This is a genomic window from Glutamicibacter uratoxydans (genome assembly GCF_006539925.1).
In the GTDB taxonomy this organism is placed as follows: Bacteria; Actinomycetota; Actinomycetes; order Actinomycetales; family Micrococcaceae; genus Glutamicibacter; species Glutamicibacter uratoxydans.
In genome coordinates this window covers 115,344-225,535 of record NZ_BJNY01000005.1, presented here as the reverse complement: position 1 = coordinate 225,535, position 110,192 = coordinate 115,344, and the positions used below count along the sequence as shown (strand labels likewise).

Sequence of the window (110,192 nt, the reverse complement as noted above, 5' to 3'; positions counted from 1 at the left end):
GTTTAACCAGCAGGTTTGAGTGGGTTGCTGCCGGCTGGTGGGTGCCCGGCCGGATGGTTGGTGTTGCTGGCCTGGTGTTGGGTTGGTGGGGTCCTGGAGGGGCCCCTTTTTTTCGTTTAACCGGCCATCGGACATGTGACGGTGTCGTTTAGGGCGGCCGTCATATTCTCGTTAGTCTGAGGCCATGGCCTTTAGAAAGAACCGAGATCAAGCAGGCTACCCATTTGAACTTGATACTCGTTCGTCCGACAATCTCATGTCGGCTCAACAGAAAAGACGGCATGCATCTGCGCGGAAATCATTGTCATGGATTTCGTTCCTCATACTTGCAGTGTCGGCCTGCTCTTTAGCTGGATGCAGCAAGGGTGCCTTGAATGGCGATATCAAGCCAGGAGCAGGTGCCTATTCCGTGTACTACACGGATATGGACACGAACCATGGAAACGCGACTACCGTCAACGACGACGGATCAACCGTAGCTACCGGAAAACTGAAGGCAACGAATCTCTCCACTCGAATCGATGCGCCTTCAACAGTCGGACTTCTTGGTGCTAGGTCCGCTGACTTGGTCTTCGTAAACACTGACGGATCAGTGGATACAGGTTTTCTGGACTATCCTGAAGGCACTGGCGTCACCGCATCAACGTGGCTACGCAGCGATGAAGTAGCCTCGCTTGTCAACGTAGGGCAGAAAGAGGCAGGATACTCGAATCCGCTAGTCATCCATGATCGGATGGGCAAGACAATTCGTAGCCTTCAACTCTACGGATATATGCAAAGTGCCATCATGGACAACGGGAAGCTCTATCTCGCCGGCGAGATCTCATCTTCTAATCCTAAAGAGAGCGGATCACGAGTCATCGTGGCTGATCCAGTGGAGATGAAGGTGCTCGATCAGCATGACTGGGCTGGAACAGGAGGCATCCAGTCTTGTGCAGCGGCGGAAGGTCTGCTCTACTGTCTTGAATCAGATTCTTTTATCGGCATTGAGTATCCGGAGTTTTCTTGGAACAAGTTGGTCAAGATCGATCCACGCACCTGGAAGAAGACACTGATTAGAGAGTTCAAGGATGTGGGAGTGCGCGTAGTGAACCTCAACGGCAAGGTCTACGCACTTCTGGAACATCGTGTGGTCATGCTGTCCCCGGACGGTACCAAGGTCGCGAGCGAACAGCATTTTGGCAGCGGCGAAGATGCAAAGGTCGAGCGCCTTGCTGCAGCGCCGAATGGAGAGCTCGACCTGTATGTCCGTGATTTCTCGTTCGCGGCCCGAAGCGAGCACAGGAGCTATGTTGGCGATATTCTCCGCATAGATCCTTCCAGCCTCGCAACGCTGAGAAGTACTCCAATGGAACTGCCCGGAGAACAATTTGTCGATCTTCATGCCATTCCGGCGGAATTCTTTTCGCTGGCGAAGTAGTCTCCAACGGGGTACCGCTGACACCTCGTCGATCATCTGCTCGTGCCAGCGTGCCAGAGAGGGCCGAACGCCAGTTGTCTGTACGGGGGATGAATGGACCTTTGCAGTGGAAACTGAATGGCACAGTGGAAGTCCAGGCGGCCGCCAGCTACCGGTTGGTGCTTAGCCGTTCATGTCGAAACCAGTGTGGCGAAGGGCACTGTTGAAGAGCGGCTTCTCGATTGGCTTCTTCAGGCATTCTGCTGATATAGTTATGGAGTTGTCGCAATGCGAAGGACACCGTAGTTTTCCCATGGTTCAACCATGAGGGTTAGAGTTACGGCGATCATAGCGTGGGGGAAACGCCCGGTCCCATACCGAACCCGGAAGCTAAGACCCACTGCGCCGATGGTACTGCACTCGGGAGGGTGTGGGAGAGTAGGTCATCGCCGGGCATAATGTGCCGAAGGCCCCGAATTATCTCGGGGCCTTCGATGTTTAACCTGTACTTTTTACGCAGCTGGCCCAGAATCCGGGCTATAGGCCAAAAATGGTGTCTGGGCCGGGAGTGTCCCCGGCCCAAACCACCATTTCTAGCGGGTTTTAGCAGTGGATCAGCCCTGTATGCCCAGCCCGACCAGCTCTCGCCCAGAGTCCTTCTTCAGCAGTAGCTTCCGTTCCATAAAGCTGAGGACCACCAAGATCCTCTGCCTCATCCACGAGGTCTTCCGCGTGCTTTGCTGGTGCGTAAAGCTCCGGGGTGATGAACTGTTCGAGCCCCGGCCGGCTGGCTGGGTCAGCCCGGGTCCAGCAGAACCATTCCACCGCCCTGCGCCGGTGCTCTACCGGCATCCCACGATGTAGCCGAAGCATGTCCCGGATACCAGAGTTAATTCCGCCTTCGATCATATTCGTCGTGGAGTTGATCTTCAGGCCTTCGAACTCGGACTCCAGAAACGCGAACAGGTGCCCTTTGAGTAAGGGACGGTTCATTGCGTTGTAGGCCTTGCGTAACCGCTCGTGCGTGTACCACCAGACCCTGCTGCTGGTGATGCCTCGTGGCCTGAGACCAGTGTGGTCCCGAGCGTAGGTCCGTTCCTTGAGTAGGTGTTGGTATTGGGTATGCCAGGCGGTGAACAGTTGGATCCATTCGGTGGCTTGTTCCCGGCTGGTAATCCGCGTCAGCTTCAAGCTCAACACCCGTAACGCTTTGCCTGCCGGTGTTTTAGGACGCAGGGTCAGGTACTGGCGGACGGCGCGCTGCACGTGCACGAGGCAGCGTTGAATACGGACTTCTGGCCAGAGGGTGTCCAAGCATTTTTGTAGTCCACTGCCACCGTCGGTGACCACGATGCGTGGCGGCGGCAACGGGGAGAGCAGTGTTTGCCAGGCGATGGCTTTTTCGTGGTCGCACCATTGCCATCCGATGACTTTGCCGTGGGCGATGGCGATGAGGCAGCACCAGCCGGATCCTAAGTAAATTCCATCGACTTGGATCTCGGTAAAGATCTCACCGGTGGGGTTCAGGTGCGGGGTGACGTTCCAGCACCAGGCGGTGTTTCGGCGGAAGGTGCGGGCGCTGCGGTTGGAGTGTTCAGTTTGGTTGTTTTTGCTGGTGATCCAGGAGACCAGGGAGGTCAGTTCGTTGCGGGCTTTGGTGTCTGGTCGTCGTTGGTTGGTGGTGCTGGCGTTGCAGTGGGTGCAGCGCCAGCGTTGCTTGCCGTTGCGTTTCCCGTTTTTCTTGAGCGGGTTATCGCAGATACTACATAGGTGGGTGTTTTTACTGTTAAGGGTCACGCCTATGGGAACAACATCCATATGCGACTTGATCCTGTCCCGGGTTTCTGGGGCAGGATCAAGTTTGCAGACACCATTTATGACCTATAGGCCCAGAATCCGTAGATTCGGGGCCAGCTGCTATTTCCTACTTGATTTAGGCCTCTTCGAGGCGAAGTCCGCTGTTGGTATCGAACAGGTGGACATGCTGCAGCTTAGGCGCGATGTTCAAACGCTGTCCGCGTGCTGGAGGAGTTCTGCCATCTACGCGTACGACGATGGTCTGAGTCTTGCCTCCAAGGTCTGCAGATGCATATACATAGGCATCTGCGCCCAGTTCCTCAACGACATCTACAGTGATCTCCAGTCCTTCGCCTTCGCCGACGAACTGGATGTCTTCTGGACGAATACCCAAGGTAGTCGCTCCAGCTGCACCCGGTGCGCTAATAGCAGCGCTTCCGAAGGACACTTGGCCGTTGGCGGCATCCAGCTCCAGCAGGTTCATGGCTGGCGAGCCGATGAAGCCTGCAACAAAGACATTGCGCGGGCGGTCGTAGAGCTCGCGAGGGGTGCCTACCTGCTGTAGCTGGCCGTCCTTGAGGACTGCCACACGGTCGCCCATGGTTAAGGCTTCAACCTGGTCGTGCGTCACATACACGGTAGTGACACCCAGACGGCGGGTCAGCGAAGAGATCTGGGTGCGGGTCTGCACGCGCAGCTTGGCATCCAGGTTGGACAGCGGCTCATCCATCAGGAAGACCTGAGGGGAGCGGACGATTGCACGTCCCATGGCAACACGCTGGCGCTGGCCGCCAGAGAGCGCCTTTGGCTTGCGGTCGAGGTACTGGACCAGGTCCAGAAGCTCGGCGGCTTCCTTGACTCGACGGGTGCGCTCGGCCTTGTCGACGCCGGCGATCTTTAGTGCGAAGCCCATGTTCTCGCCCACGGTCATATGCGGGTACAGTGCGTAGTTCTGGAAGACCATGGCGATGTCGCGGTCCTTCGGCGGAACGTTGGTCACGTCCTTGTCGCCAATGAGGATGCGTCCGGAATTGACTTCTTCCAAGCCAGCCAGCATGCGCAGGGTGGTTGATTTGCCGCAACCCGAAGGGCCGACCAAAACGAGGAATTCGCCATCAGCGATTTCCAAGTCGATTCCGTCGACGGAAGGCACCAAAGCGCCTGGGTATACACGGGTGGCCTTGTCAAAGGTCACAGTTGCCATAATGACAATCCTTTCACGGGCAGGTACGTGCCCGACGATCCATAGTGAAAGTGAATTGGGACACTTTAGTTTCGCATGGAAACAAGGCTTTGCAAAAGCTGCGGTACGTCAAACGGCGAATCAATGCGGTGAACGGCGGCAGTTGCTCCGGGGCCTACCTTCACCGAAATGTCTTCGGCCTGCAGTACCCGGAAGCCGTTTTCGTCGGTGACGTCGTCCCCGGCGAAAAGCACTGCCTGCACGTCGAGCGCTTCCCTCAGCCACATCAGCGCCTTGCCCTTGTCGGTGTGCAGCACCGAAGCTTCCAGCACCGCTTTGCCGAGCATGAGCTTGACACCGTCCAGGTCCTGCAGCTCCTGCTGGGCCTGCGCCAGCGCGGTCTCCTGGTCTTCGGGGGCGGCCCGGCGCACATGCAGCACGGTGGCGCTGGGCTTGTACTCCAGTGAGACGCCGTCGAATTTCTCGGCGACGCGTGCGAGCCCCTGGGTCAGTGCGGCCAGCAGTGCAGACTGCTCATCGCTCAGCGCCGCTGACTGCCAGCCGGTGTGCAGCTGATCAGGCAGCGTGCGCTCTGCTCCGTGGGACCCGATCTGAATGGAGGGCAGGGGCGCGGGGTAGACCTCGGCCAGGGATTGGAGGTTTCGCCCGGAAACAACTGCCGTGTAGACCCCGGGCAATGCGCCGAGCTGGGCGACGAGCTGCGCGGATTCAGGCAGCGGCCTGGCATCCTGCGGATGGTCGACCAAGGGGGAGAGCGTGCCGTCGAAGTCGAGCGCCACCAGGATGCGCGGGTGTGCCGCAAATGCCTGCAATGCGTGAAGTAACTGCGGCGTCAGCGCTGCCACGGAGCCATCCAATCTATTGCTCATCGAAACCTACGAGCCGCTTGCGGCGGGGACAACGGGAATTGAGTTGGTGTTGATCTGGGCCAGTTCGGTGAGGAAGCGGTGTGACCAGCGGGCCACGTCGTACTCTTCGAGGTGGTGGTTCATGCGTTTCATGCGCTTGGCCTGCTCCGCTTCTGGCATGTTGACCGCCTGCATGATCTTCGCCTTCATGCCGTCGATGTCGTGGGGGTTCACCAACACCGACTGGGTGAGCTGGTCTGCTGCGCCGGTGAATTCGGAGAGCACCAGCACGCCGCGTCCGTCCTGGTGGGCGGCCACGTACTCCTTGGCCACCAGGTTCATGCCGTCGCGCAGGGCGGTGACCAGCAGCACGTCGGCTGCCAGATACAGGGCGATCATTTCCTTCAGCGGGTAGGAATGGTGCAGGTAGCGCAGCGTGGTGTGGCTCAGCGTGTCGAACTGGCCGGTGATCTGTCCGACCATGAGCTCCACCTGGTCGCGCAGCTCCATGTACGTTTCAACGTTCTCGCGGCTGGGGCTCGCCACCTGGATCAGGCAGACTTCGCCGGCTTTCAGCTGCTTGTCGTTGAGCAGTTCTCCATAGGTTTTCAGGCGGTGGCGGATGCCCTTGGTGTAGTCCAGCCGGTCCACGCCGAGCATGATGGTCTTAGGATTGCCCAGTTCATGGCGGATCTGCGCGGCCCGGGCAATGATCTGCGGATCGCGGGAAAGGCGCTTGATCTGCTCGTAGTCGATGGAGATCGGATGGGCGTCGGCGCGGCAGACGTTCTGCAGATCGTGCTCCGGGCGAGGCGTGGCCTCGTGCCCCTTGGTCTGGTAGTCGGTGAAGCGGCGCAGGCAGCGCAGGAAGTTAGTGGCGTCGGTTTCCCTTTGGAAGCCCACCAGGTCCGCTCCGGCCAGGCCTTCGAGGATTTGCCGGCGCCACGGCAGCTGCGAGAACAGGCTGGCGGCGGGGAACGGGATGTGCAGGAAGAAACCGATCTTCAGGTCGGGGCGGGCCAGGCGGAGCAGCCTCGGCACCAGCTGGAGCTGGTAGTCGTGCACCCAGACGGTGGCATTGGGTGCCGCGATGCGCAGCACTGCCTCAGCGAAGCGCTGGTTGATCTTCTTGTAGCGGTCCCACCAGGTGCGGTGGTAGGCGGGAGGGACAATGACGTCGTGGTACAAAGGCCACAACGTTGAATTGGAGAAGCCTTCGTAATACAGCTCCAGGTCGTCTTCGTTCAGCGGGACCGGCACCAGGTGGATGTCGTCCTTATCAAAGCTTTCAAGTTCTTCGTCGATGCCGCCGTGCCAGCCGACCCAGGCGCCGTCCGAGGCGGCCATGATCGGTTCGAGGGCGGTGACAAGGCCGCCGGGGGAGCGGCGGAAGCCCTGGGTTCCGTCCGGGTTGGTGACTCTGTCTACCGGCAGGCGGTTGGCCACCACAACAAAATCATAGGTATTTCCTGAACTTTGACCTGTCGCCGAGCTATCCACAATAAACCTCCTGGCTTAATTTCCAACCTGCGCACCGGTGGTCTAACGGAACCTGGGTCTTGAGCGTAGTCCTCTACCCTGCAAGTTAATTGTTCTCTTAAGCAGAGCCTAGTGAAATATCGGAGGCAAAGGAATTATGCCGGCGTTTTGCCTTCAACGTGACGTAAACAACTTCGGTGGGGGACTCGACGGGGACGCAGCCGAGGATGACGGTTTTTCTTCCAAGTGACTTGGTTGAATGATCAAGTTTGTGCCGCCGGGCTGCTTAGCCGGCAATTGGTGCAGCTTATGTGCCACCTGTGAAGGTCGAAGAATCGCGGAATTCGCGAAAAATCATCGATGCTATTGGCTAAGCTTGATGCAGATGACAGTATTCCGCTGACCCAAGGACCCATTGATCTATGGCTACAAATAATTCGCGCCCGTCAAAGGCCGAGCGCACCGCAAGCGCCCGCGAAAAGGCCGCGCAGATGCGTGCCGCCCAGGAAGCCGCGGCAAAACGCAAGTCGCTATTCGTCAAGCTCGGTGTTCTTGGCGCCGTCATTCTGGTAATCGCGCTGGTCGTCACCCTGATTGTCCAGAACAATGACACCAAGGTCGCCGATGCAGGCGCAGTTCCAGCCGGCGGCAACGCGGCCGGAGGCATTCTGGTCACGTCGCCGACCACTGTCGCAGACAAGACCGTCGAGAACGTAGACATCACCAAGCTGCAGACGCCGTCAGAAGTTCCTGCTAAGCCTGAGATGCGCGACCTCACCGTTGGCAAGAAGGGCGAGCCAGTCAACATCACGATGGTCGTCGATGCCAACTGCGTTCACTGCGCCGACTTTGAAGCAACCTACGGCAAGCAGATCAACGACTGGCTGGCCGCCGGCGACGTCACCGTCGAGTACCGCAACGTGGGCTACCTTGACGGTGGTTCGGCAACGAACTTCTCTTCGCGCGCCGCCAATGCGCTGGCCTGCGTAGCCAATGACACCCCTAAGGCCTACATGCCGTTCGTGACTGCGCTGTGGGGCCACTACCAGCAGGGCGAAATGAAGAACGCCCAGCTGGCAGAAATGGCTATTGTCAACGGCGCCAGCAAGGATGTCACTTCGTGCATCGACAAGGGCGAGTTCCGCTCCTTCGTCCAGTACACCACCCAGGTGGCCAAGTACGACGGCGTCGCAGGCACCCCGACCATTGTTGTTCAGGGCAAGGTCGTCGACCTGGCCAGCCAGGACTTCCCAACCACCGTTGAGGCAGCCATCAAGGCCAACAAGAAGTAGGGCAGGCAAGCTCTGGACAGATCGGGGAGATCGGGTAGACTCCCATAACGATCACGCACCCAGACCTGTGGGGCGGAAACCGGCTTTCGGTTTCCGCCCCACAGGCATTTAAAGTCCTCAACGCACCCGCTGGGCTTAATTCGCAGACTTGGCCGGTCATCCGATATTCTTAACCGGTATGCCCCCTTAGCTCAGCTGGCCAGAGCGTCTGTCTTGTAAACTGAAGGTCACCGGTTCGAATCCGGTAGGGGGCTCCAGCAAATCCTCGGAAGCATGTTTTCAACGCATGGATCCGGGGATTTTTTGTTGCTCCAGGCGAGGGTTATTTCGCCTCGCAACCCTGCAGGCAAAGCTAGTCCCGCGGCCGCTGATGAACAGAAGCGCGGCGTCTGCCTTGGCTCGCCCACAGCCGCGGTGCTCGGCATGCCTCTTGGCCAGCGAGGCCGGACATCACGGCCTGCCGCGAATTGACTCACCATGCCGCTGCCAAGAACGCTGTATCGGCGGGCAGCGCCGGTAAAATTGCCTCTAGTTATTCTTGGCCGCCAGAATCCGGCGACCAAGCTCAAGAATTCAAGGAGAACAGTTATGGCCGGTGGCCTAGTAGCCCTGCTCGATGACGTTGCCGCTCTGGTTAAAGTCACCGCAGCTTCGCTGGATGACATCGCCGCCGGCGCAGCTAAAGCCAGTACCAAGGCGCTGGGCGTGGTGGTTGACGACGCTGCAGTGACGCCGCAGTACGTGGCGGGGATTTCCCCCAAGCGCGAGCTGCCGATCATCTGGAAGATCGCCGTGGGATCGATCCGCAACAAGCTGCTGTTCATCCTCCCTCTCGCGCTGCTGCTTTCCACCTTCCTTCCTGTTGCGCTGACCCCGATCTTGATGGTCGGCGGAGCGTACCTGGTCTTCGAAGGCGCAGAGAAGATCCTCGAAGCGGTGGGCTGGATCAAGCACCACGGCTCGGACGAGGAAGGCAAAGCCCGAGATGAAAAAGTCATTATCAATTCGGCGGTACGCACCGACCTGGTGCTGTCTGCCGAAATCATGGTGATCTCGCTCAACGAAGTTGCCGAGCAGACGTTCATCATGCGCACGGCGATCCTGATTGCCGTGGCGCTGTTGATGACAGTCGTGGTCTATGGCGCAGTGGCATTGATTGTCAAGATGGACGACATCGGCCTGCTGCTGGCGCAGAAGCCGCGGCAGTTCTCGCAGAAGCTGGGGCGCGGGCTGGTCAAGGCCATGCCGATTGTCATGTCCATCCTTGGCAAGGTCGGCGTGGTTGCCATGCTCTGGGTCGGTGGCCACCTGCTGCTAAAGGGCCTGGACGACCTGGGCCTGCACACCCTGTACGGCTTCGTGCACCATTTGGAGCTGATGGTGCATGACGCCACCGGCGCCGCCGGTCCGGTGCTGGGGTGGCTGACCAACACTGCGCTGTCCTGCGTTGGCGGGTTCATCATCGGTGCCGTGATCACCGTCATCATGCTCAGCGCCAAAAAGGTGATCCACAAGGCCAAAGGCGAAACCGCACACTAGTGCAGCCGCCTGTGGGCATGGTTCGTGCGCGTAGAATTAGTTGACTATCCAGTTCCCGGCAATATTCCCGGGCCAGGCCAAAGTGTCTGATGCCCGTGGAAAGATCGATGAGTGTTGAACAAAGAAACCACCACCCAGGATGAGGCCTCCCGCCATGCGCGCGGCGCCTACTTCACCCCTGAGCCGGTCGCGCGCTTCATGACCCAGTGGGCCTTGAAGGACTCGGCGCAGCGAATCCTGGAACCCTCCTGCGGCGAGGCGCAGTTTCTTACAGCCGCCCATGATCTGGCCCAGGCTGGTGGGCTGGATCTGAAGCTTTTCGGCGTTGAACTGCACCAGCCCTCGGTTGATGCGGCGCGCGAACGCCTAGCCCGCCACGGCGCCGCCGCCGCCATCACCCACGCGAACTTCTTCCAGCAGCCGGGCACCGCAGACATGGACGCGGTGATCGGGAATCCGCCCTATGTGCGCTACCAGCTGCACCGCGGTGAGGAGCGCCGGCTCTCGCGGCAGGCCGCCCGCGCCGCAGGGGTAGAGCTGAACGAGCTCTCCAGCATCTGGGCCGCCTTCGTCGCCCATGCCACCAGCTTCCTGGCCCCCGGAGCCAGCATGGCGCTGGTGCTGCCCGCCGAGCTGATGTTCGTGAACTATGCCGCCCCGATCCGCCGGATGCTGCTTGAGCGCTTTGCAGAGGTGAACCTCGTGGTGTTCGAGGAGCGGATCTTCGCTGACGCGCAGGAGGAAGTAGTGCTGCTGCTGGCCCGGGGCTACCGCAGCGGCAGCAGCAGGAGCCTGCGCCTGCACCAGTTCCGCAATGCCGCGGCCCTCGACCTGCTCGACGCGGGGATCGAGCATACCCCGGCGGCGCTGGAAGAGCGCTGGACTGGATCGCTGGTCGGACTGGAAGCCCAGGGCATCCTTGCCCAGGCGCTGGCCGCGGCGAATTTTGCGCCGCTGCAGAGCTGGGGCGAGACATCGCTGGGCGCAGTCACCGGCAACAACAAGTGGTTCACGCTCACCGCAGAGCAGGTCCGCGCCCTGGGGCTGGGCGATGAAGACTACGTGCGCATTTCGCCACCGGGCTCCCGCCACCTGCGCGGCCTGGAGCTGGGCTCCGGGGACTGGGCCCGGCTGGAAGAACACGGAGCAGCGACCTATATGTTCAGGCCCCTGGCCCAGCCCACGGCGGCGGCCCTGCGGCACAGCGAGCAGGGAGAGCTGGAAGGCGTAGACCAGGCCTACAAGTGCCGGGTGCGCACCCCGTGGTGGAGGGTGCCGCTGCTCTCGGTCCCGGACCTGTTCATGACCTACATGAATGCGGATACGCCGCGGCTGACCACCAATGAGGCAGGCGTGCACCACATCAACTCGATCCACGGCGTGTACCTCGGAGCCGATGTACGCGAGCTGGGACGCGAGCTGCTGCCCCTGGCCTCGCTGAACACCTTGAGCATGCTCGGCGCCGAACTGGTGGGCCGCTCCTATGGCGGCGGAATCCTCAAGGTGGAGCCGCGCGAGGCGGACAAGCTTCCGGTGCCCGCAGCGCATGTGGTGGCCAAGCATGCCCCGCAGCTGCGGGCTGTCAAAGACCAGGTCCGCGAGCATCTGGCCCATGGGCGCAAGGCAGAGGCCACCGCGCTGGTCGACGAGATTGTGCTCGAGCAGATTCTCGGCCTGGATGCCCAGGCCCTGAAAACTGTGCACCAGGCACGCACGGATATGTTGGTACGCCGCAAGGCGCGAAGTAAGACGGTGAAAAGCTAAACGTGGCAACCCCAGGCGTTGAAAAGACGCTCGCTTTTGCAGAGTTCGACACCACCTTGATGTCTGCACCCAAGGACTCGCCCTGGATTCTCAACGGGGCGGTGACCGACGAGTTCAATCCCTCCTACCAGGTGCTTGAGCGGCTGTTGAGCATTCCTGTGCGCTCCAAAGCGGCCACCCGCTCCGGCCGCTTCGCCCAGGGCGTCGACACCTGGCTGGCCCACGAGCTGCGCCGCGCCGGCTTCGACGCTGACTTGGTGTGGCCGCGCACCGAAGCGCCCCGCGTGCTGTCCAAGGACATCTTGGAACTGCTGCGCAAGCTGCCCGAACGGCTCTCAGAGGAAGTCCACGACGCGATTGTGGCAGGCAAGGCCGGCAGCACTGACGCCCGGATCCTCGGCCGAGCCTATATGAAGCAGACCGACGTGGTGATGACGCACTGGTCCACCGGTCCCGAGCTGCTGCTGAGCACCAAGGCCATGACGTCCTCCTTCGGCAAGAACCTGTCCAACCGCTACGAGGAAGCCTATGGAGATGCCGCCAACCTGCGCGCCCGCTACCCGCTGGCTGCAGTCGGCTTCTTCTTCGTCCAGCGAGCCACCATTTTGGACAGCGAACCGGCGGCCTTCAGGCGCACAGTGGACATGATCCGCAAGCTGCGCGACTTCGGCGACGGGTTCGGCTACACCGCCACAGGGCTGCTGCTGGTGGACTGGGATGAGGACGTGGAAGATCCGGCGGTGCGCTGCGTGCACGGTCCGGTGCCGCAGGACATCGCCGCTCCGCAGTTCCTGAACGCGATGGTCGACGAGGTGCTCAAGGTGACGCCCATCGACCTGCACGAGGCCGCCCGCGCTCGCCGGGCAGGAGAGGTCGCCCCGCTGCCCAGCCACGAAGCGGTGGACGAGCAGCAGGAGGCGCTGTTCTAGAAGGCCGGGACTAGAAGGCCGGGTCTGCGGCGGCGGTGCCGAACCAGTCGTTCTCGGCATCGCTGGATCGCAGGCTCAGCCCCAGCTCGCCTGCCTCGGCCTCGGGGCCGATCTGGATCGAGGGAACCATCGCGGCCATGGCTCCCAGCTCTGCGGGCAGGTCTAGGACCTGTTCCAGCGCGGTTTCCAGTTCCATGGACGGCGCAAGGTCATCAGACGGTACTGGAATGACTGCTTCAATGGCGTCTTCGGAGGCCTGCGGCAGGTTGGCGGCCCAATCGCTGGCCAGCGCGGTGGCGCGGTAGATGAACTTGGTTTGGTCATCCTGCTCGAAGCTGCGCTCCCGCTCCCACAGTTCGGAGCGCTCGTAGTAGGCCCAGGACGCAGGGTTGGCGGAATTGATGATGGTGATGGGCGTGCCGCCGGCGTTGAGCGCGAATTCAAGGCGCAGTGCGGTGACATGCTGGCGAATTCCCATGCGCCGGTAGTCCGGGCGCACAGCCATGGAACCGAGTTCAAGGGCGTCCATGGCACTGGTCGGAGCAAGGATCGAATCATGCACCAGCCCGGCCGCCACCAGCAGCTGGCCGTCGCGCACCGTGACGACGGCGCGGGCGCGGTCCATCTTCTGGTGCCAGCGGTCATCGACCAGTGGGTAGAGGGTCGCTAATTCCTCACGCTCAGCCCCATTTGGAGACAGCGGTGACAAGGTAAAAGTCAGGTTTTCAAACACTGGGTACGGTCCTATAAAGCTAAGAACGAACGAAAAAGAGGCTTTGCTTCCCGGCGGTAGCCGTTCGGCGGTTTCGTTGGCCTTCAGGGGACCGTTGCCGGCGGCTTCCGGCAGCTTCCTTGTAGGGCCCAGTTTGAGCTCGAAGAGACGAGCTAGAAAAATTATGAGGTCTCAAAGTGCACTTTGACAAGTCGAAACCGACGCCGCGAAGTGAACACCAAATAAACGAAATGGTACTGTTTTTCGGTGCTTGTCACCGGCCAGTTTTAAGCGTTTTCTATACTTCGTAAAAATCACGGTTCCTCGGCCCCTCCAAGCTGGTTTTCAGCCTGCCTTGGACCTTGATTTGGTTGCGGACCGTGATTACCGCTAAGATTATCTAGGTGTTGAGCCGGAAACGGTTGAATGCAAGATGGATCTTTAGCTCAGTTGGTTAGAGCGTTCGCCTCACACGCGAAAGGTCGCTGGTTCGAGTCCAGTAAGATCCACCAAGAAGAATAGAGATTTTGAGGCATCGAGCATTTGCTCGGTGCCTTTTCTTTTACCCGGCTGCTGCCGGCTGCTGTCGGCGATTGCGCGGCAATGCACTCAAGGCCAAGACCTCGCAGTATTGCGGGGTCTTGGCCTTGAGTGTGAAGGGGCGTGCTTAGCTGTCCTCTGCCAGGATCTGGTGGACGAGCGGCTTGACCTCGGTGCCCAGCAGTTCAATGCTCTTCATCAGGTCTTCGTGGGGCAGCGATCCTGCCGAGTATTTGATGTCGACGCGGGACAAGCCAAGCTGCTTGGCGGCCTTCGCCATTTTCTTTGCCACGGTTTGCGGGCTGCCGGCCATCATTGCCCCATCGGGACCCATGGCTGCCTGCAGGCGCATCCGGCTGACCGGAGGCCATCCGCGTTCCGAACCCAAGCGGTTCATGGTCCGCTGGTAGTGCGGCCACAGCTTTTCCAGCGCCTCTTCATCGCTCTCGGCGACCAGGCCGTGGAAGTGCGCGCCAACCGGCTGTTCGGGCTGGCCGAACTGCTTGAGTGCACGGTGGTAGAGGTCGACCAGGGGTTCGAAGCTTGAAGGCTGCCCGCCGATGATGGCCAGGAACAGCGGCAGGCCGTGGCGCGCGGCGCGGATGACCGACTGCGGGCTTCCTCCGACGCCCACCCACGTCGTCAGCGGCTTGTCTTCCAAAAGCGGGTAGACCTGCTGGGCATCCAGGGCGGCGCGGTGCTCGCCCTGCCAAGTGACTGGCTTGCCGTGGCGCAGCTGGGCGAGCAGGTCGAGCTTCTCTTCGAACAGCTCCTCGTAGTCCTCGAGGTTCAATCCGAACAGCGGGAAGGACTCGATGAATGAGCCGCGGCCTGCGATGATCTCGGTGCGGCCGTTGGACAGCGCGTCCAGTGTGGCGAAGCGCTCGTAGACGCGCACCGGGTCGTCGCTGGAGAGCACAGTGACGGCGGTGCCCAATTTGATGTTTTCGGTGGTGGAGGCCAGCGCCGCCAAAACCGTTTCGGGGGAAGAGATTGCGTAGTCGTCGCGGTGGTGCTCGCCGATGCCGAAGAAGTCCAGGCCTGATTCTTCGGCCTTTTGGCCTTCGGCCACCACATTGCGGATGACCTGTGCGTGGCTCAATGGCGTGCCGTTCAGGTCCTCGGTGATGTCTCCGAATGTCTCTGCGCCAATCTGCGGCAGCTTTGTGCTGGTGCCCATTGCGTCAACCTCTCGTTTTACATGCATATGCATCTATATGTTCTGCCTGTGACAACCAAGACGTCATCGAAACTATTCCCGAGGCGCAATCGGGGCTAAATGTGTTCGGGGATACGCAGGGATTTGACAGGTTCCCCCAGCAACTTCCTGAAGTCCAGTTGTATCGTTTTTACATGGGACAACAAACGCCTCGTGGAGAGTGATCTGTGGCGCAGGAAAACAAGCAACAGCGGCCGGCTGGCAAGCCGCGCACGGGAGAAGATCCGGCACCAGCAGTTGGTGCACTGCCACGAATTACCACCAAGGAAATCAAGCTCGGGCAGGTCGACCAGCCGGTTGTCCAAGAGGCGCCGATGTCATTCGAACTGCCGCTGAATACTGCCATGAGCGCGAACGTCGCGGCGGCTGACATCACCGACATCGAGTCGCGCACCGGCCAGGTCCACACCAATGAAGACGGCGTGACCCTGGTGCCCACCAGGGCCAACCCGGTGGCGCGCAGCCTGCTGGCAAAGATGTGGGTCTCCACCACGCCGCCGACCCAGGCGCTGAACATCGTTGACCGTCTGCAGGGCACTCCCTATGCCAACCCCAAGGTCAACACCGAGCAGGATGCCTCGGCCCGCCGCACCATGGAATTCGCCCTGGACCTGGGCGAGACGCTGATCCGCTACGGCGCCGGCGCGCTGGAAGTGGAGACCAGCGTCATTGCCGTCACCGCCGCCCTGGGGCTCAGCCACCTGGACGTGGACATCACCAACCAGTCCCTGCACCTGAACTACAGTCCGCCGGATGCCGAAAGCTACTCGATCCTGCGCGTGGTGCGCTCCTCGACCTCCAACTATGCGGGCCTGGTGCTGGTGCACCGGCTGGTGTCTGACATCATCGCCGGCGGCGTCTCGCGCTCCGAGTCGGCCAAGCGGCTGAAGAAGATCACCCGCCAGCCAAAGCCATTCCCGCGCTGGGTCGTCTCCTGCGGCAACGCGGTCTTCGCGGCGGCGTTCGTGCTGTTTATCGGCGGATCTTGGTTGGGCGCCCTGGTCGCCATGGCATCAGCCTCGATCGTCTCCCAGGTGGGGCGCTATGGAGCTAGGTGGAGGGTGCCCGAATTCTTCACCATCGCGGCCTCCAGCTTCGTGGTCACCGGCATCGCGCTGGTCAGCTACCAGTTGAAGGCGCCCATCGATCCGGCGCTGGTGGTTTCCGGCGGCATCCTGCTGCTGCTTCCCTCCAGCAGATTCGTCTCTGCATTGCAGGACGCGATCAACGGCTTCCCGGTCACTGCGGTGGGCCGCCTGTTCTCCGCAGGCCTGATCTATACGGCCATCGTGGCAGGCATTTCCGCGGCCCTGGTGATCTCCTCGGTGCTCGGCGGGGAAGTGGTCGACGTCCACCAGATCGACAAGGTCGAATATCCCGCATGGCTGCTGATCATCCTGGTGGCGGTGGCGATCATCGCCGGCTCGGTGACAGAGCAGACCTCGGTCAAGCTGCTGCTGCCCACCGCCGCCATCGCGGTGCTCGGCTATTTGGTGCAGCTGCTCTGCGATTCCATCGGCCTGGGCCCGCGCGCCATCCCCGCGGTGGTCGCAACGGTGATCGGCTTCGCCGCCCGGTTTGCGGCGGACAAGCTGCGCTCGCCGCAGCTGGTCATGGCGGCTCCGGCGGTCATGTTCCTGCTTCCAGGCTTGATGATCTTCCGCGCCATGTACGGGATCGTCTTCGAGGTCGAGGACATGTCGCGGGGCCTGGTCGAGATGTTCAACGCCTTCGCCATCATGCTCTCCATCGCCGGCGGCGTGGTCTTCGGCGACACCCTGTGCCGTCCGCTGACCTCGCGGGCGCGGCGCGAACGCAAGTCGATCCGCCGCCGCTAGGCCTGAGGGATCTTCCAGTCAATCGGCTGCTCGCCTGCCTCGGCGAGCAGCCGATTGATCTTTGAGAAGGGCTTGGAGCCGAAGAAGCCGCGCGAAGCGGAGAGCGGAGAAGGATGTGCGCTGGCCAGCTGCGGCATCCGGTCCATCAGCCCCGCCATCTTCTGCGCATGTTTTCCCCAAAGCAGCGCCACGGGCGGGTTCGGGCGTTCATTCAAGGCGGCCACCACTGCCTCGATCACCTGCGTCCAGCCGATCTTCAGATGCGCGCCGGCGTTTCCGGCGGCCACTGACAATGCCTGGTTCAGCAGCAGCACGCCCTGGCGGTGCCAGCTGCTCAAATCTGCGTGGGCCGCCTTGGCGATGCCAAGATCCGCCTCCAGCTCCTTGTAGATATTCGCCAGCGAGCGCGGCAGCGGGCGCACCGCTGCATCCGCGGCAAAGGCCAAGCCGATGGCATGGCCCACCGTCGGGTACGGGTCCTGCCCGATGGCGACGACCCGCACCTCGGCCAGCGGCAGCTGCAGTGCGCGGAACATCACCTCGGGGGCCGGCAGCAGATGCTCGCCGGCGGCGCTGCGCCGCGCAAGCTCCTCGGCAATGCCGGCCAGCAGCTGGTCCAGCGGCTCCAACACCGGAACCCAGTCCTCGGCGATAAATCGCTGATCTGCCATTGATTGGGCGCCGAAATAGAAGGGGAAGTCCGAGGCTTTGTATACCGGGGTGCCGGCTGGATCGCTGAGATCGAAAAGTGTTGACTGGGAGTTGTCCATGTGACCCATTCTGCCGTTTTCTTGACTGCTTTCGGTGGCGGCTTCGGCATGGTGCAGGTGTGTTGGTTAGAATGTCGGTGGTATGTCTGCCCAGGGCGGACCGTACCGCAAGGCCGAAACCCGGCTGGAACATGGATTATGGAACGAGGTGTGAACGCATGGCCGAGGACGAAGTGCTGGTGGATTTCGTGATGAATCCCGATTCGGAGCTCGATGAGCGTTCCCAGCAGATCCTAAACATGGAAAAGTTGTGGTGGAAGTACGCCGGGGCCAAAGAACAAGCGATTACCAAGCAGTTCTCCATGTCGCCGACCAACTACTACCAGCTGCTCAACCAGCTGATAGAAACCGACGCGGCGCTGGCCTACGACCCGATGCTGGTCAAGCGACTGCGGAGAAACCGCTCTACCAAACGTCGTGTCAGCGGAACAACGGCTGCCGGGCGATAAATCCCGGAAGCCAGCCGCGGCCAGTCAGACCTCGAGCAAGGACAAGAATGACCAACTACCCACGTGACGAATTCGATCGCGTACCGGAGTTTAATACCCGTGTGGGCTCGCACCATGCCCACGGTTGGGCGCAGTCTGCTGCCTCCAAGGCCCCGGGCGGCAAACTGCGTTGGGTAGTGGTGGCGGCCGTCGCCGTCATCATCGTAGGTGCCCTTGCCTATTTCTTCGGCCCGGCAGGCGGAGCACCGCTGGTTTCCGGAAGCACTCCAAGCTCTACCCAAAGTGCACAGCAGACTCAGGAGTCGCAGCAAACTCAGGATGCGCAGCAGACCGATGCCGCCGGAGAAACCCAAAGCGCCGATCCTACCGAATCCGAAAGCCCAAGTGAGACCGAGAGCCCTTCGCCGAGCATGAGCGTAGATGACGCGGATGTCCTCTTTGGCCAGCTGGTCGGCGTCTACAACGGCTCGACCACTTTGGGCGCAGCATCCCAGGGACAGGCGGCGCTGGCAGAAGCGGGCTTCACGAACATCGTCACGGGAGACTGGACCAAGTCCTCGCAGACCACTGACATCTACTACACCACCGAGGCCTACCGGGCCACCGCAGAGAAGATCGCGCTGACCCTGGGCGTGGACAAGGTGTACCAGACCTCGAACATTCCGAACCGCGTCACCGTGGTGATGGGCTCGGACAATGTGTTGAGCGGGCAGTAGCCCCAGTCTGGGAGAACTCTTCGCTGTGAGCCGACCGGCTTGCACTCGCAGGGCGAGAGTGCCAATATTTGTATTAGCACTCATGCGCTGCGACTGCTAACGCCGGTCGGCTTTTGCTCATCTTCTGGGCAGATTCCGGACCGCTGGCACCCGCAGCGTACGGAGCGTGAAGAATACCTCAGATAGCGAGAGCTGAAACGGTGGTCGGCCCGATGCCGCACCGGGGCACTCGTCCGTCGCGGGCGCTGTCTGTCGGTTGCATTTTCGCAAAATCGTCCCCGAAAGGACCTTAAGCCACTATGGCCAAGATGATTGCATTTGACGAGGAAGCACGCCGCGGACTTGAACGCGGCCTGAATACCCTTGCCGACGCCGTAAAGGTAACCCTGGGCCCACGCGGCCGCAACGTTGTTCTGGAAAAGAAGTGGGGCGCCCCTACGATCACCAACGATGGTGTTTCCATCGCCAAGGAGATCGAGCTGGAGGACCCTTACGAGAAGATCGGCGCAGAGCTGGTCAAGGAAGTTGCCAAGAAGACTGACGACGTCGCTGGCGACGGCACCACCACCGCAACCGTTCTTGCACAGGCACTGGTCAAGGAAGGCCTGCGCAACGTTGCTGCAGGTGCCGACCCAATCGCACTGCGCCGCGGTATCGACAAGGCTGTAGAAGCCGTCACCGCTGAACTGTTCGCAGCCGCCAAGAAGATCGAGTCCAAGGAGCAGATCGCTGCTACCGCTTCGATCTCCGCTGGCGACACCGAGATCGGCGGCCTGATCGCTGAGGCTCTGGACAAGGTCGGCGAGCAGGGCGTTATCACCGTTGAAGAGTCCAACACCTTCGGCCTTGAGCTGGAGCTGGCCGAGGGCATGCGTTTCGACAAGGGCTACATCTCCGCATACTTCGTCACCGACGCTGAGCGTCAGGAGACCGTGCTGGAGGACCCATACATCCTGATCGTCAACTCGAAGATCTCCTCGGTCAAGGACATGGTGACCTTGCTGGAGAAGGTCATGCAGTCGAACAAGTCGCTGCTGATCATCGCCGAAGACGTTGAGGGCGAGGCCCTGGCCACCCTGATCCTGAACAAGATCCGCGGTCTGTTCAAGTCCGTGGCGGTTAAGGCTCCAGGCTTCGGTGACCGCCGCAAGGCCATGTTGACCGACATCGCGATCCTGACCGGCGGCCAGGTTGTCTCCGAGGAGATCGGCCTGTCCCTGGACAACGTGGGTCTGGAAGTTCTGGGTACCGCCCGCAAGGTCGTTATCACCAAGGACGAGACCACCATCGTTGAAGGCGGCGGCGAAGCCGACGCCATCGAAGGCCGCAAGGCCCAGATCGCAGCCGAGATCAAGAACACCGACTCGGACTACGACCGCGAGAAGCTGCAGGAGCGCCACGCAAAGCTCTCCGGCGGTGTTGCAGTACTGAAGGCCGGCGCAGCCACCGAGGTTGAGCTCAAGGAGCGCAAGCACCGCATCGAAGATGCTGTGCGCAACGCCAAGGCAGCAGTTGAAGAGGGCATCGTCGCCGGCGGCGGCGTTGCACTGATCCAGGCTGGCGCAGCTGCATTCGCCAAGCTGGAGCTGGAAGGCGACGAGGCTACCGGCGCGAACATCGTCCGCGTTGGCATCGAAGCACCGCTGAAGCAGATCGCACTGAACGCCGGCCTGGAGCCAGGCGTTGTCGCCGACAAGGTCAAGGGTCTGGCTGCTGGCCACGGCCTGAACGCCGCCACCGGCGAGTACGTGGACCTGCTGGAAGCTGGCGTCAACGACCCAGTGAAGGTGACCCGTTCGGCTCTGCAGAACGCTGCCTCGATCGCAGCACTGTTCCTGACCACCGAAGCTGTTGTAGCAGACAAGCCAGCACCTGCCGGCGCCGCTCCCGCCGGTGACGACATGGGCGGCATGGGCGGAATGGGCGGCTTCTAAGCTTCCCGCTCGCTCGGCACCATGTCGATCAGCTACACCGAAGGCCCGTTCCCATGGAACGGGCCTTCGGGCGTTTAATGCCGAGAGACGTTTAGAGCCAGGTTTTCAGCAGGTCAATTTCGGCACTGAGATTGGCTCGGGCGGCAGCCTCCCAGCGCTCGGCGCCGCGCTCCGTGCTGTAGATCGCCGGCTTATCCAGCAGCGAGCCGAGGATGCGGATTCTTCCCTTGGCCAAATCGGTTTTTGCGTAGTGCGCGTACTCGCAGTAGATAGCATCGGCATAGCGCTGGTAGGCAGGCGCCGGACGGGCCAGGACCTCAAGATCTGCATCGCAGAAGATGCGGCCCAGCTTGTCTGATTCCTGAGGGTTGTGCCCGGCTGTGAGCAGGATCAGCTGGCTGACCTTGGCAACAGCTTCTTCGGAGAGAATCCCGTTTAACCGCTCCCGCGCAAGGATCGCAGACTTCGCCTCATCCTCGGCGGTCGCCTCATAAACTGCATCGTGGAACCAGGCTGCTAGCTGCAGTAGCATCAGTTCTTGGCCGTTCACCAGCCCCTTGGAAAGCCAATCAATGGCTTCGAGAGTTGAAAGCAGATGTACCCGGTCGTGGTAATGCCGGTGCTCTTGAGACCACAGGGATAGCAGCTGCCGTCCCAGGGCCGGCTCGGGCGGCATGGTCCTCGCCCATCGGCGCGCCAGGATGACGTTGAGTTTTTCCGGTCGATATTTTGCAGGAACTCGCAATCCCGAAGAGATCAGGGCCTTGACCAGCTCATTGGCGGTCACTTCCAGCGCACCATCGGCCACCAGCTGGGCATAGCGTTCTCGAGGCACATCGTAGTGGTCCCGGTCGAAGGCCCGCTGGGGAAGGCCCTGCACCGCAGCAAAGTCATGCAGCTCTGCCAACGAGGTATCGGAAACCAAGTGGGAGAAAAAAGTGCCGTGCGCGGGCCACAACGGCGGATCAATCAAAATTCCCATAAGGACAAGCGTACGTGTTTCTAGGCAGTCCACAACCTCATATTTCGGCAAACATTTGGAGACAATAGTGGAACTTGATGTAACAGTGCTTAGGGCAAAAATAAAACTTTGCGGAATGATTTTCTTCGGATAGATTGATCGTTAATCATTTATCGCTTTTCGCATGGCAAACGAGGAATCTGAGTTTATTGAACTCGGAAAAACTACGAGGTTGTGCACCTTCTTTTTGGGGAAAAGGAAAACTATGTCGCCTAAGGCCAGCACTTCTCTGCTCTCGGCAGCAGTGATCTCGGGAATGCTGCTCGCCGCAGCTCCCGCACAAGCCGCAGAAACTGAAACTGTCGACCAGTCAGTGACCAGCGGCGTTGCAGAAACTTCTGCCGGTACCGCTGTCGTTGAAAACGCTGCTCAACCAGTGCTCGATGCAGCACCCGTAGATACTGCTCCAGCCGCCGGTGAAACCGTTGCAGAGCCAGCCGCTCCTGCCGAGCAGGATGCCACGGAAGAGCCTGGCGTTGAACCGGCTCAGGACGAGGTGGCCACCGAAGAAGCTCCGGCTGCTGAGGATGAGGCCGGACAGGACGCTGCCGCCAGCGACGCCGTTGACGCAGCCGATGAAACTGAACTTGCTGATGAACCGGCAGTAGTCGATGACGCGACTGATGTGCAGGAAGAGACTCCGGCGGAGCCCAAGCCTGCCACCGATTCACCGATCGACGCCCTTGAGGATGAAGAAGTCAGCGAGCAGGATCTTGACGAAACTGCCTTCTGGGAAGACATCGCCGACCGCCTGCCAGAAGGCAGCGAACAGTGGGACGACACCCAGTGGGAAGAATTCTTCGCCACCGATGAAGGCCGTCAGGTGCAGTTCGAGTACATCGCGTTCCTGCTGGACAACGTTAGCGACGCCGAGTATGAAGAGCTGCTGGGGCTGCTGGAAGAGAACTTCGACGATGAATGGCTGGATGCCTTCGCCAGGTTCTACTTCGGTGAAGACACCGATGAAGAGACCGGCACTGATGGCACCGAGCAGAAGCCTACCGAGTCTGAGAAGCCGGTAGAAACCAAGAAGCCTGTGAAAGAAAAGGAAGCTGAGATCCAACCTGCAGGCAACGTGGACAAGAAGCCAGTGGCAGAGAAGAAGGACGAAGCCAAGCCCCAGGCCTCCAACGAGGATGAGCTGGCCGACACCGGCTTCGATTCGCTGGCAGTGGGCGGCCTCGGAGCTCTGCTGGCGCTCTCCGGCGCATTTGTCGTGGCACAGCGCCGCAAGAACGCCACCAAGTAGTTCTTAGGCCAATGGCCGCTGCATCCCTGAAGAATTTCGGAGATGCGGCGGCCATTTGCTTTGTCCGCGGCACTGCACCAGAAGCTGGCGGCTAGTATCGGAACAGCGACGTGTTGACCTGTTCGACTTCCTCGTATTGAGCCGAAGCATGGTGCAAGGCTGTGGCGATGTTTCCCAGGGCTTCTTCAATACGCAGGTGGGTTGAGCGCCATTCGGCCACGATCGACTGGAACGAGGCGGCGGCGGAGCCCTGCCAAGTGCTCTGCAGCTGATCGAGGTTGGTCTGCATGGTGGAAACTTCTGAACGCAGCCGGTCGATGGTGTTCATGACAGCTTGGGACTTTGCCTGCATTTCGGCGGTGTTTGTTGAGAAGGTGCTCATGGCTTCTTCTGACCTTTCATCGGGGTTGATGTTCTAAAGGTAAGAATGGATGCCGCTGATGTGTCTGGCGCCGCCGCCGTTTGTGGAGAACTTGTTCAGGAGTTCAGCTGCGGCGGTTCGGAATCGAAATCGTCGTCATCGGCATCGCGGGGCTCGGGCACCGGGACGTAGGGCAGGGAAATCGACATGGTCGCGCCTCCACCTTCGGTCTGCGACAGCGCAACCGATCCGCCATGCTGCTGGACAATGGCTGCGACAATGGCAAGGCCCAGACCGGAGCCACCGGTTTCCCGCTGGCGCGAGCTGTCGGCGCGGTAGAAGCGCTCGAAGATGCGCTTGGCCTCGTCCTGGGGGATTCCGTGCCCATGGTCCCTGACCTCCAGCACGGCGTCAATGGCCCCGGCAACGAGTGAACGGACGCCCACCGCAATTTCAATGGGGGTTCCCTCAGGGGTATATCGCAGCGCGTTGGTCAGCAGGTTCGCGATGACCTGGCGGATGCGCGCATCATCGCCTACGGTGCTGGCAGGACTTGGCTGGCTGGAGAAGAGGCCGACGAGCTTGACCTCGCGGTCCGGAGCCCTGACCTTGGTGTCCTCCACCGCATCCTGACCCAGAACCAGCAGATCAACGGTCTGCTTCTCCAGCGGGCGCTGCTCGTCGAGGCGTGCGAGCATCAACAGGTCTTCGACCAGCTGCGCCATGCGCTTTGATTCAGATTCGATGCGCCCCATGGCGGAGTCCAGCGCTTCCGGATTGGCCAGGCCGCCGTGGCGGTAGAACTCGGAGTATCCCTGGATCGTCACCAGCGGGGTGCGCAGCTCGTGCGATGCATCTTGGATGAAGCGCCGCATCTTCTGTTCGGAGACTTCGCGGTCGATGAAGGCTTTCTCGATCTGCGCCAGCATCGAATTCAGAGAGCGCGACAATCGGCCGACTTCTGTCTCTTCCGGGTAGTCGCTTACGCGTTGGGACAGGTCGCCGGCGGCGATCATTGAGGCAGTACGCTCAACCTTGAGCAGGGGCTTGAGCGACCGGGTGGTCAGGGCATAGGCGATCATGGACATGACAAGCGCTGCGAGCAGGCCTGTGGAGAGAACCAGTACGGCGGCCTGCTGTGCTGTGTTGTTCACCGTGTTCAAGGGGATGGCCAGGAACAGGTTGAGATTGCTGCTCTTCAACGGCATGACCATGGTCCGCCACCCGGCGGAATTGGAGGTGAGCCCGGGAAGCGTCACCGGCTGCTTGGGCGTTTCCAGCAGTAGGTTGATGTTTTCAATGTTCAGCAGCGGGGAGTCCGAGGCGGAGCCCAGCGAAACACGGGAGCGCGGCATGATGTAGACGATCTTGCCGTCCTGGTCGCGAATGTCTGCATAGGAGCTGTTCAGCCCAAGAAGCGTCGGGTCGAAGTCCTGGAGCCCGTTGGAGTCGTCGTCGTTGTCCAGCGAGTAGAGATAGGCCTTGGACAGGCCCAGCCCCATGGTGGGGCCGGCGCTCTTCAGCTGCGCATCGATTTGATTGGTCATGGAGATGCGCAGCGTGTGGGCTGAGCCGGCTGCGGTGGCGATGATTGCCACAATCATCAACACAAACATCACTGCCACCAATTTTGTGCGCAGCGTAGTGCGTCGCCAAAGAGAACGAATCGACTTCATGAAACGACTTTAGAGCCCCTATGCAGAGTTCGAAGGTGGTTAGCGGCGGTCAGGGGTGCGCATCAGGTAGCCCACGCCGCGCTTGGTCTGGATCAGTGCAGGCCATTCGGGACGGTCGACCTTGCGGCGCAGGTAGGAAATGTAGGACTCGACGATGGACGCATCGCCGTTGAAGTCGTACTCCCACACGTGGTCGAGGATCTGCGACTTGGACAGCACCCGGTTCGGGTTCATCATCAGGTAGCGCAGGAGCTTGAACTCGGTGGGGGAGAGGTCGATGATTTCTCCGGCGCGGCGGACCTCGTGGGCGTCGTCATCCAGCTCCAGGTCTGCAACGACGATGGTCGCGTTTTCCTCTTCACCCGAGGAGGTGCGGCGCAGCACCGCACGGATGCGGGCTACTACCTCGTCGAGGCTGAACGGCTTGGTGACGTATTCGTCGCCGCCCACGGTCAGCCCGGTGACCTTGTCTGTGGTGTCGTCTCGGGCGGTCAAGAAGAGCACTGGGAAGTGGCGTCCGGCGGCACGCAGCTTGCGGGTGATGGTGAAGCCGTCCATGTCTGGAAGCATGACGTCTAGGACTGCCAGGTCGGGCTCTTCTGCTTCAACCGCAGCCAATGCATCACGGCCGTTGGCGGCGGAGACTACTTCGAATCCTGCAAAGCGCAGCGATGTGGAAAGCAGCTCGCGGATATTCGGCTCGTCGTCGACGACTAGAAGTTTTGCTTCTGGGGTTTTAGCACTCATGAACCCTAGTGTGCACAAGAAGTCTGGGAGTCGCCTGTACGTATGCTGGGGCGCTAGCTTAGGTGTTGCGGCGCTTGATGATATTGCCGATAACAACCACTGCGGCCAGAAGGAAGGCCACAGGAAGTCCCCAGACGCCAAGTGCCATGACGGCGCGAGGAATGGCGATCTGCTGGAAGTAGAGCACCAGCGTGGCTACCAGGGACAGTGCCGAAAGGACCGCAATCACGATCGCAACGCGGGAAACAATGCTCAGAGTTAAAGATGAAGCGCTCACGGATACCAACTTTACCGGCCGCTGCTGTGACACGAGCGTGCAGGGGCCTGTGAAGGCTAAAGGTGATTTTGGGTCCTAATGAATGACATAATCAAAGGTAAACGACTTGATTCGTCTCCATACGTTGAGCACCCGGGCAAAGCATGCGAAAACCGGCCGACGGCTCCGCGGAAGCGAACACACGAGAATGCATGGCGCTGAGCAGGCCTCGGCCATGTTGCTAAGTACGAGAATGAACGAGGTATAAGGACATGCCTACCGGCAAGGTTAAGTGGTACGAGAAGTCCAAGGGATTTGGCTTCATCACCGCAGAAGACGGCAAAGAGATTTACGTCAACGCAGCAGCGCTGCCTGATGGAGTCCACGATCTGCGCCCAGGCACGCGGCTGGAATTCGGCGTCGCTGAAGGACGCCGCGGCCCCCAGGCACTGAGCCTGCGCCTGCTGGAATCCGCTCCGTCGGTAGCGCGCGCCAAGCGCAAGAAGCCTGAAGCAGAAGCAGTTGTAATTGAAGACCTGATCAAATTGCTGGACAGCGTTTCCAATACCTTGCGCAACGGGCGATATCCTGAACAGGCATACGGCAAAAAAGTTGCTACCGTGCTGCGCGCGGTAGCCGACGATCTGGACGCATAAATAATGGCCCGTAAACCTAAGTTGGACACCATCCTCGCTGATGCAGTTGATGCTGCGCGGCAGTCCTTGACGCAGATTGCTACCGAGGCTGAGATCGGCGAGTACCTCGGAGCGACGGCCGAAGGTGAGCGACTTGTCACCCATAGATTTGTCTCCCATAAGAAGGGGTACCAGGGTTGGACCTGGTTCTCGACTCTCGCACGGGTTCCACGGGCCAAGACTAAAGATTTAACGGTTTGTGAAGTCGGAATCGTTGCCGGGGAAGGCTCGCTTTTGGCTCCAGCCTGGGTGCCATGGGCTGAACGCCTTGCCAAGGAAGAGATCGAGGCCGCCGCGGCCGCTGAGGCTGCCCAAGAAGAAGGTGCGCAACCGCAGGCAGAAGGCGGCGAAGCACCAGCCGAGCAGCCATCGGACACTTCAGCCAATGAACAGGCTGCAGAAGCCGAGGCGGTGTCGGATGAGGAAGAAGCCGAGGCTGGAAACGAGCCAGAGCTGGCCGATGCCCAGGAAGAGGAACAAGTCCAGGCTCCCAAGTCGCCGGCTCGCCGCCAGGTGCGCCGCCGGCGTACCGCGCAGCGCACCGCTGCGCGACGCAGGGCAGCGCAGCGCAACAGGGCTCGCAAAGACAGCTAAACATTGCGGCACAGTATTAAACAGTCAGGGCCTCCGGAAAGAATCCGGAGGCCCTGACTGTTTAATTTCTGCGGCCGTCGGCTTAGAGCTGTTCGATCACGAAATCGATGCAGTCCAGCAGGGACTGGACGTCCTGCGGATCGATGGCGACGAAGGTCGCGATGCGCAGCTGGTTGCGGCCCAGTTTGCGGTACGGCTCCACATCCACCACGCCATTGGCACGCAGGGCCTTGGCAATGGCCGCGGCATCGACTGAATCGTCGAAGTCAACGGTGGAAATGACATTTGAGCGGTGCTCTGGATTGGCAACATAGCAAGAGGCCACCGATGAGGCCTCGGCCCATGCGCGGATCTTGCCGGCAGATTCAGCGGTGCGCGAAGCTGCCCACTTCAGTCCACCGTTGGCATTGATCCACTTGATCTGGTTGTCCAGAGATACCAAGGTGGTCAGTGACGGGGTGTTGTAGGTCTGATTCTTCAGTGAGTTATCAAGGGCAGTCTTCAGATTCAAGAAGTCAGGGATCCAACGATCGCTGGCTGCGATTTCTTCGATGCGTGCGATAGCGGCGGGGGACACGAATGCCAGCCACAGGCCTCCGTCGGAGGCAAAGTTCTTCTGTGGTGCGAAGTAGTAGACATCGGTTTCGGCAAGATCCACATCCAGCCCGCCGGCTGCGCTGGTGGCATCAATGACTACCAAGGCGTCTTCGTTGGCGCCCTCGACGCGCTTGACCGGAGCCGCGGCACCGGTCGAGGTTTCGTTGTGAGGCCATGCATAGAGATCCACGTCAGCCTCGGCGACCGGCACCGGCACGGTGCCAGGCTCTCCGACAATGATGGATGAGGCAGCCAAGAACGGGGCCTTGTCCGTGGCCTTGGCAAACTTGGAACCGAATTCACCAAAGGAAAGGTGCTGGGCCTTGTTGCGGACCAGGCCGAATGCTGCGGCGTCCCAGAATGCGGTAGAACCGCCCACACCCAGCAACACCTCGTAGCCTTCCGGCGCGTTGAACATTTCCTTCAGTCCGTCTTGGACCGAGGCCACCAGGTTCTTCACCGGAGCCTGTCGGTGGGAGGTGCCCAAGAGCTTGGATCCTGCATCCGCGATTGCCTGAACTTGCTCTGCGCGAACCTTGGAAGGGCCGGCGCCAAAGCGGCCGTCGGCTGGCAGGAGGTTTACCGGAATGGTGATTTCTGTGCTCATCGTGCTCCTCGATAGCGATTGTGTGAAGTGCTGAAGGCGTCAACTGCCCAGATGGAATAACTGCGCAGGCTTCAGGCGTTTCACTTGATATCTTCGCAAATTGCGAGGGTTCGGGAGAAAAACTGGACGGTCGGTTACGACATACGCACTGGTGGGCCTCGTAACGTTTCTGTCGCCCACACCAAGTAGAGTGGAGTACCGACGTCTCATTTTTCAAACGAACCTCAATTGTTGTGACTTCCAGGAGCGGCTGCCGTGTCAGACCTTATCGATACAACCGAGATGTACCTGCGTACCATTCTTGAACTACAAGAAGAAGAGATCGTGGCCTTGCGTGCACGCATCGCAGAGCGTCTTGGCCACTCCGGGCCGACCGTTTCCCAGACCGTAGCCCGCATGGAACGCGACGGACTGGTGGTGGTTTCTTCCGACCGCCATCTTGCCCTGACCGAAAAGGGCCACGAACTGGCTACGAGCGTGATGCGCAAGCACCGCCTTGCCGAGCGCCTTCTGGCAGACATGATCGGATTGGACTGGGAGTACGTCCACGAAGAAGCCTGCCGCTGGGAACATGTGATGAGTGAGCGCGTAGAACGCCGCCTTTATGATCTGCTGGGCAAGCCCACTGTTTCGCCGTACGGCAACCCGATTCCGGGCCTCGAAGTCCTCGGCGGGCCGAAAGTGAGCGATATCTCATCTGACGTGGTGAACCTCGACCAGGCGCTGCTTGATGGAGTCGAAGGCCCGGTGGCGATTGCACGCTTGGCTGAGCCGATCCAAACCGACCCAATCCTGCTCGGACAACTGAATGAAGGTGGAATCCGCCCCGGCGCGATTGTCACTTTGGAGCGCGCCGATGACTATGTCGTCGTCCGGGTTCAGGGGATTGAGGGTGCGTTGGAGCTGCCTGTGGAGGTCAGCGGACACGTTTTTGTCCAAGCTCGGGAAAGATAACGAAATTGTAACTTTCCGGGGTGACGTGTAACGTTAACGACCGGAGCTAGTAGTTTATCTAGCTCCGGCTCACCTTATGCGCATACGCCTAGTATTGCCCTGCGCCAAGATGAGAAAAAGTATTTTTAGGGCAATAGCGGGGGACCCACTTAACGACGTGCAACGTCTTGGGGTGAAGTCTTGCGTAGAAGCAGGCCGGCTCAATCTCAGGAGCCGAATCCGACAGCTAACTTCGTAGGCGCAACTTGAGAGGAATGTTTTGGCCGAAACCAAGACGACCGGCCGACGTGCCGCTGTTGTTGAACTAGACGCGATTAGCGAGATTGCCGCTTCCGCCGTGGAGCGCTCCGGTGGACGCCGGGCATCGCGCGTGAGCGAATCGGTGGCAACCATCGAGGCCGCTGCGCCAGTTCACAGCAACTTTGTTGGCCGCCGCTTTGAGGCCCGCCAGCGCTACGGCATCGCTCCTACCCGCCAGATGCTGGCGCTGGGAGAGAATGACAGCAACGTCATTGCACTTCCTGGAGCCGTCAAGGTTGCCGCCGAATCGGCAGAGATCTCCGGCAACGTCGAGTTCATCTCGAACCTCCGCAAGACAAAGCAGGGATCTTCCCGGCTCGGATTCAGCCACAAGATCGCAGCAGTGGCCGCCGTTTCAGGTCTGGCATTGGCTGCATTTGCCCCTCAGCTTTCAGGCACTTCGACCGAAGACGGCTCCGTAGCTGTCGCTGCAGAACGCACCGCAACCGCTTCTGTGGTAGATGTCACGGCTCCAGAAGCTGGCTCCTTGGAAGTGGAACGCGCGGCATTGACCTCGGATGTCAATCCAAAGGTTGCCAACGAAGAAAAGCTTGCAGAAGTCATGGCTGCTTCCGGCGGCAGCGTCACCGCGATCAAGTCGACTTCCGGCCTGCTCGATCGACCGGTGAAGTCCAACCGCATCACTTCTCCTTTCGGCCACCGCAACAACCCAACCGGTGCGGGCACCATGATCCATGGCGGTACTGACTACGGTGTTCAGTGCGGAACCAACGTTTATGCAGCGGCTTCAGGCACCGTTACGGTCGCCGGCTGGGCCGGCCACTCTGGCAACCGCGTCATGATTGATCACGGCGATGGCCTGGAGACCGGCTACAGCCACAACACCAAGGTTTTGGTCAAGGTTGGCGACAAGGTCAAGCGCGGAGATTTGATCGCGTTGAGCGGCACCACCGGCAACTCGACCGGGTGCCACGTGCACTTCGATGTCATCGTTGACGGCCAGTTTAAGGACCCAGCCGGCTGGTTATAACGATCTTCGTCACCATTCCGTGATCAAAACGTGACATTTCGAAAATCATCCTATAGGCTTAGATGCGTGCCAGGGGATCCCTGAGCAACATTGCGTGAGAACCGAGCACTGCCAACACGCAATGTGCAGTTATACACAACTCGTACGGCAGTGGCGGGGGAACCAACATCGGGTAGTTAGTTTGAACTAACAACCCTAGGGGTGAAGTGGAAGAGAAGGAAACTTCAAATCCACCGAGGTAACTCCACTTCGAACCCGACAGCTTACCTCGTAGGTATCAAGGAGAGGCTCTTATAGTGACCAAGCGTCAAGCTCATGGACGTCGCCGCGCCGACGTGCCACGTACTAACTCGCTAGAAGCAATTTCGCAGGCCGTGGCAAACAATGCCGGCTCTGTGGGACGCCAGGCAGCAGTCGTTGCTGCTGCTTCCGGCTTGATCATCACCCTGGGTGTCCCAGGACAGGCCACCGCATCGCGCGACGTATCCGCTGCGCCAGTCGACACCATCAACCCAGAGCGCGTAGCTGTCAAGGCAGTTACCGTTGCTGCGGACAAGGATGCTTCGGTTGACATTCAGCGTGCAAGCTTCACTGCAGAGCCTAAGCCAGAGCCAGTAGTCATCGCCGTTGCCAACGACGTGACCGCCACCCAGGCTTCCTCGAACGAAACCACCTCGTCGAGCAACTCCTCGGACGATGCATTCGCTCCTGTGACCCGTTCGAACCGTGGCCAGCAGTCGACTTCGACCAAGTCGACCACCACTACCCAGACCAAGTCTGTCAAGGCTGAGTCTTCGGTCAACACCGGCAACCTGTCCGGCATTGCAGCCACCGCTGCAAAGTACGTCGGCGTTCCATATGTCTGGGGCGGTAACACTCCTTCCGGTTGGGACTGCTCGGGCTTCGTCAAGTACGTATATGCCAAGCACGGCATCAACATTGCACGCGGCACCTCGGCTATTCTGGGTTCCGGCCAGTTCAAGCGCACCAGCAACCCTAAGCCAGGCGATCTTGTATTCCAGCGCGGCGGAAGCCACGTAGGCATCTACCTGGGCAACGGTCAGATGATCGGTGCACAGAACCCAACCGTGGACACCATGATCCACTCGGTGAGCCGTAACCCGCTGTACGGTTACTACACCCTGGCTCGCTAAGCATTTAGCTTCTGACCGCAGGTCGTTGAACGAGGAAGACGTTCAACGGCCTGTCGTCATTTAACGGGTAAATGGAAGCTTTGGGGTAGATGAACTCCAGAAGATCTTTTGCCCTTCGGGCACATATGAGCGTACTGATCCTTTAGGCTAGCGTTAGACCTCTCCACAGAGAACGCGAGCCCCACCATGCCAGATGGCGGCCATCGGTTCAAGAAGGAAGTACTGCATCATGCGAACGCTTGTTTTAAACGCCGGCTACGAGCCCTTAGCCGTAGTGACCTTTCGACGCGCCTTGTTATTAGTGATGGCGGAGAAAGCCACGATAGTGCTCCAGGATGACTCCAAGCCTGTGCGCAGCTCTCACGGCGAACTACCGCGGCCAACGGTCATCGTCTTAAAGCGCTACGTCCGACGCCCCTACAGGGACATGAATCATGTCACCCGTAGGGGCGTTCTTCGTCGCGACAGGTTTATCTGCGCATACTGCGGCAAAGCGGCAAACACCATCGATCATGTGGTGCCACGCAGCAGGGGTGGAAAGAACACCTGGGAGAACCTGGTGGCGGCTTGCCTCTCCTGCAATAGCCGAAAGGCAGACAAGATGCTCGCCCAGCTTGGCTGGCAGCTACGAGTCACCCCGCATCGCCCTCGCATTGGGGGACACTTGGTTTCGGGGCTCAATCATATCGACGATGCCTGGGATACCTACCTGCAAGCCAGCTGACGTCCTACACAACCGGCATAGACCGGTTGCAGGGTGTTCGGAATGGGCCTAGCAGTGTTCCTACTTCAGTAGAATGCTGTGGCATGCCCTTATTCGAGGGGGCATGTCCAGTACGCGGTTAGATACTCCTTGCAGGCTTGTGATCGCCGGCGGGGAGCATTCCGGTGATCGCATACTGCATGCCATCGGCTGCGCCCTGCAAGAATCGTCGACCCTGCGGCGAAGCCCCGCTTGGCATCTGTGCTGTGCCGGAAGGAGCGCTTGGCATCGATGCAACACCGGAGCGGCAGTCGAAGAATCTCTCTTAATTTCTCTACCGGCATTTACTAAAGGTGCGCCGACGCGACGCTTCGAGTCCTCCAACAAGGGGGCCGAATAATCAACATGGAGAGATTTGTCCTTGGTTGTTGATTAAACAAAGCCCTGTCTCGCCAAGATTTATGGGCGCGAATTCGCAATATCGCGTGTGCGAAGTCCTTAATGATGGTAACGTGCTTAATTGGATCTCCAACGTTTTTAGTTGCAACGACGAACGGTTGTATTACTCGCAGTTTTTGACCGTTTCCTAGTGAGCAAGGCGAAACGTTGGAATAGGAAGATCGATCCATCAACTTTACAGATCAATGGAGCATTAATGCGACGGGGTACAAACCTAGGCCGCTTGGGAGACTTCAACCAAGCAGTAATTCTTGAGTCCATCCGCCGGGCACCGGATGGCATCAGCCGTGTCGAACTTGCAGGTTCGACAGGACTTTCACCGCAGACCATTTCGAACGTTGTACGTCGACTTCTCGACGACGGAATCGTACGCGAAGACCGCACGATCGTTTCCGGCCCCGGAAAACCACGCACTGTTTTGGAACTTGAAGGCAATCGCCTAGTTTCCATCGGCATCCACCTCGACCCAAGCGTCCTGAGCTTCGTAGCGATGAACCTGCGCGGGGAAGTATTGCGCGAGCGCAGCATCGAAGTTCCCAACCTCGAAGTTGCTTCAGAAACCGTGCAGCTGATGGCCAACACGGTCAAGGAGCTCATCGCTGAAATCCGCGTCCCGAAGAAGCACATCGTAGGCGTCGGCATTGCTGTTCCTGGTCCGGTCAACGTCGAAGAAGGCGTAGTGCTGAACCCGCCGCTGCTTGATGGCTGGGCTGATGTTGAATTGGTCAACCCGCTGCGCAAGCTGCTCCGCCTGCAGGTGATCATTGAAAAGGACACCATTGCCTCGGCAGTAGGCGAGCTGTGGCAGTCGAAGGAAGAAAAAGCCGACGACTTCGTGTTCGTCTACTGCGGCCATGGCTTTGGCGCAGGCATCGTCATCAATGGCGAAGTCCACCACGGCGCCAGCAACAATGCCGGCGAGATCGGCCACTACTCCACCGGCTACAAGTCGATCAAGTGCGAAGAGTGCGGCGCGGACGACTGCTTGGCTGCTGGCACCTCCTACGAGTTCATCTCGCAGAAGGCTCAGGAGCGCGGTCTTGACCTGCCGACCTATGAAATCCTAGGCCCAGAGCAGCGCGCAGAAGGCATCAACCGACTGACCGAGTTGGCGCTTGAAGGCAATGCGGTTGCCAAGGAAATCGTCACCGAAACCATGGTGATGGTTGGCGAAGTCGCCGGCCAGCTGGCAAACTCGCTGGATATCCGCGAAGTTGTCTTCGGCGGCCCGCAGTGGGTCAAGGTCAACGAGCTGGTGGCCGATGATGTCGATGCCGCCATCCAGCGCCGCTTTGCGTTGCGTGCTGTCCATGAGATCGAATCCCGCACCTCGAAGCTCGGCGGCAACGTTGGCGCCGTCGGTGGTGCGTGTGTAGTCATGGATGCTTCGCTGTCGCCAAAGGCGACTGCGCTGCTTCTGCGCTAATCAGCGGACTGCACCAGCAGCATACTGAGCAATATCGAAGGGCGCGTTCCATGGGGGAACGCGCCCTTCGCTTTTATTTAGGCAGATAAGACGCTGGCAACGTGTGTGGCCGCCAGAAATGAAATAAAGCCCTGCTTCCCTGATAAAAATTGGGAAGCAAGGCTTTGATTTTTGTGTGCCCCTGGCCGGAATCGAACCGACGGCCTACCCTTTAGGAGAGGGTCGCTCTATCCTACTGAGCTACAGAGGCTGGGTGTGAAATCACCATCTAGCCTATCTTATGAGGCGCTTGAATCAGTAATTCCACCCATGGACTTATGGGGTCTCGCCTCGCAATTTTTCCATCTTTAGCTTTAAAGCACGGTTGCCTCGGGTGATTCCCAAGCCCACGATGAGTCCAGCAGTGATGATGAGCAATGCCCATCGAATCGTTGTGAGGATCGAAGCGAACATCACAGCGCCTGCAGTAACTTCGCCGGCCGAGAACAGTGCGTCAATGGCGAAATTCTCAATGATGTCCACCACTGCGAAGCCCAGTGGGGCGCACCATGCGAGCCAGCGCGTCGAGCGGTTGGGGATCCAGCGGATGAACAGCAGCATGCTGATGCCCCCGGTGAACAGCGGGAAGAGCAGGCCGGCGGTTTTGTGGACGTAGTTCAGCTGCCCGCGGGCATCGTCGTCCATGACCGAGCGCAGGGCCTGGATGTCATCCAGGGTGTAGCCGAAGATCCTCTGATCAGGCATGGTCAACCCATCGCTGAGGTCCTTCATCTGGTTCAGCGTCATCACATGCAGATAGAAGAAGAGGAAGACGCAGATCACCAGTCCGGCTGAGATGAGCAGCATGGGATTGGACTTGTTCTCATGCGAAGTGCTTTCCACTCCGTTGTATGCGCGCAGGCGCCGATCCAGAATCTCACCTTGCTGCTCCACGAATTGGGAGGGTTTGCGGTATTCCTTGGACTTTTTGACCTTCTTTGCCATATATCCCATTATGCCTGCGATCGCTGCCCAACATTCATGCAAGACGGTACTGTCCTGTCGACTGCGTAGACTGGCATTATCATGGATTTCCTTTTTGATGATTTCGCTCCAGAAGCCGCAGCACAGGCACTGCCCACTGCCGACGAACTGCTTGTCGGCATGAATCCCCAGCAGGAACAGGCAGTACGCTACGCCAGCGGGCCGCTGCTGATCATCGCGGGCGCAGGATCTGGCAAGACCAGGGTGCTGACGCATCGGATCGCCTACCTGCTGGCCACAGGGAGGTCCCGCCCGCACGAAATTCTCGCGATTACCTTTACCAATAAGGCCGCAGCCGAGATGCGTGAACGCGCCGCCGAACTGATCGGCGAAGACCAGGCAAAGAAGATGTGGATCTCGACCTTCCACTCGTCCTGCGTGCGAATTCTGCGTCGCGAGGCAGCCACCATTGGCCTGAAATCCAATTTCTCCATCTATGACTCTGCCGATTCGCTGCGCTTGATCACGCTGGTGGCCAAGGGCCTTGAGATCGACCCGAAGCGCTTCACGCCCAAGGCCATCGCCCACAAAATCTCATCGCTGAAGAACGAGCTGATCGACGATGAAGACTACGCGGCAACGATCAACACCAACGACCCCTTTGCCCGGGCGGTCTCCGAGGTCTACCGCGGCTACACCCAGCGCATGCGGGCCGCCAATGCGCTGGACTTTGACGACCTCATCGGGCAGGTCGTCTTCATGTTCCGCGCCTTCCCACGCGTCGCGGACAACTACCGGCGCCGGTTCCGCCACGTGCTGATCGACGAATATCAGGATACAAACCACGCGCAGTACTCCCTGGTGCGCGAACTGACCGGCCCCGACGGGCAGACCCCACCGGGCGAACTGACCGTGGTCGGCGACTCCGACCAGTCCATCTATGCCTTCCGCGGCGCCGACATCCGCAACATCATCGAGTTCGAAAAGGACTACCCGAACGCGGCGACCATCAAGCTGGAGCAGAACTACCGTTCTACGCAGAACATCCTGTCGGCGGCCAACGAAGTCATCAAGCGCAACCCTGACCGCAATGACAAGAAGCTGTGGACCGCGAGCGGCGACGGGGAACAGATCGTCGGCTACGTGGGGGAGTCGGAATCCGACGAGGCGAGGTGGATCGCAGAAGAGATCTTGCGCCTGAACGACGAGGAAGACGTGCGCCCTGGAGATGTAGCGATCTTCTATCGCACCAATGCTCAATCCCGTGCACTGGAAGAGCAACTGATGCGCGTGGACCTGAAATACCGTGTTGTCGGCGGCACCAGGTTCTACGACCGCAAGGAAATCAAGGATGCGCTGGCCTACCTTAGGGCCTTGGTGAATCCCGCCGACGACATCAACGTCCGCCGGATCCTGAATGAACCCAAGCGCGGGATTGGCGACCGCGCGGAAGGAGCTGTGGCGGCGTTGGCAGAACGCGACCGCATTTCCTTTATGGAAGCGCTGCGCCGTTCCGATGAAGCTCCGGGCTTGGGCACCCGCGGCATCAAGATGACCCAGGCCTTCGTGGCGCTCATGGACGACCTGCAGACAGTGGCAGAGGGGTCGGGCCCTGCCGAGGCTCTGGAAGCCGTGCTTGAGCAGACCGGATACCTAGAGACTCTGCGCACCTCCAGCGACCCCCAGGACGAATCCCGTGTGGAGAACCTGGCAGAACTTGTGGCTGTGGTGCGGGACTACGTAAACGACGAGCCAGAAGGCGGCCTAGCAGGATTCCTGGAGCGGGTGGCACTGGTAGCCGACGCAGACCAGATCCCAGAGGCTCCCAGCGACGACGAGGGAGCGGCCATGGCCGCTCGTGAAGGCATGGTCACGCTGATGACCCTGCACACTGCCAAGGGCCTTGAATTCCCAGTGGTCTTCCTCACCGGCATGGAGCACGGCGTATTCCCGCACCAGAGGTCGATGACCGATGAGAAGGAGCTGGCCGAAGAGCGCCGCTTGGCCTATGTGGGGCTGACCCGTGCGCGTGAACGCCTGTACCTGACGCGTGCAGAACAGCGCAGCCTGTGGGGGCAGGCCCAGTACAACCCTGCCAGCCAGTTCCTCGAAGAAGTCCCGGCATCGCTGATCGACTGGAAGCGCGAAGGCTCTTCCTTCGGCGGCGGACTGTCCTTCGGCTCCGGCAGTGTTAATTTCGCAACAAGCAGGTACGACCGGGGCAGCCACTGGGGTGCAGGATCCTCCGCACCAGCGCTTCCGGTCCGTGGACATAACGCGGCCCCGGTTTCAAAGCAGCGCGTGGTGCAGAACAAGGAAATTGTCGTGCCCAAGGTGGGGCAGCATGTCAAGCATTCCTCTTTTGGTTTGGGCACTGTCATCGCTCTGGAGGGCTCAGGGGACAAAACTGTGGCCAAGGTGCAATTTCCGGATTCCGAGAAAAGACTTCTGCTGCGCTACGCTCCGCTAGAAATCGTGGACTAGGAGACGGAAGAAACCGTGTTCCGTTAATCACATTTAACTGAAAATGTCCAACGACCTCGGAATCTCTACAGGCGGTAAAAGTGGGAAAGTTGCGAAAGTAGGGCTAGTCTGAGAGATGCGCACGGCCTACGGCGCCGTTTCGACGTTCGCTTGCTTGCGGTGCGCTTACTTAGGTGTGGTTTTGGATTTCGGTCCAGAGCTATGCCGCGAGTCAGCATGAACTTCGAACGAAGGACACAAACCCGTGGACCTGTATGAGTACCAGGCGCGCGATCTATTCGAGGCACACGGCGTTCCCGTGCTTGCCGGTATCGTCGCTTACACCCCGGAAGAAGCCAAGGCCGCAGCTGAGAAGATCGGCGGCGTTGTAGTAGTTAAGGCACAGGTCAAGGTTGGCGGCCGTGGCAAGGCTGGCGGCGTCAAGGTTGCAAAGACCGCAGACGAAGCCTTCGAGCACGCAACCAACATTCTCGGTATGGACATCAAGGGCCACACCGTGAACAAGGTCATGATCGCCCAGGGCGCAGACATCGCCGAGGAATTCTACTTCTCGGTGCTGCTGGACCGTGCAAACCGCAACTACCTGGCCATGTGCTCGGTAGAAGGCGGCATGGAGATCGAGCAGCTGGCTGAGGAGCGCCCAGAAGCTCTGGCCCGCGTTGCAGTTGATCCGCTGGTTGGCATCGACGCTGCCAAGGCAGCCGAGATCGTTGCTGAAGCAGGCTTCCCAGAAGAGCTGCGCGGCAAGGTTGCAGAAACCCTGCAGAAGCTGTGGACCGTCTTCAAGGAAGAAGATGCCACCCTCGTTGAGGTCAACCCACTGGTGAAGACCGGCGCCGGCGACATCGTCGCACTGGACGGCAAGGTCTCCCTGGATGACAACGCCTCCGAGGTCCGCCACCCAGCTCACGAAGAGCTCGAGGACAAGGCTGTTGCAGACCCGCTGGAAGCCAAGGCCAAGGCCATGGGCCTGAACTACGTCAAGCTGGACGGCCAAATCGGCATCATCGGCAACGGTGCAGGCCTGGTTATGTCCACCCTCGACGTTGTCGCCTATGCAGGCGAGAACCACGGCGACGTGAAGCCAGCAAACTTCCTGGACATCGGCGGCGGCGCTTCGGCTGAGGTCATGGCCAACGGCCTGGACGTCATCCTGAACGACCCACAGGTCAAGTCCGTGTTCGTCAACGTCTTCGGCGGCATCACCGCCTGTGACGCAGTGGCCAACGGCATCGTGGGCGCACTGAACACCCTTGGCGATTCGGCCAACAAGCCGCTGGTTGTCCGCCTGGACGGCAACAAGGTGGAGGAAGGCCGCGCCATCCTGGCAGAAGCCAACCACCCACTGGTGACCCTGGCAGCAACCATGGACGAGGGCGCCGACAAGGCCGCCGAGCTCGCCAACGCAGCGAAGTAAGAGGGAATAGCGAACAATGAGCATTTACCTGAACAAGGACTCCAAGGTCATCGTCCAGGGCATCACCGGCGGCGAAGGCACCAAGCACACCGCCCTGATGCTCAAGGCCGGCACCAACATCGTCGGCGGCGTGAACGCACGCAAGGCCGGCACCACCGTGACCCACGGTGACAAGGAAATCAAGGTCTTCGGCACCGTGGCTGAGGCCAAGGCCGAGACCGGCGCTGACGTTTCCATCGTCTTCGTGCCGCCTAAGTTCACCAAGGACGCAGTCATCGAGGCCATCGAGGCCGAGGTCGGCCTGGTCGTCGTCATCACCGAAGGCGTTCCAGTACAGGACTCGGCTGAGTTCTGGGCACTGGCACAGTCCAAGGTCGACGCAGACGGCAACCAGATCACCCGCATCATCGGCCCTAACTGCCCAGGCATCATCACCCCAGGTGAGGCACTGGTCGGCATTACCCCGAACAACATCACCGGCAAGGGCCCAATCGGCTTGGTTTCCAAGTCCGGCACCCTGACCTACCAGATGATGTACGAACTGCGCGACCTGGGCTTCTCCACCGCCATCGGCATCGGCGGCGACCCAGTCATCGGCACCACCCACATCGATGCCCTGGCTGCTTTCGAAGCTGACCCAGAGACCAAGGCCATCGTGATGATCGGTGAGATCGGCGGCGACGCTGAAGAGCGCGCAGCTGACTACATCAAGGCCAACGTAACCAAGCCAGTTGTTGGCTACGTTGCAGGCTTCACCGCCCCAGAAGGCAAGACCATGGGCCACGCAGGCGCCATCGTTTCCGGCTCGGCTGGCACCGCCCAGGCCAAGAAGGAAGCACTGGAAGCTGCCGGCGTCAAGGTTGGCAAGACTCCTTCGGAGACCGCACGCCTGCTGCGCGAGGTTTTCGCAGCTCTCTAAGCCTTAGATTCCCCACTCGGGGGCTCTAGCGCTTGAAGCTAGCCAAGGGCCGCCCAATCCACTTTTTAGTGGACTGGGCGGCCCTCGCTGCATCCAGGAACGGTCAGTTGCAGCCGCTGGGGTTCCACCGCACCTCAGGACCTCCCACGACTGTGCTGACCATGGTTGATTGGTTATTCGGGGTATAGGAGATCTTGAGCTGTGAAACTTTGGCCTCCTGGTCCGGAGCCTGCAGCAAGCCGGAGACTCCAACCTGTATTGATTGGCCTGGATTCACCTGTACCGGCTGCTGCAGGGCGCCCATGCTGGCAATTAGCTGGGCCTGCGATGGGTCATTGAGGCTGTCTGAATTCCAGGAATACACTGCAGGCGCTGAGTCGGACACATCGCTGACGAGGCTTTGGCTGGTTGTCCAGTTCTGTGCTTCCAGCACATCAACGGCGGTAATCCAGACAGGCATGGCAGATCGGTTCTCGGCTATCCCTGAAACTCCCACCCGCGGGTCAGTCGGATTGACCGGACTGCAGATTGATGCTCCTGGCTGTGCATCATCTAAACCGAATTGCAAAGGCCCGTCTTGCCGGGGGCCGGAGCTTGCGCAGCCCCCGAGCAGCAAAACTGCCGCAACTGAAAGTGCTGCTCTTGGGATGGCGCGGTTCACGGGACTTTGCTCCTGCTGCTAGTCTTTTCATCTTCAAAAAGATCGATGTACTCAAAGATATCAGTCAGGGAACAGGGCTCGTGCCCATGAAATGGCAAAACAAACGCCCCACGGCGGCCGGTTTGCGGCTCGCCTGGGGCGTGATGGAAACTGGCGCTGCGCTAGCCTCTTAGGCCAGCGGCAGCCTCCGTATCAACTCTCAAAAATGAAGAGCCAATGACAGCGAATGCCCCTGGGATCAGCAGCATCCGGTGCTTTGGGTTGTAGAAAATTTCTTCCAGTGGGGACGCGAGAACCCTCTGGATCTTCTCCAAGAGCCGGTCGTTGTGCAACGATAGGGACTCCCGCTCGGTTTCAATCACCACACGATCTGCTTCTGTGCTCACCGATGCGTCCATCCAGTCGTCATCCGGTGTACTCAGAGTCTCCGATTTGATCAGGGACACGGTTATGACCGCCTTCATCTTGCGTTAGTCCCAGGAGAAGACCTCCCGGAACGGATGCCCCTCAGCCTGCGGTTGGTGTGGTGTAGCGCACACGAGGGGGCATATCGAATATAGCCTGTTTCGGGACGGTTTACCGCCCGAACCACGAAGACTTAATCAATCTGTTATTCAAGAAGTCCGCGGATATCCTGTGCTGTCAGGGCTTTGGCGAAGCCGTCGGCTTCGTCCATGACGGTGTTGATCAGCTGCCTCTTGGTGTCCTGCAGCGCCACCACCTTTTCTTCGATGGTGCCCTGCGCGATCATGCGGTACACCATGACCTGGCGGGTCTGCCCGATGCGGTGCGTGCGGTCGATTGCCTGGGCCTCCACGGCGGGGTTCCACCACGGGTCAAGCAGGAAGCAGTAGTCCGCCTCGGTCAGGTTCAAACCGAAGCCGCCGGCCTTGAGCGAGATCAGGAACAGCGGCGCCTCGCCTTCCTTGAACTGCTCGATCACCGAGGCGCGGTTGCGGGTGCTGCCGTCGAGGTACACGAATTTCACTCCGCGCTCGGTCAGCTTGTCAGCCAGGACCTTCAGGTATGAGGTGAACTGGCTGAAGACCAGGGCGCGGTGGCCTTCGTTGAGCACGTCGTCCAGCTGGTCGAACAACGCCTCCAGCTTGGAGCCCGGCACCTCGCTGAGCTCGGGGTCGACCAGCGAAGGCTCCAGGGCCAGCATGCGCAGATGGGTCAGCGACTGGAAGATGGTGAAGCGGTTCTTGTCCAGGTCCTCCACCAGGTGCAGGATCTTCTGGCGTTCGCGGTTCAGGTGGGTGTCGTAGACGTGCTGGTGCTCTTCGGAGAGGCGGACCAGCACCTTCTGCTCCTGCTTGGCAGGCAGATCAAGCACCACCGATTCCTTGGTGCGGCGCAGCATGAACGGCTTGACCCTGCGCTGGAGCAGCTCAAGGGTTTCCTTGTCGCCCAACACCTCGATCGGGCGGGCGAACTGCCGGTTGAATCGGGTGATGTTCATGAACAGCGACGGCGCGGTGAGCAGCAGTAGCGCACCGAGCTCCGAGAGGTTGTTTTCCATCGGGGTGCCGGTGACCGCCAGCTTGAAGTTCGTCTGCAGGTTCACCGCGGCCTTGTGGGCCTTGGTGGAACGGTTCTTCACGAACTGGGCCTCATCCAGGATCAGGCCGGCGAAGCGCTGGGACTCGTAGATCTCGTCATTCAGGCGCAGCAGCGTATAGGTCGTCAGGACCACGTCATTGCCTTCCGAGAGCTCCTTGAGCTGGCGGGCGTCGCGCAGTGTCGAGTCGATGCTGACGACCTTCAGGCTCGGTGCAAAGCGGCGCACTTCCATCTCCCAGTTGGAAACCACCGAGCTCGGCGCGACGACGAGGAATGGCGCGCGCTCCTGCTGGGCGGCTGGCAGCTGGGCGCAGGCCTGCGGATCGTCCCACTGCTCGTGGGCGTGGAGCACCAGGGCGATGGTCTGTAGGGTCTTGCCCAGGCCCATGTCATCGGCCAGGATGCCGCCGAATCCGCCGCGGTATAGGCGGGCAAGCCAGCGGAAGCCTTCCACCTGGTAGGGGCGCAGGGTGGCCTGGAGCCCGGCAGGGACCTCTGCTTCCTCGCCTTCGGCCACGCGCAGCAGGCCGCGCATGCGGGCGATGAACAGGTCCGCTCCGTTGATGCCTTCGGCCAGCTCGTCGAGCTCCTCGAAAAGCGAGATCTGGAAGACCGAGAGCTTCAGGTCCCCGTCCTTGGGCTTGTCGTTGAGGGCTTGGGCCTCGTCCACCAGCTCTTTGAGCTTGGCGAACATGGGGTTGTCCAGCGAGAACCAGGTGTTGTCCGGAAGCTTGACCTTCATGGCGCCGTTGGAAATCGCCTCGATGACTACAGCGAAGGTGACTTCGTGGTTGCCGACCTTGATCAGCAGGCCGAGATCCAGCCAGTCGTTACGTTCGTGCTCGACTGCGTTGATCTGCAGCTGCGGCAGCTCGCGCAGCTGGCGGTAGACCGGACGCTGCCCAGTCTCTTCAAGCTTGATTTCCGGATGCCCCGCCAGCGCTGGGACGAGCTCGGAGACGAAGTCGATCATGTCGGTGCCCGAATAGAATTTCGGGGACAGGTCAGGGTTGCCCGAACCAGTTGACTTCTCAAATAGTTCGTTGACGATGGCGGCGAGGCGCTGCTCCGCCTCGGCATCGTGCGGCTTGTGCTCGTCGGAAATGCCGGGGTAGCTGATGCTGAACCCGAGGTTGGCCGATTCGCGGGTGCCGTGATCAGTGTCTTCAATCTTGTAGGAGATGGATGCCTTGACGAACGGCGGCTTCAGATTGGGCAGGGAGAGTTCTTCCGAAGCGCTGCGCACGTCGAAGAAATACCCCATGCGCTGGTATTCGCTGTTGTAGTAGTCGGTGGTGTCCTTGGCCGGGACGTGGACCGGCGCATGGTTGTCCAGCCAGGTGAGGTTGACGTCCGTGTGCTTCTCGCGGCTCGGAGCCAGCCAAATCTGCTCGGGATCGTTCAGCTGGATGTAGTAGCCGTGGTCGCCGACTGCTCCGGAAGGGGTGTCGGTGTTCAGCACGAGTTCTTGCCCGCCCATATGCAGGACGCCGTCGATGCTCATGTTCTTTTCGTCGTCTTCGGAGACTGCAAGGTCCATCCACGACGCGGAGAGCACCGAAACCGTCGATTCGCTGCGCGAGCTGATCAATTCGATGCCCAGTTCCTTGGCTTCTTCGAGCATCGGCCACAGCAGGTAGGAATAGTATTCGTCCAGGAACAGCCAGTCTTCATCGATCTTGAACTGCAGCTGCCCGTTGCTGCGCGCCATCGCGGCAAAGCGCGCAAACCAGTGGTGCTGGGCCCTGAGCAGGTTCCAGCCGAAGGTCTTGAATCCGATGGTGGTCCAGCGCAGCTGCCCGCGGACCCAGCGGCCTTCGGCATTGCGTACTACCGGGCGCACGCCCAGGCGGAAGCGCTTCCTGCGGGTGGCGGTGTTGGCCTGTGCCGCAACTCCTGCCGGCATCCACTGCTGCTGCTGCGAAGCATCTTTGGCGTCGAAGAGCAGAAATTGGAGTGCCATCGGCACTACCGGGTCATTGGGTGATCCCAGCAATCCGTCGGTGGGGCGCGGTTCGCGAGGCTGGTACCAGGCATCGATTTGCTGCGACCATTCGGTAACCGGCTTTTCTTCGCGGTACACAGCGGTCTTGGCCAGCGCGGCCTGCTTGTTTGAGGTCAGCATCAGCGCCGCGATATGCGAACAGATTTCCGTATTGTCGCAGTTGCAGGAACCGGAATCGATTTCCCAGCCGGTCGCCCCGCGGCGCAGCTGGACCATCGCCGAGTACTCGGTGTCGGCATCGGTGACATGGCCCTCAACCTGCAGCGTCGACTCATTAAATTCCACACCGGTAACTGCATTAGCTTCGTCGGAGAGTTTCTTTCCGAAGAAATAAGGAACATTACCCAAGAAAGCCAGCAAGTTTCTGGCATCAATGGTGGGTGGAACAGAATTCGTCATCCGCTAATCGTTTCACGTTCTTCTCAATGGTGAAAGTTGAAAGGGGCCACTGTGAATAATCCCTAATCATCGCGTAGCGTTGAGCCATGTCTCATGTCTGGCCCTACCTCCCGGCGCGTGCCGTCAACATCACCTCATTGGCGGAATTCGACAGGCTTGCCGCCGAAGCGCTGAATACATCCAGCGCCCGCGGGCGCGGCTGGCGCGTTCACCGCGTGGATCTGCGCGAGCGGGATGCAGTGCTTCCAGCCCTGGATTTATCTGAAGCGCTATTTATCGACTGCCAGTTTTCTCCGAAGGGCAGGGAATTGATTGAACGCACTGGCGGGCTGTGCATGGACTCCGGGCACCACCTGCCTTTCCGGACCAGTGACAGGGGACTTTATACCCCGCAGGAACTCTATGACGGGATCCGCGCCGAAACCTATGACAAGGTCCTCGACGCCCAGATCTACGCGTACTCCCAACATAGAAATCCGGGCAGGTCGCTGGACGATGCGGATGCCATGGCCACCACGCTGCACGACCACCACATCGGCCAAGCGCTGATTGCTGAAATCTACGACGGTGCGTTCAAGGACACCCCGATTATCGGAGTCATGGGAGGGCATGCCATGGACCGGGGGACCGAGCAGTACGCGCAGGCCCTGCGGCTCGGAGCGATGCTGACCCGATCTGGATATGCCGTGGCTACCGGTGGCGGGCCAGGGGCGATGGAGGCGGCCAATGCAGGCGCCTGGCTGGCTGACTATGACCAGAAGGATGTCGCAACGGCGTTGAGCATGCTGGCTGCCGAACCCGATGCGATCCACCACCGCACCGGCTGGGCCCGGCTGGCGCTCGCCGTGAAGGACCGCTTCCCTTCGAGCCACAAGTCGTTGGGCGTGCCGACCTGGTTCTACGGTCATGAGCCGCCCAATCTCTTCGCAACGCACATCGCGAAGTTCTTTACCAACTCGATCAGGGAAGCGACGCTGCTGGAGCAGTCGAACGGCGGGATCATCGTACTGCCCGGCGCTGCGGGGACGGTGCAGGAGATCTTCCAGGATGCCTGCGAAAACTACTACGCCACCGGAGCCCGCGTTGTGCCCCTGGTGCTGGTGGGGGAGGAACACTGGACCAAGACCCTGCCGGCGTGGCAGCTGCTGAAGGCGCTTGCGGCGCAGCGGGTGATGGAAGACAAGATCGCACTGGTGGACAGCGTCGAAGAGGCAGTGGCATTCCTTGGGACCGTGCAGCCGCTGCGCAGGCGCACCAGGATTCCCGGACAGTAGCTTGCCCATCCGCCCGCTTCGCTGATGTTCAACATATGAAATATTGATATATCAGTAGTGACTTGGGTCACGCTCGTTGTTAGCCTGAATCTCATGGCGGCTGCCCAACGAGTGCAGCCGCCCTTTCATCGGTCGCAAAGGGGCGAGAATGAGGAAAATTACTGCGATTGCCGTGGCGCTGGCTGTCGGTTCTGCAGGGGGATATGTGGCGGCTGCGGGACAGGCTCCCGCCGCTGCAACCGAGACGTCGAGCGCATGCACCGTGAGCCAGTATGCAATGGCTCTGCGCTGGCAGCAGCAGTCCGCCGAAGCGCAGGCACTGCAGGCGCAGACCTACGCAATGGCGACGGCGAAGCTTGAGCAGAAGGTCAAGGAAGCCCGCACCAAGAGCAACAATGGCAAGGGCAACTCCGCGCCAAAGCATCAGAAGCTGGCAATCATCACGGATCTTGACGAGACGGTCATCGACAACACCGCGCTGCTGGCACGGGACATGCAGCAATGCCACGACTACACCACCTGGGATACGTGGGGAGCCTGGGAGCAGGATGGGCATCCTGCGCTGATCAACGGAGCCAAGGACTTCTTGGACCGCGCTGACCAGCTGGGAGTGGACATCTACTACATTTCGGACCGCAGCGTAGAGAATCTCGATGCGACCCTGGCCAGCCTTGAAGAGCTGGGCCTGCCGCAGGTGGATGAAGACCAGGTCCTGCTGCTGGGGCCTCCGAAGCAGGAGCGGCGGGCCAAGGTGCAAAGCGATCACAGGGTTTTGATGCAGCTGGGAGATACGCTGCACGACTTCGACCAGCGTTTTGCCGGCAGCCCATTAACGCAGCAGCGCAGCCTGGTGGAGCAGAACGTTGAAAAGTTCGGGGACGAGTGGATCGTCCTGCCGAATCCTACCTACGGTTCGTGGTCCAAGGCTGCGCTGGATGTATGGGATGCGGAACTAACCGTCGGCGACTAGGCGACGTTGGTGCCGAAGAGCAGGCCCAGGCAGTAGGTCACCGCTGCGGCGCCCCAGCCGATGGCCAGCTGGCGCAGGCCGCGCTTGAGCGGCGAGGCGCCGGAGAGCAGGCCGACGATGCCGCCGGTGACCATCAGGGCGACGCCGACCAGCACCACGGAGGTGATGATGGCTGCGATCCCGGTCATGCCGAAGATGTACGGCAGGATCGGGATCACCGCACCCGAGGCGAACATCAGGAATGAGGAGGTGGCGGCGCCGGTGGCGGAGCCTAGTTCCTCGTGCTCGTTCGCCAGTTCCTCGGAGCGTTCCTCCGGGTTCAGCGAGAAGGATGGGTTGCAGTCGCAGGTGAACAGGCCCATGCGCTCGGCGGCGCGGTGCTCTGCATCTTCGTCGCTCATGCCGCGTGCCTTGTAGATCAGCACCAGCTCGTTGGCGTCGAGGTCAAGGTGCTGGGCCGCGGTCAGGGTGACCTGGGTGGGGCGCGAAGCGGTGAGCAGCTCGCGCTGGGAGCGCACCGAAACATACTCGCCGGCGGCCATGGACAGCGCGCCGGCCAGCAGGCCGGCGATGCCGGAGAACAGCACCATGCCGGCGGAGACGCCGGTGGCTCCGATGCCCATGACTAGTGCCAGGTTGGAGACCAGGCCGTCGTTGGCGCCGAACACTGCGGCGCGGAAGTTGCCGGAGAGCTGAGCGCGGCCTGCGGTGGCCAAGGCCCGGACTACTTCCTCGTGGACCTGCTCGTCCGCAGCCATCTGCGGCGTGGCATCCTCGTCCTTGGCGTAGGGGGTGCTGCTTTCGGCGCGCTGGGCCAGGGCCAGGACGAAGACCGAGCCGAAGCGGGCGGCCAGAAGCCTGAGGAAGCTGCGGCGTAGCGAGGGGCGGACCGGACGGTCGTGTTCGCCCAGCTTGGCGCGCCAGTATTCTTCGTGCCGGGCTTCTGCTTCTGCCAGGCCGAGCAGGATCTGCCGCTCTTGGCCGGTTTTCTTTTCTGCCAGTGCGCGGTAGATGGCGCCTTCTGCTGCTTCGTCGGCAACATATTGGCGCCATCTGCGGATCTGGGCTGGGGTTGGCTGTGTCGCGGGGTTGTGTGACATCGCGAGGATGACCCTCCTACGGCCGGGGATTTCCTGTGAAACCCAAAATTTTGTTCAGCCACCCAGCTTAGTCAGGCTGTGGTGCCGGGGGAATTTGGCAAGGCTAAAAGCCCGCTGCCTTCCCTGTGGCAAGCCCGCGGCGGCGACAAAGACAATGAGCTCCGAATGGGCAGGGTCGAAGACCGGGCGCCGGGCGGCCCTGGTGACCAGGCGTTCGAGCTGTTCAGGATGGGAAACGTAGCGGGTGTACCAGCGGCCCTGGACCTTGAACTGTACCTGGCCGGTTTGCAGGTCGATGATGGGGAGGACAGAATATGCCATGACACGACAACTCTCGCTGAGCTCTTGCCCGCGCATCGGTCGATGCCCGGACCGCTTCTTCATCCGAACCACCCATGAACCTGGGGTTGGTGCGCGGCCAGTCGGAGCTTGGCGCCGCGTCTCGTGAAGCAACAATTTTGATGCTACCGGCCGGATATGACGGCGTGAAGTTCTGTTCCGTAATATGACCCGCTTTCATGCTTCTGCAGGCGTCGGGCCTTTAGCCTTGCGTCATTTTTCCCTGAGAAATTGCTTCTATGACGCGGCGCTGCTCCAGCCACTGGTCGGGGGAGTAGTCCGGCAGGTTCATCGCTTCCGCGCGCAGACCTGCCTTGCCATCCAGCAGTTCGCGGACGATGTCCAGGTGTCCTGCATGGCGCGAGGTCTCGGCAATTATGTGGACCAGCAGCCGCTCCAGATTCGTGTGCCGGTGGCGGATCCACCAGGGAACTTCGGCGGGCGAATCGAGTTCCAGTTCATCGAAGCCTGCCTCGGCAAAGCTCACTGCCTGCCGGTAGAGGCCAATGATCTGTGCCCCGCTCAGCTGAGCAGGCGGAAGGAAATCGCTCTGCGGGTCATCGAGTTCCAGCAGGCCCGCCACGTAGTCGCTGTCCACTGCGCGGTTCAGGCAAAGCCCGAAGTACCCGTACTCGGTGACCGCCAAGTGGTGGACGACTCCGAGGATATGGGTTCCCGTTGGCGTGAGCGGGCGCCGGGCTAGCTCTTCGCTGAGCCCTTCAGCCTTGAAGATGACTGCTTCGCGTGCGTCGTTCAGGTATTCGCGCAGCGTGGCGGCGGTGGAATTCGCAGTGGTGTCCATAGGGCGAGCATAGGGAATCGCAGCGGCAGGGGGAACCCTTCTCCGGCACGAAGTTGCGTATTGGTAAACTGCAGGCAGTGGCTGGCCGGCGTTAGCGAGAATAACGTGGTCTTTGAAATTACAAGAGAACAGGTCTTGGTGCGCTTAGATGAAAACGTTGCCCGTAGAATCTTCCGGCTCGACGATCAACATCGGCGCCCGGCTGCGCGGTGTACGCCAGCAGCAGCGGATGACCATCGACCAGGTCGCCGAGCTCTCTGGGCTGACCAAAGGATTCCTCTCGCGTGTTGAGCGAGACCTGACCAGCCCCTCGGTGTCCACCCTGATCAAGCTCTGCGAGGTGCTGGGCATCGAGGTCGGGACGCTGTTTGAAGTTCCCGAAACCCAGCTGGTCCGCTTGGCCGATGCGCCGCGCGTATCGCTGGGCGGCGAAGGCATTACCGAGCAGCTGGTCACTCCGCGCGGTGAAAAACGAGTGCAGGTCATCCGTGCAGAGGTTGCTCCGCAGGGCGCTGGAGAAGCCGAGCTGTACTCGGTGGACTGCGAACTGGAGGTCTTGCATGTGGTCTCGGGGCAGTTCGCGCTGGTGCTCCCGGACCAGCGCTGGGAGCTGGCGGCAGGGGACACGATCACCTTCCCCGGGCGTGAACCGCACAGCTGGGAGAACCTCTCCGATGAGCCTGCGCTGGTTTTGTGGACGTTGATTCTCTGATGATTTTTTGATCGGTTTTACTGCGAATCACGCAACATTCTGCGCACCGGCGTGGTTCAAGGGCAAGAGTGCCAGTTCGCACCGCGTATTCTTGAAACAGTGTCTTGTTAGAGGAAGCAGCATGCAATGAGAAGAAAGGAGTACCGTGGCGACTGGCAAACCAACTGACGAATCAAAAGCTCCGCAGAGCGAATTGCGGGCGATCAGCTGGTGGGCGTCAGTGGCTTTGGGCCTGTTGATCGGGCCCACGCTGACGTGGATTCGCACCCAACGGTATTTCTTCTTCGCCGGCGCCGCTATTTTGGCGGTAGTCATTATCGCCATCGGCATCTACACGATCAGGCGCAGGGCCAAGCACCCCGAACTGGCTCATGCGAAAACGAATCTGGCCTATGGCTTTTGGACTATTGTCCTGCTGATCTTCGCCGGTCCGGTGCAGCTGGTCTATGTTGCCACCGACCTGACCGGGCTGATCATCAAATCATTGATCCTCTCCGCCGGTTTCATCTTTGGAATTCACGAAGTGGACCGCGCCTTGGTTAAGGCCACGAAGGCCAACTCACCGGTTTCCACGACCGAATAGCGTCCGAAGCTCCCGCCGGAGCTTTTTGGAGCTTCCGCCCTATCTCTTGTGCGCTCTGCACAAAACAGCACTACGCCTAGTGCATAGTGTGATCTGCATCATCAGTGACAAGGAGATGCGGATGCAGGGTGCAGGCGGCGGTGCCGAAGTTGGATTGAAGAAGGTTCTGGGCAAATGGGATGCCTTGGCTATTGGAGTGGGCGCCATGATCGGCTTCGGCTGGGTGGTGCTCACCGGAGATTGGATCGTCAGCGCCGGCCCGATCGGCGCATCGTTGGCCATGCTCGTCGGCGGTGGGATCATGGCGGTGGTGGGATTGACTTATGCGGAATTGGTTTCCGCCATCCCGAAAGCCGGCGGCGAACACAACTATCTGCTGCGCGCCATGGGCGCCCGCTGGTCTTTTGCCGGGTCCTGGGCCATCGTCGGCGGGTATATCACCATCGTCGCCTTTGAAGCGGTGGCGCTTCCAAAATCCGTGCAGTACATCTTCCCGAACCTGTCCCAAATCAAGCTATGGGACATCGCCGGCTCCGAGGTCTATCTGACTTGGGCGCTGGTGGGCGTTGTGGGTGCGGTGGCCATTACCGCGATTAATATTCGGGGGATCAAGACCGCCGGCATCGTCCAGACCTTTGTTGTCATCTTCCTCTTCATTATTGGCGCCATGCTGCTCACCGGTGCCTTCGCCGGTGGGGATCCAAAGAACATGGAACCGTTCTTCGTCAATGGGACGGCGGGATTCTTCGGTGTGATGATCGTGGTGCCATTCATGTTCGTCGGCTTCGACGTCATCCCCCAGTCCGCGGAGGAATGCGACATTCCGCCGAAGAAAATCGGCAAGTATGTGGTGGTCTCCGTGATGATCGCGACCGCTTGGTATGTCATGGTCGTGCTGGCCACCTCTTCCGGCCTGGGCCAGCGGGCACTCGCCGGATCCGATCTTGCCACCGCCGACGCCATGGGGGCGCTGTTCACTTCCGAGGTGATGGCGAAGATCCTGATCGCCGGCGGCATTGCAGGCATCCTCACCTCTTGGAACTCGCTGCTGATGGGCGCCTCGCGGCTCATGTATGCCATGGCGCAGTCGGGCATGCTGCCGCGCTGGTTCGCCTACCTGCATCCGGTCTACCGCACCCCGAGCCATGCACTGCTGTTCATCGGAGCCTTGTCCCTGCTTGCTCCATTCTTCGGCACCGCGATGCTCGGGTGGCTGGTCGACTCCGGGTCTCCGTCGATCGTGATCGCCTACCTGCTGGTCGGCGTGGCCTTTCTGATCCTGCGCCGCCGGGAGCCGGGCATGGAGCGTCCGCTGCGCATTGGCGGCAGAGGAAACTTCGGCCAGGTGATCGGTGTGCTCTCGGTGCTGTTCTGCGCCGGGCTGATCAGCCTCTACCTGCCGGGGATGCCCGCTGCCATCGGCTGGCAGCCGTGGCTACTCTTCGGCGGCTGGTGGCTGCTGGGCACCTTCTTCCTGCTGCGGGTGCCGCGCGGGGTGTCTCCGGGCGAGGATGCTGAAGAGCAGCTGCTGGCGATGATCAGCATCAGGCAGCAGGCCAGACTGGGCGCGATCGGGGTCGACGCGGCTGGCGCCCGGTCGAAGAGCATCAAGAGCGCAGCCGGCAAGCGGCGCTGAGCGCCAGGCGACGCAGCCGGCGCCGGGGAATAAGCCTCCGGCGCCGGCGATTTTTAACCCCCGGACGCCTTGACGTTAGCTGACGCACAAAATAGCATAATGGGAAACGTAAGTTTCATATTAGACAACTAGTGGCTGGAGCAGCCACGGCGTCGGAAGGATGTTCCCATGAAGGAAATCAGGATTGAGGACAACGGCAATCTGGGCCCGATCAACGCGGCCCTGATCCCGCGCTATGCAGGCCTTGGCACCTACGCCCGCCTGCCGCGCTTGGACCAGGTGTCCAGCGCAGACATCAAGATCGTCGGCGTGCCTTTCGACACCGGCGTCTCCTACCGCCCGGGCGCCCGCTTCGGCTCCACCCACGTGCGCGAATCCTCCCGCCTGATCCGCCCCTACAACCCTGCTACCGGCACCTCGCCGTTCGCGCAGAGCCAGGTCGTGGACGCCGGCGACATGGCGGTGAACCCGTTCAACATCAACGAAGCCATCGAAACCATTGAGCACGAGGCCCTGGAGCTGACCGAGGACGGCGCTTCGCTGGTGACCATCGGCGGCGACCACACCATTGCCCTGCCGCTGCTGCGCGCCGCTTCCAAGCGCGCCGGCGCCCCGGTGGCCATGCTGCACTTCGACGCCCACCTGGACACCTGGGACACCTACTTCGGCGCCGAATACACCCACGGCACCCCCTTCCGCCGCGCGGTGGAAGAAGGCATCCTGGACACCGAGGCGATCTGCCACGTCGGTACGCGCGGCCCGCTGTACGGCAAGAAGGACCTGGAAGACGACAAGCGCTTCGGCTTCGGCATCGTGACCAGCTCGGATGTCTACTACCAGGGCGTCATCGAGATCGTCGACAAGCTGCGCGCCCGCATCGGCAACCGCCCGCTGTACATCTCCGTTGACATCGACGTGCTGGACCCGGCTCACGCACCGGGCACCGGCACCCCGGAAGCCGGCGGCATCACCAGCCGCGAACTGCTGGAGATCCTGCGCGGCCTGCGCGGGCTGAACATCGTCGGTGCAGACATCGTCGAGGTGGCCCCAGCCTATGACCATGCAGAGCTGACCGGTGTGGCCGCAAGCCATGTCACCTACGACCTGATCTCCCTGATCAGCGACTTCCGCGCTAACAACGGACGCAACAGCTAATGACAGCGCAGCGCAACGGCGGCGACCTGGTCATCGAGACCCTCGAAGCCCTCGGGGCTAAGACGGTCTTCGGCATCCCAGGCCAGCACGCCCTAGGACTATTCGACGCACTCTCGCGTTCGGACCTGCACTTCGTCTCCTCCCGCGTGGAGAACAACTCTGCCTTCGCCGCCGACGGCTACTCGCGGGCCACCGGCGAGGTCGGCGTGCTGTTCCTCTCCACCGGACCGGGCGCTTTGACCTCCCTGGCGGGCCTGCAAGAAGCCTATGCCACCGGCGTGCCGATGGTGGTGGTGGCAAGCCAGATTCCGCTGGATGGACTGGGTGCGCGCCGCAAGGGCATGCTGCACCAGCTCGATGACCAGAAGGCCTCGGCCGCCAATGTCACCAAGTTCCAGCAGACCGTGCATCATGCCTCCGGCATCCCTTCGGCCATCCAGGACGCCTGGGCCAAGGCCATCACCGTGCCCATGGGCCCGGTCTGGGTCGAGGTGCCGCAGGATGTGTTGCTGGCCCCGGTCATGGTGCCGCCGGTGCGCGATGCGCTGGCCGAAGCCTATGACCACCCGCCGCGCGTGGAACTGGTCGAAGAAGCGGTGCGCTGGCTGTCCGAGGCCAAGCGCCCGGCCATCGTGGCAGGCGGCGGCGTGCGCCGGGCAGGCGCCCAGGCAGCGCTGCTCAAGGCAGCCGAAACGCTGGACGCCCCGGTGCTGTGCACCCCTGGCGGCAACGGCGCCTTCGGCTGGGACCACGAGCTCTCGCTGCAGTCCTGGGTGGAGGACCGCTATGTTTCCGAGGTGTTGGAAGACGCCGACGTGCTGGTGGTCATCGGCTCCTCGCTGGGCGAAGTGTCAAGCAACTACTTCTCCCTGGCCCCGTGCGGACGCATGATCCAGATCGACGCGGAACCGCGCGTGCTGGAATCCAACACCCCGGCTCTGGGCATCCGTGCGGATGCCAAGGCCGCGCTGGAGTTCCTCAATGACCAGCTGGCGGCGAGCGGCTTCGCCTCACAGGCCGACTGGCATGGTTCGACCCCGCAGCAGGTGGTTGTGCAGACCCTTGCCAAGGTGCAGGCCCGGCTGGATGGCCAGGACTTGGCCAAGGAGCGGGCCTTCATGGCGGATATCCGCGCGGCGGTGCCCGATGACATGCAGACCTTCTGGGACATGACCATCGCGGCCTACTGGGGCTGGAGCTGCTGGGATGCCCGGACGGGCGAATTCCATTCGGCCCAGGGCGCCGGCGGGCTGGGCTTCGGCTTCCCCTCGGCGATCGGCGGCGCCATCGGCACCGGCAAGCGCGTGCTTGCGGTCAGCGGCGATGGCTCATCGATGTACTCCATTGCCGAGCTCGCCACCGCCAAGCAGCACAACGCGCCGGTGACTTGGCTGATCGTCGACGACGGAGGCTACGGCATCCTGCGTGAATACATGGAGGGCGCCTTCGGCAAGGCCACCGCCACCGAACTGGCCCGCCCCGACTTCGTGGCGCTGGCCCAGTCCTTCGGCGTTCCGGCCCGCGCCGTGGCTCCGGAAGGCATCAAGGACGCGCTGGCCGAGGCCTTCGAGGCCGAAGGCCCGAACGTGATCGTGGTGCAGACCCTGCTGAAGATGTTCGCCCCGACCCACCTGTAGGAGGCCGCGCAGAACCCGCAAGCGCCCCGTCAGCCAATAACGGCTGCCGGGGCGCTTTTTCGGATAATTCTTGAATGTGCTCAGTGCGTGAAGTGGTAGACGATGCCGAAGAGCATTGCCGAGAATCCCATGCTGACGCCGATGAGCAGTGGCACCCAATCCTGGGTTGGTGATTGGGCTGCCAACATCACTGCAAAGACACCGAAGAGCAGCATTGCTCCGATGCCTCCGATGATCACGCCTCCGCCACCGTGGTGCCGTACTGCGGAGTGTACGGTTCGATTGCTTTGTCGTTCCATAGTCGTATCGTACGACTTTGCTCTTCGAAAGCCGAGGGGGTAGTCGAAAGATCTTCGATTCCCGGCTCCTGCCGCAGGTGCTAGACGGTGCGCAGTTCGCGGATCCGCTCCGCCGCCGAATTAAGCGCAGGATAGTCGGCACCGGGGCCCTGGGCGATGAAGCCCGGGCACAGGTGGTCCGCGGCGAACTGCGCTCCGTAGCCCAGGCCGCGGTAGCTGCCGCCGGCCATGCGCACCAGGTGGGCGCCGGCGGCAACGTCCCACACCTTGGTATCGAAGCCGATCGTGGCATCGCACCAGCCGGCGGCGACATGGGCCAGCGCCAGCGCGGCGGACACCTTGCGGCGCACCGTGGCAAAGCCCTGGATCCACTCGCCGAGCAGCCCCATGGCCAGCGGCCCGTCCTTGAGCATCGACTCGGCGCCCGGGTAGTCGGTCATCAGGTTGGCACGGGCCTGTTCAGGACGCGGGCCGGGCTGCAGGACCGTCCCGTTGAGGTAGGCAGCATCCAGATTGGCGCTGAATTCGTCACCCGAGACCGGGTCGATAATCGCCGCAGCGACCAGCTGGTCGTCGATGGCGGCGGCGATGGAGACGCAGAAGAACGCAATGCCGTGCACAAAGTTGCTGGTGCCGTCGATCGGGTCCACGATCCACTGGACCTTGCCGGGGGCCCGGGTGCCGGCGTCTGTCTCAACCAGCTCTTCGCCCAGCACCCACGAATCGGGGACGGCCTGGCGCAGACGCCGGGTGATCAATTCCTGGCTCTGCCGGTCGATGCGCGTGACCAGGTCATGGGTGTTGGTCTTCTCCTCAACCTGCACGCCGCTCCTGAAATGGCTTTTGAGCAAAGAAGCAGCTTGGCGAGCTGCTTCCAGGGCTGCAAGACGCAGCGTTTCAGCAGTGGCAGGAAAAGCAGAAGACGATAGATCATGCACGGTTCAACATTACCGGGACTATCCGCCAGCGTAGGTACTGTAGGCAAGGCTAGAACTGAAAAACCCACGGCGATGAGGGATGATTCAGTGAATTCAACCCGTAGCTCATTACGATGGGCACCATGAGCAATATAGAGGTTCCGCGTGCCGTCGTTGTGCGGATGTTTCCAGACTATGCAGATACCGTTTTATGGTTCAGAAACCCCATCCGCTATGAAGACTCAAAATTGTCTGCTGACTTGGTTGAAGACCTTAAACGGTGGGAGCAGTCATTTTATGAGGGGCTAAACCGTGACTACGAATTCAAATCTGAAACGTTGGCCTGCAGGTTTGTGGAAGACGGGAAGATTCTTGCCCAGCGTGTTGCGGACGAGCTAGGCGAAAATTTTGTCATTGAACTCCAGGAGGACAACGCTGCTGGCAGGTACCAAGCCAAAAGACAGGCTTTGAATGCCGAGGCAGCTGTAGCTTTCGACGCCATGGCCCTTGAAGTACAAGCCGAAGACGAAGAAGTTGCCCGCTGTATTGGGGCCGTCCGTCGCGGAGAAACCACTGGCTGGTACGCGTATTCGCCTGGCTCAGGAGCAGTCTTTATGCCGCGCGATACCCCGGAAGATCTGCAGCGAGGCTATCCGGAGGCTGAAGCATAAAGCAACCAAGAAGCCGACGGTAATAGCCCTCTACTTGAGCGAAATCCATTGATGCCTTGAACAGGTCTAGCGGAACATGATCCTAGGCAAAGTGATTCTTGCCTGGAAAACCTGCGTGCCAAACCCTCTTCAAAAGGTGATTCAGGGCTATGAAAAATTGAGCTTCATCAAAGCTGTTATGACAATTGTGCTGAGTCTCAGCCTGAGCCAAGATGGACTTCTTGCCCCGGAAGCCCGAGCCGAAACCATCACATAGCAGAGCGACACCGTGGTCGGGCGGCGTCCTCGAATCTGATGAGTATGAGCGCCGAAGAAGCAGCCAACTGTCGCTTGAACTCCAGTGAAGCTGGCACTGAGGCACTGAGAATCCTGGATCAGACCGAGTGCTTTGCCCTTGGTGTGGATGGAACTTCAGAGTTGATTGACCATGCACTGAACGGGGATTTGTACTTTCTTGACAAGTATTTGGTCACTCCTGCCTAAAGCCCGTGAAACAAATGAATCTAACGTTGGAATCACATACCAGCGCTAGGAGAGTTGTAGATGAGCGGACTGAGACCACTGGACGGCATTATCGTCGCCGACTTCTCCCGGGTGCTGGCAGGCCCGCTAAGCACCATGACCTTGGCAGACCTCGGCGCCACCGTGATCAAGGTCGAGCGCCCCGGATCGGGAGACGACACCCGCAGCTGGGGCCCGCCGTTCTCCGCCACCGGAGCCACCTACTTTGAATCGGTGAACCGCAACAAGCAGTCGATTGCGCTGGACCTGCGCGAGGACGAGGACCGGGCGGTGGCCCGCGAACTGGCCGTCGCGGCGGATGTGCTGGTGGAGAACTTTCTCACCGGCGGCATGGACAAGCTGGGGCTGGGCTACGAAGAGCTTTCCGTGCTGAACCCCTCGCTGATCTACGTCTCGGTCACCGGCTACGGGTCCAAGGGAGGGGCGACAATCCCCGGCTACGACTTCATCGTCCAGGCCCTGGGCGGGTTAATGTCGATCACCGGCGACGCGGGCTCCGATCCGATGAAGGCAGGGGTTGCGCTGGTGGACGTGCTGACCGCCAAGGACGCGGCCATCTCCATCCTCGCCGCGCTGCAGAACCGCCAGCGCACCGGCCGCGGCGCGCACATCGAGGTCAACCTGCTCTCCAGCCTGCAGGGAGCCCTGGCCAACCAGGGGCAGGCCTACCTGGGTGCAGGGAAGATTGCCGGGCGCATGGGCAACGCCCACCCCTCGATCGTGCCCTACCAGCTGCTGAACTGCCGCGGGGGATCGGTGGCGGTGGCCTGCGGCAACGACGGCCAGTTCGCCAAGCTGTGCGCTGAGCTGTCGATGCCGCAGCTTGCCGGCGATCCGCGCTTTGCCACGAACACCGCGCGGGTGGCGCACCGCGAGCAACTGATTCCGCTGCTTGAGGCCGCCTTGGCCGGGGACGACGCGGACTCCTGGCAGCGCCGGCTCAGCGCGGCGGGAGTTCCTGCCGGCAAGGTGGCGAACATTGCCGAAGGAATCGAGTATTCCGCGAGCCTCGGTCTGGAGCCGACCATCACCGTGGTGGACGGCGCGGGCCAGGAAGTCGGCGAGCAGATCAGGCACCCTGCAACGTGGACCCCTGCGCTTGACTCGCCGCGGCAGGCCCCGCCGGGGCTGGGAGAGCACAACCAGGCGGTCCGCCAGTGGCTGGCTTCACGGGCCGGAGCCGCAGCGGCAGGCCGCAGCTAGCTGATTCCTGCAGCCTGCGCATGGCGCAGGGCCAGCCATAGGTGCGCCGAAACATCGGGATCGTCCACGTCGACGCCGATCAGTGAACGCACCAGCTGCATCCGGTAGCGCAGCGTATTGCGGTGCAGGCCCAGCTCCCGGGCCGCCTCTTCCCAGGTGCCGCGGTGGCGCAGGTAGCTGGTCACGGTGGAGACGAGGTCGGCGCGGGTGTAGTCATGCAGCAGCTTGACCCAGGTGGCCGCCTTGGACTCGTCGCTGGATCCCAGGTGGGTCAGCGTTCCTAAGGGGGCGCGGGCGGCGGAGGCGCGCAGCGCATGGAGCACCGAGGGAAGCTGGGCACCGTTGAGCGCGGCGGACAGCACGGCAGCTGTTTCGGGAATTTCAGCAGTTCCCCGCGGCCCAAAGGCCAGGGACTGGAACTCGGTGTCTTCCAGATCATCGAACGGCTTGGCGGACTGCGGCTTGAGCAGGGACGAATCCAGCAGCGCGATCAGGATGCCATCCTGTTCGAAGATGAAGGGGCAGGCCTGCACCGCGGGGACCAGGTCATAGGGCTCCTCGCCGGCCAGTCCGCGCACCGATTCGGCGGCGAAGGCTGGAGGTATGGCGCTCTGTGCTCGCAGTGCCAGGAGCCTGATGCTGCTGGGCAGATCGGGCAGCCCCGAATCCTCTGCCAGCATCCTGGCAGCTTCCAGCTGTCCGCGCACCGCAAGCTTGGCCACCGCGCCTCCCAAGACCGACGCCGATTCGGTGAGCTGCTCGCGCTGCTTGGCGCGCATGGCCAAGAGCACGCAGACGGTCGTGATGACCTGCCGGTCCGCCGGGGTCAGGCGGCGTCCAGGCCCCAGGCTGAGCACCCCGTAGACCTGGGCATTGACCAGGACCGGATACAGCACGACGGGCTGGTTCAGCAGCTCAAAGGTTGCCGTGCTCGGCGCTTCCAGAGTTGCCAGCTGCTGGGACTCCCGGCGCACCTTGGGCATGAACTGCTCGGCTGAGGCGGGCCACACGGTTTCTCCCTCGCTGAAGCGCGGAACGAAGGCGGCCCATCCGCCCAATGACTGGGCCAGGTTCCTGACCACGGCGGGCACCGCATCGGGGCGCATGGCAGCCTGGGCCATGGCCGTCTGGGTGCCCAGTGAATCCATCAGCCCGGCATTGCTGCTGCGCATGGCCAGCTGCCAAAAAGCGCGCGAGACATTTTGGAACGGCACCTGGTCGGGAACTACTACCAGTTCGACGCCCAGCTGCTGGCAGGCCTCGGCAAGGGCCGCAGGCACCGATTTCAGCGACGGGCCCAGGCCTACGCCTAAAACCCGAATGCCCTTGTCCTTCAGGCGCTTCACATAGGGCTTCGGATCGGTCAGCGAACGGGCGAAGATCATTCCGGTGGTCAGCAGCAGCTCGCCGCCGAGCAGATACGGCGTGGGATCTTCCAGCTCTGAAATGTGCACGCCGGTCAGCGGGGCGCTGCTATAGGACCCGGTAGGACCCGGTTCAAGATCTGAGGACAACGCTGTACCCAGCTGAAGCAGAGTGATCATAGAAAAAGTATCCGATAACAATGAGCCTCTTGTACAAATTGTCTAAGGTGTCTGGCGGTAATCTCTCGTAGTTTTTTACAAAGAGACAACAGGTGACGCATCAAGGCGCACACCGCGCAGAACCAGAGAACACAGAACGGGAGACTGCCATGACCGCAGAACACGTGCTTGACCCATCAGACCTGATCAACTTCGATGCGCTGCTGAGCGAAGAAGAACTGGCGCTGCGCTCCCGGGTGCGCAGCTTCGTCACCGAGAACATCAAGCCGAACATCGCCTCCTGGTACGAGAATGCAGTGTTCCCGCTGGAAATCGTTCCGGAAATGGCAAAACTCGGGCTGCTGGGCATGCACCTGGAGGGCTACGGCTGCGCCGGACGCTCGGCTGTGGAATATGGCCTGGCAGGCGCCGAGCTGGAAGCTGGAGACTCGGGCCTGCGCACCTTCGTCTCCGTGCAGGGATCCCTGGCCATGAGCGCCATCTACAAGCACGGTTCCGAAGAGCAGAAGCTCGAATGGCTGCCGCAGATGGCGGCCGGCGAAGCCATCGGCTGCTTCGGCCTGACCGAACCAACCGCCGGCTCTGATCCTTCCAGCATGAAGACCTTCGCCCGCCGCGACGGGGACGACTGGGTACTCAACGGCACCAAGCGTTGGATCGGCCTAGCCAACGTGGCCAAGGTGGCAGTGATCTGGGCGCAGACCGAGGAAGGCATCCGCGGCTTCGTCGTGCCTACCTCCACCGCAGGATTCAAAGCCACTCCGATCGAGCCGAAGCTGTCCATGCGCGCTTCTATCCAGTGCGAAATCGAGCTCGTCGACGTCCGGCTGCCGGGCACCGCGGTGCTCCCGAACGTGAAGGGCCTGAAGGGCCCATTCTCCTGCCTGAACGAGGCGCGCTACGGCATTATCTGGGGCGCCATGGGCGCCGCCCGCGATGCCTTCGAAGACGCGCTGCGGTACTCGCAGGAACGCCTGCAATTCGACAAGCCGCTGGCCGGCTACCAGTTGACCCAGCAGAAGCTGGTGGACATGGCGCTGGAAATCAACAAGGGCTTCCTGCTGGCGCTGCACATCGGCCGGATGAAGGACGCAGGCACGTTGGACCTGCACCAGATCTCGGTGGGCAAACTGAACAATTGCCGCGAAGCGATCGAGATTTGCCGCGAAGCGCGCACCATCCTCGGCGGCAACGGCATCACCCTCGACTACTCGCCACTGCGCCACGCAAACAACCTCGAATCGGTGCGCACCTACGAGGGCACCGATGAAGTGCACACGCTGATCCTGGGCAACAAGCTCACTGGCGTTCCGGCCTTCCGCTAAGAAGCCGAGGACGAGAATGGACACGATGACTACCACCCTGCGCCAGTACATCAACGGGCAATGGACTAACGGCCAAGGCGCCGGCATCAGCACCGCCGCAGCCAGCGACGCACAGCAGGTCATTGCCCGGGGACAGGCCGCCACCGCCGAACAGGTCCAGCAGGCCTTCGCCTCGGCCGCCGCCGCGCAGGCTTCATGGGCCAAGCTGCCCATGGCTGAACGCGGCGGCTACCTGCTCGCCGCGGCGCAGCACCTGCGCGAGCACTCCGAGCAGTTCGGTGAAGAGCTGGCCTTGGAAGAAGGCAAGACCAGGGCCGAGGGAATCGGCGAGGTGCTGCGGGCCGCGCAGATCCTCGCCTACTACGCCGGCGAGTCCGAACGGGCCGCAGGAACCGTCTACCAGTCCCCGCGCGCCGGCGAACAGATCCTGGTCACCCACAAGCCGCTGGGCGTGGTTGGGGTGATCACCCCGTTCAATTTCCCCATCGGCATCCCCGCCTGGAAAATTGCCCCGGCCCTGGTCTTCGGCAATACCGTGGTGTTCAAGCCGGCAAGCCTGGTGCCGCTGCTTGCCATCAGGCTGGTGGAGTCCCTGCACGCCGCGGGGCTTCCAGCAGGCGTTGTGAACCTGGTCATCGGCCCGGGGGCACTGGGCGATTGCTTCCTTGCTGACGAGCACCTGGCGGGCCTGAGCTTCACCGGATCCACCGGCGTCGGGCGCCAGTTGTGCGCCGCGGCCGCAGCCCGGGGCATACCGGTGCAGGCGGAGATGGGCGGCAAGAACGCCTCGGTGGTCCTGGCCGACGCAGACCTGGACCTCGCCAGCGAGCAGGTGCTCTACGGCGCCTTCCGCTCCACCGGGCAAAAGTGCACCGCCACCAGCCGGCTGATTCTCGATGCGTCGATCGCTGATGCGTTCCTTGCCAAGCTCACCGGGCTGCTGGATGCATGGGTCACCGGCGACCCGTTGGATCCAGCGGTGCAGATGGGGCCGCTGGTGGATGCCAAGGCCGCGGGCGCCGCCCGCGCGTCCCTGGCCCAGGCGCTCGCCGAGGGCGCCGAACTGATCTACCAGGGCCGGGGGCCTGCGCAGGAAAGCTTCATGGCACCGCACATCCTGTTGCTTGCCCCGACAGAGGCAGGCCGGAACAACATTGCCTGGCGCGAGGAATTTTTTGCTCCGATCCTGTGCGTCACGGTGGTCGACGGGCGGGAGGCGGCCTTTGCCGCGGCGCAGGATACCCAGTTTGGGCTGAGCCTTGCGCTCTTCACCCGGGACTTGTCAGCGGCTTTGGAAGCTCAGAATCAGCTGGATGTGGGTATTCTGCATGTAAATTCAGAGTCAGCAGGTGCGGATCCGCACGTTCCCTTTGGCGGCGCTAAGGCCTCTGGCTTCGGGCCCAAGGAGCAGGGCGCGGCGGCCCGCGAGTTCTACACCCACACCACCACGGTGTACCTGAAGGGTTGAACCCCAGATCCGCAGGACCAAAGGAGAACAGTATGGCAATTGAAAATATCCTCGTGATCGGCGCGGGAACCATGGGCCGCCAGATCGCCATGAGCTGTGCGCTGGGCGGCTACGCCACGGTGCTGCAGGACATCTCCGAGCCGGCGCTGGCGGCGGCCCGGACCGAACTGGAAAGCTGGGCGGCCTCTCGGGTCGCCAAGGGCAAGCTGAGCCAGGACGCTGTGGATCAGGCCTTGGGGCTGCTCAGCCAGACTGCAGATTTGGATGCCGCGGCCCGGGATGCAGACCTGGTGATCGAAGCGGCGGTGGAACGCCTGGACATCAAGGAGGAGATCTTCGCGCGGCTTGGAAAGATCACCGCTGCCCACGCCATCCTTGCCACCAATTCCTCCACGCTGCCGTCATCCAAGGTTGCCGCCGCCAGCGGGCGCCCCGCGCAGGTGTGCAATATGCACTTCTTCAATCCAGCGCTCGTGATGAAATGCGTGGAGATTGTGCGCAATGACCAGACCAGCGATGCCACGGTTGCAGCTGTCACCGAGGTGGCCCAGCGCTTGAACAAGCAGCCGGTGTTGGTGAACAAGGAGATTCCCGGGTTCATCGCCAACCGCATGATGGGGGCCATCAACCGCGAGGCGCTGAACCTGGCCCAGGCGGGCATTGCAAGCATCGTAGACATCGACACCACCGCGCGTACGGCGCTGGGACATCCGATGGGGCCCTTCGAGCTGATGGACATGGTGGGCTTGGATGTCGTGGACTTCATTGCCCAAGCGAACTATGCAGAAACCGGGAACGACGCGGATCTGCCGCACCCGTTGATCGTTGAGAAGGTCAAGGAAGGCAAGCTGGGCCGCAAGAGCGGGGAAGGCTTCTACCCCTACAACTGACAGAGCGGCTGCGACAACAGGCCTGCACCCCGGGCTCGGGGTTCAGGCCTGTCGTCGCTGAAAATGCTAGTGCCGCTACTCGGCGACTTCCGGCTGTTCGCCGAGCTCAAAATGCCGGCCCGAGATGGAGTCGACGTGGATGCGGACCCAGAAGTCCTTCTGTGTGGGGATCCACGGGGAGACTCCGCTTTCACGGGCTTCCTGGATATCTGCCTCGCTCTCAAGGAGTTCTGCGGTGCCGTGAACCACGACAGACCATGCTTCATCGGCCAAGATGCCGTCTGCCTCGAAGGCGACCTTTGCGTTGATGGCCATCGAGGCAAGCTTGTTGCCCGGCGCCGTGCGCAGGAAGAGCTTCTTGTTGTGCACCCCATAGTTCACGGGAACGATATCAATCTCACCGGCCACCGCAGTGGCTACGCGACCGTGCGAGGTGTGGGAAAGCAACTGCCACGACTGCTCTTCGCTCAGGACGAGAACTGGCTGGTTGGGACCGTGTGTGTATTCCATATGAACAGTTTTCTACGAATAGTAGAAAACTGCAAGGCTTAAAGGACACAAGAAGTTTTGCCGTCCCGTACTAGCCAACTCATGAAAGACTGGGCTCATGAGTCACGCTTCAAGCGATGGGGTCGCACGCCATATTGCCTCCCGGCTGGAAGACCGTTTCCACCGGTGGCGGGCGCGCAATGCGCAGGGCAGGGGACTGCAGCCTGTCATCCTTCCCTATGTTGGATACGGGTATGCCAGCAGCGACGGCGGCTGGGTCAGGATTTTCGCCCGCGTGGTCCTCGCGCAGCCTGGAGCCTTTGAGGACGGACACCACAAAGCACAGGTAATCGACGATGGGATTCGCGGATTCCGCAACTTCATCTCCCCGATCCTGCCGGATACTAAAGTCTTTATCGAAGCGGCCGGAAAGCACTTCGAGGTGCAGGCCGACCGCGGCGGCGTGATCGACGTCAAGCTCAAGGTCGACCTCGTCCCCGGATGGCATGAGATTTCACTGCGCGTCCACAACGGGGATGACTCCATGGCCAATATCCTCGTGATCAGCGAACACCAGAAATTCGGAGTCATCTCGGACGTGGATGACACCGTGGTGGTCACGGCTTTGCCTCGCCCCCTGCTGGCGGCGTGGAACTCCTTTGTGCTCTCCGAACATGCCCGGGTAGCCACGCCGGGCATGGCGGTGATGATGCAGCGGATCCTCCACGAGCATCCGAGCAGCCCGACGATCTACCTTTCGACCGGAGCATGGAATGTCGCGCAGACATTGCAGCGCTTCATGTCGCGCAACCTCTATCCCAAGGGGCCGCTGCTGCTCACCGACTGGGGGCCAACTGACAGGGCCTGGTTCCGCAGCGGGCAGCAGCACAAGGTCGACCAGCTGCGCCGCCTGGCCCAGGAATTTCCGAATATCTCCTGGGTGCTCATTGGCGACGACGGCCAGCATGACCCAACCATCTACGCCGAATTTGCCCGGCGCTTTCCGGAGCACGTGCGGGCCATCGTCATCCGCCAGCTCACCCCTTCCGAGGCGGTGCTCGCTGGCGGCCGCTCGCAGGAGCTGTGGCGCACTACACCGGGCATTCCGTGGGTGTATGAGCCTGATGGTGCAAGAATTTTGGAGGGGCTGACCCGGCTGGGGTTGGTGAGCGTCGATGAAGAACTTTTCGAGGAGAATTAAAAATGAGTGCTAGTCCGCTGCGGGTGCAGGTGCCAATGCGATGGGGCGACATGGATGCGTATGGCCATGTCAACAACGTGAATCTCATTAGGCTCATGGAAGAAGCGCGCATCGCGGGCTTCGGTGTGCCCGGAGGCACCGGGGCGCCGGGATTGAGCCCCAAGGCGGATATCTTTTCTGCTGTTCCTGCCGGAGTCCAGATTCTGGTGGTTGAGCACCGCGTGCGGTATTCCCGCCCGTTGGAATATCGCAATGTGCCGGTGAATGTTGATTTGTGGGTGGCAAATATCAAGCCGGCAAGCTTCGACATCTGCTACGAGTTCCGCGATCCCGTGGAGGATTTCCTCTGCGTTAAAGCGTCAACCACTTTGGCTTATTTCGACCCGAGCAATGGAAGGGTCCAGAGGCTGAGTCCTGCCGAGCGCGAGGGGCTCGCGGCTTATGAAGGTGAACCTACCTTCGCCAAATAGTCAGCAGGGCTTTCGTGAAATAGGATTGATCTATCTAATCTTATTCAGATAGGAAGTATTCTGGTGGCCAACCCTCAATCTGCACCTGCTTCGGCGGGATCTCGTGCGGCCCGTCCGCAGACGGTACTTCAGGTCATGAAGCGGGTGCAGATTGCACCGCATTTGGTCCGCCTGACCCTGGGAGGCCCAGGGTTTGAAAATTTCGTCGACAAGGCGGTGACTGACCGCTACATCAAGATCATGTTCGCCAAGCCTGAACTCGGCCTCACCCCTCCCTATGACATGGAGGCGCTGCGCGAGCAGCTGCCGATGGAAGACCTGCCGGTGCGCCGAACCTACACCGTGCGCTCCAGTGATCCGGTGGCGCAGACCATCGATGTTGATTTCGTCGTGCATGGCGACCAGGGGTTGGCTGGCCCATGGGCACAGAACGCCCAAGTGGGAGAATCCGTATGTTTCGCGGGCCCCGGCGGGCTGTACTTCCCTAGGGACGAGTTCGATTTTCATATTCTGTGCGGCGATGAAACCGCTATTCCAGCAATCAGCGCGGCGGTGGAGTCCATGGATGCCAGCATGCGCGGCGCGGTGCTGATCGAGGTATCGGATGAGCAAGATGAGATGGATTTGGGTGCGCCGGATGGCGTGGAAGTGATCTGGGTGCATCGCGGTGCTGCGTTCGACCCGCAGAATACAGTTCTGGAAAACGCTGTGCGCGAGGTCCCTTGGCCCGAGGGCCGCGCCCAGGTTTTTGCCCACGGTGAGCGCGAGGTCATGAAGAGCCTGCGCGGCTACTTCTACAACGAACGGGGAGTGGACCGCCGCGATATGTCGCTGTCTGCCTACTGGGCTTACGGGCGTGCCGAGGATGACTTCCAGGCCGAGAAGCGCAGCCCAATTGGGCGCATCTTTGACGAAGAGCCGGCACAAAGAAGTTAAGTGAACCTAAGTTAATTTAAATTAAATTGGCATCTAGGTATTGACCTTATTGCGTAGTGGTGAGGTATGCTTAGTGCAGAGCTTCTCCCGTGTGTGGTCGGGAGAAGCGCAAAACTTGCCCGATGAGAATCGGCTGGTTCACGGCGAGGCGGGGGATGCTCACCCCGGCTTAGCTGGTCGGCTTGTCCGATCAAAAGGGAAATAGGGAATCGGTTGACCTGCTCAGTTGACCGAATCGCGAAAATGAGGCTTATCGGGATTGCACACCCCGACAAGCCTCATTTTCTTTGTGCTGGTTCTAGTCCAGCCAGATTCCGGAGCTGCCCCTGCGGTGAGATCCAAGCAGGTGCGTATCAACCATTCCCACGGCTTCCATGAGTGCGTACATGGTGGTCGGCCCCACGAACTTGAAGCCCCGATTCTTCAGCCCCTTGGCAAGCTGCTTGGATTCTTCGCTCTGGGTGGGAATCTGGGCCATCGTCGCGGGCTTCGGCGTCTGCGCCGGCTTGAAGGACCAGATGAAGTCGGCAAGTCCGCCCTCGTCGCGCAGCGCCAGGGTTGCCTGGGCGTTGGCAATGGTGGCCCGGATCTTGAGCTTGTTGCGCACGATCGAGGGGTCCTCGACCAGGCGCTGGAAATCGGATTCGGAGAACAGTGCCACCTTCTCCGGATCGAAGCCTTCGAAGGCACGGCGGAACGCCTCGCGCTTGGAGAGGATGATCGCCCAAGAGAGCCCGGACTGGAAGCATTCGAGGCTTAGGCGTTCAAAAAGTCCTGATTCATCGGTGATCGGCATGCCCCATTCGCTGTCGTAGTACTCGCGCAGCATGCTGTTGCTTGACGCCCATAATGGCCGGGCCAAGCCGTCCTCGCCGATGATCAGATCTTCACTCATGTTTTCATCTTCGCATCCTTGGACAGTCTGGTGGGTCACTAGGACTGTCATTCCGCGGCAAGAAGATCTATCATCGTTATATGACGATGATAGAGTCGAAAGTCGATGAAGGCTTGGATGCACAACAGCGGAACCAGCTGGCTGCGCTTTTCCATGCCCTCGCGGACCCAACCCGCCTGCAGATCCTGGAGCACCTGAAAATTGGGGAGCATAAGGTCAAAGACCTGACCGAGCATCTGGGCCTGGCCCAGAGCACTGTCAGTGCACACCTGGCCTGCCTGCGCGACAGTGAACTGGTCAGCGTCAGAACCCAGGGCAGGGCCAGCATGTATTCGCTGAACGATTCACCCCAGCTGGAGCAGGTGCTGTCCAAGGCGGGCGAGTTGAGCCGGCCGGGAATCACCGCCCACCACTGGAACGAACAGCACCCGCACGCAGAAGCAGAGAAGTGATCCAATGGGACACAACCATTCACACGACCACGCGGACAACAACCGCACGCGCCTGGCCTGGGCCTTCGCCATCACCGCGAGCATCTTGGTCGCCGAAATCATTGGCGCCATTGCCACCAACTCGCTGGCGCTGCTGGTGGATGCCGCGCACATGCTCACCGACACCGCGGGACTGTTGCTGGCGCTGACCGCGGCGAACCTGATCATGCGCAAGCCTACGGTCAAGCGCACCTGGGGCTTCCGCCGTGCCGAGGTGCTCTCGGCAACCCTGCAGTCGGCCCTGCTGCTTGCCGTGGGAATCTATGCGGCCATCGACGCGGTGCAGCGCCTCTTCGAACCGCCCGAGGTGCAGCCCACCGGCCTGCTGATCTTCGGCATCGTCGGCCTGCTGGGCAACGTGGCATCCATGTGGATCATTTCAGGCGGCAAGAACAACAACTTGAACATGCGCGCCGCATTCCTTGAAGTCGTCAACGACGCCCTGGGATCCGTGGCGGTGATTGTCGCCGCCCTGGTCATCACCTACACCGGCTGGATGCGGGCGGACTCCATCGCGGCGCTGCTGATCAGCGCGCTGATCGTGCCGCGCGCACTGTCCCTGCTGAAGGAAACCACGCACATCCTGCTCGAATCCACCCCGCGCGGCCTGGATTTGAACGCGGTGCGCAGCCACCTGGAAGGCCAGCACGGGGTGATCGCCGTCCACGACCTGCATGCCAGCCAGATCGCCTCCAACCTTCCGGTGCTCACCGCCCATATTGTGGTCAAGGATGACATGTTCGACGCTGATGCTGCCGGGGGACTGCTGCGCAACCTGCAGCAGTGCGTGGCGGCGCACTTCGAGGTCAGCATCGAGCATTCGACGTTCCAGATCGAGCCCGAATCCCACCGCAGCAGCGAATTGAATACGCAGTGCTGAGCTGGGGCCCGGAACGGTGCTCCTAGCGGACTGACAGCTGGCTCATACCTGGGTATGAGCCAGCTGCATTTAAGACCGGTCTGTCGGCCGATACGGTGCTGCCTAGGCTTTTTATAGTCTTGAAACATGACATCTGAAACTCTGCCACTCACCGACTACGCGGTCTCCGCCCGAGGCCTGACCAAAAGCTATGGACATGACAGCACCCGAGTTCAGGCACTGCGTTCAGTAGACGTTGCCTTTGCCCGTTCCCGCTTCACCGCCATCATGGGACCCTCCGGGTCCGGCAAATCCACCCTCATGCACTGCCTGGCAGGACTGGACACGGCTGACGCCGGCCAGATCATGATCGGCGGCAAGGACCTGATGAGCATGAACGACGACGAGCTGACCATGATGCGCCGCGAACAGATCGGCTTCGTCTTCCAGTCATTCAACCTGGTGCCGACCATCAACGCCAAGGACAACATCCTGCTGCCGCTGTCGCTGGCCGGCAAGCGCCACGACCGCGACTGGTTCAACACCGTCATCGAGGCACTTGGCCTGCGCGACCGCCTGAACCACAAGCCGCACGAGCTCTCCGGCGGCCAGCAGCAGCGCGTTGCGGTGGCCCGTGCACTGCTCACCCGCCCCGAGGTGGTCTTCGGCGATGAGCCCACCGGCAACCTCGACTCCCGCACCGGCGCCGAGGTGCTTTCGCTGATGCGCACCTCCACCCGCGAGATGGGCCAGACCATCATCATGGTGACCCACGACCCGGCGGCCGCTTCCTACGCAGACACCGTGCTGCTGATGAAGGACGGCCAGCTGGTGGGCAGCATCGAAGAGCCAACCGTCGCCTCAGTCACCGAGGCGCTGGCCTCGCTTGCGGAGTAGTCCATGCTGCACGTAGCCCTCGCCAATATCAAGACGTACGCACGGCGCTATATCGCCGTCATCCTTGCGGTCGCCATCGGCACCGCATTCCTCGCCGCCACCCTGGCGGTGAACACCTCCACCCGAGCCACCTTGAAGAACTCGCTGGGCGATTCATATAAGAACGCGGACCTGGTGGCCTTCCCCGACTGGAGCATGGCTTCCAGCGAAGGCGAAGAATCCAAAGACCTGAGCATGTCGAACCTCGACGACGTCCGCAAGCTCAACGGGGTCTCCACCGCCTATGCCATCGCCTACTCTGCAGGCGAAGTGCATACTGCAGACAACGGGTATACGGTTTTGACCTCCCCTGTCTCTGCCGAGCAGAACCTCGGCGGCATGGAGCTGGTCGAAGGCCGCGCTCCGCTGCGCGCCAACGAAGTGCTGATCGACGATTCCCATGCCAAGGACATGAACGTCTCCGTCGGCGACACCATCTCGCTGAACAGCCAGGACACGGCGGCGAAGAACTACACGGTCGTCGGCCTCCAGCGCTCTTCCACCGACCCGCAGATCTCCGGATATGCGCTGCTGGGCATGCAGGAAGGGGCCTGGACCAAGTTCGCTGGCAAGGATTTCGTCCCGTCGAGCATCGTCGTGAATGCCAGCGGCAACATCGACGCGGTGCAGAACGAGCTCAAGACCTACTTCACCGACCAGAAGCTGAAGAACATTTCGGTGCTGACCGCCGATGAAAAGGTCATCAAGGACGTCGCGGCGCTGACCGACGGCTCCGACCAGCTCACCATGGTCCTGCTGGTCTTCGCCCTGATTGCACTGGTCGTCACCGGCCTGGTGGTCGTCAACACCTTCAACGTCGTCATTGCCCAGCGCACCCGTGAACTGGCGCTGCTGCGCACCCTGGGCGCCAAGCGCAAGCAGATCCGCAGCTCGGTGCTCATCGAAGCGCTGCTGATCGGCATCCTTGCCTCGGTGGCAGGCGTGGCACTGGCGGTGGGCCTGATGGCAGGCTTGATCAAGCTGCTGCACATCTACGTTCCGTCCATGTCCTATGCAACGCTGGCACTGTCCCCAATTGGACTGGTGATTCCGGTGATCGTGGGCATCCTGATGACGGTAATCGCCGCGAGCCTGCCGGCCCGCCGCGCCATGAAGCTTGCGCCGCTCGCGGCGCTGCGCCCCTTCGACTCCGCCAGCGTGAAGAACCGCGCCGGCAAGCTGCGCATCATCTTCGGCCTGCTGCTCACCTTGGGGGGTGCCGCACTGCTCGGCTATGGAGCGTACAAGGGCGAACTGCCGATCGCATTTGTCGGCGGCCTGTTCTCCTTCCCGGGCATCCTGATGCTCGCCTCGCTGTTCGTCCCGTCCAGCGTCTACGGCATCGGCAAGCTGGTTGCCGGACGCTCGGTGGCAGGCAAGCTGGCGGCGCTGAACGCCGTGCGCAACCCTGGCCGCACCACCGCCACCGCTACCGCGCTGCTGATTGGCGTCACCCTGGTCTCCATGATCATGGTCGGCGGCCAGACCGCCAAGGCCACGCTGAACAACAGCATTGCCGGCGAATACCCGGTGGATGTCACTGTTTCGCTCTTCGACCAGAAAGCGGATCCGGCCAAGACTGAGAAGCTGGCCAAGGAGATCTCAAACATCCAGGGCGTTGAACAGAGCACCACCTTCCGCTCGGCGACCGCAGTGATAGATGACCCGGGTAGCTCCGAAGATGCCGGGCTGCAGCTGATGGCAGTGGATCCCCAGGGCTTTGAGAAGGTCGCCCTGGATCCGAGCATCGTCCCCGCTGACGGCGAGGTCGTCATGGTCAGCGGATACCTCAAGCCGGGAACCAAGACCATGACCTTGGGCGGGGAAACGCTGAAGGTCAAGGAATCCAAGGCCTCGCTCTACACCGACATCGTCACCTTCGACACCCTGAAGACCCTCAAGACCGTGGACGCCAACAGCGGCTTCATGGGCGTGCTGGTCAAGGTGGATCCGAAGCTGGATTCTGCAGCGATCGGCAAGCTCGTTGACCAGATCGTTGAAACGGCCGGCGTGGAACGCTACATGGTCGACGGCGGCGTGGTGCAGAACGCCATGTTCTCCCAGATCATCGACGTGCTGCTGACCATCGTTTCTGCGCTGCTGGCAGTCGCGGTGCTGATCGCACTGATCGGCGTGGCCAATACGCTCAGCCTCTCGGTGCTTGAACGCACCCGCGAGAACTCGCTGCTGCGGGCGCTGGGCCTGAAGAAGAAGCAGCTGCGCGCCATGCTGGCCCAGGAGGCTGTACTGATCGGCGGCGTCGCGGCCCTGCTGGGACTCGTCCTCGGCGTGGCCTACGGCCTGCTCGGCGCCCAGGCAACGCTGTCCGGCATGGGCGACATGTCCTATGACATTCCGTGGCTGCAGCTGGCCATCGTGCTGGTGGTGAGCATCGTGGCAGCCCTGATCGCATCGATCACTCCGGGACGCCGTGCCTCGAAGCTCTCGCCGGTTGAAGGACTGGCAGCGGAGTAGCCGCAACGGCACCAGCCCACTAGGCGCCCGGGAGATTGGATTCCAATCTCCCGGGCGCCTAGTTTTTTTGCTCTGCTAGTGTTCTTCGGATTTCGATGCTTTCTTGACCCACTCGCTGTCATAACGGGCGCCGGCAGGATCCGAAGGTTTGCGGGCCAATGACATCATTCCCAACAGCGAATAACCAGGAAAGCCGCTGCTTAACTGCGACTCGTCGGCGTTGATGTCATGCAATCGCCGTGTAGCCAGCGACCAATTGGGAAAGAACGTCAGCAGATAGTAGGCGAGCACCATCAATAGCCACGGCGCCGATGCATCGGGCACACCTATGGAGCTGCGATCAAACAGGTTCAGACCCCCAACAGCCATCATCGCAAAACACAAGATGTAGATAACTGCATTGAGCAGCGCGACCCACCAGTATTCGCTGCGGCTCGCACGGCCCTCAAAGAATCCGAACTTGAGTACATAGCGTTTGACGGCTCGTCCAAACGATGCGCCATAGCAAGGGAGATCCAGATTGTCCCTCAACGGGAGCCTGAGCCCGGTGAAGAACCAGCGCTTCTCATCATGCTCCTTCGCCCGGTGACAATGCCTGAAACAGCATTAGACAAGCTCTCGGCAATTGCTGCAACTACAGCCCGGATCAGGTGTCACATTGCCGCTTCCGGCAGGCAGCTTTCAGGTGCGCGGTAGCATTGGCACATGCAGATCGAGATGATGAGATTCAGGGTCCTGCCCGGTGCCACCGACCAGGTCAACGAGTGGATGGACTTCCTCAACTCGAATATGCCGGCGGTCCTAGAGACCCTTGAAGGCGAAAAGATGTTTGTGGAAACGATCTTCAGCGAAACCCTCGACGGCGTCGACTACCTGTACTGGTACAGCATCCAGGGAGAAGGCGGCATCGAGGTGCAGGATTCGACTCATTGGATCGATGAAGCACACTTGAAATACTGGAAGGCCTGCATTGATCCGGACTTCACTCCGCAGGTGCTTACACAGCGGGTCAGCATGATTCCTGAGCGGATCACCGCCCAGATGCACTAGATTCCACAGTGAACGACAACGGCAACGGGCCGGCGGCAGCCTCAAAGGACTGCCGCCGGCCCTTGTACTGTGTACCGGAACTTAGCCGCGCAGCGTGATGGTGGTGGCCATCGCCGGGGAACGGCCGGTGGTGACGAACCCGGAAATGTTGGATCCCGGATGCTTGATGATGTCGGTGATCGAGCCAAGATGGCGGCTCAAATCAATCTTGTCCTCGGGAGCCGCCAGCACCAGGTGGAATCCGAACTCCTGCAAGGCGCGGATACCGGCGGCGGCATACTCGGAGTTTGCCTGGATGAACGCCTCATCGATCATGACGGTGCCGAAGGACGTGAATCCTGCGGTGGCGAAGCCCAGCTGGTAGGCCAGGGCAGCGCCCATGATGAATGAGGTGAAGCGCTGTCCTTCGCCGCCGGAGAGCGTGCCAGGTTCCAGCCCGGTCTCCACCTCGCCGTTGGGCTTGTGCTCGTTGCAGGTGATGACCACGTGCTGGCGCACATCAAGCACCGTGGAACGCCATGCGGTCAAGGCGCTGTCGCTCAGCGCGGTGACCAGCGATTCCAACGCCTGGTAGGAGGTAGCCAGGGACTGTTCGTCCTTGGTGGTGTACGCATCCTGCAGGGCGTTCTTCAGCTCCTTGCGGAAGTTCGCCGCCTCCACGGGGATCGAGTTCGCCACCTCAAGGCGCAGAATGGATCCGTGTTCGAAGGTGACTTCGGCAAGGATCTGGTTCAGCGGCTTGATGCGCTCGGAGATCATGCGGCGTTCTTCATCCAGCAGCTGCAGCAGGTCGCTGAAGCGTTCATAGGAACGGTTGGCGAAGTATTCGCGGAACTGCGCCTCATGATGCGGCAGGCCGTCGGCAACGATCTGGTCATGCAGCTGGGCGTAGTGCCCGGCCGCCTCAGGCGAAGTGCCGTGGGTCTGGGCGTGGGAGCCGCCGAATTCGCGGGCGAAGCGGCGGAAGGTCTCGCTCAGCGCCCCGCCGATTTCCTGGCGCTGGCTGTTCAGCGAGCTCAGCTGGCTGCCCAGCTGCAGCTTCACCTCGGCGAAGGCCGCGGAGATCTGCTCGGAGCTTGGGCATAGGCCGGAGGCCACCTCGTCGAGAATCGGACCGAGCAGCTGGTGGCTGCGCAGCGCCTGCGGCACCAGTTCCACCCAGCCTTCGGCGGCAGGCTCGCCAGCGGAAAGGATCTTCTCCGCGCGCTCCACCTTGAGCTTGAGATCCTGCAGGGCCGAGCGCACCAGGGCCAGGGAGCCAACTAACTGTTCGGACTCCGCCTTGGCGGCTTCGATCTGGGAGCGGACCTTGGAGGAGTCGCCGGAGAGCGCCAGCGCGTCGCCCAGCTTCTGTTCGCTGCGGCGCAGCGCTTCCAGTGCGCCGGAGGCGTCGAGCTGGGCGTAGCTGCGTTCGTCGGCAACCAGCGCCTCAAGCAACTGAGCCTTGGCCAGTACCTTGTTCTTGGCGCCGCTGCGGTCATCGGCGGCCTTCTGCGCCTCGGCGACCTTCTCATCAAGCCGCGCGGCCTTGGATTGCAGTTCGCTGATCTTTGCCTCGTTGGTGAAGCCCAGCAGGTATTCGGAGGCAGGCAGGGTGCGGGTATCGCGCTCAAAGCTGCCGGCGCCGGTCTTGATGGTGCCGGCCGGGGTGATCGCCTTGGCATGGATGTGCATGGCCGCGTCGTTCTCAACGCAGACCAGCGGGTAGTCCGCGGTGATCTTTGCCTTGAGCCAGGAACCCGCCTCGCCCTGGGCGAAGTCGAGCTTGGTGACCAGGTCCGCAGGGCCTGCCTCGGCAAGCTTGGGAGCCAGCGAAATATCTGCCCAGCGCACCCGGCCCAGCCCGTCGAGCTTGTCGATGGCATGGGTGACCTGGTTCAGGAATTCGCCGGGCACCAAGATGGTGCGGGCCAGCGAGTGCAGCGACTTCTCCGCCGCCAGGCGCCACATGGCGCATTCGGCCGACACATCCATGAGTTCGCCGGCGAAGGGCAGCTGCTCTTCGCGCAGCGAGCAGGCCGAGGCGATGGTGCGGCGGGCCGCCACCGAGCGGTCGTCGATGTTCGTGCCGCGGCGCTGGTAGGAGCGGATCTGCTCGGCCAGGGTTTCGGCGCGCTTGCGCAGGTTGACCAGCGAGGCCATGGCCTCGTATTCCACGGTCTGCGCATCCTTGGTGATCGACTCCAGCTGCTGCAGGGTGCGGGCGGCATTGGCGCGCAGCTCGTCGAGCCCGGTGGAGGTGAACTCGAAGTTCAGACCCGCCTCGGAAGCCTGCTCGGCCAGGGCGCGCAGCACCTGTTCCTTCTCGCTCAGCGCACGGCGGGCGGCATCCGCCTCCCGCTCCAGCAGCATCAGCGAAGCGGAGCCGGCCGAGTCATGAGCCGCTTCCAAGGACTGCAGCTGGTCATCCAACTTGCCCTTGCGGGCGGCAAGCTCCTGCTCTTCGGCTTCCAATTCGGCCAGCTTGATCCGGTGCGCCGCCAGGTCGTTGCCCAGCACCAGCTGGCGGACCTGGGATTCGAGGGAGCCCAGCTCGCTTTCCAGCAGCTCGGACGTTTCGCTGATCTGCTCCGCCAGCTTGCGGTAGGCAGAATCCTGCTGCGGAACCTCGGCCAGCACATCGCGCTGCGCCCGGGCAGTGTCCAGCTGGCGGTAGATGCCGCGCAGGTGGGCGAAGTCCTCCACCGCGGCGGCGGCGGCCTTGAGCGTGGCAGGCTCTTCCAGCACCTCGTGGCGGAAGAACTGGTTCACGCCCTTGGCCAGGCCCTTGCCGTTCTGCAGGGTGCGCAGCAGTGCGAAGGCCTTGTCGCTTTCCACGCCAAGGCGGCGGCGCAGGCGCTCGATGAACGCCTTGTGGGTGTCGAAGGCCTCGGTGGGCGCCAGGGCCTTGGACAGCGAGGAGACGGTGAACCGGCGCGGGCCGTGGTTTTCCAAGTCCACGATGTCCAGCTTGCCTTCGCACAACAGGTAGTGCTTCGAGACCTGGCCCTCCAGGCCTGCATCCGGCAGGTCGAAGACGGCGCCGGCGCTGACGGTGTTGCCCAGGCCGTCGTCGTAGCTGAGCAGCACGGCGCTCCAGGTGGCCCCGGGGCGCTGGTACACGGTGCCGGAGCTGGTCTTGAACTTGCGCCCGCGCATATAGGAATAGGTGGTGCGGCGGTCTTCGCGGGTGGCCGCGTCGTTGGCGGACTCGTTCAGGCGCGGGCTGGCGAAGAACACGTGGCCCATGGCGTCGAACAGGGTCGACTTGCCCACGCCCGGGTGGCCGGTGACCAGGGTGCCGTCACGGTCGATGCCCAGGTCGTGCAGCCCGTGGAAGGTGCCCCAGTTGACCAGCTGCACGCGCGAGAGGCGGTGCTGGCCCGGGTTGATCTCGCCGCCGAGCGGGAGCGTCATCTCAATGCTCATTGGCTACTCCTGCACTAGTTCTTCGGTTGATTCGCCGTTTTCGGCCTTTTCAAGCTCCTCGGCCTGGGCCTCGGAAAGCGAGAGCACGCTCTGGTTCGCGTCGATGGCCGCGATATAGCGGGGGATGTCCTGGATGGAGGAGATCGGCAGGGCCATGGCCAGCGCCGGGGAGATCCTGAACTCGTCGGCCAGTTCGGTGTTGGTCAGCAGCCGCAGCGAGTTCAGCCGGGCAATGGCGGCATCGCAGGATTCGGCAAATCGCTTGTCGTCGCGGTCGCCGGCCGCGCGGTGCTCGGCGAGCACGTCGTGCATGCCGGCGCGGGAGATCACCGCGTCCGTGCCGGTGCCCGAGTGCTGCTCCAGCAGCAGCCGCAGGCGCAGCGCCAATAGCGTTTCATCGCGCTTGAGCGCGCGGCGCGGGGCAATCGGAGCGGTATGCGGCTGGTCAATCTGCACCGGGGTCAGCATCGCGATCTTGCGGTCCATGTCCAGGCTCAGCGCCAGGAAGATTTCGGAGAAGTACCTGGTGACCGTGGGCTGCGAATCCAGCAGCAGCTGCCAGGCCGCGGCATCCGTGGAGCCGTCCAGGTAGGGGCCGCGCAGTAGCCTGACGACCAGCTGGCGCAGGGCCAGCGGGAAGCTGCCGGTATCACCCTCGAACAACGGCTCGGTGATCGGCGCGGCATATGAATCGGTGGGGGTCATAGCGGCTCCTTGGTAAAGCTGAGGGCGGGGAGGTAGGCGGTGCGGGTTGAGCCGTCCAGCTGCCTGAACTGGACGCTGATCACGTCGGTCTCATCCAGCGGCTCGCCGTTGGTGCGCCCGATTTCAACCAGCGCGCGGATGGTGTTCAGGTGCTGGTCTTCGGCCTCCAATGAGTTGAAGACTTCTGCCAGCGGCACGGACTTCTTCCCTGCGGCGCGCACGCGGCTGGCAATCGACTCGCGCAGCGCCGGCAGGTCCGCCTCCGGGGTGCTCGGGGTGCGCACAATGTCTTCGGGGCTGAACTCCGGCGCCTGGGCCAGCGGCGGGGGAGCAACATGCTCGGAGGGGTCGTAGATGCCCAGGCCTGAAAGGGTAATGAACTGCGGGGCGAACAGCTGCATGGGAGCGACGCCGTTGCGGGCCTTGAGCGCCGCCGACTTGCTGATCGCGGCTTCCGCTTCGCGCACTGCCTTTCGCAGCAGCTCGGCCTGCTTGTAGTCGTCGGACTGGACGAAGGCGTGCAGGGATTCGGAAAGCTTGCCGTAGGAGGCGTGCACTTCGGCCGCCTGACGGCGCAGCTCGCGCAGTAGGTTGGTCAGGATCTGCCGCTCGGGCAGCTCAAGGTCATCCACGAACTCGCGTTCAAGCACCTCGGCCAGCGCCGCGCGGAAGCGCTGCTGGGCATCGGGGGAGTTGAGGAATTCGGTGAAGCCGCGGAAGGTCTCGCCTTCTGCGGTGGAGCGCAGCTGGCGGTCGGCCTCCAGCACCTGGCCCACTGCCACGCCCTTGGCGGTGGAAGCATCGAGGATTCCTTCGCGCAGCGAATGGAGCATGTCCTGGACGCCGTCGCGCATGCGGCGGAAATCGGCAGGCAGGCTGGCGGCCAGGTCCAGCACCGAGCGGGTGGCAGACAGCGCAGTGGTCCGCGAGAGCACATCCGGGTCATCGCCGGAACGCAGCTGGTCGATCTGCGCCTGGCGCAGCGCAATCTGGGATTCAAGTGCCCTGATGCGCGCCTGCGGATCCGGGTCGGTTTCGTGGGCCAGCGACTCCAGCGAGGAGAGCAGGGTATTCAGGCGCGAAGAGTTCAGGTGGGAGTCGTCGGTGGAGAAGTCGGCAAGGAAGCGAAGGGTCCGCAGGGTCTGGGCGCTGGGTTCATAGACGAACCGCCCGTCGATCAGCGGGCGTGCCAGGATGCCTTGCTTGACCCATGATTCGGCGACATCCTGCGCCGCATAGCTGGCAGGGATCTGCTCGTCGCTTTGGCGTGCGGATTTCAGAAATGAATCAAGGGAAGCATGGAACAATTCCAAGGCGATGCGCGGGCGGTCTGCGGTGAATTCTGCGCGGATGAATCCCACGGCCCAGGGCTGCGAGGTGATCAGCCGGTACGCTGCCGAGCTTCTGAACTGCTGGGACTGGATCCACAGGCTATTCGCGCGGTGCGAGGGCTGCATTCGTTTCCTTGATCTTCGTGACGCCTAACTAAGCAATTCTAGATCATCGCGCTAGGCGAAAAATGTGTGAATACTCCACGGCAAGTGTCAGTTCGGTATAGGTTCTGCATCTTTCGCCGTGTTGGGTGTGCCCGCCATGGGCAACTGTGTAGTGTCTAAACAACACAGTGACCACACCATTTTTAGGCGGAAATTCGCCAAAACTCACACGGAGGTCCCGGGACATGAGGTTCACACGGTTGGCAGCGGCGTCGCTGCTGGTTCTTGCGCTGGCCGGATGCAGTAGTGAGCAAGCCAACCCCGACGCGGCGGCTGAAAGCTCTGCGGCGGCCCAGGCCTCGGCGAAGGAACAAGCCCGTGTCGACAAGGTCAAGGACGAGATCAACAGGCTTGCCGACGGCTTCGACTACGACGCCGCCATCAAGCTGGCCAAGTCGGATCAGAGCGAAGCGCTGAACAAGATGGTCTCCGGGCTGGAAGATGAAAAGGCCCAGCTGAAGGCCTGGGACGAGCCGGCGCAGATCCCGCACCTGTTCTTCCACTCGCTGGTCATCGACACCGACAGGGCCTTCGACTCCGACGCCCAAGCCCAGGGGTACAAGGACTACATGGTCACGCAGAAGGAATTCGCGAAGATCCTCGATTCGCTCTATGCCCGCGGCTACATCCTGGTCAACCCCACAGACTTCGCCCGCCCCAATAAAAAGGGCGACATGGAATACCGCAAGATCATGCTGCCCAAGGACAAAAAGCCGCTGGTGCTCTCGGTGGACGACGTCAGCTACTACGAATACATGAAGGGCGACGGCTTCGCGACCCGGCTGATCGTGGACAAGGACGGCAAGGTCCGCAACGAATACACCGACGCCTCCGGCAAGAAGCATGTCGGAGCCTATGACGTGAGCACCATGGTGGACGACTTCATCGACGAGCACCCGGACTTCTCCTACCGCGGCGCGCGCGGCCTGCTGGCGATGACCGGGTACAACGGTGAATTCGGCTACCGGACCTCTGCCAGCCAGTACCCGGAGAACAAGAACCTGAAGAAGGACCAGGCGGCCGCCACCAAGGTGGCCGACGCGATGAAGGAAGAAGGCTGGGTCTTCGCCTCGCACTCCTGGGGCCACATCTCCACCGGAACGGTGGACATGAAGCGCTTCAAGAGCGACATGAAGCTGTGGAAGAAGGAAGTCGAACCGATCGTCGGCAAAACCGACCAGTTCATCTACCCCTTCGGATCGGACATTGCGCGGGTCGGGCACTATTCCGGAGCCAAGTACAAGTTCCTGCTGGACCAGGGCTTCAAGTACTTCTACGGCGTTGACGGCACCACCCACGCATGGATGCAGCAGACCGACGACTACCAGCGCCAGATGCGCATCAATGTCGACGGACTGCAGTTCGCCAAGGAGAAGCGCGGCGACCGCCCGGTGCTGTCCGAGTTCTTCGATGTAGACAAGGTCATCGACCCAGCCCGCTAGGCGGTGCCGGCCGCCCTAGAGCGCCATGAACGCTCCGAGCTGCGAGAGCACGGCAGGGCTGGAAGGCAGGAAGTCGGTCAGCCGCTCGCTGCGCACGATCATCGCCTTCCACTGGCCGCGGGAGATCGCCACATTGATGCGGTTGCGGTTGAGCAGGAAGTCGATGCCGCGCGAGGCATCGGCGGCGCTGGAGCAGGCCATGGTCACCAGCACCAGCGGAGCCTCCTGCCCCTGGAACTTGTCCACGGTGCCGACCTTGACCTCCTCCAAGCCCTGCTCCTGCAGCACTTCGCGGACCAGGTTCACCTGTGCGTTGTAGGCAGCGACCACCAGCACATCCTCCTGCCGCAGGGAGCGCGGCTCGGCGCCGCCTCCCGGATGCCACAGGGTTCCAAGATGCGCGCGGACCAGGCGAACCACTTCATGGGCTTCTTCGACGCTGCTGACGGTATTGCCCCGGTGCTCCACAAAGCTGGTTTCAACACCCGGCGTACTCTGCTCCAGAGACCTGGTACCGGCGGCGTCCGCGGAGAACAGCTGGTGGTCGTAGCTCAAGGCTGACACCTTGGCGCACAGTGCAGGGTGCATCCGCCATGACGTGCCCAGGAAATAGCCCAGCTCGCGGGGCAGCACCGGCAGCCCGTGGGACAGCCAGCCCAGCGCCGACTCGTCAATGGGCTGAGGGTGCGAACCCTGGGTGACCTGAGGCAGCTGCTGCGGGTCGCCGAGCAGCAGCAGGTTGCGGGCGGCGCGGGAGACCGCCAGCGTATTGGCCAGCGAGAACTGCCCGGCTTCGTCGATGACCAGCAGGTCCAGGCTGCCTGCCGGCACGGTGGAGCCGGTCAAGGTCCATGCGGTGCCTCCGATCAAGGCGCCACCGGAAGAGCCCAGCAGCTGCGAGACGGCATCTTTGTCCCGGCCCAGCCACGGCACCGGGTTCTTGTGCTTGACCTCCTTGGCCACCAGTTCTGGATCCACGCCGGCAGCGATTGCCTTGTTCAAAACGTTTTCAACCACCGCGTGGGACTGGGCGACCACGCCGATTTTCCAACCGTGTTCGATCAGCTCGCGGATCACATGGGAGGCCACATAGGTTTTGCCGGTGCCCGGAGGGCCCTGCACCGCAAGATATGAATTATCCAGATCCTTGAGGGTCTGCACCACCGCCGGATACACCTGTAGATCCCCGTTGGCCTGCTGCGGTTCGGCCGGTGCCGGGAGTGTTTTCAGCCGCGGCGGGATTCGGCGCAGGATGTCGATGCCTGCGCTGGCCGGCAGTCGCGGCACCATGGATCCGACCTGCTGGGCAACCTCCGCCAGGGCGTCGTCGATGCTCTTGGTGGGGATTGGCTTGTCCGGAGTCAGCGCCACAGGGAAGGACCCATAAGGCGGGATCTTGCCGCTGGACTTTTCGGCAATGCTGACGCAGCCCTCGCCCAGTTCCACAATGGTGGCGTTGAAGGCGCCGCCGCGCAGGGCTGCATCGTCGGTTTCCATGCCCTCGGGCAGCGGGGCCGCGAACATGGCGAAGACCGCGGCGCCGGGGGAGTAGAGGGAGCCTTCGGCGAGCGTGCCGTACAGCTTGGTGATCCTGGTGAACGTCCTAGCCCGCTCGGTCGCCTTGTGCCAGTCTTCAAGGACCTCGGCAGAGGATACGGAGAAGACCCCGCGCACTTCCGACCAGTCCTCCATGGGCGCGCTCAAGCGGTCGAAGTGCTCCCACCAGAACTGCTTCTTTTCCCGGCGGTTGTAGCCGGTGGCGGCGGCGACCATGGCAATGGCCTTGTCGTCATCGCTCAGTGCGACGCCAGCTGGCAGCGCCGCAAGATAGTCCTGCAGCCGCACTTCCTCGGCGCTCGGTTCATAGGCGTTGTCCGGCTGCTGTTCGGGCGGCATGTCCGGCAGGGTCCGCGGCTGCACGTTGGGCAATGACAGCAGCCAGTCGCGCAGGCGCAAGGTGGAGAGGCAGTCGTACTCGTTGTAGTCGGCAATGGACTTCAACACCTGCTCTGCCAGCGGGGCATCGCCTGCGGCGACTGCCTGCATGTAGTGGGCATAGGCGACCACCGAAGCGCCGGCATCGGTGACGTCTCCCGAACGCAGGTGCTCGCCCATATAGAGGGGCTCAAGCTTCTTAATAGAGTAGGAGCGGGTAGAGACCACCAGGGAGTTGCGCACCGTCTCATACAGGTCGACCAGCAGGTTCTCGCGCAGCCACTGATCCACCTCGTCCTCGCCGGCAATGTGCACCTGGGACAGCCTGCGCAGCGCGCTCTTCTCATAGGCCGCATAGTGGTAGATCTTCATCTGCGGGAAGCGCGCGCGGCGTTCCTGCACATAGGCGATGAAATCGAGGAATGCCTGGCGCTCGCCGGCGCGGCTGTGGGCCCAGAACGGGCGGAAGACCGGTTCGCCGGTGTCATGTTCAATGACGCCGAAAAGATATTCCAAGCCCCATGACCCGTCGACGGGTTCTTGGTAGAGCGGGTCGCCTTCGAAATCAAAGAAGATATCCCCTTGGTCTGGGGCCGGCAGCAGCGAGATGGTCTGCGAATCCTTCACCCGGTAGGACACGTCGTGCACCTTGCCGTCGACCTTGCCCAGGCCCAGCTGCATGCGCGCCTGGTCGATGCTGCGAGCCAGCGCAGTGCCGTCCTTTGCCTCCAGCGCGGCCAGCTGGTCGATGGTGAAGACTCCCTCGCGGCGCAGCTTCTCCCGCTGCACCATGGACATGCCCGCCACCATGAGGACATCCCGGGTTTCCTCTACCTGCAGGGCGCACAGTTCGCAGCGCCCGCACAACCGCAGAACATCAGAGTCCCAGGCCACCGGCTGCCCGGAGCGCTGGTGCTCAGAAACCATGGACAAAAACAGCTTGCGCTGTGCACGGTAGACCGGCAGGATTTCGTCGATCCGGTGCTCGGAATGGGTGCCGTCGCCCAGAACCAGCGTGGTCGTCGGGTGTACGCGGATGCCTTCGGCCATCATCTGGTCGGCATAGGCGGCGACCTGCAGCAGCGCGCTGACCCTTGCATGGCGTGCGAGCTTCGTATCCCACACGGCCCAGGAACCGTCGTCCTGCCTGACCAGGAAATCGGCGAAGCCGACGAAGCTGCCGTCAAAGAACGTTGCCTGGAAAATGACGTCCGCGCCGCTGCGCAGCGTGGCGATGGTCTGATCATGGGCGGCCCGCAGCGCCGCTTCGTTCATCTGCGGGCGGTCATGGAATTGCTTGACGCCGGTGCCGGTGGCCGGATCATACTCGCCGTAGGTCTTGATCAGTTCAGCCAGAACGTTGTGTTCGTGGATGTCTCCGAGCTCGGCGGTGCGGGCGAGCATTTCGTCGACAACATTCTCTGGCTTCTGCCGGCGGCCCAAACGGACATCCAGAATAAACAGGGATTGGTACTGGCATTCAACAGCGATCGAAAGATCGCTGGCCGAGAAGACGAAATGATCGTTTAAAAAGAACACGGGGCCCGGTGCCTTTCGCTGACTGGTCCTGACCTAGTCAACGTAGCACCCGGCCCCGACAAAGCGGAGAATAAAACTCCTAGGCGTCCTTGGACTTCTTCTTGCCGCCCAAGATCAGCGACAGCACTGCCACTCCTGCGGTGACGGTGTTGACTGCAGGCCACGCGCCGATCTTCTTAGCGAAAGGATGCGATGCGCCAAAACCGCCGAGGTAGGCGGAAGTCAAAGCAATGGCCTTGCCGGTGCCTGCATCCTTCTTCCACAGCATGAATGCTCCTGCACCAGCGGCCGCCAAGACCACGCCTGCCAGCGGGCGCTTCTTGGTTGCCTGTCCGGTGGCAAAGCCGCCGATCAATCCGGTGGCTGCTACGGCGGTTGAACTTAAACGGGACACAGGGGACCTCCACAGTGATGTGTTGTATTTCTTGCTCTCATCGTAGGCCTGGATACTGTGACAATTCCTAGAAAGCGTGCAAAGCCCGGTGGCGCGGAACGGAACCGGAAGCGGCTTTGGAAGAATACAAAGAAGAGCAGTCAGTAACTAAGGCCCGGGCAGGAGTTTGAGCGTGAACCTTGATATTGGTGAGTCATGGCAGCGGCTCTGGCAACCGGTTGAATCGAACTTGACCGGATGGCAGTGGGCCATCGTTGCCGGAATCGTTCTGCTGCTGGTCGTTCCGCCTCAAGTCTGGCGCATCACCGGGTTGTATTCGACGCTGATCCACGAAATGGGGCACATTATTTCGGCGATGCTCACCGGGCGCTTTGTCATGGGCCTGCGTTTGGGCTGGGACCATTCGGGCGAGGTGGTCAGCCGCGGGCGCGGAAAGTTCTCGGTGATCTTCTCCGGCCTGTTCGGCTACCCGGCCCCGCTGTTCGTTTCCGCGGTGATGCTGTGGGCCATTTCTGCAGGTTTTGCCGGCAGGGCCTTGGGAATTTTCGCGCTGTTCTTTGTCTTGGCGCTGTTCTTCGCCCGGAACTGGCCTGCTGTGCTTGTCTGTTTGATCAGCGCCGCCGGTGCTCTTGCCGTGGTGTTTTTCGCCCCGGTGAACGCCTACCTTTACCTTGCGTTGTTAATAGCAGGATTCCTGCTCTGCTCGGGGATCAGGGACTTCATCAAATTGCTGGCTGTGCACACTACGCGCCGGCGGGACCTGCGCCAGTCCGATGCCTACCTCATTGCAGAATCGACCGGCACCTTTGCTTCACTGTGGCTGCTGCTCATGCTGGTGCTCGGTGGGCTGTGCCTGTGGTGGGCAGGGACGAGCCTAGTCGCGCTCGCCTCTGCGTCGGCCTAGTCCTCTTCGAGAAGACCAGCGCGTCACCGCCCACGTCGCAGCGCTCGCCAGGATTATCGGGAAGACCTTGGTTTTAGGACGGATTGCGGCCCGCGGATCAACGGCCATGTCCTGCAGCGGGTCCCCGCCGTGCCGCAGCCTGATCTCCTGGGCTTGGACGAGGTCTTTGTAGTTGGAGAGATTCTTTTTCGCGATCAGCGTCGAATCGCGCAGGGGCAGCTGCACCTCTTCTGCTGAGGGCATGCCGGTGCGCAGCTGCTTGAGCCGGATGAACTCTATATCGACCAGCGCTCCCATGATCAGCGCAATATTCCCCAGCCAGCTGGCCAGCACCAGGACGATGAGTCCGCCGATGGTTCCGTAGGTGGCCGAGTAGGTGGCGAAGCGGCTGAGGTAGATGCTGAAGCCGAGCGATGACAGGCCGAGAGCACAGATGGCAGTCACTGTGCCGGGGGAGAACCACTGGAATTTCGGGCGCTTGACGTTCGGCGTGTAGTAGTAGAGCAGCGCCAAGATGAGTAGGAAGACCACGAGCAACGCGGGCGGCTTGCCCCAGTTCCAAATCGTGACGAAGCTGTCGCCTAGTCCCAGGATGTTGCCAAGGCCTTGGGCGACGGTCCCTGTTGCGATAAACAACGCCATGGACACCACTGCCAAAACCATGATGATGACGGTGATCAGGAACATCTGAGGGCGGCGCTTCCACTGCGGGCGCCCTTCGCGGACACCGTACAGCCTGTTCAGCGCGCGCCCGAAGGCCACGACATAGGCCGAGGTGCTCCACAGCGCACCGATGGAACCTAAGACAATGGCCAATGTAGTGCCCGACGCGTTGGCTGCGAGCGTGTCCAAGAACTGTTCGGCGATGTCCATCAGCTCTTTGGACTCGCCGGTTAGCGCTTCTCCGTTGGGAGCCAGCGCCAGCTGCAGTACTTCCAAGATCCACCGGGTGCCCGATTCGCTGGCGCCGGCGAATGTCAGCAGGGAAATGAGGGCAAGTAGCCCGGGGAAGAGCGCCAAGACCATGAAGAAGGTCAGCGACGCGGCCGTATCCAGTCCGTCGTTTCTGAAGAACTCGCGGGCCGCCCGCGGGAAGCATGTCACCGCTTCCCATATTCGCTGCTTCTTCAGCCTGTGGATGTTGGGCATCAGTATTCTCCTGCTACCCGCGGAAGGGCAATTGATATAGGTCCTTGGTTCAGACTACCGAAACACTGCTAACTGCATGGGAGAACGCTCAACTAAGAGCAGTTTTTCTTCGATGCGGGCGCCGCTGCTGCCGTATTGTCTGCGGGCAGTGCGTGGTTCACCGGGTGAACGTCAACAGGAAGCTGCTCATCGCCGTCTGTCCCGTTCTAACCTTGGAAGATTTCGTCATCTCGAGTGAGTGGAACCTATATCACATTTAGGCAGGCTGGAACCATCTCCGAAACGTAACATTTTGGGGTGTTTCGTGCTTTGGAGGCCTTCGGAAGTGGGTCACGGAGGATGAATTTAAATTTTTTTTAGCGCGGAATGACCTGTGATTACGCTGTTTCTGAGAGATTCCTGAGTTGCGGAGGGTGCGGGGGTGTGGGCTACAGTCTTTTGTAACGTTTCGATAACACTCGCGGTGTTATGGGGAAACAGGTACTGCCGGGACTTTCCGACCGCTCGCCAGGGCAGTATTTCATCAACGTCGAAATGCGACGCTGAGCGGTGCACAAGGATGGCCTAGGAAGGCCTGAGTGTCGAAAGAGCACTGGAGAATTATGATCCAGCAGAAGACTAAGAAGATTATCCGCCGCGGCGGCGCCACCCTTGCAGCTTTCGCAGTAGCAGGCGGCGCAATGGTTGCCACCACTGCTCCAGCATCCGCTTCAAGCACCTGGGACAAGCTGGCTCAGTGCGAGTCCGGCGGCAACTGGTCCATCAACACCGGCAACGGCTACTCCGGCGGCCTGCAGTTCTCGCCATCGACCTGGCGTGCATACGGCGGCCAGGGCTCGGCACACAACGCCTCGAAGGCTGAGCAGATTCGCGTAGCAACCAAGGTTCAGCAGAGCCAGGGCTGGGGCGCATGGCCTGCTTGCACCGCCAAGCTGGGCATCAGCGGCTCGCCAAAGGGCACCTCGACCACTTCGACCGCGAAGAAGTCGACCTCGTACGCAAAGAAGTCCTACTCGACTCAGACCACCAAGAAGGCTGCAAAGTCGTACTCGAACGACTACGTGCGCACCTCGGTCCGCAGCGCTGCTCCAGCCAAGTCGGTCAAGTCGGTAGCACCAGCTGCCAGCGGCAAGCACGTTGCTAAGGCACCTGCAAAGATCAGCTACAACGTGAACGTCACCGATTCGGGCAAGAACTACACCGTCAAGTCCGGCGACACCCTGTTCAAGATTGCTCAGAAGCTGGGCATCCAGGACTGGCGCGGACTGTTCGAGCTGAACACCGACCAGCTGAGCAACCCTGACCTGATCATGGTTGGCCAGACCCTGAACGTTCCTACCAAGTAATTTTGTAGGCACGTCCGGTCGCAAGACATTGTGAAGATCCTCCCCGTGGCCTTGGGCCATGCGGAGGATCTTCGCCGTTAAGCAGAATCTGACAGCACCCGGTTGTAGGCTACAGCCATGAATGCGCAATCGCTTTCCGCTCTGGCCATGGACAGAGACTGTATCCTGGCCTCGGGATTCTACGCCGCTGGGCTGCTTAGCGGGTCACCCGCCGATTCTGCGGAATCGACCTGCTGGTGGGCAGGGCCGCTGAACGTTGAAGCGCTTGCAATAGATTCGGTGAAGCTGGTGTCCAGGGCGCTGGCTCAATGGGAGCCCGACAGCTTGATCCGTGCCGCAGGGGCAAACCAAGTGGCGGCCGCCTTTGACTCGCCCAAGCAGCTTTGCATAGATGGGCGCGCTGCGTCGGCGTTTGCGCCGCTGTCGCGATTCTTCCAGACGCGTGACGGCTGGCTGCGGACCCATGCCAACTACCCGCACCATGAGCGGGCGCTGCTGCGCGCCCTGGAGATTTCAGACCCGAAACAAGTTACTCAGGCGCTGCGAGAGCTGGATGCGGTGGCTGCCCAGGAGCTCATTGCAGCGTCCGGCGGGGTGGCCGCGGCGGTTAATACCCGCGAGCACTGGACGTCAAGCGATCCTGCCGCGCACAGTCGATCGAAGCACTGGGCCGAGTTCACGTGCCATGAACTTGACGGACCGGTCCGAGGCCCGCAGGGGACTGACCTGTCCAAGCCGTTAGACGGCATCCGTATTCTGGACCTGACGCGAGTGATTGCCGGCCCGGTGGCTGCGCGGACTTTGGCGCTGCTGGGCGCTGAGGTGCTGCGCATCGACCCGCCCGCCACTCCAGAGCTTCTGGACCAGCATCTGGATACCGGATTTGGGAAATACAGCGCACAGCTGGACTTCGGCGCACGCGAGGCCTTGGCCGTCCTCCACCAGCTGCTCGAACTCGCCGATGTGCTCATCATGGGGTACCGGCCAGGGGCCCTTGCCCGCTTTGGCCTAGAACTGGACCAGCTGCGCGAGCGCTACCCGCAGCTGGTTGTCGCAACATTGAGCGCCTGGGGCACTGCCGGACCATGGGCGCAGCGCCGGGGCTTTGACAGCATTGTCCAGGCGGCAAGCGGCATCGCCCATGACTACCGGGGCCCAGACGGCACACCAGGGGCGCTGCCGGTGCAGGCCCTGGATCATGCCACAGGCTACGGGATGGCTGCCGCGGTGATTTCGCTGCTTCATGGGCGCAGGCATCTGGGGCTGGGCGGACACGTTGAATTTTCGCTGGCCCGCACGGCGCAGGCGCTCTATGACTTCGGCGCCCCGGCGGCACCCGTGCACGAGCTGCGCGAGCCATCGATGGGAAGCTGCCTCAGCGCCCACGGCCGCCTGGAGTATGCACTGCCGCCCTTCGAACGCAACGGGCGCGTGATGGACTACCGGTGTGCCCCGCGGGAGTATGCGAAAGACGCTCCCGCGTGGCCCTAGGCGCGCAGCAGCCGGCTGGCGAAGTGCGAGGCCCTGTGTTCCAGCGCTTCGCTCAGTTCGGCAAAGCGGCGCCTGCTGCTGGTTCCCGGCCAGTGCTCCGGAAGCATCATGGGCGGCAGGCCCGGGTCGAGGTAGGGCAGGGTGCGCCAGGCATCGATCATCAAGACGTAGTTTCGATAGGCCATCTCGTCGGTATCTGCTTCGGGCAGCTGTTCTGCATGTGCCAAGAAGCTGTGGTGCAGTGCTTCCAGCCGGTCCAAGTCCCACCAGGCTTTGGCCGCCTCGGCTGGTGTGCTGGGGAAGTCGTGAGTCTGGGCGATGAAGACAGTGGCATGGGCGCGCACTTGGAGCGCCGTGAGGATCTGCAGGACTTCCTCATGCAGGTAGGCGGGGAAGATCCAGAGTCCGGCGGCAGCGAGCCCGCCGCCTAGCTGTCCGAAGTGCTTGCGCAGCTGGTGCCGCACCGGGCGCATGGATTCGGGCAGCGAATAGGCGGCAAGACACCACTGGTCCTCGTCGCGCATTTGCCGGGGTGTGAAGATGCGCCGGTTGCCGCGGGCGAACATTGCCTGGGCGGCTTCGGGAACTCGAAGCCGCGACTCGTCGGTGTTTTCCAGGATCGACTTGTCGATCAGCCGGGAAACCGCGGTCTGCGCGGCGGGTGCCGAGACACCGGCGGCGCCGGCCAGGTCCAGGACCTTGCCACGCGCAACCGGTGTTGATTCGTGCCTTATATAGAGGCCTGCAATCGTGCGGATGATCGACGTCGCGCTGCCGCTGCGGGCCTCGAAGTCATCGAGGGTGAATGCCCCGAGCTGGCTGCTAGCTGCCAATTTCGGTGCGCACCGCGAAGAGCTCGGGGAAGAAGGTCAGGTCCAGCGCGCGCTTGAGGAAGTCGACGCCCGAGGATCCGCCGGTGCCGCGCTTGAAGCCGATGGTGCGCTGCACGACGCGCAGGTGGCGGAAGCGCCAGGCCTGGAAGTTGTCTTCCACGTCCACCAGGTCCTCGCAGGCCTGGTAGAGGCTCCACAGAGTGTCTTCCGATTCGTAGATCTTCTTGAAGACCGGGATCAGGGATTCTTGGAAGCTCCATGGCTTGGTCACGTCGCGGTTCAAGATCTCTGCCGGGATGTCGTAGCCGTTGCGCGCCAACGCCGCCAGGAACGCGTCATAGAGGGTCGGCTCATGCAGCAAGTTTTCCAGCAGCTCGTGGGCCTTGGGGTCTGCCTGGTGCACCTTGAGCATGCCTGCATGCTTGTTGCCCAGGATGAATTCCACGGCACGGTACTGGAAGGACTGGAAGCCCGAGGCCGAGCCGAGGAAGCCGCGGAACTGTGCGTACTCGCGCGGGGTCAGGGTGGCCAGCACCGACCACTGCTCGGTCAGGGTCTTCTGGATGTGCTTGACGCGGGCCAGGCACTTCAGCGCCTTGCCGATGTCGTCTGCATCGAGCAGGCGGCGGGCTTCGACGAGCTCATGCAACATCAGCTTCAGCCACAGCTCGGAGGTCTGGTGCTGGATGATGAACAGCATCTCGTCGTGGTGCTCCGGATTGCTGACCGGATGCTGCGCGGAGAGGATGCGTTCAAGGTCCAGGTAGCTTCCGTAGGACATGGTGTTGCGGAAGTCTGTGCGGACGCCTTCTTCGATGTCGCGCTGATTTGCTGCTGACTGCTCTGTGCTCATGACGCACAGGTTATCAAGAACTTAGCGATCGTCACAATAGTGAAAAGTCATTGCTGGATAATCTTTTGTCCTGTGGCATCAAACATGAAAGTACGTGAGACGCATCGACAGTGGAATTACGGGCTTCCAAGACAATCCGAGATTCGGTCATTGCCTCAACTAGGTTGGCAGTAATTGCATATTGCCAAAAATGCGGATTCACATTCTGAGACTCATAAGTATTGCCGAGCTTCGTGCACGACTTTTCGTCCGCACCACGTCAGAGGATAGCTTTCGAAACATCCGCATTTTTCTTTCGTAGCCGTCTCTTATTGACCATATGACTAGTGCTATTAGGTACATACTCGAACTGGCTAGTGGCAAGCGATCTGTTCCGTTGGGTGCGACGTCGACGTGACGCAAGAAGCACCCATGCACTTCTCCCACTCTTTGGAAGCAGCGGAGCATCGGCATATCTCGTAATGTCAGTAGCACCTGCTACGCTCAGCGTGTGCATGGCCTGGGAGATCACGGCAATGGAGAGGGCACAATGGCGAGCAGGATCGAAGGTGACGTGGCCCGAATCGAGGCTGCCCTAAACACGCCAACCCTGAAGTTGTTGGACCGCAAGTCCGCCAGCATCGCACTGCCATTGTTCGCCAACGCCTTTCCCGAGGACGCGCAGCAAGTCTCGGTCGAGCAGTTCCACACCGTCGTCGACGCTTTGCTCGATGAGCTGCGCGCCGGTGGGTACGATGTCGCGAAGGACTGCACAGGGAAGACGCTGGCCATGCAGTGGGTGCGCGAGCGCTGGCTTTACCGCGACCCTGGCCAGAGCGAGGAGACGTACCAGCTGACCGGCGATGCCAAGCAAGCTCTCGAATATGTCACACGGGCCACGCGGACGCAGCTGAATGTCTCCCTGTCGCGCATCGAGACCATGCGCCGCGTCATCTCCGAAGCCGCCTTGGCCGCGAACCCGGACCGCGAGGAACACAAGCGCCGGTTAGCTGAGGAGATAGCCCGTCTGCAGGGCGAGTACGAGCGCCTGGACTCGGGTGGTGAAATGCCGCAGGTGACCGAGTCAGAGCTGACGGAACAATTTTCGAATGTGCTGCGCGAGCTCGACGGCTTGCCGTCGGACTTTCGCCGCGTCGAAGAAGCCGTCCGCGACATGCACCGGGCCATCGCGAAGAAGTTCCGCGAGGAGGAGCGCCCGATCGGCGAAGTCGTTGATGACTACCTCGAGCAGTCGGCCATGCTGCTGTCCTCGACTCCGGAAGGCCGGGCGTTTGAGGGTGCGACGGAGTTGTTGCGCAATCGCGACTGGCTGATGAGCCTGCGCGACGATCTTGAGCGGATCCTGGCGCACCCGCTGGCGGGGATGCTCCTGCCCGACGAGACGCGTCAATTGCGGACGGCCGTGAACGTGATCCGCCGTGGAAGGGACGACGTCTTGGAGCAGCGCCATCGAGCGAGCGCCACCCTTCGCGAATATATCGAGAACTATGACCACGTCCGCAACCGAGAGCTTGACGTGGCGCTCAAAGGCATCGACCGCGAGATGCGCATGTGGATGCAGTCGGCCCGAGCACGAGACCGGGTGGACGTTGAGATCATTCCGCCGGCCTTAGACATCGCCGCGCTTCGGTTCCGCACCTTCGATCCCGACAGTGAACGAGCACCTGCACCGCTCGAGGACGTGTCTAGCCAAGCGCCTGCGGCGCTCTCGCTGGACGAAATCCGTAAGCAGGGTGGGCCTTCTCTCGATCAGTTGGGCGAGCACATCGAGGCGAAGCTAAGCACGGGCGATCTCGAATCTGTGGCAACGGTGTTCAACGACCTGCCCGTTGATCTGCGCCGCCCAGTCGAAGTCCTTGGGCTGCTGCACCTATTCACCCGTATCGGGGCCGAGATTGACCCTGCGCTGCGGGAGGAGGTCCTGGCCGTGCGTCCGGATGGAAGCACCCGCCGATTCCACATGCCGTCAACAGCCATACAGACAACAACCGACGTCAGTGACGAAGGAGCACACAGTTGACCGACATTCTTCGTGATAATGCGGACGATGGCACTGGTGAGGACGCGCTCAGATTCCTCGACGCCCTCGACGAGCCCGCACCGAACCTTGAAGACGAGGGCGAGGAAGTGAGCCTGGCGATGTTCGAGGGCGACACCGGCACGCTCTACCCAGAGCAGCGCCGCTGTTTGCACGCGCTACTGAAGCAGCGGTACATCTCCGCTGATCGGCATCCCGAGCAGTGGGCGACGCTCGTCGCTGACCAGGACCTCATTAAGAGTCGCCTCAATGACCTGTACCTCGAGCTGCACATCGACCGTGGGTACCAGGTGGCATTCAAGCGTCAGGCTCGCACTGAGACCGGAGACCGGCTGCCGTCGCTGCTGAACGACCTCGCACACCAGAAAGAGGAGACCATCGTCATGATGCATCTCCGACAGCGGTTTTTCGCGCAGCGCCAGGAGAACGACGACGCTGTGTTCGTGGACCGGCAGAGCCTGCTTGACGAGGTGGCAGGTCAAAGGCCGGAGCACGCGACGGACCGCGCCATGGATCAGAAGCGAGCGGACAAAGCAATCGAGAACCTGAACACGGCGGGTGTGCTCCTGAAGACCGGCGACCCGGATCGGTTCCGGATCTCGCCGATTATCGAAGTGCTCATGCCGATCGAGAAGCTCCGTGCGCTGCTGGCGTGGTTCATGACGCAGAACAGTACCGATGTCGGCGAGCGGGATGACGACGCACTCGACGGCGATGACAGGCCCGATCAATTGTTCGAGATGGAGGAGAGAGAATGACGCTCGATATAGTGATTCCCATTCAGACTGCGCCTGTCCCCGATCATGCGCAGTGGCGCATAGAGTCGCTCCAGATGGCGAACTGGGGCGGGTTCCACGGGCGGCATGAGGTGAAGTTTTCACCCGGCTCTACACTGATGTCCGGCGCGAGCGGTACTGGCAAGTCCACAGTGCTCGACGCGTACCTCGCATTGATGATGCCCTCGGACATCCCGTTCAATGGTGCGTCCAACGACGCAGGTGGACGCGCCCGCTCAGCTGATCAGCGCAACCTGCTGAGCTACCTGCGAGGCAAGATGGACGCCAACAGCGTGGACGGCACGGGCGAGATGAGAGATCAGGTCTTGCGCGGCGGTGACGGCGAGCCGATTTGGGGAGCACTGGCCGGGACGTTCGTCAACGACGGTGGCCGTCGCTACACAGTCGCGCGCTTCTACTTCGCGAAGTCCGGTGCGAGCGTGACCTCTGACGTCACCACGACCTATGCGGCCTTCGAAGGTTATTTCGACATCTCACGTCTAGAGCCGTTGGCAACCGCACGTTTCGAGAAGCGCGCGCTCAAGACCAGCATCCCCGGGTTGACGACCTTTAACACGTTCCGTGAATTCGAGGCCACCATCCACACCCGTCTAGACATCGGCGGAGGAGACGGTGGACGGAAGGCTATGCGCCTGCTCGCCCGTGTCCAGGCCGGCATGGAGGTCAAGCGCGTCGATGGACTGTACAAGACCATGGTGCTTGAACAGCCGATCACATACGAGGCAGCCGACACCGCGCTCATGCACTTTTCCGACCTCGAGGCCTCCTACACCAAGATGGTTGATGCCGCGAACAAAGAAAAAGCACTGGCGCGCCTTCCTGAACTGCAGAAAGAGCTGACGGATGCAGAGGCAACGGAGCATTTCATCAGCCAATTTGGTGCGGACCTCGAAGGCCCCTCGCCCTTCCGACTGTGGCGGCTGCGGACTGAACGTGCGCTACTCGACGCGGCCGTGGACAAGAACCGAACCGAGCACGGCAGCGTCTCGTCCAAGCTCCTCAAAGCGAAGGCCGAACAGTCCCAGTACGAAGAGAGGCTCGCCCAGATCGGGGAGGAGAAGCGCAGCAACGGCGGCGAGGCCATTGATAAGCGCAAGCAAGAGATTGCCCGGCTCGAACGCAGCCAGGAGCAAGTCCATATGGCCTTCCTCAGATTCCAGACCCGCACGGAAAAAATCGACCTCGTCGTACCTGAGTCCGCCGAGCAGTTCGTCAAAGCGCAGTATGACTCCGCCGAATTCCTTGCGCTATTCGAGGAGCGCGAACGAGCGCTCCATGCAGAGGAGGACGCCGCCCAGCTCAAACTCGCGCCCCTGACGAGCCGTCGGCTCGAACTCCTCGATGAGAAACGCTCGCTTGCGAACCGCAAGAGCGCCGTACCGAAACGAATGCACCTCGCTCGAGTCGCCATGGCCGAGGCTGCTGGGCTCGATCCCGAGACCCAGCTGCCGTTCGTAGCCGAGCTCATCGACGTACTTCCGGACGAGGCGCACTGGCGAACCGCTGTGGAGAACACGCTCGGCGGCATCGCGCGCACGCTTCTCATCGACAGTCGCATTCGCGACAGGTTCTCGGCAGCGATCGACAGCCTCCGGATCAGTCCCCGACTAAATTACGATGCCATTCTGCTCGAGGAACACCAGGAGTGGCGCGGAAACCCCAACTATATTTCGGGGAAGCTCGCATTCAAGAACTCACCCTTCTCCGCGTGGGTCCAGAAACGTGTGAGTGGCGACAATGTTGACCACCTCTGCGTGCCTGACTCAGGGTCTCTCAGCGGCCCCGGCGCACGCGTCACCCCATCAGGGCAGACGCGCAACGGGAGTCGTGGAGCGCACGGCGAGTCCAATGACGGCAACATCATCGGCTTCTCCAACGAGCGTCGACTCGCTGACATCGAGATGCAGCTCGCTGAGCTCGATCCGCAGATCGGTGCTGTGCAGAGCCAGATCAAGGCCATCCGAACGAGGCTCAGCAGTCTGGGCCTCCAGCGTGACGCACACCAATTCGTCGTGGACACCGAGTGGGCCAGCATTGACCGGCTCGGCCTCGATTTGCGAATCCGCGGGCTCGAGGCCGAGATTCATCGGCTGCGCGCAGCGAACTCGATCCTCGACGCGCTGGAAGCCGAGGAAGAGCAGATCAATCCGCTGTTCAAGGAAGCTACGCGCGTGAGGGTGCTCGCCGAGGAACGGCTCAAAGCGCTTACCAAAGAGCATGACGACCTCGTCTCCGAGCAGGACATGGTCCAGGACGGCGTTGAGGAGATCGTCGTCACCCAGACCGCTACGGTCACCGACGCGCAGCATGCATATCTGGATGATCTGTTCGCTGCCAACTGGGACGCTACGGACCTCAAGGCCTTTAACGCGAACACGCGCGCTCTGCGCAAGCGGTTGAACGATGAGATCCTCGCTGCCCGGCAGCGCGCCCATCGAGCCACCAGCTCGATGGAGAGCATGTTCGAGGGATACAAAGCGCGTTGGGATGAGCACAACCTCGGTACTTCCGCAGTATCCGCCGACGGCTACCGCGAGATCCTCGATAAGATCCGCTCCGAGGGGTTGCACGAGCGCCGCGACCGCTGGCGCCGGGAGCTCGCCACATGGTCTAGTGATGATCTTCTGGGCCTTAATGACGCATTCGACCTCGCCCTCGAGGACATCGAAGAGCGACTCAAGCCGATCAACCGAATCCTCGAGAATCTCCCATTCGGCGGGAAGGGCGTGCTGCAGATCAAGTCGCGACGCCTGCAGAGCGATGATCTAATCAAGTTCCGCCGGGGGCTGCGAGAGCTGTCGTCGGGGCTCGCGCTCGAGATGTCCGACCACCAGATCATGACTCGGTTTACAAGGCTCCGCGAATTCATGACGCGCATCGCCATCCCCGAAGGCCGGACTTCGACGTCGCAACGCGATCGGTACCTGGACGTGCGTCAGCACGTCGTCATCACTGCGGTTGTTCTCGATGACATCACGAACCGGCGCGAGATCGCTACCCATGACTCTCTCGGGGGCAAATCCGGTGGTGAGACTCAAGAGCTCGTCGCGTTCATCGTCGGCTCTGCGCTGCGATACCAGCTCGGCGATGAGACGCGCTCGCGGCCGAGGTTCGCGCCAGTCTTCCTCGACGAAGGCTTCGTGAAATCTGACAGCGAGTTCGCCGGACGGTCGGTTCGCGCCTGGCAGGACCTCGGGTTCCAGCTTGTCATCGGCGCGCCTCTGGACAAGGTCACGGCGCTGGAGCCGCACATGGACCTGCTTCTGACCGTCACGAAGAACGAACGCGGCTACTCCTTCGTTGTCGATCTTCAGGACGCCCCTGACGCCGAGGATGCCAGATGAAAATGCCTGAGACCATCACGATCGACATTCGCCGCCGTCTAATCGCACGGTGGCACTCGGATCTCTCCGGCGTTGAGCAGGCGTTTCCTCATAGATTCCCGCTTGGTCGGCCGACGGCCGCCGATCTGCGTCATGACTACGCCGCGATTCACGCGAAAACTGTCGAGTGGCAAGACTGGGCTCGCGTACGCGGCGTCGCGCTCGAGTACACGAATCGCGCGGCTCGAGGCGGCACAACGCAGGCAGTGCCTACCCACGCGCGGATTGACTCGATTGACCATGCCGCAGCGATCGTCGCCGACGGCTGGCCAACGCGTCTCACCCGTGGGCGCGAACGCCTTGAGATCGTACGTTTTCGGTTCCCCGAAGTCGCCGATGCTGGGCAGATCGTCCGCATGGTCGACGAGTACCACGACACGGACTTCGAGCTCCTGCTCACGGTTGCCGATTGGTTCATTGCTGACCCGTCACGCTCTCGGCTCGGCGTCACGCCGCGACAGATTCCGATTCCCGGGGTCCACGCTAAGTGGCTGCAGAATCACGGGGCGGGTGTGCGAGCACTCACTGGTCTTGACGAACTCGGAGTCCTGCCGAACCACCCGTCGCGCATTCACTTCACATACCTGGATCCTCGGCACCGGACGTCGGGTCTTCGGCTTCACGACTCGGCCACCGTCGGAGACGCGTTCCGTCCAGCGTACGAGCCCGAAGTCGTTGTCATCTCAGAGAATAAGGACACGGCGATCTATTTTCCGGCCATCGTCGGTGGCATCAGCGTCGAGGGTCAGGGCAGTGGAGGTAAGACACTGGCCGCTTTCGACTGGATCCGCAACGCTCCCGTCATCGTCTACTGGGGCGACATCGACAAGGAAGGACTCGAGATCCTCAACGGATACCGGGCTGACTTCGACAGAGACATCGACACGATACTCATGGACGTGGAGGCGTACGACGAGTTCGAGCACTTCGGCACGAACCATGACAAGCGCGGGAGAGTGATCGTCGCGAGCGATCCGAAAGCTGTCGATCGGCTTCGTGCGAGCGAGAAAAAGCTGTATCTGCGTCTCGTCGACCCACAACTTCGAGGGCACCGCCGGATCGAACAGGAGCGCATCCCACTGGAGCGAGCGGCAATAAGCATCAACCTGATCCGAGCGCAGATTACCTCCGGATAACGTAACTATGCACTGACTCGAACGCCCCTCAGCTTCTCTCGATGAAGATAGGCCGTGGAGAGGTGAAATCTCCGCTTTGAATCTCTAACCGACATAGGCGACTTCGTCGGCTCTGCCGGTATTACCACTGCACATGGGCCGGGTGCCGCGGCTCGTTGCGCGATCGGATCAGCTCCTCATCAAGATTCACTCGTGTTGTGTTACATGAAGAGACACGAGTCCCGAAAAGTCTCACATGTCAGTATTCGCTTGCCTATCAAAGGATCCCGAGGTACGAATAGGCAATCGAAGTACTACGAGCTGCCGCGAGAGGTCAGGGCACAATTTCCCATGTCATTTAGACCTTGAACTCAGTACTACGAATCATGTACATGATTATGTCTCTTCACCGACTGGGAACGATCGCTCATCGAACCCTTGTACTCGCGCTGAATGATTGATGAATACATATCAAAATGCTTCACGATTAGACAATTTATGGGGCGAAAAGGCTTGATTCTCATCTCCCGGTGTGTCCACATCGCTGCCTAAGCTGACTTTTGAAGCACCGCTTATTTCTCCTTCGGAGGTCTCCAGCGGTCACTCATTGCTCTTGATCAACCACGCAGACGAGCCATTGATGATTCGCAGTAGCTGTCATCGCTCATGCGTTCGTTCATCTCTCCGTGCGCCGCCTACGATGCCGATGCACGACGGACATGGAATGAGATTTACGGCCTGTGTCGCGTCGAATAGCTTAGTAACAAATGTCCAGAGTAGTTGCCGTTATGAGACTAAGCGGGAAAGTGGCGAACTTGAGTGCATTCTTCAAATGGGAACCGGACCATGTCTTGACAGGTAATCTCTCGATGCACTCCGTCAAGAACGTATTCGACTCGACAAAAGTCGATCGAAGGTAAGGGCTCGATTGACTGAGAAGGAAAGGTGAGCACTATTCGAACTTATCGCCAGTACTAAGTTCTTAGTCAATTCGGAATCGCGTCGCAAGATCCTGAGTCAACTGTCAAGTTGGATGGGACAAGTATCAAGTGGGTGAGAAAGCGTCAGTTTTGATGAGAAGGAACATCATTGAAAGTTTTTTGAAAACTGGGGAATAGTCTCGCGCCGGCCATGGTTGATACATGCATACGCATATAAAAAGTTGAGAAAGGCGTGAACGATGAGCAAGTCAGTTGTAGTGATCAGTGGCGGTCTGGGAACCCCGTCGAGCTCCTCGCTGCTGGGCAGCCAGCTTGGCCAGAGCATCGCAGCCCAGCTGGCGGCCGCCGGCGTGCAGGCAGATGTCACCAACATTGAACTGCGGGAATATGCCAGCGATATCACGAACAATATGCTCACCGGCTTTGCCGCCCCCGCACTGCAGCGGGTCATCGACGCCGTAGCCGCCTCCGATGTCCTGGTTGCCGTCACCCCGGTGTTCACCGCATCCATCTCGGGGCTGTTCAAGTCATTCCTCGACATCCTGGATCCGAAGTCGCTGCAGGACAAGCCGGTAGTGCTCGCGGCATCCGCCGGAACCACCCGCCACCAGCTGGCCATCGACTACGCCATGCGCCCGATCTTCGCCTACCTGCGCACCCAGATCATGCCCACCACGGTCTTCGCCTCCTCCGAAGACTTCGGCGGCGAGGGGCTATCGGGAACCTTGGCCGACCGCACCAAGCGCGTGGCCCGCGAAGTTGTCGCCTCCCTGGCCTCGGTGGACAGCGAGCTGCCGCCGGATGCAGACCTGGGCGACACCCGCTCGATCGCCCCGTCGGTCAGCGACCTGGCCGACCCCAACGACGACATGACCTCCCTGCCCTTCGAAGCCCTGCTGGCCAACGTGCGGGCAGGCATCAACTAGCGGGACAACTCTTCCTGGATCCCGGCGCCGGAAGCCTGCAACGGCTACCGGCGGCGGGACTTTTTATGCGCGGACTCCCGCGGAAATCCGGGAAAGAAAATGTTAGTACGATGTGCCATGCCTGCCTAAGCTCGATACCATCAAAACATGTGAGCGCTGCCATGATGCCGCGGTATGGCGGCGGCGCTCAGAAGCTAAAAGCCTAGTTCGAAAGGTGCAGCAGCCGATGCTATCCGAGGAAACCATCACGGCAATTGCCGATGAGCTGGTCCAGGCTGGAGTCACACGTACCCCAGTACCCCGCCTGACCGCGCGTTACCCAGAAATGACCGTCGAGGACTCCTACCGGGTGCAGAACCTGTGGCGCCAGCGCTCCGAAGCCAACGGCCGCGTGCTGGCAGGACGCAAGATCGGACTGACCTCCCGCGCCATGCAGATGGCCACCGGCATCACCGAACCCGACTACGGCATCATCTTCGACGACATGGTCTTGGACTCGGGCTGCACCGTGAAGTGGAGCGAATACACCCACCCGCGCATCGAGATGGAACTCGCCTTCAAGCTCAAGAAGGACATCGAGGGCCCCAACGCGAACATCTTCGATGTGCTCGAAGCCACCGAATACGTCATCCCAGCCCTTGAAATCTTGGATTCGCGCATTGAGATGGAAGGCCGCACCATTGTGGACACCATCAGCGACAACGCGGCCATGGGCGCCATGGTGATCGGCGGCAACCCGGTCAAGCCCGAAGCAGTGGACCTGCGCTGGGTATCGGGCATCCTGTTCAAGAACCAGACCGTGGAAGAGACCGGCGTGGCCGCCGGCGTGCTGAACCACCCTGCCGCCGGCGTGTACTGGCTGGCCAACAAGATCGCGGCCCACGGCGACAAGCTCAACGCCGGCGAACTGATCCTTGCCGGATCCTTCACCCGCCCAATGTGGGTCTACGAAAACGACACGGTCTTTGCAGACTACGGAGCGTTGGGAACCGTGACATGCCATTTCGAGTAGAACCAGATCCATCGCTGAAAGACGCGCTGAAGAACGCCGACAAGCCGCTGGCGGGCGTCTGGGTCTGCTCCGGCTCGGCACTGGTCGCGGAAATCTGCGCCGGAGCCGGATTCGACTGGCTGTTCATCGACGGCGAGCATTCGCCCAATGACCTGGGCAGCATCCTAGCCCAGCTGCAGGCGGTGCGCGGCTACCCGGTGGTGCCGGTGGTCCGCCCTCCGGTCAACGACCCGGTGATCATCAAGCAGTTCCTGGACTTGGGCGTGCAGTCGCTGATCATCCCCATGGTCAACGACGCCGAACAGGCCGCCGCCGCGGTAGCCGCCTGCCACTACCCGCCGCTGGGAGTGCGCGGCGTCGGTTCGGCGCTGGCCCGCTCGGCGCGCTGGAACCGCATCCCGGACTACCTGAACCGTGCGGGGGACACCATCACCGTGATGGTGCAGATCGAATCCGCTCAGGCGGTTCAGAACGTGGAGGAGATCCTCGCCACCGAGGGCCTGGACGGCATCTTCATTGGCCCGTCAGACCTGGCGGCCTCCATGGGCGTGATCGGCCAGCAGAACCACCCCGAGGTGGTGGCCGGCGTGATGGCGTCGATCAAGGCCGCACGCGCTGCCGGCAAGTACGTGGGAGTGAATGCCTTTGATCAGGCCACCGCCCGCAAGTACATTCAAGCCGGAGCCCAGTACGTGGGCGTGGGCGCCGACGTGGCGCTGCTGGCCCGCTCCACCGAGGCGCTGGCAGCAAGCTACAGCGAAGATTCCACCGGCAAGGCCCCGGACAGCTACTAGCGCCCGGCCCGCCGGAGGCGGGTGCCGGTGTGGTGCCATCGTTGCGCGTCAATCATGATCGGTCGGCGCCGATGGTGGCACCATGGAAGATGATGAGCCCCGAAAAGAAACCCATGAGAGCCGTGATGCTGCGCCTGCGCAACGGATGGCCGATGCCCCTTGCGCTGCAGGGCGTCTTCGAGATTCTGCAGTCCGTCGTCTTCTGCCTCGCGCTGATTACCCTGCCGCTGGTCGCCGTGTACTTCAGCGGAGGCTTCCTCGAGGACTCCTTTGAAGTCATGTTGCAGTTCGGCGGCTTCATCTGGCTGCTGATCCATGGCGTTCCCATCGAGGTGTTCAACGTCGGCCCCGAAGCGGACCCCAGCTCCGTCACCGGATGGCTCACCCTGATGCCTCTGGGCTTGAGCCTGCTGCCCTTCCTGTTCTGCCTGCGCGCTGGGCGCCGCATTGCCCGGGCCTCCTACACCGACCAGCTGTGGCAGGGGCTTGCCGGAGCGTTCGCCGCCTACGGCGTGCTGGGCACGGGGATCGGCTACCTGTCCAACAACGACTACGGCCAGGTCAACATCCTGTCCGCCACCTTCATCCCGCTGATCATTGCCGCAGCCGGGCTGATCGTCGGAGCCCGGCGCGAGGCAGGGTCCTGGGGGCGCCTGGTCGGCATGGACACTGCCGCCTATATCCGCAGCATCTCCCCGCACCGGCGCTGGGCCGGATCCTATGTCTGGCATGTCATGGTGTCAGGATTCCTCGGCTATATTGCGGCGATAGGTCTCTCCGGCATCCTGCTCACCCTGGCCCTGGGCCTGCACTGGACCGACGTGGCCAACGTGTCCCAGGAACTGCGTCCCGGGCCCATCGGCTCCGCGGCCCTGACGCTCACCCAGCTGGCCTTCATCCCCAACGCGGTGTTCTGGGTGCTCTCCTGGATCAGCGGCGGCGGATTCAGCTTGGGCACCGGCAGCACGCTGTCCACCCTTGAAACCACCGTGGGCCCGCTGCCCTCGGTCCCGATGCTCGCCGCCCTGCCTTCGGGGGAGCCTGCCAACCAGTGGCTGTTCCTGCTGATCCCGGTGCTGGCAGGCATCGTTGCTGGCTGGTACTTCCTGCGGGTGGGGGAGAACCACCTGGAAGACTGGTTTGCCCGCCGCATCCCGTTCAATGCGCTGGCGCTGGGCGCTTCGACCGCCTGCCTGTCGATCTTCACCGGCATCGTCGCCGGGGCACTGAGCCTGATCGGTTCGTGGCTGGCCTCCGGTTCGCTGGGCATCGGCAGGCTCACGGAGATCGGCCCGCACCTGTGGGTGACCGCTGGAGCACTGGCCCTGCAGATCGGCGTGGGAACCGCCATCGGCTACCTGATCGCCCCGCTCTTCGAAGCCGACCCGGTGCTTGAGGGTTAGGCTTTCACAATAGCCTCATCGAACAGACATGGTTCTGGCCGCATGCCACCACGGCATGCAGCCAAAACCATTCGTTTTTGCCTGGCGGAGGGACTACTTGGTCAGGTCCCAGAGGTGGTGGATCACATCATGCCAGGCGTACTGGGTCAGGGTTTCTACAGTGAAGGCCGCTCCGTTGGAGCGCAGTCCGCGACGCGAGTAGTCGGCGGGATCGATGGAAGCCAGCTTGGCGGTGTAGGCGGCCGCCGCAGTGCGCAGCTTAGACTCCGCCTCCTGCGCGTCTAGGTCGTTGTAGCGGCCTGCCTCGGCGGCCTGGTCCTGGTCCCAATTCGGGAAGGTCGGATCGGTATTCTGCAGCATCAGGTCAAGGCGCTGGTCCATGACCACCAGCATTTCCGCCACATGCAGCACGTATTCCTGATCGCTCCAGCGTGCAGGATTGGTGCGGGTGCGCGCCTGCTCGCCGGCAAGCAGGGGGACGTAGCGCTCGACGTAGCCGCCCAGCTGCGCAACGACGTCGCCAGGGGTGATGCCGCGGACGTCGTATTTGCATTCGGGACAGACCGATTCCAATACGAAGGTCCAGTTTTTGTCATCCGGGATGATCTGGCTCATGGCTGCTCCTTGAAGAAAATGGCAGGGCTCCTTCAGTCTATGACCGGCGATTCCCCACCCGCGGGTTTGATGACGATATGACAGGGGCTGGTAAACCGTAGAATAAGACCCATGCGTATTGTGGTCTTGGTGTCAGGCACCGGTTCGAATCTTCAGGCAGTCATCGATGCTGTGGCCAGCGGCGAGCTGCCCAACGTCGAGATCGCGGCGGTGGGTGCAGACAAGCATGGCACCTTCGGCGTGCAGCGCTCCGCCGACGCCGGCATTGAAACCTTCGTTGTGAACTTCAAGGACTACGACGACCGCGGCGAATGGAACCATGCGCTGACCGAAAAGTGCCTGTCCTACGAGCCGGACTACGTGGTTTCCTCCGGGTTCATGCGCATCGTCGGCGAAGAGTTCATCAACGCCTTCGACGGCACCTACATCAATACCCACCCGGCCCTGCTGCCTTCCTTCCCTGGAGCCCACGGTGTGCGCGATGCGCTGGCCTACGGCGTAAAGGTCACCGGCTGCACCGTGCACATTGCAGACGCCGGTGTGGACACCGGTCCCATCCTGCGCCAGGAAGCAGTGGCCATTGACGAGGCGGACACCGAAGAGAGCCTGCATGAGCGCATCAAGGTGGTCGAGCGCCGCCTGCTGATCGCGACCCTGGCAGACCTGGCCGCCAAGGCCTAGGGGCGCAGCACGGCAGAAAAGTTCAGACTAAAATTGGTTCAGAGATGACTGAACAACCCGAACTTTTCACCGACGCTGAACTTGCCACCGCACTGAAAGTGCTTTCGGTGGTGCACCAGCTGGATTCCGCCGACGAACGGCACATCGCCGTACGCCGCGCCACCAGCAACATGTTCAAGGCCGCCAAACGCTATCGCAAGTCGCAGAAGCGTGCAGAAATCAGCGCCGCCGACCGTGCAGTCATCGAACGCACAGCCACCGGCTCTCCTAACCGCTTGGACGACGAAACGCTCGGACTGGACCTGAGCACCGCAATCGAGGGGGAGAGCGCCGGAGAGTTCCGCCGGCCGCGCGGCTGTTATATCTGCAAAAAGCGCTACACCACGGTTGACGCATTCCACCACTACCTCTGCCCTGAGTGCGCGGCGGCAGGCCGCGAGCGCCGCGATGCCAGGGCCGATTTGAGCGGCAAGCGTGCGCTGCTCACCGGCGGCCGGGCAAAGATCGGCATGCACATTGCCCTGCGCCTGCTGCGCGACGGGGCCCACACCACCATTACCACGCGTTTCCCCAAGGATGCGGCACGCCGCTTTGCCGCCGTCGAGGACTCCGCCGACTGGCTGCACCGGTTGCGTATCGTGGGCATCGACCTGCGCGACCCTGCCCAGGTCATCTCGCTGGCAGACCGCGTTGCGGCCCAAGGCCCGCTAGACATCCTGATCAACAATGCGGCCCAGACGGTGCGCCGCACCACCAACTCCTACCAGCACCTGATCGAGGCTGAATCCCAGCCCCTGGCACCCGAACTGGCAGCCGCCGGTGGCCCGGAACTCTGGGGCCAGACCAACCCGCCGGCAGAGCACCCGCGGGCGCTGGCCAGCGCCTTCCGCCTGGAGGACTCCGCCCTGCTCGCCCCCAGTGCACTGGGGGAGTATGACGCGCAGAAGCTGGCAGATTTGGCCATGACCGCCGGCTCGGCCTCCCTTGAACGCATTGCGGCGGGCACCGCCATCGACGCCGGCGGCCTGGTCCCGGATATCGTCACCGAGAATTCCTGGACCCAGATCCTCGGGGATGTCGATGCGCTGGAGATGCTGGAAGTGCAGCTGTGCAACGTCACCGCTCCGTTCCTGCTGGCATCGCGGCTGCGCCCGGCATTGGCGGCGAGCGGAGCCCGCCGCAAATACATCGTCAACGTCTCCGCGATGGAGGGGCAGTTCTCCCGCCGCTATAAAGGCGCAGGTCATCCCCACACGAACATGGCCAAAGCTTCGCTGAACATGATGACCCGCACCAGCGCCGAAGAGCTGCTCAAGACCGACGGCATCCTGATGAGCGCGGTGGATACCGGCTGGATCACCGACGAGCGTCCGCACGATTCCAAGGTCCGCATGGTGGCCGAAGGATGGCATGCGCCTCTGGATCTGATCGACGGAGCGGCCCGGGTCTACCAGCCGATCGTCGACGGCGAACGGGGCATCGATCTCTATGGCTGCTTCCTCAAGGACTACGAACCCTCGCCATGGTAAATCGGGAACCGCAAAGATTGAGTCAATAAGCGGACAAAGCATCGCCGCATTGAAGAATGCGGAGATTACATCGTTCTGGCTTGTCGAGGCGGAAATCACTGGGGGATCGGCTTTAGTGGTGAATGCGTCGCATCGCTTGATCGTCAGGTGCTGGAGGCCGCGTGGTAATCACGTAGTTGGCATGCAACAGACCTGCCTTGCTGGGATCTGCGACAGTTCCGTCTTTTCTTGACGACTGAGCCTAGTCCAAGATTTCGCCCACGCCGAGGATCGATACTTCGCCAACAGTTACCTTTTGCAGGTAGTAGTCCTGGGCATTCCGGCGAGCTTCTTCTTCAGTAAGGAAGACACCTTCAGGGTTTGGCGACTGCATAATCCCATAGATTTGGTTCCCATCCGAGTCCACGTCGTAAGGTTCCAACGAGGCATGCGCGAGATAGAGGACCTCACCGTCAGAAAGGCCACCTCCTAGGGAGTTATGAATGCGTCTGGTCTCCCAGCTGACTTTCACTTCTTCGTATGAAGCCTCCAGTGCAGCACACTCTTCCTCAGTAGCCAGAACCGCAATAATCGGCTCTATATAGTCCAGATCGGGAAACGGACTTTTCTGCTTGCCGAACGCAATAAAAACGTTGATGACATCAGCCTCTTCTCCCTTTCCAGTTTTCTTCCACCGGCCAATGGCTTCGCTTATAGACGGCATCAGACACCTATCTGAACGAGTGGATATGCATCTGCGTAGGTTTGTATAGGATGGTTCCCTGAGCTCGCCCAGACCAAGTAGTTTTCTTGTTTGATTTACACGAGAACGCATGATTTTTCTGCGTGAAGCCAGCGGGGTACACAGTTTTCTTGTACTTGCCTGATTTCGCGTTGACGGTAGACTCACTGATTTCTGGTCCGCCTTTCATTCGCCATAGCAATTGCTTGCATCTTGCTTGGGAAGAGTGACGAATGGGCGAAACTTTCTGGGTGCAATACGTAGTGGAGTTGAAACCACCAGTTTCGTACCCACCCTATTCTCGTGCGTGAAAGCCGGCCGCGACAATCTTGCACGGCACAAAATTACCTTCGTGGTTATGGCAAGGTTAAAATTTGCCGCCGCAAGCAGATCAAGAATGTCGGATTTGGCAATGGCTTCTTCAGGAAAGTCGGTTTCAATGTAATTAGACGTAGATTCCGATTCTTCAGGGAAACCGTCTTTCGAGGGCAGGACCTTTGCCCTTTGGCATGCTTCGCTTGGCATTCTGCCGCAGGTCCTGAATAGTCCCACTCATGACTATTGCTCCTGTTCACTGATTAATAGATGATCTGCTTGGCTCAAAAACGCATTGCCGCTGGCCAAGCCCTAAAGATAACTGGCAAGAATTGACGTTGCTCACGGTGCAGTGATTCGAAGATTCAGTGGATGCGTTTGGTTTGAATTTCGTATTCTCGAGTGGTGGGAAAAAATCTGTAGACAAGTTGTATACAAGTAGTCTACAGTTTTATTTGTGAAGCACATCACCTGACTTTCATGGCGGTAATCCCGCCATCCTTCACCACTTGCAGAGGAGAGATAGATGAGTGAGATCACATCTACTCCAAAAATTCGAAAGCACACTTCACTGCCCACCGTTGCTGCTTCAAGCCTTGCAGGCACTGCGGTTGAGTGGTACGACTTCTTCCTATACGGCACCGCAGCCGCATTGGTTTTCAATAAGCTGTTCTTCCCAAGCGCCGATCCGTTCGTCAGCACAATGCTGGCGATGGGAACGTTCGCCGCGGGATTTCTAGCTCGACCTTTGGGAGCCATCGTCCTCGGATATCTCGGGGATAAAAAGGGGAGGAAAGCGACACTTGTGGCAAGCCTCATGCTCATGGGCGTCTCTACAACGCTCATTGCGATTATTCCTACTTACGCCACCATCGGCATCGTTGCCCCGTTGCTACTACTGCTTCTACGTTTGATTCAAGGATTCGCACTCGGTGGCGAATGGGGCGGAGCAGTCCTCCTTGTCTCGGAGTACAGCAATGATTCGAAACGACGCGCGTTCTGGGCATCCTGGCCAAACGTAGGCCCACCATTGGGCAATCTACTGGCGGCGGGCGTGCTGGCTGTTCTTTCTGCGGCATTGCCTCAAGAGCAATTCCTTGCCTGGGGATGGCGCATTGCTTTCGGACTATCGGCCTTGCTTGTATTGATTGGCCTGATTCTCCGTCTTTATGTAGAAGAGACCCCACTATTCAAAGCACAGCAGGAGAAGAATAAAGAGAGCATTGAGCGCAAGAAATCTCCTTTGACTGTTTTGATACGTGGACATTGGCGCCAGATACTCATTGCCGCCGGCAGCCGTATGGGAGAAAATGCTGGCTTCTATATCTACTCGTTGTTCATCATTACCTACGTTACTGAAATCCTTCATCTTGAACGTGGCGTTGGCCTGACGGCAGTCATGATTGGCCAAGGTGTGGCGGTTGTCGCTATACCATTGATGGCGATCTTGGCGGACAAACTAGGCCGCCGGCCCATCCTACTAGCTGCATCAGGCGCAACTGTGGTTTGGGGATTCGTTTTCTTCTTGCTGTTAGACACAAGGCAAACAGGACTGATCATTCTTGCAGCAGTGGGCGGATTGTTGATTTTCGCAGCCTACAGCTCAGTCATTGGTGCATTCTTCTCGGAGCTCTTTCCCACCGAGGTTCGTTATAGCGGAACATCCGTGTCCTACAACATTGCATCCCTCGTTGCAGGTTCGCTGTCGCCGCTCATTGCTCTAGCGCTATATCAGGCGTTTGGATCCGGATTAGCTATTGGACTGTATTTAGCAGTCATGGGATTGATTTCGATCATTTCAGTTCTGTGCGCTAAAGAGACCAAAAACATCAAACTCACGGACCTCGACGCTTAAGGTTAGAGGAAGGAACTCCACCTTGACCCAGAACGACAACCTTAGGACATGGACTATGAGCGTGTATCAGACAGCACCTACGACAGCACCAGAACGTGCTTATCAGTGGCTGCGGACGCATATCGCACATCTGCCATGGAACCAGGAAGCGTTTCTGAGCGAAAACAGTATCGCTGAGTCTACAGGTGTATCACGCACCCCGGTTCGAGAAGCGCTTCTGCGATTGGAAGCTGAAGGCCTCATTCGCAGAGTGCCGCACAAGGGAATCTACATTCCTGCGATGACCGAAACCGACATCGACGAAATGATGGAAGTCCGTCAAGTTATTGGGGAGTGGGCAAGCCGCAAAATTGCTAGCAGCGCGTCAACCGTTGTTGAGGATCTTCAAGAACTGCTGCAGAAGCAACGCGAAAGTACGGACGACCCCGTCAAGTTCATTGAACTAGATATTGCCTTCCATAAGGCCATCGTCCAAGCTGCAAACAATTCAACCCTTGAGCAGGTGTATGACTCTCAAAGAGTCAAGCAGGAACGAGTGGGGATTCAAGCGGTGTTGGCTACGACCCAAAGGTACGAGGCAGTTCTTCAGGAACACGAAGACATGTTGTCGGCCATTAGATCCGGTGATCCGGAACTTGCGCAGAAGACAGCACGACGCCATATCCACTCAACCCGAGACGCGATCGGTTCTCGCAGAAACTACTAACCGCCTAACCCCTAAGGTTTAGCGTCAGAATCCAAAGTACCTCGCCCTAGGTTCGTACACTCAAAAACACGCAGGAAGCACCTAGCCCTAGGTTCGTACACCCAAAAACACGCAGAAAGCACCTCGCCCTAGTTCTGCACACCCAAAAACAGAAATCTTCAGAGGAAAACATGGAATTCACCCTGGTTCATGTCGATGAACTTGAATCAAAGCTCGACGGCGAATATGCGGATTTCGGACAACTACTCCGTGCAAGTATCGACCCCAGCTTTACCCTCGGCCAGCAATCGCAACAGATTAGGAGCATCCAGTGACACTCACTACTCATGTACTTGAATTCGAGGACATCGAGAGCAAGAAAATCATCCGCCTGACAAATTTCGCCGG

The 110,192-nt window shown here is 61.1% G+C and carries 97 protein-coding genes, 3 tRNA genes, 1 rRNA gene and 3 riboswitches (1 of these 104 only partly in view); of the genes, 63 read left to right on the top strand and 38 right to left on the bottom strand.

The features are described from left to right. Positions 1-184: 184 nt before the first annotated feature. Positions 185-1,420, top strand: a complete 1,236-nt coding sequence (locus tag AUR04nite_RS05670; RefSeq protein WP_141362840.1) for a hypothetical protein — start codon at positions 185-187, stop codon at positions 1,418-1,420. Between the two features lie 317 nt (positions 1,421-1,737). Beyond that, a 5S ribosomal RNA gene (gene rrf, locus AUR04nite_RS05665) occupies positions 1,738-1,854 on the top strand. Between the two features lie 148 nt (positions 1,855-2,002). Here rrf and AUR04nite_RS05660 read toward each other — a convergent pair. The 4 genes from AUR04nite_RS05660 to AUR04nite_RS05645 all read right to left on the bottom strand — a co-directional run bounded on the left by AUR04nite_RS05660 (position 2,003) and on the right by AUR04nite_RS05645 (position 6,697). Further along, the gene (locus AUR04nite_RS05660; RefSeq protein ID WP_141362838.1) at positions 2,003-3,217 is read right to left on the bottom strand and encodes an IS1249 family transposase; all 1,215 of its coding nucleotides are present in this window, start codon (positions 3,215-3,217) and stop codon (positions 2,003-2,005) included. Between the two features lie 115 nt (positions 3,218-3,332). Next, entirely contained in the window at positions 3,333-4,400 is a 1,068-nt protein-coding gene (locus AUR04nite_RS05655; RefSeq protein WP_141362836.1) for an ABC transporter ATP-binding protein, read from the bottom strand. Between the two features lie 65 nt (positions 4,401-4,465). Then, complete coding sequence (otsB, locus tag AUR04nite_RS05650; RefSeq protein ID WP_141362835.1) at positions 4,466-5,269, bottom strand: trehalose-phosphatase; 804 nt, start codon at positions 5,267-5,269, stop codon at positions 4,466-4,468. 6 nt (positions 5,270-5,275) lie between these two features. Beyond that, positions 5,276-6,697 carry an alpha,alpha-trehalose-phosphate synthase (UDP-forming) gene (locus AUR04nite_RS05645; RefSeq protein ID WP_141362833.1) on the bottom strand — a complete coding sequence of 474 codons (1,422 nt, stop codon included), beginning with the start codon at positions 6,695-6,697 and terminating at the stop codon, positions 5,276-5,278. 452 nt (positions 6,698-7,149) lie between these two features. Between AUR04nite_RS05645 and AUR04nite_RS05640 the strand changes: the two genes are divergently transcribed. The 5 genes from AUR04nite_RS05640 to AUR04nite_RS05620 all read left to right on the top strand — a co-directional run bounded on the left by AUR04nite_RS05640 (position 7,150) and on the right by AUR04nite_RS05620 (position 12,251). Continuing rightward, the gene (locus AUR04nite_RS05640; protein WP_141362831.1) at positions 7,150-8,019 is read left to right on the top strand and encodes a DsbA family protein; all 870 of its coding nucleotides are present in this window, start codon (positions 7,150-7,152) and stop codon (positions 8,017-8,019) included. Between the two features lie 180 nt (positions 8,020-8,199). After that, positions 8,200-8,276: transfer RNA gene (locus AUR04nite_RS05635), tRNA-Thr, on the top strand. A gap of 331 nt (positions 8,277-8,607) precedes the next feature. Beyond that, the gene (locus AUR04nite_RS05630) at positions 8,608-9,558 is read left to right on the top strand and encodes a DUF808 domain-containing protein (protein WP_141362829.1); all 951 of its coding nucleotides are present in this window, start codon (positions 8,608-8,610) and stop codon (positions 9,556-9,558) included. Positions 9,559-9,669: 111 nt separating this feature from the next. Continuing rightward, complete coding sequence (locus AUR04nite_RS05625) at positions 9,670-11,322, top strand: HsdM family class I SAM-dependent methyltransferase (RefSeq protein ID WP_246055386.1); 1,653 nt, start codon at positions 9,670-9,672, stop codon at positions 11,320-11,322. A 2-nt stretch (positions 11,323-11,324) separates the two neighbouring features. Continuing rightward, positions 11,325-12,251 carry a hypothetical protein gene (locus tag AUR04nite_RS05620; protein WP_141362827.1) on the top strand — a complete coding sequence of 309 codons (927 nt, stop codon included), beginning with the start codon at positions 11,325-11,327 and terminating at the stop codon, positions 12,249-12,251. Between the two features lie 10 nt (positions 12,252-12,261). Here the strand turns inward: AUR04nite_RS05620 and AUR04nite_RS05615 are convergent, their stop codons facing one another. Next, on the bottom strand, positions 12,262-12,984 hold the full coding sequence (locus AUR04nite_RS05615; protein WP_141362825.1) for a GNAT family N-acetyltransferase: 723 nt from the start codon (positions 12,982-12,984) through the stop codon (positions 12,262-12,264). 414 nt (positions 12,985-13,398) lie between these two features. Here AUR04nite_RS05615 and AUR04nite_RS05610 point away from each other — a divergent pair. Next, positions 13,399-13,475, top strand: a tRNA-Val gene (locus AUR04nite_RS05610). Between the two features lie 155 nt (positions 13,476-13,630). Here the strand turns inward: AUR04nite_RS05610 and AUR04nite_RS05605 are convergent. Continuing rightward, the gene (locus tag AUR04nite_RS05605; protein ID WP_141362823.1) at positions 13,631-14,683 is read right to left on the bottom strand and encodes an LLM class flavin-dependent oxidoreductase; all 1,053 of its coding nucleotides are present in this window, start codon (positions 14,681-14,683) and stop codon (positions 13,631-13,633) included. A 206-nt stretch (positions 14,684-14,889) separates the two neighbouring features. Here AUR04nite_RS05605 and AUR04nite_RS05600 point away from each other — a divergent pair, with 206 nt between their 5' ends. After that, positions 14,890-16,560 carry a threonine/serine exporter family protein gene (locus tag AUR04nite_RS05600; protein ID WP_141362821.1) on the top strand — a complete coding sequence of 557 codons (1,671 nt, stop codon included), beginning with the start codon at positions 14,890-14,892 and terminating at the stop codon, positions 16,558-16,560. Here the strand turns inward: AUR04nite_RS05600 and AUR04nite_RS05595 are convergent. After that, positions 16,557-17,330: a uracil-DNA glycosylase gene (locus AUR04nite_RS05595; RefSeq protein ID WP_170184104.1), complete on the bottom strand. Its 774-nt coding sequence runs from the start codon at positions 17,328-17,330 to the stop codon at positions 16,557-16,559. The two genes, AUR04nite_RS05600 and AUR04nite_RS05595, sit on opposite strands and share 4 nt — an antisense overlap. A gap of 158 nt (positions 17,331-17,488) precedes the next feature. Here AUR04nite_RS05595 and AUR04nite_RS05590 point away from each other — a divergent pair, with 158 nt between their 5' ends. From AUR04nite_RS05590 to groL, 3 genes are all read left to right on the top strand, one after another. Then, a complete protein-coding gene (locus AUR04nite_RS05590) occupies positions 17,489-17,779 on the top strand; it encodes a DUF3263 domain-containing protein (RefSeq protein WP_141362819.1) in 291 nt (96 codons plus the stop codon). Between the two features lie 47 nt (positions 17,780-17,826). Beyond that, positions 17,827-18,495 (top strand): LytR C-terminal domain-containing protein, encoded by a 669-nt coding sequence (locus tag AUR04nite_RS05585; RefSeq protein ID WP_141362817.1) that lies wholly within the window; start codon positions 17,827-17,829, stop codon positions 18,493-18,495. A 299-nt stretch (positions 18,496-18,794) separates the two neighbouring features. Then, on the top strand, positions 18,795-20,429 hold the full coding sequence (gene groL, locus AUR04nite_RS05580; protein ID WP_141362815.1) for a chaperonin GroEL: 1,635 nt from the start codon (positions 18,795-18,797) through the stop codon (positions 20,427-20,429). A 91-nt stretch (positions 20,430-20,520) separates the two neighbouring features. Here the strand turns inward: groL and AUR04nite_RS05575 are convergent, their stop codons facing one another. After that, the gene (locus tag AUR04nite_RS05575; protein ID WP_141362813.1) at positions 20,521-21,411 is read right to left on the bottom strand and encodes a DUF4031 domain-containing protein; all 891 of its coding nucleotides are present in this window, start codon (positions 21,409-21,411) and stop codon (positions 20,521-20,523) included. A gap of 244 nt (positions 21,412-21,655) precedes the next feature. Between AUR04nite_RS05575 and AUR04nite_RS05570 the strand changes: the two genes are divergently transcribed. Next, positions 21,656-22,699, top strand: coding sequence for a hypothetical protein (locus tag AUR04nite_RS05570; RefSeq protein ID WP_141362811.1), 1,044 nt, complete (start codon positions 21,656-21,658; stop codon positions 22,697-22,699). A gap of 91 nt (positions 22,700-22,790) precedes the next feature. On the opposite strand, the gene AUR04nite_RS05565 is transcribed toward AUR04nite_RS05570, so the two are convergent. From AUR04nite_RS05565 to AUR04nite_RS05550, 4 genes are all read right to left on the bottom strand, one after another. Beyond that, the gene (locus AUR04nite_RS05565; RefSeq protein WP_141362809.1) at positions 22,791-23,081 is read right to left on the bottom strand and encodes a WXG100 family type VII secretion target; all 291 of its coding nucleotides are present in this window, start codon (positions 23,079-23,081) and stop codon (positions 22,791-22,793) included. A 95-nt stretch (positions 23,082-23,176) separates the two neighbouring features. After that, positions 23,177-24,676: a sensor histidine kinase gene (locus AUR04nite_RS05560; protein ID WP_246055384.1), complete on the bottom strand. Its 1,500-nt coding sequence runs from the start codon at positions 24,674-24,676 to the stop codon at positions 23,177-23,179. Positions 24,677-24,775: 99 nt separating this feature from the next. Then, positions 24,776-25,483 (bottom strand): response regulator transcription factor, encoded by a 708-nt coding sequence (locus tag AUR04nite_RS05555; protein WP_141362805.1) that lies wholly within the window; start codon positions 25,481-25,483, stop codon positions 24,776-24,778. Positions 25,484-25,541: 58 nt separating this feature from the next. Beyond that, positions 25,542-25,760, bottom strand: a complete 219-nt coding sequence (locus AUR04nite_RS05550; protein ID WP_141362803.1) for a hypothetical protein — start codon at positions 25,758-25,760, stop codon at positions 25,542-25,544. A 251-nt stretch (positions 25,761-26,011) separates the two neighbouring features. Here AUR04nite_RS05550 and AUR04nite_RS05545 point away from each other — a divergent pair, with 251 nt between their 5' ends. Continuing rightward, complete coding sequence (locus AUR04nite_RS05545) at positions 26,012-26,395, top strand: cold-shock protein (protein ID WP_141362801.1); 384 nt, start codon at positions 26,012-26,014, stop codon at positions 26,393-26,395. 3 nt (positions 26,396-26,398) lie between these two features. Next, on the top strand, positions 26,399-27,028 hold the full coding sequence (locus AUR04nite_RS05540; protein WP_141362799.1) for a DUF3027 domain-containing protein: 630 nt from the start codon (positions 26,399-26,401) through the stop codon (positions 27,026-27,028). 82 nt (positions 27,029-27,110) lie between these two features. On the opposite strand, the gene serC is transcribed toward AUR04nite_RS05540, so the two are convergent. Continuing rightward, complete coding sequence (serC, locus tag AUR04nite_RS05535; protein WP_141362797.1) at positions 27,111-28,232, bottom strand: phosphoserine transaminase; 1,122 nt, start codon at positions 28,230-28,232, stop codon at positions 27,111-27,113. A 255-nt stretch (positions 28,233-28,487) separates the two neighbouring features. On the opposite strand from serC, the gene AUR04nite_RS05530 reads away from it, so the two are divergent. From AUR04nite_RS05530 to AUR04nite_RS05510, 5 genes are all read left to right on the top strand, one after another. Next, positions 28,488-29,186 carry a metal-dependent transcriptional regulator gene (locus AUR04nite_RS05530; RefSeq protein ID WP_141362795.1) on the top strand — a complete coding sequence of 233 codons (699 nt, stop codon included), beginning with the start codon at positions 28,488-28,490 and terminating at the stop codon, positions 29,184-29,186. A 92-nt stretch (positions 29,187-29,278) separates the two neighbouring features. Further along, positions 29,279-29,443, top strand: a riboswitch (cyclic di-AMP (ydaO/yuaA leader). Positions 29,444-29,445: 2 nt separating this feature from the next. Further along, positions 29,446-30,477, top strand: a complete 1,032-nt coding sequence (locus AUR04nite_RS05525; RefSeq protein WP_141362793.1) for a M23 family metallopeptidase — start codon at positions 29,446-29,448, stop codon at positions 30,475-30,477. A gap of 122 nt (positions 30,478-30,599) precedes the next feature. Further along, a riboswitch (cyclic di-AMP (ydaO/yuaA leader) is annotated at positions 30,600-30,769 on the top strand. A 4-nt stretch (positions 30,770-30,773) separates the two neighbouring features. After that, entirely contained in the window at positions 30,774-31,631 is an 858-nt protein-coding gene (locus AUR04nite_RS05520) for a C40 family peptidase (protein ID WP_141362791.1), read from the top strand. Between the two features lie 229 nt (positions 31,632-31,860). After that, positions 31,861-32,355, top strand: coding sequence for an HNH endonuclease (locus AUR04nite_RS05515; protein ID WP_141362789.1), 495 nt, complete (start codon positions 31,861-31,863; stop codon positions 32,353-32,355). Between the two features lie 634 nt (positions 32,356-32,989). Continuing rightward, entirely contained in the window at positions 32,990-34,219 is a 1,230-nt protein-coding gene (locus tag AUR04nite_RS05510; protein WP_141362787.1) for an ROK family transcriptional regulator, read from the top strand. Between the two features lie 176 nt (positions 34,220-34,395). Here AUR04nite_RS05510 and AUR04nite_RS05505 read toward each other — a convergent pair. After that, positions 34,396-34,469: transfer RNA gene (locus AUR04nite_RS05505), tRNA-Arg, on the bottom strand. A gap of 65 nt (positions 34,470-34,534) precedes the next feature. Further along, entirely contained in the window at positions 34,535-35,203 is a 669-nt protein-coding gene (locus tag AUR04nite_RS05500; RefSeq protein ID WP_246055382.1) for a hypothetical protein, read from the bottom strand. Between the two features lie 81 nt (positions 35,204-35,284). On the opposite strand from AUR04nite_RS05500, the gene pcrA reads away from it, so the two are divergent. The 3 genes from pcrA (at position 35,285) to sucD (ending at position 40,002) form a co-directional block, all read left to right on the top strand. Further along, positions 35,285-37,666 (top strand): DNA helicase PcrA, encoded by a 2,382-nt coding sequence (gene pcrA, locus AUR04nite_RS05495; protein WP_141362783.1) that lies wholly within the window; start codon positions 35,285-35,287, stop codon positions 37,664-37,666. A gap of 244 nt (positions 37,667-37,910) precedes the next feature. Then, complete coding sequence (gene sucC, locus AUR04nite_RS05490) at positions 37,911-39,083, top strand: ADP-forming succinate--CoA ligase subunit beta (protein WP_141362781.1); 1,173 nt, start codon at positions 37,911-37,913, stop codon at positions 39,081-39,083. A gap of 16 nt (positions 39,084-39,099) precedes the next feature. After that, positions 39,100-40,002 (top strand): succinate--CoA ligase subunit alpha, encoded by a 903-nt coding sequence (gene sucD / locus AUR04nite_RS05485; protein WP_141362779.1) that lies wholly within the window; start codon positions 39,100-39,102, stop codon positions 40,000-40,002. A gap of 103 nt (positions 40,003-40,105) precedes the next feature. Here the strand turns inward: sucD and AUR04nite_RS05480 are convergent, their stop codons facing one another. The 3 genes from AUR04nite_RS05480 to AUR04nite_RS05470 form a co-directional block, all read right to left on the bottom strand. After that, a complete protein-coding gene (locus tag AUR04nite_RS05480) occupies positions 40,106-40,462 on the bottom strand; it encodes a hypothetical protein (protein WP_141362777.1) in 357 nt (118 codons plus the stop codon). A 362-nt stretch (positions 40,463-40,824) separates the two neighbouring features. Beyond that, entirely contained in the window at positions 40,825-41,109 is a 285-nt protein-coding gene (locus tag AUR04nite_RS05475; RefSeq protein WP_141362775.1) for a hypothetical protein, read from the bottom strand. A gap of 164 nt (positions 41,110-41,273) precedes the next feature. Next, on the bottom strand, positions 41,274-44,516 hold the full coding sequence (locus AUR04nite_RS05470) for a DEAD/DEAH box helicase (protein WP_170184103.1): 3,243 nt from the start codon (positions 44,514-44,516) through the stop codon (positions 41,274-41,276). A gap of 200 nt (positions 44,517-44,716) precedes the next feature. On the opposite strand from AUR04nite_RS05470, the gene AUR04nite_RS05465 reads away from it, so the two are divergent. Together AUR04nite_RS05465 and AUR04nite_RS05460 are read left to right on the top strand one after the other, a co-directional pair. Then, entirely contained in the window at positions 44,717-45,904 is a 1,188-nt protein-coding gene (locus tag AUR04nite_RS05465) for an LOG family protein (protein WP_141362771.1), read from the top strand. A gap of 148 nt (positions 45,905-46,052) precedes the next feature. Beyond that, the gene (locus AUR04nite_RS05460) at positions 46,053-46,874 is read left to right on the top strand and encodes a 5'-nucleotidase, lipoprotein e(P4) family (protein ID WP_141362769.1); all 822 of its coding nucleotides are present in this window, start codon (positions 46,053-46,055) and stop codon (positions 46,872-46,874) included. On the opposite strand, the gene AUR04nite_RS05455 is transcribed toward AUR04nite_RS05460, so the two are convergent. From AUR04nite_RS05455 to AUR04nite_RS05445, 3 genes are all read right to left on the bottom strand, one after another. Next, complete coding sequence (locus tag AUR04nite_RS05455) at positions 46,871-47,974, bottom strand: VIT1/CCC1 transporter family protein (protein ID WP_141362767.1); 1,104 nt, start codon at positions 47,972-47,974, stop codon at positions 46,871-46,873. The two genes, AUR04nite_RS05460 and AUR04nite_RS05455, sit on opposite strands and share 4 nt — an antisense overlap. A 54-nt stretch (positions 47,975-48,028) precedes the next feature. After that, positions 48,029-48,295 (bottom strand): hypothetical protein, encoded by a 267-nt coding sequence (locus AUR04nite_RS05450; RefSeq protein ID WP_141362765.1) that lies wholly within the window; start codon positions 48,293-48,295, stop codon positions 48,029-48,031. A gap of 15 nt (positions 48,296-48,310) precedes the next feature. Continuing rightward, positions 48,311-48,424: riboswitch (SAM riboswitch) on the bottom strand. A gap of 91 nt (positions 48,425-48,515) precedes the next feature. Continuing rightward, on the bottom strand, positions 48,516-49,115 hold the full coding sequence (locus tag AUR04nite_RS05445; protein WP_141362763.1) for a DinB family protein: 600 nt from the start codon (positions 49,113-49,115) through the stop codon (positions 48,516-48,518). A gap of 148 nt (positions 49,116-49,263) precedes the next feature. On the opposite strand from AUR04nite_RS05445, the gene AUR04nite_RS05440 reads away from it, so the two are divergent. The 5 genes from AUR04nite_RS05440 to AUR04nite_RS05420 all read left to right on the top strand — a co-directional run bounded on the left by AUR04nite_RS05440 (position 49,264) and on the right by AUR04nite_RS05420 (position 54,838). Then, positions 49,264-49,827: a helix-turn-helix domain-containing protein gene (locus AUR04nite_RS05440; protein ID WP_141362761.1), complete on the top strand. Its 564-nt coding sequence runs from the start codon at positions 49,264-49,266 to the stop codon at positions 49,825-49,827. 145 nt (positions 49,828-49,972) lie between these two features. Next, positions 49,973-50,410 (top strand): hypothetical protein, encoded by a 438-nt coding sequence (locus AUR04nite_RS05435; protein WP_141362759.1) that lies wholly within the window; start codon positions 49,973-49,975, stop codon positions 50,408-50,410. A gap of 121 nt (positions 50,411-50,531) precedes the next feature. Then, a complete protein-coding gene (locus tag AUR04nite_RS05430) occupies positions 50,532-52,046 on the top strand; it encodes an APC family permease (protein WP_141362757.1) in 1,515 nt (504 codons plus the stop codon). A 168-nt stretch (positions 52,047-52,214) separates the two neighbouring features. Further along, entirely contained in the window at positions 52,215-53,201 is a 987-nt protein-coding gene (speB, locus tag AUR04nite_RS05425) for an agmatinase (protein WP_141362755.1), read from the top strand. After that, the gene (locus AUR04nite_RS05420) at positions 53,201-54,838 is read left to right on the top strand and encodes a thiamine pyrophosphate-binding protein (protein WP_141362753.1); all 1,638 of its coding nucleotides are present in this window, start codon (positions 53,201-53,203) and stop codon (positions 54,836-54,838) included. Before speB ends, AUR04nite_RS05420 begins: the two co-directional genes overlap by 1 nt. Positions 54,839-54,918: 80 nt before the next feature. Here AUR04nite_RS05420 and AUR04nite_RS05415 read toward each other — a convergent pair whose 3' ends face one another. Continuing rightward, positions 54,919-55,137: a hypothetical protein gene (locus tag AUR04nite_RS05415; protein ID WP_141362751.1), complete on the bottom strand. Its 219-nt coding sequence runs from the start codon at positions 55,135-55,137 to the stop codon at positions 54,919-54,921. Between the two features lie 80 nt (positions 55,138-55,217). Continuing rightward, positions 55,218-56,075, bottom strand: coding sequence for an inositol monophosphatase family protein (locus tag AUR04nite_RS05410; RefSeq protein WP_141362749.1), 858 nt, complete (start codon positions 56,073-56,075; stop codon positions 55,218-55,220). A gap of 122 nt (positions 56,076-56,197) precedes the next feature. On the opposite strand from AUR04nite_RS05410, the gene AUR04nite_RS05405 reads away from it, so the two are divergent. The 4 genes from AUR04nite_RS05405 to AUR04nite_RS05390 all read left to right on the top strand — a co-directional run bounded on the left by AUR04nite_RS05405 (position 56,198) and on the right by AUR04nite_RS05390 (position 58,450). Beyond that, complete coding sequence (locus AUR04nite_RS05405; RefSeq protein WP_141362747.1) at positions 56,198-56,725, top strand: hypothetical protein; 528 nt, start codon at positions 56,198-56,200, stop codon at positions 56,723-56,725. 76 nt (positions 56,726-56,801) lie between these two features. Then, positions 56,802-56,981, top strand: a complete 180-nt coding sequence (locus AUR04nite_RS05400; protein ID WP_141362745.1) for a hypothetical protein — start codon at positions 56,802-56,804, stop codon at positions 56,979-56,981. Positions 56,982-57,025: 44 nt separating this feature from the next. Further along, positions 57,026-57,208 (top strand): hypothetical protein, encoded by a 183-nt coding sequence (locus AUR04nite_RS05395; RefSeq protein WP_141362742.1) that lies wholly within the window; start codon positions 57,026-57,028, stop codon positions 57,206-57,208. A 60-nt stretch (positions 57,209-57,268) separates the two neighbouring features. Beyond that, positions 57,269-58,450, top strand: a complete 1,182-nt coding sequence (locus AUR04nite_RS05390; protein ID WP_141362740.1) for a CaiB/BaiF CoA transferase family protein — start codon at positions 57,269-57,271, stop codon at positions 58,448-58,450. On the opposite strand, the gene AUR04nite_RS05385 is transcribed toward AUR04nite_RS05390, so the two are convergent. Continuing rightward, on the bottom strand, positions 58,447-59,994 hold the full coding sequence (locus AUR04nite_RS05385) for a helix-turn-helix domain-containing protein (protein ID WP_141362738.1): 1,548 nt from the start codon (positions 59,992-59,994) through the stop codon (positions 58,447-58,449). The two genes, AUR04nite_RS05390 and AUR04nite_RS05385, sit on opposite strands and share 4 nt — an antisense overlap. Positions 59,995-60,143: 149 nt before the next feature. On the opposite strand from AUR04nite_RS05385, the gene AUR04nite_RS05380 reads away from it, so the two are divergent. Genes AUR04nite_RS05380 through AUR04nite_RS05370 form a run of 3 tightly spaced genes read left to right on the top strand, consistent with a single transcriptional unit; the run spans position 60,144 to position 63,677 of the window. Then, the gene (locus AUR04nite_RS05380) at positions 60,144-61,319 is read left to right on the top strand and encodes an acyl-CoA dehydrogenase family protein (RefSeq protein ID WP_141362736.1); all 1,176 of its coding nucleotides are present in this window, start codon (positions 60,144-60,146) and stop codon (positions 61,317-61,319) included. Positions 61,320-61,344: 25 nt separating this feature from the next. Next, positions 61,345-62,787, top strand: a complete 1,443-nt coding sequence (locus tag AUR04nite_RS05375) for an aldehyde dehydrogenase family protein (RefSeq protein WP_141362733.1) — start codon at positions 61,345-61,347, stop codon at positions 62,785-62,787. 32 nt (positions 62,788-62,819) lie between these two features. Further along, complete coding sequence (locus AUR04nite_RS05370; RefSeq protein ID WP_141362731.1) at positions 62,820-63,677, top strand: 3-hydroxyacyl-CoA dehydrogenase family protein; 858 nt, start codon at positions 62,820-62,822, stop codon at positions 63,675-63,677. Positions 63,678-63,752: 75 nt separating this feature from the next. Here the strand turns inward: AUR04nite_RS05370 and AUR04nite_RS05365 are convergent, their stop codons facing one another. After that, a complete protein-coding gene (locus tag AUR04nite_RS05365) occupies positions 63,753-64,187 on the bottom strand; it encodes a pyridoxamine 5'-phosphate oxidase family protein (protein WP_141362729.1) in 435 nt (144 codons plus the stop codon). Between the two features lie 97 nt (positions 64,188-64,284). On the opposite strand from AUR04nite_RS05365, the gene AUR04nite_RS05360 reads away from it, so the two are divergent. The 3 genes from AUR04nite_RS05360 to AUR04nite_RS05350 all read left to right on the top strand — a co-directional run bounded on the left by AUR04nite_RS05360 (position 64,285) and on the right by AUR04nite_RS05350 (position 66,773). After that, positions 64,285-65,367, top strand: a complete 1,083-nt coding sequence (locus tag AUR04nite_RS05360) for an App1 family protein (RefSeq protein ID WP_141362727.1) — start codon at positions 64,285-64,287, stop codon at positions 65,365-65,367. 2 nt (positions 65,368-65,369) lie between these two features. Further along, on the top strand, positions 65,370-65,837 hold the full coding sequence (locus tag AUR04nite_RS05355) for an acyl-CoA thioesterase (protein ID WP_141362725.1): 468 nt from the start codon (positions 65,370-65,372) through the stop codon (positions 65,835-65,837). Between the two features lie 63 nt (positions 65,838-65,900). Next, positions 65,901-66,773, top strand: a complete 873-nt coding sequence (locus tag AUR04nite_RS05350; RefSeq protein WP_307723222.1) for a siderophore-interacting protein — start codon at positions 65,901-65,903, stop codon at positions 66,771-66,773. Between the two features lie 298 nt (positions 66,774-67,071). Here the strand turns inward: AUR04nite_RS05350 and AUR04nite_RS05345 are convergent, their stop codons facing one another. Then, positions 67,072-67,668: a DNA-3-methyladenine glycosylase I gene (locus AUR04nite_RS05345; protein ID WP_141362723.1), complete on the bottom strand. Its 597-nt coding sequence runs from the start codon at positions 67,666-67,668 to the stop codon at positions 67,072-67,074. Between the two features lie 80 nt (positions 67,669-67,748). Between AUR04nite_RS05345 and AUR04nite_RS05340 the strand changes: the two genes are divergently transcribed. From AUR04nite_RS05340 to AUR04nite_RS05325, 4 genes are all read left to right on the top strand, one after another. Continuing rightward, entirely contained in the window at positions 67,749-68,120 is a 372-nt protein-coding gene (locus AUR04nite_RS05340) for an ArsR/SmtB family transcription factor (protein ID WP_141362721.1), read from the top strand. A gap of 4 nt (positions 68,121-68,124) precedes the next feature. Then, the gene (locus AUR04nite_RS05335; RefSeq protein ID WP_141362719.1) at positions 68,125-69,039 is read left to right on the top strand and encodes a cation diffusion facilitator family transporter; all 915 of its coding nucleotides are present in this window, start codon (positions 68,125-68,127) and stop codon (positions 69,037-69,039) included. Positions 69,040-69,165: 126 nt separating this feature from the next. Beyond that, a complete protein-coding gene (locus AUR04nite_RS05330) occupies positions 69,166-69,915 on the top strand; it encodes an ABC transporter ATP-binding protein (protein ID WP_141362717.1) in 750 nt (249 codons plus the stop codon). Positions 69,916-69,918: 3 nt separating this feature from the next. Next, positions 69,919-72,429 (top strand): ABC transporter permease, encoded by a 2,511-nt coding sequence (locus tag AUR04nite_RS05325; RefSeq protein WP_141362715.1) that lies wholly within the window; start codon positions 69,919-69,921, stop codon positions 72,427-72,429. A gap of 75 nt (positions 72,430-72,504) precedes the next feature. Here AUR04nite_RS05325 and AUR04nite_RS05320 read toward each other — a convergent pair whose 3' ends face one another. After that, positions 72,505-72,960, bottom strand: a complete 456-nt coding sequence (locus AUR04nite_RS05320) for a DUF805 domain-containing protein (RefSeq protein WP_141362713.1) — start codon at positions 72,958-72,960, stop codon at positions 72,505-72,507. A gap of 174 nt (positions 72,961-73,134) precedes the next feature. On the opposite strand from AUR04nite_RS05320, the gene AUR04nite_RS05315 reads away from it, so the two are divergent. Further along, positions 73,135-73,479: a DUF6176 family protein gene (locus tag AUR04nite_RS05315; protein WP_141362711.1), complete on the top strand. Its 345-nt coding sequence runs from the start codon at positions 73,135-73,137 to the stop codon at positions 73,477-73,479. An 81-nt stretch (positions 73,480-73,560) separates the two neighbouring features. On the opposite strand, the gene AUR04nite_RS05310 is transcribed toward AUR04nite_RS05315, so the two are convergent. Genes AUR04nite_RS05310 through AUR04nite_RS05300 form a run of 3 tightly spaced genes read right to left on the bottom strand, consistent with a single transcriptional unit; the run spans position 73,561 to position 79,049 of the window. Then, positions 73,561-76,887, bottom strand: a complete 3,327-nt coding sequence (locus AUR04nite_RS05310) for an ATP-binding protein (RefSeq protein ID WP_141362709.1) — start codon at positions 76,885-76,887, stop codon at positions 73,561-73,563. A gap of 3 nt (positions 76,888-76,890) precedes the next feature. Continuing rightward, positions 76,891-77,592, bottom strand: coding sequence for a DUF4194 domain-containing protein (locus AUR04nite_RS05305; protein ID WP_141362706.1), 702 nt, complete (start codon positions 77,590-77,592; stop codon positions 76,891-76,893). Next, the gene (locus AUR04nite_RS05300; RefSeq protein ID WP_141362704.1) at positions 77,589-79,049 is read right to left on the bottom strand and encodes a DUF3375 domain-containing protein; all 1,461 of its coding nucleotides are present in this window, start codon (positions 79,047-79,049) and stop codon (positions 77,589-77,591) included. Before AUR04nite_RS05300 ends, AUR04nite_RS05305 begins: the two co-directional genes overlap by 4 nt. 224 nt (positions 79,050-79,273) lie before the next feature. Between AUR04nite_RS05300 and AUR04nite_RS05295 the strand changes: the two genes are divergently transcribed. Further along, complete coding sequence (locus tag AUR04nite_RS05295) at positions 79,274-80,530, top strand: polysaccharide deacetylase (RefSeq protein WP_141362702.1); 1,257 nt, start codon at positions 79,274-79,276, stop codon at positions 80,528-80,530. A gap of 15 nt (positions 80,531-80,545) precedes the next feature. Here the strand turns inward: AUR04nite_RS05295 and AUR04nite_RS05290 are convergent, their stop codons facing one another. Both AUR04nite_RS05290 and AUR04nite_RS05285 read right to left on the bottom strand, forming a co-directional pair. After that, positions 80,546-84,004: a TM0106 family RecB-like putative nuclease gene (locus AUR04nite_RS05290; RefSeq protein WP_141362700.1), complete on the bottom strand. Its 3,459-nt coding sequence runs from the start codon at positions 84,002-84,004 to the stop codon at positions 80,546-80,548. Positions 84,005-84,083: 79 nt separating this feature from the next. Next, positions 84,084-84,398 carry a hypothetical protein gene (locus AUR04nite_RS05285; protein WP_141362698.1) on the bottom strand — a complete coding sequence of 105 codons (315 nt, stop codon included), beginning with the start codon at positions 84,396-84,398 and terminating at the stop codon, positions 84,084-84,086. Between the two features lie 172 nt (positions 84,399-84,570). Between AUR04nite_RS05285 and AUR04nite_RS05280 the strand changes: the two genes are divergently transcribed. Further along, the gene (locus AUR04nite_RS05280) at positions 84,571-85,302 is read left to right on the top strand and encodes a M50 family metallopeptidase (RefSeq protein ID WP_170184102.1); all 732 of its coding nucleotides are present in this window, start codon (positions 84,571-84,573) and stop codon (positions 85,300-85,302) included. Here AUR04nite_RS05280 and AUR04nite_RS05275 read toward each other — a convergent pair. Next, positions 85,273-86,451: a YihY/virulence factor BrkB family protein gene (locus AUR04nite_RS05275; protein ID WP_141362694.1), complete on the bottom strand. Its 1,179-nt coding sequence runs from the start codon at positions 86,449-86,451 to the stop codon at positions 85,273-85,275. The genes AUR04nite_RS05280 and AUR04nite_RS05275 overlap by 30 nt on opposite strands. 602 nt (positions 86,452-87,053) lie before the next feature. Between AUR04nite_RS05275 and AUR04nite_RS05270 the strand changes: the two genes are divergently transcribed. Both AUR04nite_RS05270 and AUR04nite_RS05265 read left to right on the top strand, forming a co-directional pair. After that, positions 87,054-87,797 (top strand): LysM peptidoglycan-binding domain-containing protein, encoded by a 744-nt coding sequence (locus tag AUR04nite_RS05270; RefSeq protein WP_141362692.1) that lies wholly within the window; start codon positions 87,054-87,056, stop codon positions 87,795-87,797. A 117-nt stretch (positions 87,798-87,914) separates the two neighbouring features. Then, positions 87,915-89,288, top strand: coding sequence for a CoA transferase (locus tag AUR04nite_RS05265; RefSeq protein WP_246055380.1), 1,374 nt, complete (start codon positions 87,915-87,917; stop codon positions 89,286-89,288). Here AUR04nite_RS05265 and AUR04nite_RS05260 read toward each other — a convergent pair. Next, positions 89,285-90,121: a PaaX family transcriptional regulator gene (locus tag AUR04nite_RS05260; protein WP_141362690.1), complete on the bottom strand. Its 837-nt coding sequence runs from the start codon at positions 90,119-90,121 to the stop codon at positions 89,285-89,287. The genes AUR04nite_RS05265 and AUR04nite_RS05260 overlap by 4 nt on opposite strands. Further along, on the bottom strand, positions 90,111-90,974 hold the full coding sequence (gene kynA / locus AUR04nite_RS05255; protein WP_141362688.1) for a tryptophan 2,3-dioxygenase: 864 nt from the start codon (positions 90,972-90,974) through the stop codon (positions 90,111-90,113). Before kynA ends, AUR04nite_RS05260 begins: the two co-directional genes overlap by 11 nt. Before the next feature lie 529 nt (positions 90,975-91,503). Here kynA and AUR04nite_RS05250 point away from each other — a divergent pair. The 8 genes from AUR04nite_RS05250 (at position 91,504) to AUR04nite_RS05215 (ending at position 103,383) form a co-directional block, all read left to right on the top strand. Then, positions 91,504-92,994 (top strand): DUF3375 family protein, encoded by a 1,491-nt coding sequence (locus AUR04nite_RS05250; protein ID WP_141362686.1) that lies wholly within the window; start codon positions 91,504-91,506, stop codon positions 92,992-92,994. Beyond that, positions 92,991-93,770: a DUF4194 domain-containing protein gene (locus AUR04nite_RS05245; RefSeq protein WP_141362684.1), complete on the top strand. Its 780-nt coding sequence runs from the start codon at positions 92,991-92,993 to the stop codon at positions 93,768-93,770. Before AUR04nite_RS05250 ends, AUR04nite_RS05245 begins: the two co-directional genes overlap by 4 nt. Next, complete coding sequence (locus tag AUR04nite_RS05240) at positions 93,767-97,153, top strand: ATP-binding protein (RefSeq protein ID WP_141362682.1); 3,387 nt, start codon at positions 93,767-93,769, stop codon at positions 97,151-97,153. Before AUR04nite_RS05245 ends, AUR04nite_RS05240 begins: the two co-directional genes overlap by 4 nt. 2 nt (positions 97,154-97,155) lie before the next feature. Further along, on the top strand, positions 97,156-98,328 hold the full coding sequence (locus AUR04nite_RS05235; protein WP_170184101.1) for a Wadjet anti-phage system protein JetD domain-containing protein: 1,173 nt from the start codon (positions 97,156-97,158) through the stop codon (positions 98,326-98,328). 1,159 nt (positions 98,329-99,487) lie between these two features. Then, a complete protein-coding gene (locus tag AUR04nite_RS05230) occupies positions 99,488-100,174 on the top strand; it encodes a CE1759 family FMN reductase (RefSeq protein WP_141362678.1) in 687 nt (228 codons plus the stop codon). A gap of 226 nt (positions 100,175-100,400) precedes the next feature. Then, a complete protein-coding gene (gene hpaH, locus AUR04nite_RS05225) occupies positions 100,401-101,186 on the top strand; it encodes a 2-oxo-hept-4-ene-1,7-dioate hydratase (protein WP_141362676.1) in 786 nt (261 codons plus the stop codon). Next, positions 101,171-101,980 (top strand): HpcH/HpaI aldolase family protein, encoded by an 810-nt coding sequence (locus AUR04nite_RS05220; RefSeq protein ID WP_141362674.1) that lies wholly within the window; start codon positions 101,171-101,173, stop codon positions 101,978-101,980. The genes hpaH and AUR04nite_RS05220 overlap by 16 nt, the downstream gene beginning before the upstream one ends. A 113-nt stretch (positions 101,981-102,093) precedes the next feature. Next, a complete protein-coding gene (locus AUR04nite_RS05215; protein ID WP_141362672.1) occupies positions 102,094-103,383 on the top strand; it encodes a cell division protein PerM in 1,290 nt (429 codons plus the stop codon). A 93-nt stretch (positions 103,384-103,476) separates the two neighbouring features. Here the strand turns inward: AUR04nite_RS05215 and AUR04nite_RS05210 are convergent, their stop codons facing one another. After that, a complete protein-coding gene (locus AUR04nite_RS05210; RefSeq protein WP_141362670.1) occupies positions 103,477-103,998 on the bottom strand; it encodes a DinB family protein in 522 nt (173 codons plus the stop codon). Between the two features lie 111 nt (positions 103,999-104,109). Between AUR04nite_RS05210 and purN the strand changes: the two genes are divergently transcribed. Continuing rightward, a complete protein-coding gene (gene purN, locus AUR04nite_RS05205) occupies positions 104,110-104,679 on the top strand; it encodes a phosphoribosylglycinamide formyltransferase (protein ID WP_141362668.1) in 570 nt (189 codons plus the stop codon). Positions 104,680-104,723: 44 nt separating this feature from the next. Beyond that, positions 104,724-106,208: an SDR family oxidoreductase gene (locus AUR04nite_RS05200; protein ID WP_141362666.1), complete on the top strand. Its 1,485-nt coding sequence runs from the start codon at positions 104,724-104,726 to the stop codon at positions 106,206-106,208. Positions 106,209-106,449: 241 nt separating this feature from the next. Here AUR04nite_RS05200 and AUR04nite_RS05195 read toward each other — a convergent pair whose 3' ends face one another. Both AUR04nite_RS05195 and AUR04nite_RS05190 read right to left on the bottom strand, forming a co-directional pair. After that, positions 106,450-106,911 carry a hypothetical protein gene (locus AUR04nite_RS05195; protein ID WP_141362664.1) on the bottom strand — a complete coding sequence of 154 codons (462 nt, stop codon included), beginning with the start codon at positions 106,909-106,911 and terminating at the stop codon, positions 106,450-106,452. A 204-nt stretch (positions 106,912-107,115) separates the two neighbouring features. Next, positions 107,116-107,454 carry a hypothetical protein gene (locus AUR04nite_RS05190; protein WP_141362662.1) on the bottom strand — a complete coding sequence of 113 codons (339 nt, stop codon included), beginning with the start codon at positions 107,452-107,454 and terminating at the stop codon, positions 107,116-107,118. 316 nt (positions 107,455-107,770) lie between these two features. Here AUR04nite_RS05190 and AUR04nite_RS05185 point away from each other — a divergent pair, with 316 nt between their 5' ends. The 4 genes from AUR04nite_RS05185 to AUR04nite_RS05175 form a co-directional block, all read left to right on the top strand. After that, on the top strand, positions 107,771-109,099 hold the full coding sequence (locus AUR04nite_RS05185) for an MFS transporter (RefSeq protein ID WP_141362660.1): 1,329 nt from the start codon (positions 107,771-107,773) through the stop codon (positions 109,097-109,099). A 55-nt stretch (positions 109,100-109,154) separates the two neighbouring features. Beyond that, a complete protein-coding gene (locus tag AUR04nite_RS05180) occupies positions 109,155-109,805 on the top strand; it encodes a GntR family transcriptional regulator (protein ID WP_141362658.1) in 651 nt (216 codons plus the stop codon). A 170-nt stretch (positions 109,806-109,975) separates the two neighbouring features. After that, positions 109,976-110,119 (top strand): hypothetical protein, encoded by a 144-nt coding sequence (locus AUR04nite_RS17860; RefSeq protein ID WP_170184100.1) that lies wholly within the window; start codon positions 109,976-109,978, stop codon positions 110,117-110,119. Further along, positions 110,116-110,192: the 5' end (the start) of a DUF2848 family protein gene (locus AUR04nite_RS05175; protein WP_246055379.1), read on the top strand. It continues 601 nt past the right edge of the window; the window shows 77 of its 678 coding nt (coding positions 1-77); it begins with the start codon at positions 110,116-110,118; the stop codon falls past the right edge of the window. Before AUR04nite_RS17860 ends, AUR04nite_RS05175 begins: the two co-directional genes overlap by 4 nt.

Bases quoted from the DNA above. Each gene is read 5' to 3' on its own strand.
- sucD (WP_141362779.1), top strand. From the start codon at position 39,100: ATGAGCATTTACCTGAACAAGGACTCCAAGGTCATCGTCCAGGGCATC.
- speB (WP_141362755.1), top strand. From the start codon at position 52,215: ATGAAGGAAATCAGGATTGAGGACAACGGCAATCTGGGCCCGATCAAC.
- AUR04nite_RS05385 (WP_141362738.1), bottom strand. From the start codon at position 59,994: ATGATCACTCTGCTTCAGCTGGGTACAGCGTTGTCCTCAGATCTTGAA.
- AUR04nite_RS05455 (WP_141362767.1), bottom strand. From the start codon at position 47,974: ATGTCACACAACCCCGCGACACAGCCAACCCCAGCCCAGATCCGCAGA.
- AUR04nite_RS05295 (WP_141362702.1), top strand. From the start codon at position 79,274: ATGAGGTTCACACGGTTGGCAGCGGCGTCGCTGCTGGTTCTTGCGCTG.
- AUR04nite_RS05630 (WP_141362829.1), top strand. From the start codon at position 8,608: ATGGCCGGTGGCCTAGTAGCCCTGCTCGATGACGTTGCCGCTCTGGTT.
- AUR04nite_RS05250 (WP_141362686.1), top strand. From the start codon at position 91,504: ATGGCGAGCAGGATCGAAGGTGACGTGGCCCGAATCGAGGCTGCCCTA.
- AUR04nite_RS05355 (WP_141362725.1), top strand. From the start codon at position 65,370: ATGAGTGCTAGTCCGCTGCGGGTGCAGGTGCCAATGCGATGGGGCGAC.
- pcrA (WP_141362783.1), top strand. From the start codon at position 35,285: ATGGATTTCCTTTTTGATGATTTCGCTCCAGAAGCCGCAGCACAGGCA.
- AUR04nite_RS05555 (WP_141362805.1), bottom strand. From the start codon at position 25,483: ATGAGTGCTAAAACCCCAGAAGCAAAACTTCTAGTCGTCGACGACGAG.
- AUR04nite_RS05440 (WP_141362761.1), top strand. From the start codon at position 49,264: ATGAAAACGTTGCCCGTAGAATCTTCCGGCTCGACGATCAACATCGGC.
- AUR04nite_RS05500 (WP_246055382.1), bottom strand. From the start codon at position 35,203: ATGGCAAAGAAGGTCAAAAAGTCCAAGGAATACCGCAAACCCTCCCAA.
- AUR04nite_RS05340 (WP_141362721.1), top strand. From the start codon at position 67,749: ATGACGATGATAGAGTCGAAAGTCGATGAAGGCTTGGATGCACAACAG.
- AUR04nite_RS05460 (WP_141362769.1), top strand. From the start codon at position 46,053: ATGAGGAAAATTACTGCGATTGCCGTGGCGCTGGCTGTCGGTTCTGCA.
- AUR04nite_RS05395 (WP_141362742.1), top strand. From the start codon at position 57,026: ATGAGCGCCGAAGAAGCAGCCAACTGTCGCTTGAACTCCAGTGAAGCT.
- AUR04nite_RS05265 (WP_246055380.1), top strand. From the start codon at position 87,915: ATGAATGCGCAATCGCTTTCCGCTCTGGCCATGGACAGAGACTGTATC.
- AUR04nite_RS05185 (WP_141362660.1), top strand. From the start codon at position 107,771: ATGAGTGAGATCACATCTACTCCAAAAATTCGAAAGCACACTTCACTG.
- kynA (WP_141362688.1), bottom strand. From the start codon at position 90,974: ATGAGCACAGAGCAGTCAGCAGCAAATCAGCGCGACATCGAAGAAGGC.
- AUR04nite_RS05545 (WP_141362801.1), top strand. From the start codon at position 26,012: ATGCCTACCGGCAAGGTTAAGTGGTACGAGAAGTCCAAGGGATTTGGC.
- AUR04nite_RS05315 (WP_141362711.1), top strand. From the start codon at position 73,135: ATGCAGATCGAGATGATGAGATTCAGGGTCCTGCCCGGTGCCACCGAC.
- AUR04nite_RS05660 (WP_141362838.1), bottom strand. From the start codon at position 3,217: ATGGATGTTGTTCCCATAGGCGTGACCCTTAACAGTAAAAACACCCAC.
- AUR04nite_RS05590 (WP_141362819.1), top strand. From the start codon at position 17,489: ATGGCCGAGGACGAAGTGCTGGTGGATTTCGTGATGAATCCCGATTCG.
- AUR04nite_RS05200 (WP_141362666.1), top strand. From the start codon at position 104,724: ATGACTGAACAACCCGAACTTTTCACCGACGCTGAACTTGCCACCGCA.
- AUR04nite_RS05480 (WP_141362777.1), bottom strand. From the start codon at position 40,462: ATGCCTGTCTGGATTACCGCCGTTGATGTGCTGGAAGCACAGAACTGG.
- hpaH (WP_141362676.1), top strand. From the start codon at position 100,401: ATGCTATCCGAGGAAACCATCACGGCAATTGCCGATGAGCTGGTCCAG.
- AUR04nite_RS05450 (WP_141362765.1), bottom strand. From the start codon at position 48,295: ATGGCATATTCTGTCCTCCCCATCATCGACCTGCAAACCGGCCAGGTA.
- AUR04nite_RS05670 (WP_141362840.1), top strand. From the start codon at position 185: ATGGCCTTTAGAAAGAACCGAGATCAAGCAGGCTACCCATTTGAACTT.
- AUR04nite_RS05390 (WP_141362740.1), top strand. From the start codon at position 57,269: ATGAGCGGACTGAGACCACTGGACGGCATTATCGTCGCCGACTTCTCC.
- AUR04nite_RS05215 (WP_141362672.1), top strand. From the start codon at position 102,094: ATGAGAGCCGTGATGCTGCGCCTGCGCAACGGATGGCCGATGCCCCTT.
- serC (WP_141362797.1), bottom strand. From the start codon at position 28,232: ATGAGCACAGAAATCACCATTCCGGTAAACCTCCTGCCAGCCGACGGC.
- AUR04nite_RS17860 (WP_170184100.1), top strand. From the start codon at position 109,976: ATGGAATTCACCCTGGTTCATGTCGATGAACTTGAATCAAAGCTCGAC.
- AUR04nite_RS05595 (WP_170184104.1), bottom strand. From the start codon at position 17,330: ATGGACAACTCCCAGTCAACACTTTTCGATCTCAGCGATCCAGCCGGC.
- groL (WP_141362815.1), top strand. From the start codon at position 18,795: ATGGCCAAGATGATTGCATTTGACGAGGAAGCACGCCGCGGACTTGAA.
- AUR04nite_RS05420 (WP_141362753.1), top strand. From the start codon at position 53,201: ATGACAGCGCAGCGCAACGGCGGCGACCTGGTCATCGAGACCCTCGAA.
- AUR04nite_RS05220 (WP_141362674.1), top strand. From the start codon at position 101,171: ATGCCATTTCGAGTAGAACCAGATCCATCGCTGAAAGACGCGCTGAAG.
- AUR04nite_RS05360 (WP_141362727.1), top strand. From the start codon at position 64,285: ATGAGTCACGCTTCAAGCGATGGGGTCGCACGCCATATTGCCTCCCGG.
- AUR04nite_RS05445 (WP_141362763.1), bottom strand. From the start codon at position 49,115: ATGGACACCACTGCGAATTCCACCGCCGCCACGCTGCGCGAATACCTG.
- AUR04nite_RS05540 (WP_141362799.1), top strand. From the start codon at position 26,399: ATGGCCCGTAAACCTAAGTTGGACACCATCCTCGCTGATGCAGTTGAT.
- AUR04nite_RS05365 (WP_141362729.1), bottom strand. From the start codon at position 64,187: ATGGAATACACACACGGTCCCAACCAGCCAGTTCTCGTCCTGAGCGAA.
- AUR04nite_RS05335 (WP_141362719.1), top strand. From the start codon at position 68,125: ATGGGACACAACCATTCACACGACCACGCGGACAACAACCGCACGCGC.
- AUR04nite_RS05405 (WP_141362747.1), top strand. From the start codon at position 56,198: ATGAGCAATATAGAGGTTCCGCGTGCCGTCGTTGTGCGGATGTTTCCA.
- AUR04nite_RS05380 (WP_141362736.1), top strand. From the start codon at position 60,144: ATGACCGCAGAACACGTGCTTGACCCATCAGACCTGATCAACTTCGAT.
- AUR04nite_RS05240 (WP_141362682.1), top strand. From the start codon at position 93,767: ATGACGCTCGATATAGTGATTCCCATTCAGACTGCGCCTGTCCCCGAT.
- AUR04nite_RS05300 (WP_141362704.1), bottom strand. From the start codon at position 79,049: ATGCAGCCCTCGCACCGCGCGAATAGCCTGTGGATCCAGTCCCAGCAG.
- AUR04nite_RS05325 (WP_141362715.1), top strand. From the start codon at position 69,919: ATGCTGCACGTAGCCCTCGCCAATATCAAGACGTACGCACGGCGCTAT.
- AUR04nite_RS05655 (WP_141362836.1), bottom strand. From the start codon at position 4,400: ATGGCAACTGTGACCTTTGACAAGGCCACCCGTGTATACCCAGGCGCT.
- AUR04nite_RS05270 (WP_141362692.1), top strand. From the start codon at position 87,054: ATGATCCAGCAGAAGACTAAGAAGATTATCCGCCGCGGCGGCGCCACC.
- AUR04nite_RS05180 (WP_141362658.1), top strand. From the start codon at position 109,155: ATGAGCGTGTATCAGACAGCACCTACGACAGCACCAGAACGTGCTTAT.
- AUR04nite_RS05230 (WP_141362678.1), top strand. From the start codon at position 99,488: ATGAGCAAGTCAGTTGTAGTGATCAGTGGCGGTCTGGGAACCCCGTCG.
- AUR04nite_RS05605 (WP_141362823.1), bottom strand. From the start codon at position 14,683: ATGGGCACCAGCACAAAGCTGCCGCAGATTGGCGCAGAGACATTCGGA.
- AUR04nite_RS05400 (WP_141362745.1), top strand. From the start codon at position 56,802: ATGATCCTAGGCAAAGTGATTCTTGCCTGGAAAACCTGCGTGCCAAAC.
- purN (WP_141362668.1), top strand. From the start codon at position 104,110: ATGCGTATTGTGGTCTTGGTGTCAGGCACCGGTTCGAATCTTCAGGCA.
- AUR04nite_RS05510 (WP_141362787.1), top strand. From the start codon at position 32,990: ATGCGACGGGGTACAAACCTAGGCCGCTTGGGAGACTTCAACCAAGCA.
- AUR04nite_RS05370 (WP_141362731.1), top strand. From the start codon at position 62,820: ATGGCAATTGAAAATATCCTCGTGATCGGCGCGGGAACCATGGGCCGC.
- AUR04nite_RS05375 (WP_141362733.1), top strand. From the start codon at position 61,345: ATGACTACCACCCTGCGCCAGTACATCAACGGGCAATGGACTAACGGC.
- AUR04nite_RS05640 (WP_141362831.1), top strand. From the start codon at position 7,150: ATGGCTACAAATAATTCGCGCCCGTCAAAGGCCGAGCGCACCGCAAGC.
- AUR04nite_RS05195 (WP_141362664.1), bottom strand. From the start codon at position 106,911: ATGCCGTCTATAAGCGAAGCCATTGGCCGGTGGAAGAAAACTGGAAAG.
- AUR04nite_RS05560 (WP_246055384.1), bottom strand. From the start codon at position 24,676: ATGTTTGTGTTGATGATTGTGGCAATCATCGCCACCGCAGCCGGCTCA.
- AUR04nite_RS05190 (WP_141362662.1), bottom strand. From the start codon at position 107,454: ATGCCAAGCGAAGCATGCCAAAGGGCAAAGGTCCTGCCCTCGAAAGAC.
- AUR04nite_RS05570 (WP_141362811.1), top strand. From the start codon at position 21,656: ATGTCGCCTAAGGCCAGCACTTCTCTGCTCTCGGCAGCAGTGATCTCG.
- AUR04nite_RS05210 (WP_141362670.1), bottom strand. From the start codon at position 103,998: ATGAGCCAGATCATCCCGGATGACAAAAACTGGACCTTCGTATTGGAA.
- AUR04nite_RS05515 (WP_141362789.1), top strand. From the start codon at position 31,861: ATGCGAACGCTTGTTTTAAACGCCGGCTACGAGCCCTTAGCCGTAGTG.
- AUR04nite_RS05345 (WP_141362723.1), bottom strand. From the start codon at position 67,668: ATGAGTGAAGATCTGATCATCGGCGAGGACGGCTTGGCCCGGCCATTA.
- AUR04nite_RS05585 (WP_141362817.1), top strand. From the start codon at position 17,827: ATGACCAACTACCCACGTGACGAATTCGATCGCGTACCGGAGTTTAAT.
- AUR04nite_RS05565 (WP_141362809.1), bottom strand. From the start codon at position 23,081: ATGAGCACCTTCTCAACAAACACCGCCGAAATGCAGGCAAAGTCCCAA.
- AUR04nite_RS05275 (WP_141362694.1), bottom strand. From the start codon at position 86,451: ATGCCCAACATCCACAGGCTGAAGAAGCAGCGAATATGGGAAGCGGTG.
- AUR04nite_RS05235 (WP_170184101.1), top strand. From the start codon at position 97,156: ATGCCTGAGACCATCACGATCGACATTCGCCGCCGTCTAATCGCACGG.
- AUR04nite_RS05430 (WP_141362757.1), top strand. From the start codon at position 50,532: ATGCAGGGTGCAGGCGGCGGTGCCGAAGTTGGATTGAAGAAGGTTCTG.
- AUR04nite_RS05465 (WP_141362771.1), top strand. From the start codon at position 44,717: ATGTCTCATGTCTGGCCCTACCTCCCGGCGCGTGCCGTCAACATCACC.
- otsB (WP_141362835.1), bottom strand. From the start codon at position 5,269: ATGAGCAATAGATTGGATGGCTCCGTGGCAGCGCTGACGCCGCAGTTA.
- AUR04nite_RS05330 (WP_141362717.1), top strand. From the start codon at position 69,166: ATGACATCTGAAACTCTGCCACTCACCGACTACGCGGTCTCCGCCCGA.
- AUR04nite_RS05310 (WP_141362709.1), bottom strand. From the start codon at position 76,887: ATGAGCATTGAGATGACGCTCCCGCTCGGCGGCGAGATCAACCCGGGC.
- AUR04nite_RS05415 (WP_141362751.1), bottom strand. From the start codon at position 55,137: ATGGAACGACAAAGCAATCGAACCGTACACTCCGCAGTACGGCACCAC.
- AUR04nite_RS05305 (WP_141362706.1), bottom strand. From the start codon at position 77,592: ATGACCCCCACCGATTCATATGCCGCGCCGATCACCGAGCCGTTGTTC.
- AUR04nite_RS05575 (WP_141362813.1), bottom strand. From the start codon at position 21,411: ATGGGAATTTTGATTGATCCGCCGTTGTGGCCCGCGCACGGCACTTTT.